99 protein-coding genes and 1 tRNA gene (1 of these 100 running past the window's edge) are annotated in these 115,343 nt (G+C 60.5%); 54 read left to right on the top strand and 46 right to left on the bottom strand.

Features of this window, described 5'->3' with window-relative positions:
- The 4 genes in view from argB to coaBC are tightly spaced (at most 30 nt apart) and all read right to left on the bottom strand, a layout consistent with a single transcriptional unit that may run on beyond the window.
- A protein-coding gene (argB, locus tag AR306_RS08210) for an acetylglutamate kinase (protein ID WP_101497094.1) crosses the window boundary here: on the bottom strand, window positions 1-220 show its beginning. Its footprint begins 677 nt before the window's first position; only the first 220 of its 897 coding nucleotides appear in the window; the start codon lies at window positions 218-220; the stop codon falls past the left edge of the window.
- Window positions 221-234: 14 nt separating this feature from the next.
- Complete coding sequence (locus AR306_RS13640; protein ID WP_101497093.1) at window positions 235-2,778, bottom strand: phosphomannomutase/phosphoglucomutase; 2,544 nt, start codon at window positions 2,776-2,778, stop codon at window positions 235-237.
- Between the two features lie 30 nt (window positions 2,779-2,808).
- Window positions 2,809-3,264, bottom strand: a complete 456-nt coding sequence (gene dut / locus AR306_RS08200) for a dUTP diphosphatase (RefSeq protein ID WP_101497092.1) — start codon at window positions 3,262-3,264, stop codon at window positions 2,809-2,811.
- A gap of 1 nt (window position 3,265) precedes the next feature.
- Window positions 3,266-4,480, bottom strand: a complete 1,215-nt coding sequence (gene coaBC / locus AR306_RS08195) for a bifunctional phosphopantothenoylcysteine decarboxylase/phosphopantothenate--cysteine ligase CoaBC (protein WP_101497091.1) — start codon at window positions 4,478-4,480, stop codon at window positions 3,266-3,268.
- Window positions 4,481-4,635: 155 nt separating this feature from the next.
- On the opposite strand from coaBC, the gene radC reads away from it, so the two are divergent.
- The 12 genes from radC to AR306_RS08135 all read left to right on the top strand — a co-directional run bounded on the left by radC (window position 4,636) and on the right by AR306_RS08135 (window position 15,300).
- Window positions 4,636-5,310 carry a RadC family protein gene (gene radC, locus AR306_RS08190; RefSeq protein WP_101497090.1) on the top strand — a complete coding sequence of 225 codons (675 nt, stop codon included), beginning with the start codon at window positions 4,636-4,638 and terminating at the stop codon, window positions 5,308-5,310.
- Between the two features lie 237 nt (window positions 5,311-5,547).
- Window positions 5,548-5,784: a 50S ribosomal protein L28 gene (gene rpmB / locus AR306_RS08185; RefSeq protein WP_101497089.1), complete on the top strand. Its 237-nt coding sequence runs from the start codon at window positions 5,548-5,550 to the stop codon at window positions 5,782-5,784.
- A gap of 11 nt (window positions 5,785-5,795) precedes the next feature.
- A complete protein-coding gene (gene rpmG / locus AR306_RS08180; protein WP_101497088.1) occupies window positions 5,796-5,951 on the top strand; it encodes a 50S ribosomal protein L33 in 156 nt (51 codons plus the stop codon).
- Window positions 5,952-6,114: 163 nt separating this feature from the next.
- Window positions 6,115-7,362 (top strand): FAD-dependent oxidoreductase, encoded by a 1,248-nt coding sequence (locus AR306_RS08175; RefSeq protein WP_101497087.1) that lies wholly within the window; start codon window positions 6,115-6,117, stop codon window positions 7,360-7,362.
- Window positions 7,363-7,387: 25 nt separating this feature from the next.
- Window positions 7,388-8,458: an alanine racemase gene (gene alr, locus AR306_RS08170; protein ID WP_101497086.1), complete on the top strand. Its 1,071-nt coding sequence runs from the start codon at window positions 7,388-7,390 to the stop codon at window positions 8,456-8,458.
- 194 nt (window positions 8,459-8,652) lie between these two features.
- Window positions 8,653-9,102: a c-type cytochrome gene (locus AR306_RS08165; protein WP_101497085.1), complete on the top strand. Its 450-nt coding sequence runs from the start codon at window positions 8,653-8,655 to the stop codon at window positions 9,100-9,102.
- Between the two features lie 333 nt (window positions 9,103-9,435).
- Window positions 9,436-10,017, top strand: coding sequence for a superoxide dismutase [Fe] (gene sodB, locus AR306_RS08160; protein WP_101497084.1), 582 nt, complete (start codon window positions 9,436-9,438; stop codon window positions 10,015-10,017).
- Between the two features lie 126 nt (window positions 10,018-10,143).
- Window positions 10,144-12,210, top strand: a complete 2,067-nt coding sequence (locus tag AR306_RS08155; RefSeq protein WP_101497083.1) for a putative bifunctional diguanylate cyclase/phosphodiesterase — start codon at window positions 10,144-10,146, stop codon at window positions 12,208-12,210.
- Between the two features lie 72 nt (window positions 12,211-12,282).
- A complete protein-coding gene (gene thiS, locus AR306_RS08150; RefSeq protein WP_407071199.1) occupies window positions 12,283-12,483 on the top strand; it encodes a sulfur carrier protein ThiS in 201 nt (66 codons plus the stop codon).
- 58 nt (window positions 12,484-12,541) lie between these two features.
- On the top strand, window positions 12,542-13,333 hold the full coding sequence (locus AR306_RS08145) for a thiazole synthase (protein WP_101497081.1): 792 nt from the start codon (window positions 12,542-12,544) through the stop codon (window positions 13,331-13,333).
- Between the two features lie 58 nt (window positions 13,334-13,391).
- Window positions 13,392-14,039, top strand: coding sequence for a tRNA (guanosine(46)-N7)-methyltransferase TrmB (trmB, locus tag AR306_RS08140; protein ID WP_240622531.1), 648 nt, complete (start codon window positions 13,392-13,394; stop codon window positions 14,037-14,039).
- A gap of 73 nt (window positions 14,040-14,112) precedes the next feature.
- Complete coding sequence (locus tag AR306_RS08135) at window positions 14,113-15,300, top strand: GGDEF domain-containing protein (protein ID WP_101497079.1); 1,188 nt, start codon at window positions 14,113-14,115, stop codon at window positions 15,298-15,300.
- A gap of 22 nt (window positions 15,301-15,322) precedes the next feature.
- On the opposite strand, the gene AR306_RS08130 is transcribed toward AR306_RS08135, so the two are convergent.
- The 10 genes from AR306_RS08130 to AR306_RS08085 all read right to left on the bottom strand — a co-directional run bounded on the left by AR306_RS08130 (window position 15,323) and on the right by AR306_RS08085 (window position 23,598).
- The gene (locus AR306_RS08130) at window positions 15,323-15,646 is read right to left on the bottom strand and encodes a DUF3392 domain-containing protein (protein ID WP_101497078.1); all 324 of its coding nucleotides are present in this window, start codon (window positions 15,644-15,646) and stop codon (window positions 15,323-15,325) included.
- 283 nt (window positions 15,647-15,929) lie between these two features.
- A complete protein-coding gene (hemW, locus tag AR306_RS08125) occupies window positions 15,930-17,111 on the bottom strand; it encodes a radical SAM family heme chaperone HemW (protein WP_101497077.1) in 1,182 nt (393 codons plus the stop codon).
- Window positions 17,112-17,928: 817 nt separating this feature from the next.
- Complete coding sequence (gene rdgB, locus AR306_RS08120; RefSeq protein ID WP_101497076.1) at window positions 17,929-18,513, bottom strand: RdgB/HAM1 family non-canonical purine NTP pyrophosphatase; 585 nt, start codon at window positions 18,511-18,513, stop codon at window positions 17,929-17,931.
- Window positions 18,510-18,929, bottom strand: coding sequence for a DUF4426 domain-containing protein (locus AR306_RS08115; RefSeq protein ID WP_101497075.1), 420 nt, complete (start codon window positions 18,927-18,929; stop codon window positions 18,510-18,512). The genes rdgB and AR306_RS08115 overlap by 4 nt, the downstream gene beginning before the upstream one ends.
- Before the next feature lie 15 nt (window positions 18,930-18,944).
- Window positions 18,945-19,553, bottom strand: a complete 609-nt coding sequence (metW, locus tag AR306_RS08110) for a methionine biosynthesis protein MetW (protein WP_101497074.1) — start codon at window positions 19,551-19,553, stop codon at window positions 18,945-18,947.
- Between the two features lie 2 nt (window positions 19,554-19,555).
- Window positions 19,556-20,695 carry a homoserine O-succinyltransferase MetX gene (metX, locus tag AR306_RS08105; protein ID WP_101497294.1) on the bottom strand — a complete coding sequence of 380 codons (1,140 nt, stop codon included), beginning with the start codon at window positions 20,693-20,695 and terminating at the stop codon, window positions 19,556-19,558.
- Between the two features lie 154 nt (window positions 20,696-20,849).
- Window positions 20,850-21,146, bottom strand: a complete 297-nt coding sequence (locus AR306_RS08100; protein WP_101497073.1) for a DUF167 family protein — start codon at window positions 21,144-21,146, stop codon at window positions 20,850-20,852.
- Window positions 21,146-21,745: a YggT family protein gene (locus AR306_RS08095; RefSeq protein ID WP_101497072.1), complete on the bottom strand. Its 600-nt coding sequence runs from the start codon at window positions 21,743-21,745 to the stop codon at window positions 21,146-21,148. The genes AR306_RS08100 and AR306_RS08095 overlap by 1 nt, the downstream gene beginning before the upstream one ends.
- A 191-nt stretch (window positions 21,746-21,936) precedes the next feature.
- Window positions 21,937-22,758: a pyrroline-5-carboxylate reductase gene (gene proC, locus AR306_RS08090; RefSeq protein WP_101497071.1), complete on the bottom strand. Its 822-nt coding sequence runs from the start codon at window positions 22,756-22,758 to the stop codon at window positions 21,937-21,939.
- A gap of 153 nt (window positions 22,759-22,911) precedes the next feature.
- A complete protein-coding gene (locus AR306_RS08085) occupies window positions 22,912-23,598 on the bottom strand; it encodes a YggS family pyridoxal phosphate-dependent enzyme (protein WP_101497070.1) in 687 nt (228 codons plus the stop codon).
- A gap of 71 nt (window positions 23,599-23,669) precedes the next feature.
- On the opposite strand from AR306_RS08085, the gene AR306_RS08080 reads away from it, so the two are divergent.
- The 3 genes from AR306_RS08080 to AR306_RS08070 are packed head-to-tail and all read left to right on the top strand — an operon-like array spanning window position 23,670 to window position 26,597.
- The gene (locus AR306_RS08080; RefSeq protein ID WP_101497069.1) at window positions 23,670-24,704 is read left to right on the top strand and encodes a type IV pilus twitching motility protein PilT; all 1,035 of its coding nucleotides are present in this window, start codon (window positions 23,670-23,672) and stop codon (window positions 24,702-24,704) included.
- A 42-nt stretch (window positions 24,705-24,746) separates the two neighbouring features.
- Window positions 24,747-25,901 (top strand): PilT/PilU family type 4a pilus ATPase, encoded by a 1,155-nt coding sequence (locus AR306_RS08075; RefSeq protein ID WP_101497068.1) that lies wholly within the window; start codon window positions 24,747-24,749, stop codon window positions 25,899-25,901.
- 9 nt (window positions 25,902-25,910) lie between these two features.
- Window positions 25,911-26,597, top strand: a complete 687-nt coding sequence (locus tag AR306_RS08070; protein WP_101497067.1) for a cytochrome b/b6 domain-containing protein — start codon at window positions 25,911-25,913, stop codon at window positions 26,595-26,597.
- Between the two features lie 472 nt (window positions 26,598-27,069).
- Here AR306_RS08070 and AR306_RS08065 read toward each other — a convergent pair whose 3' ends face one another.
- Complete coding sequence (locus AR306_RS08065; protein ID WP_101497066.1) at window positions 27,070-27,534, bottom strand: c-type cytochrome; 465 nt, start codon at window positions 27,532-27,534, stop codon at window positions 27,070-27,072.
- Between the two features lie 465 nt (window positions 27,535-27,999).
- Between AR306_RS08065 and AR306_RS08060 the strand changes: the two genes are divergently transcribed.
- The 5 genes from AR306_RS08060 to AR306_RS08040 all read left to right on the top strand — a co-directional run bounded on the left by AR306_RS08060 (window position 28,000) and on the right by AR306_RS08040 (window position 34,456).
- Window positions 28,000-29,097, top strand: coding sequence for a polyamine ABC transporter substrate-binding protein (locus AR306_RS08060; RefSeq protein ID WP_101497065.1), 1,098 nt, complete (start codon window positions 28,000-28,002; stop codon window positions 29,095-29,097).
- Window positions 29,098-29,424: 327 nt separating this feature from the next.
- Complete coding sequence (locus AR306_RS08055) at window positions 29,425-30,495, top strand: polyamine ABC transporter substrate-binding protein (protein ID WP_240622529.1); 1,071 nt, start codon at window positions 29,425-29,427, stop codon at window positions 30,493-30,495.
- Between the two features lie 481 nt (window positions 30,496-30,976).
- Entirely contained in the window at window positions 30,977-32,131 is a 1,155-nt protein-coding gene (locus tag AR306_RS08050) for an ABC transporter ATP-binding protein (RefSeq protein ID WP_101497063.1), read from the top strand.
- A gap of 32 nt (window positions 32,132-32,163) precedes the next feature.
- Window positions 32,164-33,039, top strand: coding sequence for an ABC transporter permease subunit (locus tag AR306_RS08045; RefSeq protein WP_101497293.1), 876 nt, complete (start codon window positions 32,164-32,166; stop codon window positions 33,037-33,039).
- Between the two features lie 553 nt (window positions 33,040-33,592).
- Entirely contained in the window at window positions 33,593-34,456 is an 864-nt protein-coding gene (locus tag AR306_RS08040) for an ABC transporter permease subunit (RefSeq protein WP_101497292.1), read from the top strand.
- 68 nt (window positions 34,457-34,524) lie between these two features.
- On the opposite strand, the gene AR306_RS08035 is transcribed toward AR306_RS08040, so the two are convergent.
- Both AR306_RS08035 and AR306_RS08030 read right to left on the bottom strand, forming a co-directional pair.
- Window positions 34,525-35,511: an Rpn family recombination-promoting nuclease/putative transposase gene (locus tag AR306_RS08035; RefSeq protein WP_101497062.1), complete on the bottom strand. Its 987-nt coding sequence runs from the start codon at window positions 35,509-35,511 to the stop codon at window positions 34,525-34,527.
- Between the two features lie 182 nt (window positions 35,512-35,693).
- Window positions 35,694-36,971, bottom strand: a complete 1,278-nt coding sequence (locus AR306_RS08030; protein ID WP_101497061.1) for a Wzz/FepE/Etk N-terminal domain-containing protein — start codon at window positions 36,969-36,971, stop codon at window positions 35,694-35,696.
- Window positions 36,972-37,567: 596 nt separating this feature from the next.
- Here AR306_RS08030 and AR306_RS08025 point away from each other — a divergent pair.
- The 6 genes from AR306_RS08025 (at window position 37,568) to AR306_RS08000 (ending at window position 53,468) form a co-directional block, all read left to right on the top strand.
- A complete protein-coding gene (locus tag AR306_RS08025; RefSeq protein WP_101497060.1) occupies window positions 37,568-45,223 on the top strand; it encodes a DUF7933 domain-containing protein in 7,656 nt (2,551 codons plus the stop codon).
- Window positions 45,220-49,422, top strand: coding sequence for an OmpA family protein (locus AR306_RS08020; protein WP_101497059.1), 4,203 nt, complete (start codon window positions 45,220-45,222; stop codon window positions 49,420-49,422). The genes AR306_RS08025 and AR306_RS08020 overlap by 4 nt, the downstream gene beginning before the upstream one ends.
- Before the next feature lie 417 nt (window positions 49,423-49,839).
- The gene (locus AR306_RS08015; RefSeq protein ID WP_101497058.1) at window positions 49,840-50,616 is read left to right on the top strand and encodes a response regulator transcription factor; all 777 of its coding nucleotides are present in this window, start codon (window positions 49,840-49,842) and stop codon (window positions 50,614-50,616) included.
- Complete coding sequence (locus AR306_RS08010; RefSeq protein ID WP_101497057.1) at window positions 50,613-52,145, top strand: ATP-binding response regulator; 1,533 nt, start codon at window positions 50,613-50,615, stop codon at window positions 52,143-52,145. The genes AR306_RS08015 and AR306_RS08010 overlap by 4 nt, the downstream gene beginning before the upstream one ends.
- A 204-nt stretch (window positions 52,146-52,349) precedes the next feature.
- Window positions 52,350-52,814 (top strand): bacterioferritin, encoded by a 465-nt coding sequence (gene bfr, locus AR306_RS08005; protein ID WP_101497056.1) that lies wholly within the window; start codon window positions 52,350-52,352, stop codon window positions 52,812-52,814.
- 111 nt (window positions 52,815-52,925) lie between these two features.
- Window positions 52,926-53,468: a cytochrome b gene (locus AR306_RS08000; protein WP_101497055.1), complete on the top strand. Its 543-nt coding sequence runs from the start codon at window positions 52,926-52,928 to the stop codon at window positions 53,466-53,468.
- 297 nt (window positions 53,469-53,765) lie between these two features.
- On the opposite strand, the gene yrfG is transcribed toward AR306_RS08000, so the two are convergent.
- Entirely contained in the window at window positions 53,766-54,452 is a 687-nt protein-coding gene (yrfG, locus tag AR306_RS07995) for a GMP/IMP nucleotidase (protein WP_101497054.1), read from the bottom strand.
- A 62-nt stretch (window positions 54,453-54,514) separates the two neighbouring features.
- On the opposite strand from yrfG, the gene nudE reads away from it, so the two are divergent.
- The 8 genes from nudE (at window position 54,515) to AR306_RS07960 (ending at window position 59,945) form a co-directional block, all read left to right on the top strand.
- Complete coding sequence (gene nudE / locus AR306_RS07990) at window positions 54,515-55,075, top strand: ADP compounds hydrolase NudE (protein ID WP_101497053.1); 561 nt, start codon at window positions 54,515-54,517, stop codon at window positions 55,073-55,075.
- Window positions 55,072-55,872 carry a 3'(2'),5'-bisphosphate nucleotidase CysQ gene (gene cysQ, locus AR306_RS07985; RefSeq protein ID WP_101497052.1) on the top strand — a complete coding sequence of 267 codons (801 nt, stop codon included), beginning with the start codon at window positions 55,072-55,074 and terminating at the stop codon, window positions 55,870-55,872. Before nudE ends, cysQ begins: the two co-directional genes overlap by 4 nt.
- A gap of 165 nt (window positions 55,873-56,037) precedes the next feature.
- Window positions 56,038-57,219, top strand: a complete 1,182-nt coding sequence (locus tag AR306_RS07980; RefSeq protein WP_101497051.1) for a YbfB/YjiJ family MFS transporter — start codon at window positions 56,038-56,040, stop codon at window positions 57,217-57,219.
- Window positions 57,216-57,350 carry a hypothetical protein gene (locus AR306_RS13635; protein ID WP_276307459.1) on the top strand — a complete coding sequence of 45 codons (135 nt, stop codon included), beginning with the start codon at window positions 57,216-57,218 and terminating at the stop codon, window positions 57,348-57,350. The genes AR306_RS07980 and AR306_RS13635 overlap by 4 nt, the downstream gene beginning before the upstream one ends.
- Before the next feature lie 192 nt (window positions 57,351-57,542).
- Window positions 57,543-57,863 (top strand): ArsR/SmtB family transcription factor, encoded by a 321-nt coding sequence (locus tag AR306_RS07975; RefSeq protein WP_101497050.1) that lies wholly within the window; start codon window positions 57,543-57,545, stop codon window positions 57,861-57,863.
- Window positions 57,864-57,968: 105 nt separating this feature from the next.
- Window positions 57,969-58,169 carry a YgaP family membrane protein gene (locus tag AR306_RS07970; RefSeq protein ID WP_101497049.1) on the top strand — a complete coding sequence of 67 codons (201 nt, stop codon included), beginning with the start codon at window positions 57,969-57,971 and terminating at the stop codon, window positions 58,167-58,169.
- Window positions 58,170-58,330: 161 nt separating this feature from the next.
- Entirely contained in the window at window positions 58,331-58,756 is a 426-nt protein-coding gene (locus AR306_RS07965; RefSeq protein WP_206167985.1) for a TIGR01244 family sulfur transferase, read from the top strand.
- Window positions 58,757-58,949: 193 nt separating this feature from the next.
- Window positions 58,950-59,945, top strand: a complete 996-nt coding sequence (locus AR306_RS07960; protein ID WP_101497047.1) for a cytochrome-c peroxidase — start codon at window positions 58,950-58,952, stop codon at window positions 59,943-59,945.
- Between the two features lie 149 nt (window positions 59,946-60,094).
- On the opposite strand, the gene AR306_RS07955 is transcribed toward AR306_RS07960, so the two are convergent.
- The 6 genes from AR306_RS07955 to AR306_RS07930 all read right to left on the bottom strand — a co-directional run bounded on the left by AR306_RS07955 (window position 60,095) and on the right by AR306_RS07930 (window position 66,809).
- Window positions 60,095-62,362, bottom strand: a complete 2,268-nt coding sequence (locus tag AR306_RS07955) for a putative bifunctional diguanylate cyclase/phosphodiesterase (RefSeq protein ID WP_101497046.1) — start codon at window positions 62,360-62,362, stop codon at window positions 60,095-60,097.
- Window positions 62,363-62,664: 302 nt separating this feature from the next.
- A tRNA-Phe gene (locus AR306_RS07950) sits at window positions 62,665-62,740 on the bottom strand.
- A 59-nt stretch (window positions 62,741-62,799) separates the two neighbouring features.
- The gene (locus tag AR306_RS07945; RefSeq protein WP_101497045.1) at window positions 62,800-63,072 is read right to left on the bottom strand and encodes an oxidative damage protection protein; all 273 of its coding nucleotides are present in this window, start codon (window positions 63,070-63,072) and stop codon (window positions 62,800-62,802) included.
- Window positions 63,069-64,133, bottom strand: coding sequence for an A/G-specific adenine glycosylase (gene mutY / locus AR306_RS07940; protein ID WP_101497044.1), 1,065 nt, complete (start codon window positions 64,131-64,133; stop codon window positions 63,069-63,071). Before mutY ends, AR306_RS07945 begins: the two co-directional genes overlap by 4 nt.
- The gene (locus tag AR306_RS07935; RefSeq protein ID WP_101497043.1) at window positions 64,130-66,304 is read right to left on the bottom strand and encodes an AsmA family protein; all 2,175 of its coding nucleotides are present in this window, start codon (window positions 66,302-66,304) and stop codon (window positions 64,130-64,132) included. Before AR306_RS07935 ends, mutY begins: the two co-directional genes overlap by 4 nt.
- A gap of 103 nt (window positions 66,305-66,407) precedes the next feature.
- A complete protein-coding gene (locus tag AR306_RS07930; protein WP_101497042.1) occupies window positions 66,408-66,809 on the bottom strand; it encodes an acetyl-CoA sensor PanZ family protein in 402 nt (133 codons plus the stop codon).
- A gap of 101 nt (window positions 66,810-66,910) precedes the next feature.
- Between AR306_RS07930 and hisB the strand changes: the two genes are divergently transcribed.
- From hisB to hisF, 3 genes are all read left to right on the top strand, one after another.
- Window positions 66,911-67,504 carry an imidazoleglycerol-phosphate dehydratase HisB gene (gene hisB / locus AR306_RS07925; RefSeq protein WP_101497041.1) on the top strand — a complete coding sequence of 198 codons (594 nt, stop codon included), beginning with the start codon at window positions 66,911-66,913 and terminating at the stop codon, window positions 67,502-67,504.
- A gap of 184 nt (window positions 67,505-67,688) precedes the next feature.
- Window positions 67,689-68,423 (top strand): 1-(5-phosphoribosyl)-5-[(5-phosphoribosylamino)methylideneamino]imidazole-4-carboxamide isomerase, encoded by a 735-nt coding sequence (gene hisA, locus AR306_RS07920; protein WP_101497040.1) that lies wholly within the window; start codon window positions 67,689-67,691, stop codon window positions 68,421-68,423.
- Window positions 68,424-68,686: 263 nt separating this feature from the next.
- Complete coding sequence (gene hisF, locus AR306_RS07915; protein ID WP_101497039.1) at window positions 68,687-69,448, top strand: imidazole glycerol phosphate synthase subunit HisF; 762 nt, start codon at window positions 68,687-68,689, stop codon at window positions 69,446-69,448.
- 63 nt (window positions 69,449-69,511) lie between these two features.
- Here hisF and AR306_RS07910 read toward each other — a convergent pair whose 3' ends face one another.
- The 3 genes from AR306_RS07910 to gpmI form a co-directional block, all read right to left on the bottom strand.
- A complete protein-coding gene (locus AR306_RS07910; RefSeq protein ID WP_407071198.1) occupies window positions 69,512-70,759 on the bottom strand; it encodes a S41 family peptidase in 1,248 nt (415 codons plus the stop codon).
- A 136-nt stretch (window positions 70,760-70,895) separates the two neighbouring features.
- Window positions 70,896-72,170: a murein hydrolase activator EnvC family protein gene (locus AR306_RS07905; protein ID WP_407071197.1), complete on the bottom strand. Its 1,275-nt coding sequence runs from the start codon at window positions 72,168-72,170 to the stop codon at window positions 70,896-70,898.
- Window positions 72,171-72,223: 53 nt separating this feature from the next.
- The gene (gpmI, locus tag AR306_RS07900) at window positions 72,224-73,759 is read right to left on the bottom strand and encodes a 2,3-bisphosphoglycerate-independent phosphoglycerate mutase (protein ID WP_166627871.1); all 1,536 of its coding nucleotides are present in this window, start codon (window positions 73,757-73,759) and stop codon (window positions 72,224-72,226) included.
- 217 nt (window positions 73,760-73,976) lie between these two features.
- Between gpmI and AR306_RS07895 the strand changes: the two genes are divergently transcribed.
- Genes AR306_RS07895 through AR306_RS07880 form a run of 4 tightly spaced genes read left to right on the top strand, consistent with a single transcriptional unit; the run spans window position 73,977 to window position 76,127 of the window.
- Complete coding sequence (locus AR306_RS07895; protein ID WP_101497036.1) at window positions 73,977-74,393, top strand: rhodanese-like domain-containing protein; 417 nt, start codon at window positions 73,977-73,979, stop codon at window positions 74,391-74,393.
- Window positions 74,390-74,641, top strand: a complete 252-nt coding sequence (gene grxC / locus AR306_RS07890; RefSeq protein ID WP_101497035.1) for a glutaredoxin 3 — start codon at window positions 74,390-74,392, stop codon at window positions 74,639-74,641. Before AR306_RS07895 ends, grxC begins: the two co-directional genes overlap by 4 nt.
- Before the next feature lie 39 nt (window positions 74,642-74,680).
- A complete protein-coding gene (gene secB, locus AR306_RS07885) occupies window positions 74,681-75,172 on the top strand; it encodes a protein-export chaperone SecB (RefSeq protein ID WP_101497034.1) in 492 nt (163 codons plus the stop codon).
- 43 nt (window positions 75,173-75,215) lie between these two features.
- On the top strand, window positions 75,216-76,127 hold the full coding sequence (locus AR306_RS07880; RefSeq protein WP_101497033.1) for a response regulator: 912 nt from the start codon (window positions 75,216-75,218) through the stop codon (window positions 76,125-76,127).
- 125 nt (window positions 76,128-76,252) lie between these two features.
- Here the strand turns inward: AR306_RS07880 and ubiA are convergent, their stop codons facing one another.
- Together ubiA and AR306_RS07870 are read right to left on the bottom strand one after the other, a co-directional pair.
- Entirely contained in the window at window positions 76,253-77,143 is an 891-nt protein-coding gene (gene ubiA / locus AR306_RS07875; protein WP_101497032.1) for a 4-hydroxybenzoate octaprenyltransferase, read from the bottom strand.
- Window position 77,144: 1 nt separating this feature from the next.
- The gene (locus AR306_RS07870) at window positions 77,145-77,723 is read right to left on the bottom strand and encodes a chorismate--pyruvate lyase family protein (protein ID WP_407071196.1); all 579 of its coding nucleotides are present in this window, start codon (window positions 77,721-77,723) and stop codon (window positions 77,145-77,147) included.
- Window positions 77,724-77,975: 252 nt separating this feature from the next.
- Here AR306_RS07870 and AR306_RS07865 point away from each other — a divergent pair, with 252 nt between their 5' ends.
- From AR306_RS07865 to AR306_RS07855, 3 genes are all read left to right on the top strand, one after another.
- Window positions 77,976-79,991 (top strand): methyl-accepting chemotaxis protein, encoded by a 2,016-nt coding sequence (locus AR306_RS07865; protein WP_166627872.1) that lies wholly within the window; start codon window positions 77,976-77,978, stop codon window positions 79,989-79,991.
- Window positions 79,992-80,043: 52 nt separating this feature from the next.
- Window positions 80,044-80,322, top strand: coding sequence for an HU family DNA-binding protein (locus AR306_RS07860; protein WP_101497029.1), 279 nt, complete (start codon window positions 80,044-80,046; stop codon window positions 80,320-80,322).
- A gap of 164 nt (window positions 80,323-80,486) precedes the next feature.
- Window positions 80,487-80,870 (top strand): SCP2 sterol-binding domain-containing protein, encoded by a 384-nt coding sequence (locus AR306_RS07855; protein WP_101497028.1) that lies wholly within the window; start codon window positions 80,487-80,489, stop codon window positions 80,868-80,870.
- On the opposite strand, the gene AR306_RS07850 is transcribed toward AR306_RS07855, so the two are convergent.
- Window positions 80,860-82,356, bottom strand: coding sequence for a YifB family Mg chelatase-like AAA ATPase (locus tag AR306_RS07850; RefSeq protein ID WP_101497027.1), 1,497 nt, complete (start codon window positions 82,354-82,356; stop codon window positions 80,860-80,862). The two genes, AR306_RS07855 and AR306_RS07850, sit on opposite strands and share 11 nt — an antisense overlap.
- Window positions 82,357-82,460: 104 nt before the next feature.
- A complete protein-coding gene (locus tag AR306_RS07845; RefSeq protein ID WP_101497026.1) occupies window positions 82,461-82,727 on the bottom strand; it encodes an accessory factor UbiK family protein in 267 nt (88 codons plus the stop codon).
- 275 nt (window positions 82,728-83,002) lie between these two features.
- Here AR306_RS07845 and glnK point away from each other — a divergent pair, with 275 nt between their 5' ends.
- The gene (glnK, locus tag AR306_RS07840) at window positions 83,003-83,341 is read left to right on the top strand and encodes a P-II family nitrogen regulator (protein WP_101497025.1); all 339 of its coding nucleotides are present in this window, start codon (window positions 83,003-83,005) and stop codon (window positions 83,339-83,341) included.
- A 296-nt stretch (window positions 83,342-83,637) separates the two neighbouring features.
- Window positions 83,638-83,940: a hypothetical protein gene (locus AR306_RS07835; protein ID WP_101497024.1), complete on the top strand. Its 303-nt coding sequence runs from the start codon at window positions 83,638-83,640 to the stop codon at window positions 83,938-83,940.
- Window positions 83,941-83,970: 30 nt separating this feature from the next.
- On the opposite strand, the gene AR306_RS07830 is transcribed toward AR306_RS07835, so the two are convergent.
- The 10 genes from AR306_RS07830 to AR306_RS07785 form a co-directional block, all read right to left on the bottom strand.
- On the bottom strand, window positions 83,971-84,468 hold the full coding sequence (locus tag AR306_RS07830; RefSeq protein ID WP_101497023.1) for an acyl-CoA thioesterase: 498 nt from the start codon (window positions 84,466-84,468) through the stop codon (window positions 83,971-83,973).
- A gap of 116 nt (window positions 84,469-84,584) precedes the next feature.
- The gene (locus tag AR306_RS07825; RefSeq protein WP_101497022.1) at window positions 84,585-84,998 is read right to left on the bottom strand and encodes an SMI1/KNR4 family protein; all 414 of its coding nucleotides are present in this window, start codon (window positions 84,996-84,998) and stop codon (window positions 84,585-84,587) included.
- Window positions 84,999-85,058: 60 nt separating this feature from the next.
- Window positions 85,059-85,916, bottom strand: coding sequence for a Tim44 domain-containing protein (locus AR306_RS07820; protein WP_101497021.1), 858 nt, complete (start codon window positions 85,914-85,916; stop codon window positions 85,059-85,061).
- Between the two features lie 209 nt (window positions 85,917-86,125).
- The gene (mnhG, locus tag AR306_RS07815) at window positions 86,126-86,509 is read right to left on the bottom strand and encodes a monovalent cation/H(+) antiporter subunit G (protein WP_206167984.1); all 384 of its coding nucleotides are present in this window, start codon (window positions 86,507-86,509) and stop codon (window positions 86,126-86,128) included.
- Window positions 86,506-86,787, bottom strand: coding sequence for a K+/H+ antiporter subunit F (locus tag AR306_RS07810; protein WP_101497020.1), 282 nt, complete (start codon window positions 86,785-86,787; stop codon window positions 86,506-86,508). Before AR306_RS07810 ends, mnhG begins: the two co-directional genes overlap by 4 nt.
- On the bottom strand, window positions 86,784-87,281 hold the full coding sequence (locus AR306_RS07805; RefSeq protein ID WP_101497019.1) for a Na+/H+ antiporter subunit E: 498 nt from the start codon (window positions 87,279-87,281) through the stop codon (window positions 86,784-86,786). The genes AR306_RS07810 and AR306_RS07805 overlap by 4 nt, the downstream gene beginning before the upstream one ends.
- A complete protein-coding gene (locus AR306_RS07800; protein WP_101497018.1) occupies window positions 87,278-88,876 on the bottom strand; it encodes a monovalent cation/H+ antiporter subunit D in 1,599 nt (532 codons plus the stop codon). Before AR306_RS07800 ends, AR306_RS07805 begins: the two co-directional genes overlap by 4 nt.
- A complete protein-coding gene (locus tag AR306_RS07795) occupies window positions 88,873-89,214 on the bottom strand; it encodes a Na+/H+ antiporter subunit C (RefSeq protein WP_101497017.1) in 342 nt (113 codons plus the stop codon). Before AR306_RS07795 ends, AR306_RS07800 begins: the two co-directional genes overlap by 4 nt.
- Window position 89,215: 1 nt before the next feature.
- Window positions 89,216-92,113, bottom strand: coding sequence for a monovalent cation/H+ antiporter subunit A (locus AR306_RS07790; RefSeq protein ID WP_101497016.1), 2,898 nt, complete (start codon window positions 92,111-92,113; stop codon window positions 89,216-89,218).
- A 451-nt stretch (window positions 92,114-92,564) separates the two neighbouring features.
- Window positions 92,565-93,863 carry a ferredoxin reductase family protein gene (locus tag AR306_RS07785; RefSeq protein WP_101497015.1) on the bottom strand — a complete coding sequence of 433 codons (1,299 nt, stop codon included), beginning with the start codon at window positions 93,861-93,863 and terminating at the stop codon, window positions 92,565-92,567.
- Window positions 93,864-93,993: 130 nt separating this feature from the next.
- Between AR306_RS07785 and AR306_RS07780 the strand changes: the two genes are divergently transcribed.
- The 3 genes from AR306_RS07780 to AR306_RS07770 are packed head-to-tail and all read left to right on the top strand — an operon-like array spanning window position 93,994 to window position 96,304.
- The gene (locus tag AR306_RS07780) at window positions 93,994-94,293 is read left to right on the top strand and encodes a PepSY domain-containing protein (protein WP_133539719.1); all 300 of its coding nucleotides are present in this window, start codon (window positions 93,994-93,996) and stop codon (window positions 94,291-94,293) included.
- 2 nt (window positions 94,294-94,295) lie between these two features.
- Window positions 94,296-94,964, top strand: coding sequence for a response regulator transcription factor (locus AR306_RS07775; protein WP_101497013.1), 669 nt, complete (start codon window positions 94,296-94,298; stop codon window positions 94,962-94,964).
- The gene (locus AR306_RS07770; RefSeq protein ID WP_101497012.1) at window positions 94,961-96,304 is read left to right on the top strand and encodes an ATP-binding protein; all 1,344 of its coding nucleotides are present in this window, start codon (window positions 94,961-94,963) and stop codon (window positions 96,302-96,304) included. Before AR306_RS07775 ends, AR306_RS07770 begins: the two co-directional genes overlap by 4 nt.
- 114 nt (window positions 96,305-96,418) lie before the next feature.
- On the opposite strand, the gene uvrD is transcribed toward AR306_RS07770, so the two are convergent.
- On the bottom strand, window positions 96,419-98,599 hold the full coding sequence (uvrD, locus tag AR306_RS07765) for a DNA helicase II (RefSeq protein ID WP_101497011.1): 2,181 nt from the start codon (window positions 98,597-98,599) through the stop codon (window positions 96,419-96,421).
- Window positions 98,600-98,839: 240 nt separating this feature from the next.
- Between uvrD and AR306_RS07760 the strand changes: the two genes are divergently transcribed.
- Window positions 98,840-101,683 carry a putative bifunctional diguanylate cyclase/phosphodiesterase gene (locus AR306_RS07760; RefSeq protein ID WP_166627873.1) on the top strand — a complete coding sequence of 948 codons (2,844 nt, stop codon included), beginning with the start codon at window positions 98,840-98,842 and terminating at the stop codon, window positions 101,681-101,683.
- Between the two features lie 87 nt (window positions 101,684-101,770).
- Window positions 101,771-102,748 (top strand): IS5 family transposase, encoded by a 978-nt coding sequence (locus AR306_RS07755; RefSeq protein ID WP_101497009.1) that lies wholly within the window; start codon window positions 101,771-101,773, stop codon window positions 102,746-102,748.
- 253 nt (window positions 102,749-103,001) lie between these two features.
- On the opposite strand, the gene trhP is transcribed toward AR306_RS07755, so the two are convergent.
- The 3 genes from trhP to AR306_RS07740 form a co-directional block, all read right to left on the bottom strand.
- Window positions 103,002-104,360 carry a prephenate-dependent tRNA uridine(34) hydroxylase TrhP gene (gene trhP / locus AR306_RS07750; RefSeq protein ID WP_101497008.1) on the bottom strand — a complete coding sequence of 453 codons (1,359 nt, stop codon included), beginning with the start codon at window positions 104,358-104,360 and terminating at the stop codon, window positions 103,002-103,004.
- 265 nt (window positions 104,361-104,625) lie between these two features.
- Complete coding sequence (locus AR306_RS07745; protein WP_101497007.1) at window positions 104,626-105,819, bottom strand: BaiN/RdsA family NAD(P)/FAD-dependent oxidoreductase; 1,194 nt, start codon at window positions 105,817-105,819, stop codon at window positions 104,626-104,628.
- A 155-nt stretch (window positions 105,820-105,974) separates the two neighbouring features.
- A complete protein-coding gene (locus AR306_RS07740) occupies window positions 105,975-106,430 on the bottom strand; it encodes a YiiD C-terminal domain-containing protein (RefSeq protein ID WP_101497006.1) in 456 nt (151 codons plus the stop codon).
- Window positions 106,431-106,576: 146 nt separating this feature from the next.
- Between AR306_RS07740 and AR306_RS07735 the strand changes: the two genes are divergently transcribed.
- The 3 genes from AR306_RS07735 to AR306_RS07725 all read left to right on the top strand — a co-directional run bounded on the left by AR306_RS07735 (window position 106,577) and on the right by AR306_RS07725 (window position 113,204).
- Window positions 106,577-108,319, top strand: a complete 1,743-nt coding sequence (locus AR306_RS07735) for a potassium/proton antiporter (protein WP_101497005.1) — start codon at window positions 106,577-106,579, stop codon at window positions 108,317-108,319.
- Window positions 108,320-108,374: 55 nt separating this feature from the next.
- Window positions 108,375-111,623, top strand: coding sequence for a mechanosensitive channel MscK (mscK, locus tag AR306_RS07730; RefSeq protein ID WP_166627874.1), 3,249 nt, complete (start codon window positions 108,375-108,377; stop codon window positions 111,621-111,623).
- Window positions 111,624-111,731: 108 nt separating this feature from the next.
- Complete coding sequence (locus AR306_RS07725; protein ID WP_101497003.1) at window positions 111,732-113,204, top strand: protein adenylyltransferase SelO; 1,473 nt, start codon at window positions 111,732-111,734, stop codon at window positions 113,202-113,204.
- A gap of 740 nt (window positions 113,205-113,944) precedes the next feature.
- Here AR306_RS07725 and yiaY read toward each other — a convergent pair.
- Window positions 113,945-115,096: an L-threonine dehydrogenase gene (gene yiaY, locus AR306_RS07720; RefSeq protein ID WP_101497002.1), complete on the bottom strand. Its 1,152-nt coding sequence runs from the start codon at window positions 115,094-115,096 to the stop codon at window positions 113,945-113,947.
- Window positions 115,097-115,343 lie beyond the last annotated feature (247 nt).

Raw genomic sequence — 115,343 nt, 5'->3', positions numbered from 1 at the left:
CGCCGATCTGCGGGCCGCCGCCATGCACCACCACCGGGTTGATGCCGACCGCTTTCATCAGCACGATATCGCGGGCGAAGCCGTTTTTCAGCTCCTCGCTTTCCATGGCATGGCCGCCATATTTGATCACCAGCGTCTGGCCGACAAAGCGGCGGATGTAGGGCAGGGCTTCGGATAGTACTTCGGCCACGTGGGCCGCGTCTTGGCGGTTAAGGGTCATGGATGGCTCCGGTGTCAAAATGGCCAGTGAATATCGGGAGCGACCGCCAGCAGCTGGTCGCGGAACAGGTTCTGGATGGATTGCAGATCGTCTTCGCTATCGCCCTCGAAACGCAGTACCAGCATGGGCGTGGTGTTGGAGGCACGGATCAGGCCCCAGCCTTTGGGGTAGTCGACGCGAATGCCGTCCAGTGTGGTGAGGCTGCCGTCACCCCAGTCGGCCGATTTTTGCAGCGCCTCGATGATGGCGAATTTGCTGTCCTCGGTGACTTCGATGGTCAGTTCGGGAGTGGACGGGCTGACCGGATAACGGGCAAACACCCGGTCCACGCTGTCATTCTCCATGCTCAGGATTTCCAGCAGGCGGGCAGCGGCATACACGCCGTCATCAAAGCCGAACCAGCGCTCCTGGAAGAAGATGTGCCCGCTCATTTCGCCACCCAGCAGGGCACCGGTTTCGCGCATCTTGGCTTTCATCAGCGAGTGGCCGGTTTTCCACATCACCGGCCGGCCGCCGCAGCGACTGATCAGCGCGGCCAGGCGGCGGGTACACTTGACGTCATAGAGAATGTCGCAGCCGGGGTTGCGGGACACCACATCCTTGGCCAGCAGCATCATCAGGCGGTCGGGATAGATGATCTCGCCGCTGTTGGTCACCACGCCGAGGCGGTCACCGTCGCCGTCAAAGGCCAGGCCAAGGTCGGCACCGGTTTCCTCGACCTTGCGGATCAGGTCCTGCAGGTTCTCGGGTTTGCCGGGATCGGGATGGTGGTTGGGGAAGGTGCCGTCAACCTCGCAATACAGCGGGGTGACGATGCAGCCAAGGTTTTCCAGCAGTCGGGGCGCAACCACACCGGCTACGCCATTGCCGCAGTCCACCACTACCTTGAGCGGGTTGCCGATGGCCACATCGTCGGTGATGTGATCGATATATTGTTCCAGCAGGTCAACCTGCTGGACCGCCCCGCTGCCTTGCAGCAGCTCCTGGTTGGCAATCCGCTGGTACAGGGCCTGGATGCGTTCGCTGGCCAGGGTCACGCCGGCAATCACGATTTTGAAGCCGTTATAGTCGGGGGGGTTGTGGCTGCCGGTCACCATGACGCCGGAGGTGGCATCGAGCTGGTGGGTGCCGAAGTACACCAGTGGTGTGGGTACCATGCCCAGGTCGAGTACGGTACAGCCGGTGTCGGTCAGTCCACGGGTCAGGGCCTCCAGCAGTTGCGGGCCGGACTGGCGGCCATCGCGGCCCACCACGACCCGGGCTTCGCCCTGGGCAATGCTCTCGCTGCCGACGGCACGGCCGATCCAGTAAGCGGTATCGGCATCCAGATTCTGGCCGACAATACCGCGAATGTCATAGGCGCGGAAGATTGTCGCATCCATGGCTGGCGGGCTGGCTGGCGACTCTTGCATGTCATGCAGGGCGTTTTCGTCCAGTTCCATATCGAGAATGTCGATTTCGAGCGCTTCGTCAAATACAAAGGGTTTGACTGATGCCGTTTGCGGTTGTCCGGCAGCAGGTGCCGTTTGTGGCAGCGGGGCAGCTGCCGCTGGCGTGGCGGCGGGTTTGGCGGTTGCACGCTGTTGATGCTTCTGCAGTGCTTCGACCAGAGGGGAGAGTCCGGCTGTTGCCAGCGGGCCGATGGCGGATAATTTGCCGGAGTCGATCACTGCGGCGGCGAGCAGGCGGGCATCTTCAGCCAGCTGTTTGCGCAAACGGCCCTGCAGGATCAGCAGTGCAGCGACGGCGCTCAGCAGCAGGATCAGCGGCAGGGCGAGATACTGGACCAGCCTGGGGTTGTCCAGCAGTTCGGGGCTGTCCATGCCGACCGACAGGCTCCAGTACGGGTGTCCTGTCTTGAAGGATTGTGCTGCAGATGACTGCAGGCCGGGGCCGGCACGATACAGCTCAAGTTGTGGTGTTTGTGGCAGCTGTTGCTGCAGACGTACCTGCCAGGCGCCTGACAGGGCAGGAGCAGACAGACTGTCGAGCATGGCTTTGGCGTCATAGACCAGCAGCAGGGTGCCGATCACCCTTGATTGCTGCGGGTGCAATACCGGGCTGGCCTGGTAAAACAGCTGTTTGCCGTCACTGGTTACATATTCTAGCGTTGACTGCTGATTGGTTGCCGCAACACCGAGGTGGTCAAGGGCGGCGAAGCCCAGAGCGGCGTCGGCAAGACTGCCCGGCGTCATGATGACCACCGATGACAGGTATGGCGTCTGCGCCCACTCGCGCTGCAGGCGGGCCAGGGTGTCCTGGTCCTGGCTCAGAATGGCGCGGACCAGGGCCGGGCTGGCGGCAAATGTCCTGCTGCCGGCCTCGGTAATGTCAAGCAGCAGCTCAAGCTGTTGCTTGTAGGCGTTGGCCAGGTTGCCGGTCTGCCAGCTGGTCTGCTCTTCCGTGGCGGACTGGTTGATCTGTAGCAACAGGGCGCAGATGGCCAGTAATCCCAGCAGGACAGGTAGCAGGGCGGCACCCATGGGGGATATGTGGCGCTTTTTCTTCCCGGATCGGGCTTTGGACTTCGGGTTGGCAGCTGTCTTCTTGAGCTTCATGAAACCTCCGTGCCGGCTTGCTGGCCAGTTTTATTGTTTGCCTGTGTGGCCAAACCCGCCACTGCCACGCTCGCTGGCGGCAAAATCGTCAACCAGCCGCAGTTGTGCCTGTACCACGGGTATCAGTACCAGCTGGGCAATGCGCTCGCCCGGTTCGATGGTGAAGCTGCTCTGGCCGCGGTTCCAGCAGGAGACCATCAATTCGCCCTGGTAGTCGGAGTCGATCAGGCCGACGAGGTTGCCGAGCACGATGCCGTGCTTGTGGCCCAACCCTGAGCGCGGCAGGATGACAGCCGCCAGGCCCGGGTCTTCGATGTAGATGGCCAGGCCGGTGGGAATCAGCAGGGTATCGCCGGGGTTCAGTGTGACGGCCTCTTTCAGCATGGCGCGCAGGTCGAGTCCGGCCGAGCCGGCAGTGGCATGGGCAGGCAGGGGGAATTCGCTGCCCAGGCGCGGGTCGAGAACTTTGGCTTGGATGGCGTGCATGTCAGGGTTCGTCCTTGTTCAGGTACTGGTGAATGAGCCCGATCAGCTGGTTGGCGATCTTGCTTTTGCTGGTCTGGGCAAAATGGGTCTGGCGATGGGAGCGGTCGATCACGGTGATGGCGTTCTCTTCGCTGTCAAAGCCGATGCTGGAGTTGGAGACATCGTTGGCCACGATCAGGTCCAGATTCTTGTCGCGCAGCTTGCCGGCAGCGTAGTCCAGCAGGTGTTGTGTTTCTGCGGCAAAGCCGACGCTGAACGGCCGGTCGTTGCGCTGCGCCAGTGATGCCAGAATGTCCGGATTGCGTACCAGCTGCAGCAACATGCCGTCAGCGCTGCCCGGGTCCTTTTTCAGCTTGTGCTCGGCGGGCAGCTCCGGGCGGAAGTCGGCAACTGCGGCGGTGGCAATCAGGATATCGCAAGGCATGGCCGATTCGCAGGCCAGCAGCATTTCGCGGGCGCTGGTGACGTTGATGCGGTCCACTCGTTCCGGAGTTGCGAGCTGTACCGGGCCGCTAACCAGGGTGACGCGGGCGCCGGCTTCTGCTGCGGCGCGCGCCACGGCAAAGCCCATCTTGCCGGAGCTGTGATTGGTAATGTAACGCACCGGATCGATCGCCTCGCGGGTTGGTCCGGCGGTGACCAGTACGTGCTTGCCGGTCAACAGACCGGATTCGAAGCATTCGGCGGCGTGCTGTGCCAGCTGATCGGGTTCCAGCATGCGGCCGGGACCGATATCACCACAGGCCTGGCTGCCGGCTGCCGGGCCGAACAGGCGCACACCGCGCTGTGTCAGCACCTGGGCGTTATGCTGTGTTGCCGGGTCGCGCCACATGGCCTGGTTCATGGCCGGTGCCAGCGCCACCGGGGCGTCGGTGGCCAGCACCAGGGTGGTGAGCAGATCGTTGGCATTGCCCTGGGCCAGACGGGCCATGATTTCTGCGGTGGCTGGCGCCACCAGCACCAGGTCGGCCCAGCGGGCCAGCTCGATATGGCCCATGGCCGCCTCGGCAGCCGGATCGAGCAGGTCCAGATGAACCGGATGGCCGGACAGTGCCTGCAGGGTCAGGGGGGTGATGAATTCTTGTGCGCTGCGGGTCATGACCACGCGGACATCTGCACCCAGATCCTTGAGGCGGCGCACCAGCTCTGCCCCTTTGTAGGCGGCAATGCCACCGCCAATGCCGAGAATGATGCGTTTGTTGGCCAGGCGCTGCATGAAATCGTCCTGTTACAGAGATGTGGATGGTAAATTTACAAAACTGCATTAAGATAGCACAAGGAAGCTGCCGGAACAGCAGTGGCTGTAGTGCTGTCGGTATGCGATCAGGGACGGGGTGGCAAGCCCCGCAGACATACAAGGAGGTATGCGCAATGAGCATACGTTTGTGGCCGGAACATGAGCGTCCGCGCGAAAAACTGCTGCGTTCGGGTGCGATGGTACTGTCGGATGCCGAGTTGCTGGCAATTTTTTTACGCACCGGGGTGCAGGGCTGCAGTGCGGTCGAGCTGGCCCGCCGGTTGCTGGGAGAGTTCGGTGGCCTGCGTCAGTTGCTGGAGGCGGACCAGGACGAATTCACTTCCCATCTGGGGCTGGGGCCGGCCAAGTTCGCCCAGTTGCAGGCGGTGCTGGAAATGGGTCGACGACATCTGGAGGCGACCATCAAGCGCGAGTCGGCACTGGAAAGCCCGCAGGCGGTACGTGATTTTCTCAAGGCGCGGTTGCGCCATGAGCCGCACGAAGTGTTTGCCTGCCTGTTTCTGGACACCAGACACCGGGTACTGGCCTTCGAGCCGCTGTTCTATGGCACCATTGACGGTGCCAGTGTGTATCCGAGGCAGGTGGTCAAGCGGGCGCTGGCGCACAATGCGGCGGCGCTGATTCTGAGTCACAACCATCCGTCGGGTGTGGCAGAGCCCAGCCAGGCCGACCGGATGCTGACCGAGCGCCTGAAGGAAGCGCTGGCGCTGGTGGATGTGCGGATTCTCGATCACTTCATCGTGGGTGATGGCGAACCGCTGTCCATGGTCGAGTACGGCTGGATGTGAGAGTTAAATTTTATCGCAACGCTTGCTGTTGCGGGCGGATTTTGCTATAAAGTGCGACTTCGTTCCAGACCCGGTCTGTGGCCTTGTGTACCTGTGCATCACGGGAAGCGCTGCCTGGCGGGTCTGCAGAGATGGAAGTTTCATTGAAAGCAAAGCATTTTCAATGGCTTGCAAGATAATACGTTTTCAACAGCCAACCCATGCCGGGTTGGGCATGTGGTTCTAGAGGGCTGAGGCATGTCAAGAGTTTGTCAAGTAACCGGTAAGGGTCCGGTTACGGGGAACAACGTTTCCCACGCCATGAACAAAACCCGTCGCCGTTTCCTGCCAAACTTGCAGTACCATCGTTTCTGGGTTGAGTCCGAGAAGCGTTTCGTACGTCTGCGCGTATCTGCCAAAGGCATGCGTGTCATCGACAAGCGTGGCATCGACACCGTTCTGTCCGAGCTGCGTGCTCGTGGCGTCAAGTTCTAAGGAGCAGCATCATGCGTGATTTGATTCGTCTGGTGTCCAGCGCCGGTACCGGCCACTTCTACACCACCGACAAGAACAAGCGTACTACTCCGGAAAAACTGGAAATCAAGAAATATGATCCGGTTGTCCGCAAGCACGTGATCTACAAGGAAGGCAAAATCAAGTAATTGATGCGCCCTCAGAAAAGGCCCGCCTCGTGCGGGCTTTTTTGTGCCTGCAGCCCGCAGCTTGTCCGTTGGTCGGCTCCGGCTTGCGCGTCAGGCATGCCGACACCTTTTATGGCATCCTGTCTGCCTTGACGGAACGGAAGGCAGGAAACAGGGAGGTGGCATGAAAGTCATGGTGCTGGGTGCCGGAGTGGCGGGCATCGCCACGGCTTATTATTTGCGGCAGTCGGGTTTTGATGTGACCGTACTGGAGCCGCAACTGGCTGCGGGCCGGGAAACCTGCTGTGTCGGCTGCGGCATGTCGGGCGGGGTGGCTCCATGGGTTGCTCGCAGTACGGTGCTGCAGACAATGCGCGGGCTGTTGCTCCGGCATGGGCCACCGGCTCTGCGTCCGGGCACCGGCTGGCAGCAGTATCAGTGGGTGTGGCGGTTGCTGCGTAATTGCTCCGCCGCCGGTCGTGCGGCGAGCCGGGAGCGCTTGTTGCGACTGACCGGGTATGGTCAAGGGTGCTTTGCGGAGCTATGTGAGGCTGCCGGCCTCGACGGGGCAGGCGGGCGCTGCGGCATGATCCGGGTCTTTTATGACCGGCAGCAGCTGGAGATGGCAGTGGCGGACATGCAGCGTGCCGTCAGCAATGACCTGTCATGCAGCCTGTTGTTGCCGGATGAAATAGGGCGGGTTGAGCCAGCCCTGCACGGAGTGCGCCATCGATTGGCTGGCGCCCTGTATTGGCCCGGAGCCCGTTCTGTCGATTGCTGCGGGTTTGCCGGCGGGCTGAGCACGCTGGCGCGGGCGGCCGGTGTCGAGTTCCGTTTTGGCAGCAACATTGAGCAACTGCCGGGTGAAGGCGACCGCGTGCAGGGCGTGCGGGTCAATGGGGCGCTGCTGCGGGCCGATCACTATGTGTTGGCGCTGGATGAGCGGGCACGGGCTTTGCTCGACGGGCTGGGTATTGCTGTTCCGATGCATCGGTTCAGGAGCCATGCGCTGGCCTATGACATCACGGATGCGGCTGCGGCCCCCCATTCCACGGTGTTTGATTCGGCCCGGGGTGTTACCATTACCCGCTTTGGCCGGCGTCTTCGCTTGCACGGCATGCAGGAGCTGGCCGGCAGGCGTCCGGATCCGCAACGCAGGCATGCTCTGGCCATGGTTGCCGATACGCTGTTTCCACTGGCTGGTGATAGCCGCAGTGGCGAGTTTCAGGCTGGTCTGTGCCACGTCACGCCGGATGGCGTACCCGTGGTGGGGGCTACGGCTTACGCCAATCTGACGCTGAATATTGCCCATGGCGGCTCAGGTTGCGCGGTGGCCTGTGGCACGTCCCGCTATCTGGCCGACCGGCTGGCAGGGAGGACACCCGAAATCAGCGGCGAGGGACTGGATATCTTCCGTTACGCTACCTGTTAATCATTTGTCTGTTTTGAGGAATGTCATGCGACCGGCACAGGCTACAATTGATCTGTCTGCATTGCTGCATAATTACCGGCTGGCCAAAACGCTCAGTCGTGGTGGCGCCCTGGCCGTGGTCAAGGCGGATGCTTACGGGCATGGCGCGGTGCGCTGTGCGCGGGCGCTGGCCGCAGAGGCTGACGGTTTTGCCGTGGCCTGCATTGAAGAGGCGCTGGAGTTGCGTCAGGCCGGTATCCAGCTGCCGATTTTGCTGCTTGAGGGTGTGTTTCACCCGGATGAGCTGGCGCTGTGTGTCGAGCAGGATTTTTGGCTGGTGGTGCATGCCTGGTGGCAGCTGGAGCTGCTGGAGCAGGCTGCCCTGTCCAGACCGCTCAATTGCTGGCTCAAGCTGGATTCCGGCATGCACCGGGTCGGTTTTTTTCCGCATGAATACGCAGCCGCCTGGCAACGGCTGCGGGCCTGCGCCAATGTTGCCGATATCGTCATGATGACTCACCTCGCCCGGGCCGATGAGCCCGAGCGGGTCAGTACGCTCGAGCAGTTGCGCCAGTTTGACAGTGCCACCAAAGGCCTGGAGGGCTTGCGCAGCCTGAGCAACTCGGCGGCAACCCTCGACTGGCCGGAAATGGCCAGCGACTGGACCCGCCCCGGCATCATGCTGTACGGCAGCAATCCGTTAGCGGCAAGCCACGAACTGGGCCGGCACCTGCAGCCGGTGATGACGCTGGAGTCGAGGGTGATTGCCGTGCGTGAGCTGCCGGCTGGCGAGGCGGTGGGCTATGGTGCGCGTTTTGTCACTCCCGGGCCGGCCCGTATCGGTGTGGTGGCCATGGGATATGCCGATGGCTACCCGAGACATGCGATGGATGGCACGCCGGTGCTGGTTGACGGGCAGCCGGCGGCCCTGGCGGGTCGCGTGTCGATGGACATGCTGACTGTCGACCTGACCCGGTTGCCGCAGGCCGGGGTCGGCAGCAAGGTGGAATTGTGGGGTCGCCACCTGCCAGTGGAGCAGGTGGCCAGGCACGCAGACACTATCGCCTATACCTTGCTGACCGGTGTGCGGCGGGTGGCCTGGCACTATCATGGGTGAGCGGATGCCACTGGCGGCTGGTACGGACGGCGGATCGAATATGCACTGTCGTGCGGCCGGCTGTTTCACATCAACCCCTGACTGGTTATACTAGTCGGCAATTTACCGCCGGCTGCCACACAGACAGGCCCGGGCTTTGTTGCAGGCCGCAAGGCTTGCCGGAACTTTCAACGTCAAAATAAAGAGGGTAACCCGTGAACCTGATTAAAAAGATCCTGGTCGCTCCGGCGGCTGCATTGTTTGTATTGGCGGGTGCGGCTGCACAGGCAGCAACCGATGATGCCGTTGCCGCACGCCTCAAGCCGGTGGGCGAAGTCTGCATCAAGGGCCAGGAGTGTGCGGCTGCTGCAGCTGCTGCCCCGGCCGAAGCGGCCGGCGGTTCTGCGTCCGCAGCGGCAGCTGGTCGTAGCGGTGATGATATCGTTGCCAAGAGCTGTGGCGTTTGTCACGGCACCGGCTTGCTTGATGCGCCGAAGACCGGTGACAAGGAAGCCTGGGCCATTCGTGCCGAAGCCGGAGGCGGTATGGACGGCTTGCTGGCCGTTGCCAAAAGCGGCAGGGGTGGCATGCCACCCATGGGTACCTGCGGCGACTGCTCTGATGACGAGCTGATCAGCGCGATCAAGGCCATGTCCGGTCTCTGATCCGGTACGTGATGCACAAGAACCCCGGCCAGGCTCTGTCCGGGGTTTTTTATGCGTTACGCGCTGTCCGGCGCAGCCATCGCTGGCGAGCGGGAGCCCGGGCGCGGAGGAATGCCTGAAAAAGGTGCAAATGGCCTCTGCTTGCGGTTCGTGATTTTATCGTCGGCAACAGCATTGGCGCACTGGCGGGTGCATGGCAACAGTCACGCTTTGTGATAGTATTCGTCAGTCGGGAAAATACCCCTGTAACGGTATTTTCATACAAAAGCACAGGCACAGACATGCCTGATAAATCACCCATACAGCCCTGCATGATGCAAAAGGAGAATAACCATGGCCTTTGAATTGCCAGCACTGCCCTATGCGCAGAACGCCCTTGAGCCACATATTTCCGCAGAAACCCTCGACTACCATCATGGCAAGCACCACAACGCTTACGTAGTCAACCTGAACAACATGGTGCCCGGCACCGAGTTTGAAGGCAAAAGCCTGGAAGATATCATCAAGACTTCCACTGGCGGCGTTTTCAACAATGCGGCCCAGGTATGGAACCACACCTTCTACTGGAACTGCCTGAGCCCCAACGGCGGCGGCGAGCCGACCGGCGCACTGGCTGACGCCATCAATGCCGCTTTCGGTTCCTTCGACAAGTTCAAGGAAGAATTCACCAAAACCGCCATCGGCACCTTCGGTTCCGGCTGGGCCTGGCTGGTGAAGAAGCCTGACGGCACTGTCGGCCTGAGCAGCACCATCGGTGCCGGCTGCCCGCTGACCACCGCAGACAAGGCCCTGCTGACCTGCGACGTGTGGGAACATGCCTACTACATCGACTACCGCAATGCCCGTCCGAAGTACGTCGAGGCATTCTGGAACCTGGTCAACTGGGACTTTGTTGCCGCCAACTTTGCCGGCTGATAGTCCTCTCCTGTGCAGGGTCCGGCGTTGCCGGGCCCTGCACAAGCGGCACCGGGTGCCGCATGTGTCTGATTACGAAACACCACAGTATTTTTGCCGTCACCTGTATATGCGTCAGGGCCTTGCATGACTGTCAGCCAAACCGACTCCAAACCCCGCCAGACCCGGCTTTCCGGCATATTGCTGCGCCGGACGCTATGGGTGGCTGTCGGTATCGGCATCCTCATGAGCCTGCTACAGGTGCTGCACTCCGTCTCCTTGGTCAGGGACAGCATACGCAACGAGGGTCAGCAGATGCTGGCAGTGCTTGCCGGCCCAGCCCGACAGGCCTTGCAGGACAACAATGCTGGCATGGCCCGGCAGGTCGTCAACGGCCTGCTGCATCACCAGGCCGTCCGTTCGGCCAGGCTGGGCCGCTCGGGAGAGCTGCCGCTGGCCGAACAATTGCGGCCCCTGCGCTATTCAGCCGAACGCTATCTGACTGACCGCCTGTTTGCTGCCGAACAGCATTTTTATCTGGAGCTGGGCGGTGAGGCCGGTGAAGCCTATCAGGGCCGTCTCGAAGTCACTCTGGATACTGCCGGTTACGCCAACAGCTTCATGCGCGAGGTGGGAGTCATTCTGCTGGTCGGCCTGCTGGGCACGGTGTTGCTGCTGGCCAGCCTGCACCTGGTATTGCGCAGGCTGCTGAGCCGGCCGTTGGCCGGCATGCTGGAAGAAATGACCTACATTGACCCCGAGCGGCCGGGCCTGCATCAGCTCGGTATCGCACCGGCTCACCGGCACAATGAGCTGGGGCAGTGGGTAGAGCGGGTCAATCAGCTGCTGCGGGCCATTGCACACGTCAACCAGTTGCGTGAAGAAGCAGAAGAAAGCCTGCTGCACATGTCCCATGTCGATTTTCTTACCGGCTTGCCCAACCGTCTGGGGCTGCAGGGCAAGCTCGACGGCATTCTCACCCGTGCCCGCCAGACCGACAAGTCGGTTGCCGTCATGTGTATCGGGCTTGACGCTTTCAAGTCGATCAACGAGCGCTACAGCTTCCAGCTGGGCGACTGGATTCTCAGGTCTTTCGCCCAGCGGGTTGACAGCCAGCTGTCGGCCGAACTGGACAGCTTTGCGCGGCTCGGTGGCGACCAGTTCATCCTCATTCATTCCGGGCTGGACAATTCGTACCAGGCCGCGGTGCTGGCGCAAAAGGTTCTGTTCCTGTTGCACCAGCCGTTCAAGGTGCCGCAGGACGGCCAGGCAGATGTCAGCATCCGCCTCAGTGCCAGCATCGGCATTACCCTGTTTCCCGGTGATGCCCAGACCAGCGAGTTGCTGTTGCAAAAAGCCGAACAAACCATGCGCCTGTCAAAAATGGGCGGGCGCAACCGCTACCAGTTCTATATCGCCAGCATTGACCAGCAGCTGCGCCAGCGCCGCCAGATGGAGACCGACCTGGACAATGCGCTGGCCAACCGCGAGCTGTATTTGCTGTATCAGCCGCAGATTGAGCTGGGCAGCAACAAGGTGGTTGGCGTCGAGGTGCTGTTGCGCTGGCAGCGCAGAAGCGGTGATCTGGTCTCGCCGGAAACCTTTATCCCGCTGGCGGAGCAAACCGGAGCCATTGTCAAAATCGGCGAATGGGTGCTGGAACAAACGTGCGAGCAGCTGCGTGACTGGCTGGATATCGGCTGGCGCGACTTCAGGATTGCAGTCAACCTGTCGGCGGTCCAGCTACACCATGAAGGGCTGGAAAGCGCCATCAAACGGATCATGATCGCCCATCGCATTCCGCCCGGAGCGCTGGAACTGGAGATCACCGAAACCAGCCTGATGCAGGATGTGGAAACCGCCCGCAAGAAACTGCTGGCACTGCGCAAGCTAGGCGTGGCGATCGCCATAGACGATTTCGGCACCGGGCATTCGTCGCTGGCCTATCTGAAGCGCCTGCCGCTGGACAAGATCAAGATCGATCGCAGCTTTATCCAGGACATGCAGACCAGCAATGACGATGCCACTATCGTGCGCACCATCATCCAGCTGAGCCACAGCCTGCAGCTCAAGGTGCTGGCCGAAGGCGTCGAGACCCGAGAAACGGAACAGCTGCTGGTCAGGCTGGGCTGCGATGAAGGCCAGGGCTACCTGTACAGCAAGCCGGTAACTGCCGAGGCCCTGATGGACAAATATGGGCGTTTCGGTGATTGAAGCGGCTGGCAGCCGGCTGTGTCGCCGGCGGCAAACGGGCCCGGAAATATCAGATTCGAGAGCAGAATGAATATACAGATTATTTTGAATGGCGAGCCTTTCAGCCTGTCGGATGGCGACACGGTCGGACACCTGGTGCAACAGCTCGGGCTGCATAACCGGCGGATTGCGGTGGAGCTGAACCACGACATCGTGCTGCGCAGCCAGTACGCCGAGACCCGGCTGCAAACCGAAGACCGGGTTGAAATCGTGCACGCCATCGGCGGCGGCTGACGCCGGACTGCCCTGGCCGCGCCACCCCTTATTCCACGCCAACCAAGGACATCCTTGCATGACACAGCCACCCATTGACCAGCCTTTCGTGCTGGCCGGCAAAACCTATCAATCCCGCCTGCTGGTGGGTACCGGCAAATACCGCGATCTGGAAGAAACCCGACAGGCGATCGAGGCCTCCGGTGCCGAAATCGTCACCGTGGCGGTGCGTCGCACCAATATCGGCCAGAATGCCGGCGAACCGAACCTGCTCGATGTCATCAGCCCGGACCGCTACACCATCCTGCCCAATACCGCCGGCTGCCATACTGCCGAAGACGCCGTGCGCACCTGCCGCCTGGCGCGCGAGCTGCTGGACGGCCGCACACTGGTCAAGCTGGAGATTCTCGCCGACGACAAGACCCTGTTCCCCAACGTGGTGGAAACCCTCAAGGCAGCCCGCACGCTGGTCGATGAAGGCTTCGACGTCATGGTCTACACCAGCGACGACCCCATCATTGCCCGCGAGCTGGAAGCCATCGGCTGCATCGCGGTGATGCCGCTGGCCGGCCTGATTGGCAGCGGCCTGGGCATCTGCAACCCCTACAACCTTAAAATCATTCTGGAAGAGGCCCGCGTACCTGTTCTGGTCGATGCCGGTGTCGGCACCGCTTCGGACGCCGCCATTGCCATGGAAATGGGCTGCGCCGCAGTGCTGATGAACAGCGCCATTGCCCATGCGCAACAACCAGTGCTGATGGCCGAGGCGATGCGCCATGCCGTCATTGCCGGCCGGCAGGCTTACCTGGCCGGCCGCATGCCCAAACGCCTGTACGCAACCGCCTCCTCCCCCTTGCAAGGCCTGATTTGACGTGAACGATACAGTACAGACGGCAGCACCCCAGCGCCGCGAAATCAAGAGCTTCGTCATGCGCGCCGGTCGCATGACACCCGGCCAGCAGCGCGGCCTGGATGACGGCTGGCCCCGGTTCGGGCTGGAGCTGGAAACAGGTCCGGTTGATCCGGCCAGCCTGTTTGGCCGCGTTGCGCCGCTGACCTTCGAGATCGGCTTCGGCATGGGCCAGTCCCTGCTGGAAATGGCCGGCGCGGCACCAGACCAGGACTTCATCGGTGTCGAAGTGCACCGTCCAGGCGTGGGTGCGTTGCTCAACGGGCTGTTGAAGCAGGAGCTGGATAACGTCCGGGTGTACAGCTGTGACGCCCTGGATGTCCTGCGTCAGTGCATTGCAGACAGCAGCCTTGACCGGGTACTGTTGTATTTTCCCGATCCGTGGCACAAGAGCCGGCATCACAAGCGGCGCATCGTCAACGAGAACTTTGCCGCGCTGGTCAGGCAAAAACTCAAACCGGGCGGCATACTGCACATGGCCACCGACTGGGAACCCTATGCCGAGCACATGCTTGAAGTCATGCAGCAGGCTCCCGGCTACACCAACCTGTCGGCTTCTGACAGCTGGGTCGAGCGTCCGTCCGAACGCCCGGTCACCAAGTTCGAGCGGCGCGGCGAGCGCCTCGGACATGGTGTCTGGGACCTGAAGTTCGCCCGCCGGGATTGAGCAGGCAATTGGTAGCGCCAGTGGTTACAGGCAGCATGATACAACCCTGACGAACATCGTGGAGAGCAAGGAAATGGCAGTATTATCACGGATCGGATTGCGGCAGCTGGTGGTTCTGCTGGTCTTGCTCAGCTTGCTGGTGGCTGCGGGCAACATGTTCTGGGCCGGCAGCTCCCTGTACCAGCAGGCGCTGCTGGATAACGACCTGCACAGGCAGCAGGGGTTTGCCAGGCAGCTCGCCGACAAGCTGGGCCAGCGTCTGCAGCAGGGGCCAAGGGCCGGCCTGCTGGATGACCTGCTCATGGATGAACACCAGCGGGCCTGGATCATCAGCCCGGGCGGGCAGGTTGTGCTTCCCGGCGGGGCACGCCTGGCCGCAGTACAGGAAAGGGCGCTGGCTTTGCAGCAACATGAGCAGACGGTCCTGCTGCCCGATGACCAGGGCGTCGGGCAAATGATCAGCATTGCAGCCGTGCCGGGCTCTGACTGGCGGCTGATGCTGCAAACCCCCTCCGTTGGGCAAGCCGCAGTGCAGCCAGCCTTTGCCGATCTGCTGGTTTATATCCTGCCGGCCGGTTGCCTGCTGCTGTTGCTGGCGTGGCTGGCAGGCGGCAGCCTGGCGCGGCCGTTTCGCTTGCTGGCGGCCTGCGCGCGCAATCTCAACAGGCCGGAAAGCATTGCCGTGATCGGTGCCGTACAACCCAGCTCGCGGGAGGCGGCAGAACTGCAGAGCGGCCTGCTGCAAGGTGCCAGGCAGCTGGACCCCCAGTCAGCGATGCCCGATGCAAGCAGCATCGACCCGCTCACCGGCCTGAGCACACCAGAGATCCTGCCCGAGCTGGTCACCAACATCAGCCTGGGCGGCACCAGCTTTACCGCATTGGTACTGGCCGTGGATGATTACGAACAGATTCGCGAGCATTTCTCCGAGCCGCTGCGCAACCTCGCCCTGAAACATCTGGCCGGGCTGCTGTTGCAGCATTCGCGCGAGCTGGACATCAGCGTACGCATGGGCGAGGAAGTGTTCCTGCTGCTGCTGCCGCAGTGTCCGATCGTGATTGCCCAGCGTATCGCCGAACGCTTGCGCAGCAAAATACAGGACAGCGCGTTCGAGGGAGTCGGCCACATGACCATTTCCGTCGGCGTGGCAGCCTATCAGCCGGGCAGCAGTGACCCCCTTGAAACGCTCAAGCAGGCCCAGCAACTGCTGATCAGCGCTCGCCGTGAAGGACAGAACCGCGTGCATGTCATGCCGGAATAGTACCGGCCTGACAGCAGCCTGTTCAGTGGCGGTCGGCAAAAATGCCGATCAGCACAAACAGCACCAGCAAAACGGGGGCCAGGGTGTAATTGTTGAGCTGTGCCAGTGCCTGCTTGATCAGGGGCGTCAGATGGATCATGGCCAGCCCGTAACCGATCGCGCACACCAGAATGAAAATCAGCGTACGGAAGATGAAGTGCAGCGTGCCGGTCTGCCGGCGCAGCCATGCGTTGAGGATCGGACCGAACAGCACCAGCGTGGAAGCCATCAGCGCCATGCTGATATCACCCAGATGACTGCGTGACCATTGTGACAGGCTGACAATCCAGCCGGTGAACATATCCATGGGAACTCCTGTGTGAAAATCATAGTTGGCTGGGTGCCTGTCTGAAGTTGCTAAACCAGCCTGTTTGTCTTTTTAATCAAGCTACAGCATTGCATTGCAGCTTTGCGCGGTTTCGCTTTGTCCGGATAAATCCGGACCTACAGCAGCAAAGGCTGCACAGCGCTTTTGTAGGTGCGAACTTATTCGCACAGGGTCGTGAGCTATCAAAAGCGCATAGTTGCAGATGGCAGGGTACTAAAAGCGATGCAGATTTTGCAGCATCAGCGCCTGTAGGGCAAAGCCCTCAATCCGTTCCCAGAAACATCTGCAACAGATCATTCAGGAACAGCTGACCGTGTGCGGTAGCAGCCAGGCGCTGCGGGTCGGCAGACAGCAAACCGCGCTGCTGTGCCTGCAATCTGGCCTGCTGCAGGACCTCCAGCGGCAAGCCGGTACGCTCGGCAAACAACCCGACCGGAACACCTGCCGTCAGGCGCAATGCATTCATCAGAAACTCGAATGGCAGCTCGTCGTTGCCCAGCAGCTGCCGGCCAGCCAGTTTTGGCTTGCCGTCACGCAGGTAGTCGTCCGGCTGACGGGTTTTCCAGTAGCGCTCGATGCGGCCATCGGCGTGGCTGACCTTGCCGTGGGCGCCGGCACCAATACCGAGAAAATCACCAAACTGCCAGTAATTCAGGTTGTGTCGTGCCTGCTGACCGTCCCGTGCATAAGCGGAAACCTCATACTGACGGTAGCCATGACTGGCCAGCAAGGCTTGGCCCTGCTCCTGGATATCCCACAGGCAGTCGTCTTCCGGCAGCTGTGGCGGCTTGCTCCAGTAAACCGTGTTGGGTTCGATGGTCAGCTGATACCAGGAGACATGACCCGGATCGAGCTCCAGCGCCTGCTGCAGATCACTCATGGCCTGCGCCGGAGTCTGGTCCGGCAACCCGTGCATCAGGTCCAGGTTGATGCGTTCAAAACCGGCCTGCCGGGCAATCTGTGCTGCGCGCAGGGCTTCATCACCGTCATGTACCCGGCCCAGCTGTTGCAGGTGCTGGCTGTTGAAGCTCTGCACGCCGATCGACAGCCGGTTGATACCCAGTTCACGGTAGGCGGAAAACTTGTCCTGCTCGAAGGTACCGGGGTTGGCTTCCAGCGTGATCTCGATATCCGGCTGCCAGCCGATGCGGGCCTGAATGCCATCCAGCAAACACTTGAGTGCCTCGGCCGAAAACAGGCTGGGTGTACCGCCGCCGATGAAAATAGAGGTCAGCGGCCGGCCGGCCGCCAGTGGCAGATCCTGCTTCAGATCCAGCAGCAGCGCATCGACATAGGCCTGTTCCGGCAGGCTGGACGGTGCCTTGTGCGAGTTGAAGTCGCAGTAAGGGCATTTGCGGATGCACCAGGGAATATGCACATATAGCGCCAGGGGCGGTAGGTCGGGCAGGGGGCGGCGGCTGTCGGAGGTCAATAGCTGGTTCATGTTTTGCGGCGTTATCCAGTTGTCTGCATTGCGTGCTGCTTGTGTGGGAGTTTTTGGCTGCGGTGTTGCTGGTGGGGGTGTTTGGTTCTTGGTTGCAGTGTAGCTGGCGGGGTAAGGCGCTTCGCAAAGCTACGCTGCCAGTCCCGAAGCAAGCTTCGAGCCTGTTGCTGATGCTTTGCTGCGGCCTCGCCCCGCCAGCGGATACACCTTGCCGTTTGTAGGGGGAGTGGCCCGACTGTGTCGGGCTGCTGTCGCTGTGTGGTTTTTGGCTGCAGTGTTACCGGCGGAGCGAGGCGCTTCGCAAAGCTGCGCTGCCAGTCCCGAAGCAAGCTTCGAGCCTGTTGCTGATGCTTTGCTGCGGCCTCGCCCCGCCAGCGGATACACCTTGCCGTTTGTAGGGGGAGTGGCCCGACTGTGTCGGGCTGCTGTCGCTGTGTGGTTTTTGGCTGCAGTGTTACCGGCGGAGCGAGGCGCTTCGCAAAGCTGCGCTGCCAGTCCCGAAGCCAGCTTCGAGCCTGTTGCTGATGCTTTGCAGCGGCCTCGCCCCGCCAGCGGATACACGTTGCCGTTTTTGTGGGGGGGTGGCCCGGCTACGCCGGGCTGCTGTCGCTAGTACGTCCAGCATCGGAGTCAGCCCTAAACACTGCGTCAGCAGTCCGGCGTAGCCGGACCCTCTCTCCCCCAACGCCAAGGTGTATTGCAGAGTCGGGGGAACCGGAGTAACGCCTTAGCGCCATGAGCGCCGCAGGCGATCGTGGCAGCGCAGCGTTACGTAGTGTTCCGCCGGCTCTGCCACACACCGACAGGCAAAAAACCTTTATAACCCCAAACGCTGCCTAAACCGCTGCATGGCCAAAGCCCTATGACTGATACGGTTTTTCAGCTCAGGCGAAAGCTCGGCACTGCTACAGCCATGCTCCTCAATCCAAAACAGCGGGTCATAACCAAAGCCATGTTCACCTCTGGCAGCATGCAGAATGCGGCCTTGCCAGAGCCCTTCACAAACAACCGGTAGCGGATCTTCGGCATGCTGTACCAGTGCCAGCGCACAGACAAACTGCGCACCGCGCCGGGCATCGGGCACATCCTTCAGCACTTCAAGCAGCTTGGTATTGTTCGCGGCATCATCGCCGGTCCCTGAATAGCGGGCCGAGTGAATGCCGGGCGCGCCACCGAGGAAGTCCACCGCCAGACCTGAATCGTCGGCCAGCGCCGGCAGGCCGGAGACGCGGGCGGCGTGACGGGCCTTGAGAATGGCGTTTTCGATGAAGGACAGGCCGGTTTCTTCCGGCGCTTCACTGCTGAATTCGGCGACCGAGCGCACCTGAAAGCGGTCGCCCAGCATGGCCTGCAGTTCTTTCAGTTTGCCGGCGTTATGGCTGGCGAGAACGAGGGTGTTCATAGGTCGGGAAAGACTTCCTGGTTGAATTTCAGGTTGTGGCTCTTGCGTTCGCCGTCCACCAGCTTGATGTCGAATTTCAGCAGCTCACGGCCATCGATCGGAAACTGGGCGATGTAGTACACCGCATCGCCTTCGTCGATTTCGCGGAATTCGAGGTTTCTCACCTGGCCAAGCAGGTTGGTCAGGGTACCGCTGACGGCGCTTTTCTCGCCCTTGCCGTCACGCAGTGGCGCGACGTTCAGCACGGCGATGTTCTTGCCACGCTCAAGGCCGCTGGCCTTGGCGATTTCCGGCTGCAGGAAGCTGGAGTTGAACACGATGTAGTGGATGTCCAGCGCACCCGAGGTGATTTTCTGTTCGGCGGCGGCGCTCAGGCTGAACAGCAGGGCAGCGGCCAGGGTAACGAGTTTGTGCATGTGCAAAGTCCTCCGTTAGGCGATTTTGACAGGGTTGCGGGTGACGCGATAAATGCCGATTTCACCCAGCAGGTTGGGCCACAGCTTGCTGCCGAGATGGTCGCGGTGCTGGTTGTCCACCGCCAGACGATCGAGCACCTGCATCTGCATTTCGCTGCACAGGGCCTCGAAGTCCTTGAAGGTGCAGAAGTGGATGTTGGGCGTGTTGTACCAGGTGTAGGGCATGAAATCCGATACCGGCATGCGTCCGCGCGTGGCCAGATACCAGCGGCAGCGCCAGTGACCAAAGTTGGGGAAGGTGATGATGCAGGTGCGGCCGACACGCAGCATTTCCTGCAGGATGCGGTCGGGGTAGTGCACCACCTGCAGCGCCTGGGTCATCACCACCACGTCGAAACTGTTGCTGGCGAAGTTGCCCAGCCCCAGGTCAAGGTTCTGCTCGACCACATTGACGCCCTTCTCGATGCAGGCGTTGATCTTGTCCGGGTCGATTTCCAGGCCGTAGCCGCTGACGTTCTTGTGCTCGCGCAGCCAGGCCAGCAGCTCGCCATCGCCACAGCCAAGGTCCAGTACGCGGCTGTTTTCGGGAATCCATTGCTGGATGATTTCCAGATCGGCTCTCATGGTCAAATCTCGATACGGTTCATGTAACTGGAAAACGCCTGCAGATAGCGCGGATGCGGGATCAGGAAGGCGTCATGGCCGTAGGGTGCGTCAATATCGACATAGCTGACGTCCTTGCCGGCGGCGATCAGGGCGTTGGCGATTTCCTGCGAGCGTGCCGGCGAGAAGCGCCAGTCGGTGGTGAAGGAAATCAGATAGTAGCTGGCGCTGACATGGGCAAAGGTTTGTGCCAGGTTGCCGCCATGGGCGGCGGCCGGGTCGAAGTAATCCAGCGCCTTGGTCATGATCAGGTAGGTATTGGCGTCAAAGCGGGTGGAGAACTCCTCCCCCTGATAACGCAGATAGCTTTCCACCTGGAACTCGACGTTGTTGACGTCGAAGTTGAGCTGTTCGGTTTTCAGTTCGCGGCCAAACTTCTGCCCCATGGCATCATCCGACAGGTAGGTGATGTGACCGACCATGCGTGCGAGTTTAAGGCCGCGCCGGGGCAGGGTATCGTGTTCCAGAAAGTGGCCGTCATGAAAGTCCGGATCGCTGATGATGGCCTGCCGGGCCACTTCGTTGAAGGCGATATTTTGTGCGCTCAGGCGCGGTGCAGCGGCAATTGCCACGCAATAGCGGACACGGTCGGGGTAGTCGATGCTCCACTGCAGTGCCTGCATGCCGCCGAGGCTGCCGCCGATCACCGCCGCCCATTGCCTGATGCCTAGACGGTCGGCCAGTTGCGCCTGACTGTTGACCCAGTCGCGCACGGTCATCATCGGAAAGTCGGCACCATAGGGCTTGCCGGTGGCCGGGTTGGGGCTGGCCGGGCCGGTGGAGCCGTTGCAACCACCCAGGTTATTCAGGCTGACGACAAAGAAACGGTTGGTGTCGATGGGCTTGCCGGGGCCGATGCAGGCATCCCACCAGCCGGGTTTGCGGTCATCCTCGCTGTGGTAGCCGGCGGCATGATGGTGTCCGGAGAGGGCATGGCAAATCAGCACCGCATTGCTGCGGGCCTCGTTGAGCGTGCCGTAGGTTTCGTACACCAGCTCGTATTCGTCCAGCAGGCGGCCACAGGCCAGCCGCAGGGGTTCGCTGAAATGTGCTGTCTCGGGCCTGACCAGGCCAACGGAGTCTTCGGGAAAAACGCGGGACACCTGATGCTCCAAGTGTGAAAACAATAAAAATCCTGCCGGCCCGGGCCGGGATTGCAGTTGCTTGCCGGATGGTTCGCGGGTGGGCCGTTTCGCGGAAATCCGGGACCTGTGCGGGCTTTGCCACCACTGGCCAGGCTGCCCCGGAGCGGCAATATCAGCTGTCTGCAGGCGTGCCGATACCGGGTGGCCATTGTACAGGATTCTGTATGCGTACGCGCTTCTGCCGGCTCAACTCGCCGCTTTCAATGGTGATTGCATTGCGCGGAACGGCAAACAGCTTGCTCAGGAAGCGCACCAGTTCGGCATTGGCCTTGCCGTCGACCGGCGGGGCCTGCAGGCGGATCTTCAGGCGCTCGCCATGCTCCCCGGCCAGTTCGCTGCGCTTGGCTCCGGGCTGGATATGGCACTGCAACACCAGGTCGGTGCCATCCAGCCGTGCGTAGCTGGTCATTACATGAACGGGCTGATGATGGCCGGCATCCGGGTCTGTATGGCCAGGTTGGCAATCACGAACTTGTCCAGCAGGTTGAGCGCAAGAAAGGCGAAAATCGGCGAAATGTCGATGCCGCCAAGGTCCGGCAGAAAGCGGCGAATGGGCGACAGCACCGGTGCGCACACCTGATGCACCAGCTCGACCGCCGGGTGACGGCTGCCTTGGGCCACCCAGGACAGGATGACGCTGATGATCAGGGCGAAGAAGAAGATCTTCACGAACAGGCTGGCCAGGCTGATCAGGCACCACAGGGCGAGCATCGCCAGCAGGGGCGGCAGCTCGGCGGCAGGCGCGCCGGCAATGAGGAAAATTGCCAGCGACAGTGCCATGTGTACCAGCCAGGCCAGGACCAGCGAGGCTAAATCGATGCCGCCAAAACCGGGAACGATGCGGCGCAGGGGCAGCAGCAACGGCTGGGTCGCCTTGACCACAAACTGGCTCAGCGGATTGTAGAAGTCGGCACGTACCAGCTGCAGCACGAAGCGCAGCAATATCAGCAGGATGTACAGTTGTCCCAGGGTTTGCAGGACATAGATCAGGGCTTGGGGTCCGGACATGGATATCTCTTATATGGGTATGTTGTCAGCAAGCGAATACATTAGCCTTTCAGCAGGGGTGTTGGCCAGTTTTGATATGCAGGCAGAGCTGAATGTTCCACAGGACCATGCGGAACACAGAATGTAGGTGCGAATTTATTCGCACAGTTCGGCAATTGTTTGTGCGAATAAATTCGCACCTACAGAGGCTATCAGCCGCCACCCAGCTCGCGGGCTAGCCCGGCGGAGCGGTCGGCAGCAGCCTGCAGGGCGCGCTCAACCATCGGGCGGAAGCCGTCCGCCTCGAAGCTGCGGATCGCGGCATCGGTGGTGCCCTGCGGCGAGGTAACCCGGGCACGCAACGTGGCGACATCCACATCGCTCTGGCAGGCCATTTGCGCCGCGCCCAGTGCGGTCTGGCGGGCCAGCTCGGTGGCGGTGTCTGCATCCAGGCCGAGGCGGACGCCGGCTTCGGTCATGGCCTCGATCAGCAGGAAGAAGTAAGCCGGGCCACTGCCGGAAACGGCGGTAACGGCATCCAGCAGCTGCTCCTGCGGCACCCAGACACTGCTGCCGACGGCATCCAGAATGGCGGCAGCCTGCTGGCGCTGGATTTCACTGACCTGGGCGGCGGCATAGAGCCCGCTGATGCCCTGTTGCAGCAGCGCCGGGGTATTGGGCATGCAGCGCACCACCGGCAGGTGGCCGAGCCACTGCTGCAGGCTGGCGCAGTTGATGCCGGCGGCAATGGAAATCACCAGCTGGCCAGGCTTGAGTGCCGGTGCCAGGGCCAGGCACACCTCGCGCATGATCTGTGGCTTGACTGCCAGCAGCACCACATCCGCGTCAGCGCAGGCAGCCGCATTGTCGGTATGGGTGTGAATGCCCAGGTCGCGCTCCAGCTGGTCGCGCCGTTCGGCGGAGGGCTCGCTGGCGTGGATGTGGGTAGCTGGCATGCCCTTGGCCAGCAGGCCACCGATCAGGCTGGCTGCCATGTTGCCGGCACCGATAAAAGCGATATGCAGATTGTTCATGAGAGATCCGTTGTCTGGTCGTGTGGGTGAAGGCGCGGGTATGGATTGCGCAAATATGGTCATATCTTCCGGCCTGGCGGGCTAATCGCCATCAGGCCGGCAGCATGCGGCAGGAGACCGCTGTAGCCAGCGCGGTGATGATGAAAAGCAAGACTAGCTCCGCGCCCCGAAAATGGCGGTACCGATGCGCACCCAGGTGGCGCCTTCGGCGATGGCGGCTTCCAGGTCATCGCTCATGCCCATCGACAGGCAGTCCATCGGGGTTTGCAGCAGCCCGTTGACCTGTTCCAGCAGCAGCCGGGTTTGACGAAAAGCCGCGCGTTGTTCTTCAGTGTCATGGCTGGGCTGTGGAATCACCATCAGCCCGCGCAGGCGCACATTATCCAGCTTCTCCACCGCCCGTGCCAGCTCCGGCAACTCGGCCGGCGCGCAGCCGGACTTGCTTGCCTCGCCACTGATGTTCACCTGTAGGCAGATGTTCAGTGGGCTGCGGCCTGCCGGGCGCTGGGCTGACAGGCGCTCGGCGATTTTCAACCGGTCGACAGCATGGGCCCAGTCGAAGTGTTCCGCCACGGCCCGGGTCTTGTTGGACTGGATGTTACCCAGAAAATGCCAAACCAATGGCAAATCTGACAGTTGCGCTTGTTTTTCGAGTGCTTCTTGTAGATAGTTTTCACCCATGTCATGCAAGCCGGCCCGGTATGCCTGCCCGATGGCACTGGCCGGATGGGTCTTACTGACAGCCAGCAAGCCGATCTGCCCGGCCGGGCGCTGGCAGGCCTGTGCCGCAGCGGCAATCCGGCTGCGAACACGGGCAATATTCTCTGTTATGGTAGACATTATTTGTCCCGTTGGTTGTAATGACGACGGCTGCTCATGTTAACTGCTTGTGAATCATATTTGGGGGATCAATGGATATTACCGAATTGCTGGCGTTCAGCGCCAAACAGGGTGCGTCCGACTTGCACCTGTCGGCCGGCCTGCCGCCCATGATTCGTGTTGACGGCGACATCCGCCGCATCAACGTGCCGCCGCTTGAGCACAAGGACGTACACTCCATGGTGTACGACATCATGAATGACAAGCAGCGCAAGGACTTCGAGGAGTTCCTGGAAACCGACTTCTCGTTCGAGGTTCCCGGCATCGCCCGTTTCCGGGTCAACGCCTTCAACCAGAATCGGGGGGCCGGTGCCGTCTTTCGGACCATTCCGTCCAAGGTACTGACACTGGAAGACCTGCAGCTGGGCGAGGTGTTTCGCCGCATTGCCGACGTGCCGCGCGGCCTGGTGCTGGTTACCGGACCGACCGGTTCGGGCAAGTCGACCACGCTGGCTGCCCTGATCGACTACCTCAACAGCACCCGCTACCAGCATATCCTGACCATCGAAGACCCGATCGAATTCGTCCACGAGTCGAAAAAGAGCCTGGTCAACCAGCGGGAAGTGCACCGCGACACCCTGGGCTTCAACGAAGCGCTGCGTTCGGCGCTGCGGGAAGACCCGGACGTGATTCTGGTCGGTGAGTTGCGTGACCTGGAAACCATCCGGCTGGCCCTGACCGCTGCGGAAACCGGTCACCTGGTGTTCGGCACCCTGCACACCACCTCGGCGGCCAAGACCATTGACCGGATCGTCGACGTATTCCCCGCTGAAGAAAAGTCCATGGTGCGCTCGATGTTGTCCGAATCATTGCAGGCGGTGGTTTCGCAAACGCTGATGAAAAAAATCGGCGGCGGCCGAATTGCCGCACACGAGATCATGCTCGGCACCCCCGCCATCCGCAACCTGATCCGTGAAGACAAGGTGGCACAGATGTATTCGGCCATCCAGACCGGCGGCAGCATCGGCATGCAGACCCTGGACAGCTGCCTGACCAAACTGCTCGGCTCAGGCAAGATCAGCCGCGACAGTGCCCGCGAAAAAGCCAAAACCCCGGAAAACTTCTAATGGCTTGCACAGACAGCTAGCCGGCAACCGTAGGACACAAATATGGAACTGGAACAACTGCTACGCCTGATGGTGGAAAAGGGCGGCTCCGACCTGTTTATCACTGCAGGGGTGGCTCCGGCCATCAAGATTCACGGCAAGGTCATGCCCGTGGGCCGCACCGCCCTGTCGCCCGAAGCCACCCGCGAGCTGGTGCTGGGCGCGATGAACGAGCAACAGCGCCGCGAATTTGCCGAAACCCTGGAGTGCAACTTTGCCATCAGCGCCCGTGGCATCGGCCGTTTCCGCGTCAGTGCCTTCTATCAGCGCAACCTGGTCGGCATGGTGCTGCGCCGCATTGAAACGCGCATCCCGACGGTGGACGAGCTCAAGTTGCCCGAGGTGGTCAAGGAAATCGCCATGGCCAAGCGTGGCCTGGTGTTGTTTGTCGGTGCCACCGGTACCGGTAAATCCACCTCGCTGGCGGCCATGATCGGCCACCGCAACGAGAACAGTTCCGGCCATATCATTTCCATCGAAGACCCGGTCGAGTTCATCCACCAGCACAGGAACTGCATCGTTACCCAGCGTGAAGTCGGCATCGACACCGAATCGTTCGAGGTGGCGCTGAAAAACACACTGCGCCAGGCACCGGACGTGATCCTGATTGGCGAGGTGCGTACCCGCGAGACCATGGACTACGCCGTCACCTTTGCCGAAACCGGTCACCTTTGTCTGGCCACCCTGCACGCCAACAACGCCAACCAGGCGCTGGACCGCATCATCAACTTCTTCCCGCCGGACCGCCACCAGCAGATCTGGCTTGATTTGTCACTCAACCTGCGGGCGATCATTGCCCAGCAGCTGATTCCCACGGCAGATGGCAAGGGCCGTCGCGCGGTGATCGAGGTGATGCTGAATACACCGCTGGTTGCCGACCTGATCCGCAAGGGCGCGGTGGAAGAAATCAAGCCGCTGATGACCCGTTCCAGCGAGCTGGGCATGCAGACCTTTGACCAGGCGCTGTATGAACTTTATACCCAGGGCGCCATCAGTTACGAAAACGCGCTGGCCTACGCCGACTCGGCCAACGACTTGCGCCTGATGATCAAGCTGGGCCCCGATCTGGGCCGGGACAAGCTGGACCGGGCGACCCAGAAACTGTCACTGGAGATATCGGACGAACCTGGTGGCGTGACCAATTTCAGAGTGGAGTAAAACATACGCATGTCGAAACAAATCCGGGTATGGGACCTGCCCCTGCGCTTTTTTCACTGGGCGCTGGTGGTGTCCGTTGTGGTGGCGCTGGCCAGCGGCCTGAAAGGCAATATGGGCCTGCACCAGCAGGCCGGACTGGCCGTGGTGACCCTGCTGTCATTCCGTCTGGCCTGGCTGTTTCTGGGCTCCACCTATGCCCGCATTGGTGCCTTGCTGGGTGCGTTGCCGCGCATTCCCGACTACCTGCGTGGCAACTGGCGCAAACCGGGTCACAACCCGCTTGGTGTACTGTCGATGGGAGCCATGTTGCTGGTGCTGGGCTGGCAGTCAGTCAGCGGTTTGTTCACCAATGACGACAGTGTCTTTACCGGCCCGCTGTACCGCCTGATCGACAAGGCCGACAGCCTGATGCTGACCGGCTTGCACCGGCAGACTTTCTGGTTGCTGGTTGGCCTGATCGCTCTGCATGTGGCCACGGTGCTGTTCTACTGGCTGGTGAAAAAGAACAATCTGGTCAAGCCGATGATCACCGGCAATACCGAGCAGCTCAACGAAGAATACAAGCCGGCTACCGGCGGTCGCTGGCTGGCGTTTGTCCTCAGTTGCCTGTTTGCCGTTGGTGCCTTCTACGTGGCGCAGGGCAGCTGGGTACCCAAGCCCCCGCCGCCAGCCCCGGCCTCGGCGCTACCTTTCTAACCTGCCAAACACCTGCCACATGCCCGGCGATGCCGGGCATTGTTCGAATGAATGCGCCCCTGTAGGTTCGAATTCATTCGCACAAAAACCCGCACAAAAACCCGCACAAAAACCCACACAAATACCTGCACCAACACCTGCCCGGCTACGCCGGGCATTGTTCGAATGAATTCGAACCTACAAACGCGCCTCCTGTAGGGGCGAATTTATTCGCACAAAACCCCGCACAATGTTCTTCGAACAGAATCGCGTGGCAACAAAAAATCCGGCACGAGGCCGGATTTTTTGTTGCCACGCGATTCTGTTCGAAGAACATTGTGCGGGGTTTTGTGCGAATGAATTCGAACCTACAAACGCGCCTCCTGTAGGTGCGAATTTATTCGCACAAAAACCCGCACAATGTTCTTCGAACAGAATCGCGTGGCAACAAAAAATCCGGCACGAGGCCGGATTTTTTGTTGCGCAGGGCAAATCAGTCCATACGGAACTTGTCGTGACAGCCTTTGCAGCTCTGGCCGGCTGCACCGAATGCCTTGGCCACAGTGGCCTTGTCACCGGTTTCGGCAGCGGCAGCCAGCTCGGTGGCGGCCTTGTGGAAGGCCATGCCGACTTCGGTCACGCCTTCAATATCGGTGAACATTTCCGGCTTGACGCGGGTTTTGGTGTTGCCGACGTTTTTCTCGGTGCCGGGAATGAACAGCGCGCCCATGCCGGAGTTGGCAGTGGCGGCAATGCTGTTGGCAGCGGCCTGGACCTGTTGCGGGTTCCACTCGACGTCGCCGTCAATGGCCATGGCCTTGATCTTGGCCATGTTCCAGGCCATGAACTTGTAGCCGGCCTGACGGAATTCGATGGCTTCCTCGGCATCCATGGCAAAGGCGTTCAGGCTGGTGGCCAGCGCAATGGCAGACAGACTGCCCAGTACGATTTTCTTCATGTGTCTCTCCTCAGGTTGAAGCTTCGGTGGTTTTTACCCGGTGCAGGTAATAATAAAATAGTTGCGTATTGTATAGATAACCCCGGTCAGGGTACATCGGTAGCTGACAAACGGTCAGTCGTCGGAAAATATTCCGCCTGCTTGCGATACGCTGCAATAGCGCGTATTTTATACGGCCTTGTCGGCATGGCGGTCCAACAGCCTGCCGGCACTGTCTTAATAAGCGCAGGTATTTGCTGCTATCGGCTACCAGGGAAAAGGCACGCCGGGTCTGTGAACAAGATTTTCTGAATGTAAACAAGCCGCACAGGGGTTGCGGTTGCCACCACGCATCAGCTGTCGGCGGCAGGGTGTTACAGTCACAAAAGCTTGTTTTTGTTAAAACACTGCTTTGCCCGAAGACCGGGCAGATTATTGTCCGCCGTGCCCCGGCGGTTTTACAGACTGGATACAGGAGCTGTGCGCGTGAAAAAGCGTTTTATTCCCTTTGCTGCCCTTTCACTGACCGTTGCCGTCACCGCTCAGGTGCAGGCCGCCGACGAGCGCGTGTTGCACGTGTATCACTGGTCGGACTACGTGGCCCCGGACACCATCAGCAACTTTGAAAAGCAGAGCGGCATCAAGGTGGTGTTTGATGTCTACGACAACAACGAAGTGCTGGAAGCCAAGCTGCTGTCCGGCCACTCCGGTTATGACATCGTGGTGCCGTCCAACCCCTTCCTGGCCAAGCAGATCAAGGCCGGCGTGTACCAGAAACTGGACCGCAGCCAGCTGCCGCAGTGGGACAACCTGAATGCCGACCTGCTGAAAACCCTGGAAGTCAGCGACCCGGGCAACCAGTACTCCATTCCCTACATGTGGGGCTCGATCGGCATTGGCTACAATCCGGACAAGGTCAAGACCGTGCTGGGCGACGTTGCCGTCGACAGCTGGGAGCTGATCTTCAACCCGGAATATGCCGCCAAGCTGCACGAGTGCGGTATCGCCCTGCTGGACTCGCCGACCGAGATGATCCCGGCGGCCATGTACTATCTGGGCCTGCCACCTGAAAGCGAAAATCCGGAGCACATCAAGCAGGCTGAAGAGCTGCTGCTGAAGGTGCGTCCGTACATTACCTATTTCCACTCGTCCAAATACATTTCGGACCTGGCCAACGGCAATATCTGTGTGGCAGTGGGTTACTCCGGCGACATCTACCAGAGCAAGGCGCGGGCAGAAGAGGGTACCGGCAAGGTAAAAGTCGAGTATCAGATCCCGCAAGAGGGTGCGGGTACCTTCTTTGACATGGTCGGCATTCCGGCTGACGCGAAAAACGTCAAGGAAGCCCACGAGTTCATCAACTACCTGCTGCAGCCGCAGGTGATGGCGGACCTGACCAACTACCTGCAGTTCCCCAACGCCAACAGCGCGGCGACACCGCTGGTGGACGAGGAGTACCGCAATGATCCGGGCATCTATCCGAGTGACGAGATGCTGAAGAAGCTGTATGCCTTCCCGGACCTGTCGGCCAAGGGCCAGCGTGCGATGACCCGTAGCTGGACCAAGATCAAATCAGGCAAGTGATTTTTGCCTTGCGGTGGATAGGGTTGCTGCAGACCTGTACTGCAGCTACGCCAACCCGCTCCATTAAAATGGATCGGGCCGGCTGAGGCTTTGTACAGCTCTCCAGCAACCCTGAAACACCGCGTGCGTTGAGGGAGAGTATGGTCCGGCGTTGCCGGACTGCTGTCGCGGTGTCCGGGTTGGGCGTCGTAAAACAATGGCAGCTGTTGTTCAGGCTGCGAAACATTATTGTGCCGTCCGCATGGTGCGGGTGGCTTTGTAACTGGTCCGAGGTGACCCACCAAATAAACTTGTGAGGACGTACTGTTGAGCAAAATCACTCCATCCCTGCTGCTGGGTGCAGCACTGAGCCTTTCCATTGGCGGTGCCGCGCATGCTTCCAGCGTGCACGTGTACAACTGGTCCGACTACATCAGCGAAACCACGCTGGACGACTTCAAGGAAAAGCACGGCATCCGTGTGGTCTATGACGTGTTCGATTCCAACGAAACCCTGGAAGGCAAGCTGCTGGCTGGCCGTAGCGGTTATGACGTGGTGGTGCCGTCGGATCACTTCCTGGCGCGCCAGGTGCAGGCCGGCGTGTTCCAGAAACTGGACCGCAGCAAGCTGCCCAACTGGAGCAACCTGGAAGAACACCTGATGGAACAGATCGCCGTCAACGATCCGGGCAACCAGTACGCTGTGCCTTACCTGTGGGGTACCAACGGCATCGGCTACAACGTCGACAAGGTGAAGGAGGTGTTGGGCGTTGACAGCATCGACTCCTGGGCTGTGCTGTTCGAGCCCGAGTACATGGAAAAGCTGAGCACCTGTGGCGTGGCTTTCCTCGATGCGGCTGATGAAATGCTGCCGGCCGTGCTCAACTACATGGGCCTGGACCCGAATTCCACCAAGGCCGCTGATTATGACGTCGCCGTGGAAAAGCTGAACAAGATTCGTCCTTACGTGACCTATTTCCACTCGTCCAAGTACGTGACCGACCTGGCCAACGGCGACATCTGCGTGGCAGCCGGTTTCTCCGGTGACGTGCTGCAGGCCGCCGACCGTGCCGATGAGGCCGAAAACGGTGTCAACATTGCCTACAGCATCCCGAAAGAGGGTGGCAACCTGTGGTTTGACGTACTGGCGATTCCGGCTGATGCCGGCAACGTGGATGAGGCGCACGTCTTCATCAACTACCTGCTGGAGCCGGCGGTGATTGCCGACATCAGTGACTATGTCGGTTACGCCAACCCCAACAAGCACGCCGACGAGCTGATGGACGAAGAAGTACGCAATGATCCGGGTGTTTATCCGGCGCAGGAGGTACTGGACAAGCTGTTCATCTCCAAGCCCCTGTCGGCCAGTGCCCAGCGTACCAAGACCCGTGCGTGGACGCGCTTCAAGTCTGGTCGTTGATTTTTGCTCTGCGGTGTCAGGGTTTGGCGGGGTGTTGCATCAGGCTGACGCTGGCTCGGGCCATAAATGTCCCAAGCCGCTAATGCCTGACACAACACCCCGCCAAACCCGAATCTACCTTGAGCGGGTGGAGGGATTGGGTCCCGCCTTGCGGCGGGATGCTGTCGCAAGTTGGTTGCAGGCATGGTGCTGTGCCTGATGCAGAATGACAGCTGTGGGCAAGGGCTGAAGAAGCGACAGCAGGGCGGCAAAGCCGCCCCAACCCTCCCCCAAAAAAGGGTTGCGACACACACGGACTATCTGCGGATGACGGGGTGGGTGGCAGCAAAGCCTTGGTCGCCATGGATGGCGACCGGGAGCCTACATGGACGTACTCGCGGCGTCTTTGCAGCTATCCACCCCGTCAGCCGCCAACACTAAAACCAGACCCTAGCAACCCGTAACAAAAAACACCCCTGAACACATTTAAAGAGAAAACCACATGGCAATACCTTCGGGCGCATATAAAAAAGCGCTGGCCAACATGCAAAAGCCCAAAGACGTTCTGGTGGAAATCAAGAAGGTCTCCAAGAGCTTTGGCGACACCGTGGCCGTGGATGAAGTCAGCATCAAGATCAACAAGGGCGAAATCTTTGCCCTGCTCGGTGGTTCCGGCTCCGGCAAGTCCACTTTGCTGCGCATGCTGGCCGGGTTTGAAACCCCCACCGAAGGCAAGATCTACCTCGATGGCGTCGACATCACCGACATGCCGCCCTACGAGCGGCCGATCAACATGATGTTCCAGTCCTATGCACTGTTCCCGCACATGAACGTCGAGCAGAACATCGCCTTTGGCCTCAAGCAGGACGGCCTGCCGAAAGAGGAAATCCAGGAGCGTGTCGACCAAATGCTGCGTCTGGTACACATGACCAAATACGCCAAGCGCAAACCGCACCAGCTGTCCGGCGGGCAGCGTCAGCGCGTGGCACTGGCCCGTTCGCTGGCCAAGCGGCCCAAGCTGCTGTTGCTGGATGAACCCATGGGCGCGCTGGACAAGAAGCTGCGCTCGCAAATGCAGCTGGAGCTGGTGGAAATCATCGAGCGTGTCGGTGTGACCTGCGTGATGGTGACCCACGACCAGGAAGAAGCCATGACCATGGCCGAGCGCATCGCCATCATGAACCAGGGCTGGATCGAGCAGGTCGGCTCGCCGGTGGACATCTACGAAACCCCGGCCAACCGCATGGTGTGCGAGTTCATCGGCAACGTGAACCTGTTTGACGGCGAGCTGATCGTTGAAGAGCCGGACCACGCCATCATCGCCTGTCCGGACCTGCCGCTGCCGATCTACATTGGTCACGGTATCGCCTCGCGTGAAGAGAACAAACGCGTCACCTTCGCCCTGCGTCCGGAAAAACTGCTGCTGTGTAGCGAAAAACCCGAAGACCTGGAGTACGAAGAATACAACTGGAGCACCGCCACCGTGCACGATATCGCCTATCTGGGCGGCCACTCCGTGTATTACGTCGAGCTGCCATCGGGCAAGATCGCCCAGGCCTTCATGGCCAACTCCGAGCGCAATGTGAAACGCCCGACCTGGGATGACGAGGTGTTTGTCCACTGGGTCGATGACAGCGGCGTGGTATTCCAGCAATGAAAAGCCTGACCGGACTGCACCTGCGCCGCTGGCTGCCCAAGGGCCGCCATGCGCTGATTGGCGTGCCCTTTTTGTGGCTGCTGGTATTTTTCCTGCTGCCGTTTGGCATCATCCTCAAGATCAGTTTTGCTGAGGCGGATATTGCCATTCCGCCCTATACCAGCCTGGTTGAATGGGCCGACCAGCAGCTGACCGTGCTGCTCAATCTGGGCAACTACATCCTGCTCAGCGAGGACAAACTGTACGTCGCCGCCTATCTGGGCTCGGTGAAAATCGCACTGGTCAGCACCTTTTTGTGTCTGCTGGTCGGCTACCCGATGGCCTACGCCATTGCCCGCTCCAGTGAGCCGATGCGCCCGGTGTGGCTGCTGCTGATCATGATGCCGACCTGGACCGCGCTGCTGATCCGCGTCTATGCCTGGATGGGCATCCTCAGCAATAACGGTATTTTGAATAACTTCCTGCTCTGGACCGGGCTGATCAGCGAGCCGTTGCAGATCCTCAACACCAATATTGCGGTGTATATCGGCATTGTTTATGCCTACCTGCCGTTCATGGTGCTGCCGCTGTACGCCAACCTGGCCAAGCATGACCTGTCGCTGCTGGAAGCTGCTGCGGACCTGGGTGCACGGCGCCATACCACCTTCTGGAAGATCACCTTCCCGCTGTCCAGGGGCGGCATCATCACCGGCTGCATGCTGGTGTTCATCCCGGTGGTGGGCGAGTTCGTCATTCCCGAGCTGCTCGGCGGCCCGGAAACCCTGATGATCGGTAAAGTGCTGTGGCAGGAGTTCTTCAACAACCGCGACTGGCCGGTGGCTTCGGCGCTGGCGGTGGTGATGCTGCTGATCCTGATCATCCCGATTGTGCTGTTTAACCGCACCCAGGCCAAAGAGCTGGAGAGCTAGGGGCAGGAAATTGTAGGTGCGAATTCATTCGCACACATGAACGGGGAATCAATGTAGGTGCGAATTCATTCGCACACATGAACGGGGAATCAATGTCGGTGCTCATACGTTCGCACACTGCGGTGTCAGGGTTTGGCGGGGTGTTGTGTCAGGCATTAGCGGCTTGGGACATTTATGGCGGTGCGAATTCATTCGGACACATGAACGGGGAATCAATGTCGGTGCTCATACGTTCGCACACTGCGGTGTCAGGGTTTGGCGGGGTGTTGTGTCAGGCATTAGCGGCTTGGGACATTTATGGCGGTGCGAATTCATTCGGACACATGAACGGGGAATCAATGTCGGTGCTCATACGTTCGCACACTGCGGTGTCAGGGTTTGGCGGGGTGTTGTGTCAGGCATTAGCGGCTTGGGACATTTATGGCGGTGCGAATTCATTCGCACACATAAACGGGGAATCAATGTAGGTGCTCATACGTTCGCACAAAATGTTTGTCAAAAATGTGCGAATGAATTCGCACCTACAGTTTTTGAGTATTTGCTTATGGAATTTCTGAAAAAATACAGCTTCTCCCGCTTCATGCTGGTGATGGGCCTGCTGTTCATCTATGTGCCCATGCTGGTGCTGGTGATCTACTCCTTCAATGCTTCGCGGCTGGTGACGGTATGGGGCGGCTGGTCGACCAAATGGTACGCCGGCCTGCTCGACAACAAGCAGCTGATGGGCTCGGTACTGCGTTCGCTGGAAATCGCCAGCTACACCGCCATTGCCGCCACCGCGCTGGGCACGCTGGCCGCGCTGGTGCTGACCCGCATCAAGCATTTCCGCGGGCGCACGTTGTTTGGCGGGCTGGTTACCGCACCGCTGGTCATGCCCGAGGTGATCACCGGCCTGTCATTGTTGCTGCTGTTTGTCGCCATGGCCCAGCTGATCGGCTGGCCGATGGAGCGTGGCGTCATCACCATCTGGATTGCCCACACCACCTTCAGCACCGCCTATGTGGCGGTGATTGTGGCGGCGCGCCTGCGCGAGCTGGACCGCTCCATGGAAGAGGCGGCGATGGATCTGGGCGCACGCCCCTGGCAGGTATTCTTCCTGATCACCGTACCCATGATAGTGCCCTCGCTGGCGGCGGGCTTCATGATGGCGTTTGCCCTGTCGCTGGACGACCTGGTACTGGCCAGCTTCGTCTCCGGGCCGGGCTCCACCACCTTGCCGATGGAGATCTTCTCTGCCGTGCGTCTTGGCGTGAAACCGGAAATCAACGCCGTGGCCAGCCTGATCCTGCTGGTGGTGTCGCTGGCCACCTTTCTGGTCTGGTTCTTTACCCGCAACAAGGAAGAGAAACGGCGCAGGTCAAGCAAACAGATCGAAGCGCTGGAACGGGCCAGTGCCGCCGTGCGGCTCGGACCCTGAACGCAACAAGGAGGCCGCTGGCCTCCTTGTTTTATTGACGGTGCGGGTGCAGCAACAAAACTGTTCAGTCAACCTGCTGTAAACACGGCATCCAGGCTCTCGGCAAACAGTATCCGCTCGGTCCACAGGTCCAGTTCGGCTTCGCTGGCTTGTTGCAGTTTTTGGCTGATGGCATCCGGCAGCTGCCCAAATTTCAGCTGCAGCTGTTTGCCAAGGGTTTTGGCCTGGCCTTTGACTTGGCCTTCGGCACGTCCTTCCTCGCGTCCTTCCTCCAGCCCCTCCCGTTTCCATTGTTCAAACCAGGTATCAACTCGATCGCTCAACATGGGCGGTATCTCCTGCAGCCGGTTGGCTGCTGTAAAATCTATTGTTATGCGGTGGGCATGCAGGTAACGCTTGAACCAGCGGGTCAGTATGCGATCAACACGCTCCCTGTCCTTGTGACTCCTGACGCCCTCGGCCAGTTGCACAGCTACCCGTTGCATATCCTCTGCGGTCATGGCGTTTTCCACATTAAACACCAGCTGCAACAGGTTGTCATTGCCGGGCTGTGGCTGATCCGGGCTGTGGCGGACATCCAGCAGGTAATAACCCTGGCGTGGCTGGTAATAGTGCAAAAATTCCGGCACCGGCTGCACCATCGCCTGCATGTCGCGGGCGGCAGTCCAGCCGCGCTCACCGTTGTACAACACCACCGGAAATACCGCCGGCAGGTTGTGATTGCTGAACTTTTTTTCTTTCAGTAACTGATGATAAAACGACGCGCTGTAATGCAGCATGCGCAGCGCCATGGTTGCGTCTACCGTGGACTGGAACTCCAGCAGAATATACAGATACAGCCTTGGTCCGCCGGGTTCCCGAAAGCGCAATGACCAGACCGCGTCTTCGATTTTCTCGTCAAACAGCGGCGTGATGTAGTGGCCGGGATGGCTTTGCAGGCTGGAATAGTCCAGCAGACTGCTGATCTGGTGTGGAATGAAGCCATCCAGCAGCGCCTCGACAAACTCGGGGTGACTGAACAGCTCCTTGTAGCCGGTATCGTGTGTACGGCTCATGCGGCTCCCTCCCTGGGTGTGGCAATCCTTGTGCTGGCAATCTAGCCGCTTTTGCCGCGCGTGTATAGCCGCATTTTGCAAGCCGCCACAATTCGGCGTGCATTCGGTCCCTGTGCCCGCCCCGTTAGTCCGCCTGCATGCTTCCTGTAGTGTCCAGCGTGAAGAAGCAGGACACGAGGAGGTCAGTCTTGCCGGCTCTTGCGCTTGCGAATGGCGCTGCGAACCAGTGCGGCAAAGATACCGAGCATGCCGCCCAGTGCTACGCCAACGGCGACGATCAGGGTTTTCTTGGGCTTGATGGGAGCCAGCGATTGCGTAGCCAGCTGGTCAGTCTGCACGAGACGTAGCTGGTCAAGGTTCAGGCTGATGTTTTTCAGGCGGGCAATTTCGCGCCGCTTCTCTGCCAGCTCGTCAAGAAACAGATCTTCGTTGTCACGGTTTTTCAGGATTTCAATTTGCCGGTTGTGTTCCAGCAGTTTGAGTTCTTGCAGAATTTCCACAATACGGCTACTGGTGAAGTCGTCGCTCTCTCGGGCCAGCAAAATATCTTTCTCGGCTTGCAGGGCGTCGGTACCCATAAAGTAAAGCGGAAGCTGCTGGTTGTTGACCTCGGTCTTGATCACACTGCCAGAAACCCGTGCTTCGGAGACGCCCAGGCCGGATGGCGTGCTGGGCTTCTTGATGCCGAGTGATGCGGCAATACCAATTGCCTCGTCGAGCTGTTTGATACGGTTGGCACGCTTGATGGTCAGGGTTTGACGAATGGCTTCCAGCTCATCTTTCAGCTTCAGCTCCTTCAGTCGATCGCTTTCGGTGAGCTGCGCAATCTTGGCTTCTTTCTCAGTGGTATAACCCGTGCGTAGTTCTGTCAGCTGCTTGTTGATGGTTTCCAGCCGGTTCTTGATCACGATTTCGAGGTCGGATTCCAGCCTGCCGCGCTCGGTATCAATGGCATGCCGTACCAGCTTGTTGACAATGCCTGATCCATCCAGACCACCCGGATATTCAAGCTGCAATCCTACAAACTTGCTGAAGCCATCGCTTTTTTTGGCATCCGGCTGGAGTAACCTGACGTTTTTGTTCAGAGCTTCGAAATTCTGCTCCAATGTTCGGTTGTCGTGGATTAACGGGCCAAACAGTTCGAGGTTGCTACGGAAAAAATCAAAGCGCACATCATAGGACTCCAGCGCGGCACCGACCCGGTTCAGCGCCTCGTCCGGGCTTAGTTTGTACACTTTACTGCTATTGAGCTCGTCAAGATCCTTGATTTGTGCGGGCCTGAGAATACTGGTGGCTTGGTAGACAGGTGTAGCCAGCAGCGCGTAGACCAGTGCGGCCAGAGTTACAACAGCGCCGACGATGACGACCAGAACTTTTTCGCGCCAGATATCCTGGGCCAGCTCGAACAGATCGATTTCATCATCATGAATGGCAGGTTGTGTCGGGGCGGGTTGGTTCATGTAGGGCTCCATGCGACTACAGCTCATAAAGGCACAGCACTCTACCTTAAAACAAGAAGAATTCCCATCTGTACAAAACACCTCTCGCTGGCAAGGAGGGTTGTTTTTGAAAGCGTAGTTATGTGAAGTTCATCGCAAAATAGAAAAATAATTGGCAGGGCTGAACGCGTATTTTTATAACTGTTTTCGGCGTAAAACACAGTAATCGGTCATGGAGTGCAAGGAAAATGATAGTTGCCCGGAGCTGGAAGCACAGGCTGTGCGAAATGTATTGAACACTACGTAAATGCTTTTTTTGCGAGCCGGCTTGCGCAAAGCTGCACGATTCTTTCGGGATTATGATATTTGCTGTGCCTAGCTGTGCGGTGATCCTTGACAGAGGGCGATAGGCTTGCTCTGGGTGGGGCTGTGAGTTGTATTTAGATAACCAGAATGGTGGATTGGTTTCCCCTCTTTTCAGGCAGATTTTGTTTTTGGAGTGTGTTCGAACCCTATGAAAATTCAGGATTTATGACGCGCTAATCTTATTGCGCCATCAAGAATGGCTTGGTACCCTCCCGCCCAAATTTCTATACCTGCTAACGGGAGGGGGCGGCATGCCTTCTTGGAAGAAAAAAATATCCTTTGGGTTGGGGGCTTTGTTGCTTTCGGCAACCATGGCAGCTCAAGCGGCTCCTTCGACCGAGTTCAAGGTGGCCAAGACGATTCCGTCGCCCTATCCAACCAGCCTGCCGGCTGGTGAAGTGACGCGCTTCAGTATTGCCCTGACCAATGGCCATACAGACGGACAGCCGATCACCGATGTGAGCTTCACCGATACCTTTCCGGCCGGCGTGGTGCTGGTTGCGGCCAGTGCCGAGTGCAAGCAGGGCAACAATGCTGCAGTGCCTTTGGCGGTCGGCGGTAGCCTGAATGACACGGCTTTCAGCGTGAGTGGCGTGACCATCCCGGGGCGTGCAGACGGCCTCGATGGCGAGTGTGTGTTCAATCTGGATGTAACTGCCCGCACGGCGATGGAGAACGTCGAGAACAGCATTGGCGCAAACACAGTCAGCGGGACCCATACCAGCGGAGCCGTGACAAACGCAGTCGGTAGCAGCCAGACGGTGACCTTCACTGCGCCCAAGCCGCCTAGTGTGAGCAAATCGTTCTCACCCAGCACGGTGAGCAATACCCAGACCAGCATCCTGAAGCTGACAGTCACAAACCCCTCCACCATTCGGCCGCTGGAGGTGACCAGCCTGAAAGACAGCCTGCCAGCCGGCCTGTCGGTTGCCAGCCCGCTTGATATCACCTCAACTTGTACGACGGGCGGAACGCCGCTGGCCACCACCGGTCTGGCCGTCGGGCAGACTGTAGTCACCCTGGGGGCGGGTAGGGTCGCTGCCGGTGGCAACTGCTCCGTGAGTTTCAGGGTCAAAGCGGACATCGATAACCTTGGCCTGACGAGCACCTTGACCAATACCATTGCGCCGGCCGATCTGGCCAGTGACAGCCTGCTCACGCCGACTGGAGGCTCGGCCAACCTGAAGGTGGATACGCCCTTCGTGGTGAGCAAGAGCTTCAGCCCGACCAATGTCGCCGCGAACCAGCCGGCGACGCTGACGGTGACACTGAAAAATAACGCCAGTGAGGAGCTGACGCTGGGGGCGCTGACGGACTTTATCGACGGCGGCACGGCGCAAAGTGCTGCCAACATGTCGATCAATTTGGTTACGCCTGGTGCGGGCTGCAGCCTGAACGGGCTGGCTGGTAGCGACAACCAGCTGTCGTTCAACAGCGGTACGCTGGCAGCAGGCAGTACCTGCACCCTGACGGTGAACTACACGCCAAAGCTGGCAACTGATGTCGAGCAAAAGGCGTTCACCAACACCATTGGCCAAAGTGGCATTCCCGCCAGGCGTCCGAGCGATGACCCGGTTGTGCATGCAAAGACTGACAGCACAGTCACCGTACGTAACAGCTTCACTGCCAGCAAGCAAGGCTCGACCACCAGCGTCGCACCCGGTGGATTGATCAAATACACCATGACACTGAACAACTGGCGCACAACGTCTGAAGTGCTCAGTGTCACCGATACCCTGGATACCCGCCTGAGCTTGTACAGCGCAGCGGGCTATGAGCCTGCGGTCACCGGTACGGGGTGCAGCTTGGCTGACAGCTCATTCGCTGCGCCAAACGCCAATTTCAAAGTGAACATGCCAGCGGCCAATACCAATGCTGCAGTCTGTACCCTGACTTTCTGGACCCAGGTTGACAAGAACGCTGACCTGACAACACCGATCAAGAACAAGGTGCTGGCCAACCAGATCTGCCTTCAGGGCGACAGCAGCATCTGTGCGCACAGCGATACCAACGAGCATTCATTTGCAGTGGTCGCACCGCTAAGCGTGTCGAAAAGCTTCGATGCTGCGAGCAAGCCCGAGGGCGAGCCGGCCACCGTCACCCTGACGCTGAGCAACTATGCCGACAAGCCGCTGACCAATGTCAGCCTGAAGGACGTGCTGCCGACGGGCACGACCGGCGCACAGCTGGAGCTGGCTAGTCCGGTACAGCAAAGCTCGACCTGTGGCGGCAGCATCAGCTTCACCACTGAAGCAGGCGCGCCTGTGGTCAATCTGACCGGTGCCAGCGTGCCGGCCCGTCAAGGCCCGGGTACCGGCAATGCCGGCAGCTGTACCCTGAAGTTCCGTGTATTGGGTGAGCTGGGCACATACAACAACACAGTGGCAGCTGCAGATGTGACTGGGACGCAGAACCTGTGGGATGGCTCGCCCCAGCCTGTTACGGCCCAGCAGGATGCCAGTGCGAATGTTGCCTTCACCGCAGTGCTGTCCGGCAGCAAGTCCTTTGCACCCAACAAGGTGAGTGATGGTGGCCGCAGCACCCTGACCCTGCGCCTGACCAATGCCAAGGACGCCGCCCTGACCGGCGTTGCGGTAACCGACAACCTGCCGGCAGGTATGGTGGTGGCCTCGCCGGCCAATGCCTACAGCACCTGTGATGGTGCGGTGTCGCTCAATGCCGCTCCGGGCGCCAGTGTGGTCGGTCTGAGCGGTGCGCGCATTGCCGCCAAGTCGAGCTGTGCGCTGGTGGTTGATGTGATTGCCAACGGCAGCGGCCCCTGGATCAACACTGTGCCGGGCAAGCAGCTGACGGCTGATGGCGGCGTGGTCGGCTCGCAGGATTTCTCCAGGCAACTGGATGGCCAGGGCAGTGGCAGCGGCATCGCAATCACCGCCCAGCATGCCAAGGGTACTCTGTCCGCCCCCGGCGCTACCACCCGGCTCAAGCTGACCTTTACCAACAACAGTGGTGAGCCGGTGACCGACATGTCGCTGGACGCCTTCTTCCGCGCTGCCGGCTTGTCCACGGGTGAGTTGACCGGCGAGCGCATTGCCGCCTTCCCCAATGTGGTGACCACCTGTACGGGGGCCGTGGTTGAGGCACCTGCCGATTCCACTGGTTTCTCTTTCAGTGGTGCCAGTCTGCCCGCCGGTGCCACCTGCGAGCTGGAGCTGAACGTCACCATGGACAAGTCCGACAGCGTGCAGTTTACCGTGCCTGTTGGCGGGATCAGCACGGCGCAGGGCGTGGGTAACGGCTCGGCCGCACAAACCGGGCTTTCTGCCGGCAGCAGCCTGGGCCTGTCCAAGGAGTTCAGCCCGACCGTAGTGGCACCGGGCCAGAGCAGCCGGCTGAAGATCACCCTGCTCAACTCCACCGATCAGCCGGTGCGCGACCTTGCGCTGGTGGACAATTTCCCGGCCGGCATGGTCATGGCGGCAACGCCACGGCTGGTCAACACCTGTGCCGGCACCGTTACGCTGACGCCGACAGCGACCAATCCCGGAAAGCTGGAGCTATCCGGTGGCACCCTGCCGGCCGGTAGCAGCAGTGCGCCGGCGACCTGCAGCATCGAGGTCGATGTGCAGGTGGTCAGTGAGGGCGAATACGTCAACAGCCTGCCTGCCGGCAGCCTGACCGGTAAAACTGACGAGGGGGATGTCAACAACCCCGAACCCGGCGAAGGCACCCTGGTGGTCAAGCATCCGGTCGAGATTCACAAGGCGTTCGACAACCAGACTCTGGATACCGCAGTCAGCGGTGACTTCGGCATGAGCACCGGCACCCTGACCCGTGCGGCCGGCACACCGTTCGACCTGACCATCGCTCTGAAAAACCCCAACACCCTTGCCCTGACCGGTGTGACCCTGGTTGACCAGTTGCCGGACGGCTTGACCGTGGCACCGACGCCAAACGTCCGCAACACCTGTACGGCAACGGTTTCGGCACCCGCTTCCGGTCGCCTGCTGAGCATCACCAACGGCACCCTTGCGGCGAACAGCCTGTGCAAAGTGACCGTGTCGGTGCTGAGTAACAGCGTCGGCAGCTATATCAATGACATCGGTCGTGGCAGCCTGAGCAGCTCGGAAGGCGTCAGCAACGATGTGCCGACCTCGGCGCAGGTGGTAATCACCACGCCGCCGGGCATCAGCAAGCAGTTCGAGCCGCCGATGATCAAGTCGGGTGACACGTCTCGCCTGACCATCCGTATCGACAACCCCAATGCGGCAGCCTTTACCTTGACCAGTGCGCTGGTCGATACCCTGCCGACCGTACCTGGCCCGGTGACGGTTGCCAATCCGGCCAATATTGGTGGCAGCTGTCATACCGGCAGCAACATTACTGCCAACCCAGGAGCGGGTACTGTCACGCTGGCCAACGGTACTTCCGTTGCTGCCGGCGGTTGCACCATCGAGGTGGATGTCACCGCCACTGCGGCCGGTGTGCACACCAACGAAATTCCGCGCGGTGCGCTGCAAACCAGTATCGGCAACAACCCCGACCCGGCGACCGCCACTCTGACGGTCAGCAACCTTGGCTATATCAGTGGCCGGGTGTTCGTCGACAATGACGGCGACGGCCGCTTCGGCTCCGGCGACAGTCCGCTGCCGGGTTCTACCATCAGCCTGCATGCCGGTAACAGTTGTGCGGCACCCTTGGTGAGCTTCAGTAACGGCGAGCGCAACCCGCAGCAGAGCGGTGCTGGTGGCGATTACCTGTTCACCGAACTGCCAGCGGGTATCTACAGCGTCTGCCAGAACGGTCAGCCGGCCGGCACCCTGAACGCGCTGCCAACCCCCGGCGCGCAGGGCGGTGGCCAGTCGGAGAACCCGGCGGGCGGTGGCAGCCAGATCACTTCGATCACCCTGACAGACACCTCGGGTGATGTTTCATCCTCTGCCAATAACGACTTCCCCGAGGTCAAACCGGGCAGCATCAGTGGTTCGGTGTTCCTTGACCTGGACAATAATGGTCTGCGCGACGGCAGCGACAGTGGTCTGTCTGGTGTGACCATCCAGCTGGTCGAGATCGACGCCTCTGGCAATGAAGTGCCGGGCGGTGTGAGCAAGGAAGTCACCACCAATAGCAACGGCGACTACCGTTTCGACGATCTGCCGCCGGGCCGTTACAAGGTCATCGAACCGACCCAGCCGACCGGTACCAGCAACGGTAAAACCACGGCGGGCAGCCTTGGTGGCACGGCCTCGGATGTCACCGAGCCGATCAGCAATATCGCCGACATCGTGCTGGGTTCCGGGCAGCAGTCGACCGGCAACAACTTTGCCGAGCAGACCAGCAACCGCACCATCACCGGCAAGGTGTTCCTTGATCTGAACGACAACGAAGCCGTTGACAGTGGCGAAAAGGGCATCGGTGGCCAGACCATCACCCTGAGCGGTACCGACAACAACGGTAACCCGGTCAGCGATACGGCAATCACTGACAGTGCAGGTAACTTCACCTTTACCGGTCTGCCGCCGGGCAACTACAGCCTGACGCAAAGTAATGGCCAGCCACTTGGCACTTTGCCGGGCGGGACCGTTGCGGGAAGTGCCGGTGGTACGCCGAGCGACCGCACGGTGGCCAACAGCGTGATCAGTGGTATTGACCTGACGACCGAAGAATTCTCGCTGGATAACCTGTTTGCCGAGATACCGGTACCTGATCTGGTAATTGCCAAGACTCATGAGCCAGAAAACTTCCTGGCGGCTAGTACGGGTGAGTACATCATCACTGTCGGCAATATCGGCCAGGGTAATACTGATGGCAGCGAAATTACTGTGCTTGATGACTTGCCAGCGGGCCTGACGCCCAAGGCTGTACAGGGCCCGACTGGCTGGAACTGCTCAATCACTGGCCAGCGTGTCAGCTGCACCACCAGCAATGTGATTCCAGCCAATACGGCGCTGGCCACGTCCAGCATCAAGTTCATCATTGCGGTGGAAATTGATGGTGGCTTGGGCGATACCCAGCGCACCAACGTTGCCACTATCGAGGGCGGCGGTGAGCAGGACCCGGAAAAAGGCAACAACCGCGCCGAAGATCCGACCGATATCAGCCGTGCGCTGGCCAGCATTGAGGGCAATGTCTGGTTCGATAGCGATCATGATCGTGTCTTCAAAAACAGTGGTGGCCAGTCTGGCTGGATTGTCGAGCTATTGGACAGAAACGGTGTGTTGGTTGATGAAGTCATCACGAATGCTGACGGTAGTTATCGCTTTAGTGATGTGACACCAGATCGTGGGTACGAAATCCGCTTCCGTCATCCGCAAACCGGTACCATCTTCGGCCGACCTGTGCCGAACGAATCGGCGAACGATTATGACCAGAATGTTGCAAGCCCATCCAACCCCGGTGGTGCAGATACCTCGGGCGGTACGTTGAAGGGCATTACTGTGGTGGCGGGTAGCAACATTACCCAGCAGAGCCTGCCGCTGGACCCGGCCGGTGTCATTTATGACGCCGTTAGCCGTGAGCCAGTGGGAGGTGCTGAGGTCACCATCAGTGGCCCGTCTGGCTTCACGGCCAGCGATGTGCTGGGCGGCTCGCTTAGCCAGATGACGGGTGATGACGGCTTTTACCAGTTCCTGCTGCTGAATTCGGCACCTGCGGGCACATACAGTTTAATGATCAATGCCCCGGCAGGATATCGCCCGGGCGAGTCTGTGTTGATTCCTGTGTGTGATGCAACGCTGTCAGTAGGGGCAACTCCCGATCCGGCTTTGGTGCAGAGCAGTGACCAAGCGCCGGTTGAGGGTACGCCAAGCCATGAAAACGATCCTGCGGCTTGCTCGTCGAGCAGTGCCGGATTGACTGGAGGAGCTGGTACGACCCAGTACTACTTTAGCTTCTATTTTGATGGTAACTCGGCGAACCTGGTTAACAACCACATCCCGCTGGACCCGGTTTTGGGTGGTGCAATCATCATGACCAAGAGTACCCCCAAGGTGAACGTGGTGCGCGGCGAGATGGTGCCCTATGTGCTGACTGCGACTAACACCTTGGCCCATAGGCTGTTGGAGGTGGCGGTAGAAGACCAAATTCCACCTGGCTTCAAGTACGTCAAGGGCTCGTCCCAGATTGACAGCCTGCCCAACGAGCCGGTGGTCAATGGCCGTCACCTGAAGTGGAGCAATCTGACCCTTAATCCGGGCCAGAAGCTGACCTTCAAGATGCTGCTGGTGGTTGGTACCGGCGTTGGCTACAACGAGTACGTCAACCAGACCTGGGCGATTAACGAGGTGGCCAACAGCCGTATCTCCAACGTGGCAACCGCCACCGTGCGGGTGGTGGCCGACCCGACCTTCGAATGCTCGGACCTGATCGGTACCGTCTATGACGACAAGAACCGTAACGGCTACCAGGACAAAGGCGAGCCGGGCCTGCCGGGTGTGCGCGTGGCCACGCCGAAAGGCTGGCTGGTGACCACCGACAACCACGGCCGTTACCACATTGCCTGTGCCGATGTGCCCAATGAAATGCGTGGCGGCAACTTCATCGTCAAGGTGGACGAGCGCACGCTGCCAAGCGGCTACCGTGTCGTCACCGAGAACCCGCGTGTGGTGCGCCTGAGCCAGGGCCGTCTGGTCAAGGCCAACTTCGGTGCCAGCATTCACCGCGTGGTACGCCTGGACCTGACGCCGGATGCCTTTGATGGCAAAGAGCTCAAGCCGGGTTACCAGGAGCAGATGGGTACCGTAATGCAGGCCCTGCATGCCGAGCCGTCCATTCTGCGCATTGCTTACCGCTTGCCGGTGGGTGAAAAGCCAAAAGAAGCCCGCGAGCGCATCAAGTCGGTGACCAAGTGGGTGAAGAAAAACTGGGAACCGCAGGAATGCTGTTATGACCTGCAGCTGGAGGAAGAAATCGTGCCGGCGATCGATAGCGTGGAGGTGGTGCGATGAGCGTGCGCAAGTATCTGGCCAGTAGCGTAACCGTACTGGCCCTGAGCCCGCTGGCCAGCGCAGTGGCGCTGGCCGCCGACCAGTGTGAAAAAGGCGAGGGCTGCCGCCTTAAAGGTGCCCGTGGTGCCATGCACGACGAGTCGCTGTTGCAGCGTCGCCCCTTTACCCCGGGCGGCCTGCCCGCCATTCCACACAACGCCGAGCGCGAGCTGCCACGGGAAAAGCTTATCCTGTGGCAGGTGGAAGGCCCGCTGGGTCAGCGCGATCAGCTGCTTAATGTGGATGAGGAAACCATCGACACCATCAAGCTCAGTGATGGCCTGCCGGTGGTGCGCTTTGCCTCCGGCCGTTCGGAAATCGCCCGCAGCGACAGCGACACCTTGGCCGAGCTGATGCAGCGCCTCAAGGACAAGCGCAACCTGCGTGTGCGTTTTGTCGGCCATACCGACCCGCAGCACCTGTCGGCGCGTACCCGCGCCATCTATGAAGACAACTACGGGCTGGGTCTGCAGCGGGCTACAGAGGTGGCGGCAATTTTTGCCGAAAGCCTCAACCTCAGGCCCGAGCAGATCAGCCTGGACAGCCGCGGTCCCAACGAGCCGCTGATGGCCGGCAACAGTGCCGAAGCCTGGGCGCTCAACCGCCGGGTCGAGGTCGAGCTGTGGTACGACGAGTCGCTGGTCAGCACCCCCGAGAGCCCTTACGAGTGTGCCGCCGGTGAAGTGGCCGGTCAGGATGTGCAGCCGTTCATGCTCAGCATCGACGGCCAGCCGCAGGGCGGGCAGGGTGCCGGCAGTGCCGATACCCAGCGCTGTGTCGACGTGGCGCTGGCCCGTGACCTGCTGCAGGTGCAGTACGACAACCTGTCCACCAAGCCGCGCCTGAACGTGGTCAGCGATGCCCGCGTGGCGCGTCTGGAGCAGCCGCTGAATTTCCGTGGCTACAGCAACTACATGCACTGGATCGAGCGTGGCGAGATTCGCATTCTGGGCAAGAAGGGCCGTTTCGGCAGCCCCAAACTGCTGGAAACCGTCGAGCTGGACGAGTTTTTGCAGGGCGAGTGGACGCCGTCTGCCGGCCTGCCGGATCGCGTGTTCTACCAGCTGCGCGTATATGACGAGAAGGGCCGTTTTGACGAAACCCATCCGCAGGCCATCGAGGTGGCCCGTGGCCAGCGTGAAGCCGCCGAGGAAGACGAGCGCGAAGACAACCTGATCGCCGGTTACGGCGGCAACCGTCTGGCCCGTCACAATATTCCGGTGGCCGGTGGTACCGTGACCGTCAACGGCAAGCAGGTGCGTGATGACCAGCATGTGTTTGTGCTCGGCCGTCCGGTGCCGGTGGACCTGAATGGCAGCTTTGCCAATGCCCAGATCATTCCGCGTGGTGTGCATACCGTCGAGGTGGCAGTGCTGGATGATGAAGGCAAGGGCCGCATCTACCGCCGTGACCTGCGCCTGCCGTCGCAGGACTGGTTCACCGTTGCCATTGCCGACTTCACCGTGGGCAAGCAGAAGACCACCGGCCCGGCCCGTCTGGTAACCGGCGAGAAGCGTTATTACGATGACAGCTTCTATTCCGATGGCCGTCTGGCGTTCTACAGCAAGGGCGTGATCAACGACAAGTACACCGTGACAGCCAGCGCCGACACCGGTGAAGAGCCGGTCAAGAGCCTGTTCAGCAACTTCAACGACAAGGACCCGCGCGAGTTCCTGCGTCGTATGGACAACGAAGCGGACAAGGGCTGGACCACCTTTGGTGACGACTCGACCATGATCGAGGACGCCCCGACCCGCGGCAAGTTCTACGCGCGGATCGAGGACGAGAAATCCCATGCGATGTGGGGCAACTTCCGCCAGCAAACCCGTGATACCGATCTGGCACAGATCGACCGCAGCCTGTACGGTGCCCAGGGCCGTTACCGCAGTGACGAGTTCACCAGCTTTGGCGAACGCCGCCTGCAGGTGGAAGGCTTTGTCGCCGAGCCCGGCACCCTGTCGGCCCGTGAGGACTTCCGTGGTACCGGTGGTTCGCTGTATTACCTGCGCCACCAGGATATTACCGTCGGCAGTGAGCGGGTACGCATCGAGGTACGCGACAAGGACTCCGGTCTGGTCATCCACAGCCAGGACCTGATGTCCGGGCTGGATTACGAGGTCAACTCGATTCAGGGCCGCATCATTCTGAGCCAGCCGCTGTCGTCCACGGCAGATGGCAGCGGGCTGATCCGCTCCGGTGGCAGCCTGTCCGGCCATCCGGCCTATCTGGTGGTGGGCTATGAATACTCGCCAGGCATGGACAAGACCAACGACATGGCGCTGGGTGGCCGGGTGGCTTACTGGGCCAATGACAGCGTGCGTGTGGGCGTGACCGGCAGCGAGCAGGAGCAAACCGGCCTGAAAACCCAGCAGCTGGTGGGTGGCGACGTGATTCTGCGTCACAGCGACAGCACTTGGCTGAAACTGGAAAGCGCCCAGACCAAGGGTGATGCCTTTGACCAGCGCTTCTCCTTCGACGGCGGTTTCGGTTTTGGCGAGTACGGGGTCAGCAAGAATTCCCGTGCCCGTGCCAACCGTATCGAGACGGCGTTTGACCTGAGCGATGCCATTGATGACGCCAGCGGGCGCGGTACCCTCTATTACGAGAAGCGCGAGGCCGGTTTTACCGCGCCGGGCCGTCTGACCGATCTGGATACCACCCAGGTGGGCGGTAGCTACACCACGGAAGTTGGCGAGCGCACCGAGCTGACCGTCAAGGGCGACAGCATCGACGAGGACGGCGGCAACTCGCGCCGCGCAGTCGAGGCCAACCTGGCCTATGATCTGAGCGAAGCCTGGCGCCTGTACGGAGGCGTGCGCAATGACCGTATCCGCTATGGCAGCCGTTACCAGAACCTGTATACCGGTACCTACGCCGGTTACGACCGGGCCGACCGTGACGAAGGCAGCCGCACCGATGTGTTCGCACAGGCCCATTATCTGGGCGCGGATGCCTGGTCGCTGTACGGCTTTGTGCAGGGCACCGTCAACCGCAACGACAGCCGCCAGGCCAACAACCGTGTCGGCATCGGCGGTGACGTGCGCGTGAGCGAGCGTACCACCCTGAACGGCGAGGTTTCCGGCGGTAACCTGGGCGTGGGAGCCACGGCGGGCGTCAACTATGACAAGTCCGAGCGTACCAACTACTACCTGAACTACCAGCTGGACAGCGACCGTGCCGACAACGGTCTGGGTAGCCGCAGCGGTTTTGACAGTGGCCGTGCCGGGCAGGCGGTGGCCGGTGCCCGCTCGCGCTGGACCGACAGCGTCAGCGTGTACACCGAGCAACGCTTCCAGCACGGTGATCAGGCCGGCGTGATCCAGGGCTATGGTCTGGATTTTGCGCCGAACGAGCGCTGGAGCTACGGTATCACCGCTGAAGTTGGCAGCTTCAACAACAACAGCGACTACCAGCTCAAGCGTCGCGCCTATGGCGGCAAGATCAGCTACAGCCATGGCGATATCCGCTATGCCAGCCGTCTCGAATATCGCAAGGACAAGAGCGAAGTGCAGGACCTGTCGGTGTGGCTGATGCGCAACAACCTCAGCTACCAGATCAACCCGGACTGGCGTTTGCTGACCCGTCTGGACTTCTCGGTGGGTGACTCCAGCCGTGGCAGCTACTACGACGGTGACTTTGTCGAGGCTTCGGTGGGCTATGCCTACCGTCCGGTGATGCACGACCGGCTCAACATGCTGATCAAGTACACCTATCTGGCCGATCTGCCGCCACCGGATCAGGTATCGACCGCCACGGGTCAGAACATCGACTACGCCCAGCGTAGCCACCTGTTCGCGATTGACGGCATCTACGACCTGACCGAGCGCTGGAGCGTGGGCGGCAAGTACGCCTACCGCCATGGCCAGCTGCGCATGAGCCGTGACAGCTCGGCCAAGTGGTTCAACAGCCGTGGTCAGTTGTATGCAGCGCGTGTCGACTGGCACGTGGTCAAGAAGTGGGACCTGATGGTCGAGGCCCGCCGCCGCAAGGAGTCGCTGGCACAGGACAGCAAGGACGGTGCGCTGGTGGGTGTGTATCGCCACTTCGGCAACCACTTCAAGATGGGTGTCGGTTACAACTTCAGTGACTTCAGCGATGACCTGACCGATCTGTCGTACCGTAGCCGTGGCTGGTTCATCAACGCCATCGGCAAGTACTGATACCGCTGCCAGGGCCCTGCAATTGCAGGGCCCTTTGCTTTGCGGCAGTCCGGATTGCCTGTTTTGTTTGCCGTTTTGCCTTGCTGCCCGGCATGTAGGTGCGAATTTATTCGCACACGTGCCCCGTGGTCTGGCCAGACCGGGCTTTGTCCGGATAAATCCGGACCTACAGTAGAGCCGTGCATGGCCCGCGTAGGTGCGAATTTATTCGCACATATATCCACACACATATCCGCGCACATATCCGCACACATATCCACACATATCCGCGCACAGATTTGCACACATGATGGTGGCTCACCTGTGTTGTGCGAATAAATTCGCACCCACAGTGGCAGGTAACCTGCCATGCCGGTTTGTGGTTTTCCGGATGACGCCATAAAATGACTGCCCAACCAACCTGGAGGAGATAGCCCGGTGTCACAGCCACAATCAGCCAAGATCCTGCTGGCGGAAGACCTTGAGGAAGACCGTCGCCTGTTGGCAGATTTTCTGATGGACAAAGGCTATACCCTGTACCTGGCGATGGATGGCATCGAGGCCATCGAGATTGCGCGCAAGGTGCTGCCCGACCTGATCCTGATGGATGTGCACATGCCGCTGTGTGATGGCCACGCGGCGGTATTGCGCATGCGCTCGATTGCCGCGCTGGCAGAAACCCCGGTGATTTTCCTGACTGCCGCCGCGGAGCCCTGGCAACGGGTGGCCGGCTTGCAGATGGGCGCAGTGGACTACATTACCAAGCCCTATGACCTGGCCGAAGTGGCCTTGCGCCTTGATGTGCATCTGCAATACCTGCAAGCCAGCCGTGCGCTGCAGGGTTTGCAGCCGGTGCATGGGGGTTTGCCAGGGGAAACAGATGCCAGCCCGGAAAAGCTGCTGTTCCATACCGCGACCGCCAGCATGCAGGTGCGGATGGGCAGTGACCTGACGCTTGAGGATCTGGCACGGGACGTGGGTGTGAACCCCCGGCGGCTGAATGCCGTATTCCAGCAATACAGCCAGATGAGTGCAACTGGCTACTGGCGTACGCTGCGCCTGCAGCAGGCCGGCAGGCTGCTGCGCGGAACAGCACTGGAGGTGGCCGAGGTGGCGCGACAGGTGGGCTTTCGTACGCCGGCCGGCTTTGCCACGGCCTTCCGCGAGCATCACGGCATGACACCCAGCGATTACCGCAAACGGAGCGGCCTGTGAGAGGGCATGTATACCGGGCGCTGGCCAGCCGCACGCTGGCGGCCCATGATGAGTGTGTACGGCTCAGGCAGCAGCAGGACGAACAACGCGAGCAGGAGCAATTGCGCCTGCAGGAGCAGGTCGAGGCGCATTCACGCGAGCTGCAGGCGGCATTGGCGGAAATGGGTGATGCCATGCATGCCAAGAGTGACTTTCTGGCGCGGGTGAGTCACGACCTGCGTTCGCCGCTGACCAGCATTCTGGGTTATGCCCAGTTGATCAGCGAGCAGGAATCGCCGTCGGCCGCACGCAAGGCCGACATCATCAACAAGAGTGCCCGCCGCCTGCTCGATCTGGTCAATGATCTGGTCGATTATGCGGTCGGTATGCGCGAGAGCCACACGCTGCAGTTGCGGCCGGCTTATGTGCGCAGTTTTTTCAATTCGATTGCCGACGAGGCACGGCAGCTGGCGCAGGCCGGCAACAACAGTTTTGGCTACCTGATTGCGCCCGAGTTGCCGCCGCTGCTGCGTATTGACAGCCGCCGCTTGCATCAGGTGTTGCACAACCTGCTGGGCAACGCGTGCAAGTTCACCCGCAATGGCGAGGTACGGCTGGAGGTTGGCTATCGGCCCCTGGGCGGCAACGATGGCCTGCTGTTGCTGGCGGTGACTGATACCGGTTGCGGCATGGAACCGGCCATGCTGGAACGTGTTTTCGAGCCGTTTCGCCAGCTGGGTCGCCACTCGCAGGGCATCGGCCTTGGGCTGGCCATTGTCAAGCAGTGGCTGGACCAGATGCAGGGCCGGATCAATATCCGCACCGCACCGGGCAAGGGCACCCGGGTCGGGCTGGAGATACCTGTCACCAGTGTGCCCGAGCAGCTGCTGGTGCCGGAAGAGCTGGGCTTTGTACCGGCGCGCCATGCCGGCAGCCTGGGGCAGGGGCGCAGTATCTGGCTGGTCGAGGACTCCGCCCCGATCCGGGAGCTGCTCGAGCTTGAACTGGAAAATAACGGTTTTACCGTGCACGCCTTTGCCTGCGGCAATGAGGCCATGCTGGCGCTGCGCGACGTGACTTCTGCCGCACCGGACCTGGTCGTGACCGACTTTTACCTGCCCGGCCACAACGGGCTGCAACTGGCGGCGGTGTTGCGCCAGCGCTGGTCGCAGGTGCCGGTGATCCTGCTCAGTGCCGGCATGAGTGATGGCGTGCAGGAAGGCGACGGACTGTTTGATGCCGTGCTGCTCAAGAGTCTGGAGTGGAACGAGCTGGGTGAGGCGCTGGAAACAGTGATCCGGCGCTTGCTCTCGCCGGCCGGACAAGACGGAGACGGGCTCGCCGCTGCAAGTAGTGATGACACGCAGCATGTGCTGCATCCGGCCGAGCACCGTGCGCTGGCCGGCATGATGCAGGTTAACGCGGTCAGCGACATCATGCGCTGGGCGGATGTCATGCTGCGCGAGCAGCCGCACCGCTCCGCGTTTTATTTGCATGTCCGCAAATGTGCCCGTGAAGCCGATCTGGCCGCCCTGCGCGCACTGCTGTAGGTGCGGATTCATCCGCACTGAGAGGATCTCCCCCATTCACAATAATGGTGGAGCTGCGCGCACTGCTGTAGGTGCGGATTCATCCGCACGGGCACATTCCGGTTATCCATGGCGGAGCAACCTGCCCCCGATAGAAGGGCAAAGCTGCTAGAATGCATCCATTGACCTGCCGCTGGCAGGCACCTAACAACCCGGGAGGCTGACATGCAAGGCAAATCAAAGGTGGTGGACTGTCTGGTGACGTTGCTGCGTGGCGAACTGGCTGCGCGTGACCAGTATTTTCTGCATTCCAGAATGTATGAGGATTTTGGGCTGCTCAAGCTGTACGAGCGCATCAACCACGAGATGGAAGAGGAAACCCAGCACGCCGATGCCATCCTGCGCCGCATCCTGTTTCTGGAAGGCAGCCCTGACATGCGCCCGGAGGAAATCAAGCCGGGCACGGATGTTCCGTCGATGTTGCGCAGTGATCTGGCGGTGGAATACCAGGTGCAAAAAAACCTGGCTGACGCCATCGCCCTGTGCGAGCAGGAGCAGGACTACGTGACCCGCGACATGCTGCTGGCCCAGCAGAAGGACACCGAAGAAGATCACATGTACTGGCTGGAAAAACAGCTGGGCCTGATCGAGCGTATCGGCCTGCCCAACTACCTGCAGTCGCAGATCTAGTACCGGGTACAAGTTCTGGCTGACTTCCCGGGCGCAGGCGCAGGCGCAGGCCCGGGTCCACTATCCTGCGTGAAATTGCAGGACCTTCTTTCCTTTCCTTGATCATTCACCATGCAGGATCTAGCCCCGCAACCCCGCCATGACTTTTTCACCCGCCTGCTGCACTGGCTGATCGCAGTGCTGCTGGTGGCGGTGTTTGCCCTTGGCCTGTGGCTGGCCAGCCTGGGCCTGTTTGACAGCCGACAGGCCGGTGTTGGCTTGTGGCACAAGAGCCTGGGTGTACTGGTTGGTGTATTGATGCTGCTGCGACTGTTCTGGCGCTGGCGCCAGCCAGCCTTGCCGGCCATCGGTAGCCGGCTGGAGCAACGTCTGGCCCGGCTGGTGCAGGGTGGGCTGTATGTGCTGGTGTTGCTGGCAGCGTGCTCCGGCTATCTGCTGGCCACCGGTTCGGGTCGTGCCCTGGAGTGGTTTGGCGTGTTGCATGTGCCGGCCCTGTTTGCCCTTGGCTCCGGCACGCTGGATCTGGTTCGACAGGTGCACGAGGCTGCTGCATGGCTGCTGGTGGCACTGACCGTGCTGCATGTACTGGCTGTCTTCAAACACCAGCTGCTGGACCGCGACCCGCTGCTCCAGCGCATGTCGGGAAAGAAATGACAGGCACCGCCCCACTGTAGGTCCGGATTTATCCGGACAAAGCCCGGTCTGGCCGGGCCATGGGGCAAATGTGCGAATGAATTCGCACCTACAGAAGCCAGGCCATGGGGCACGTGGGCGAATGAATTCGCACCTACGCGGGCCATGTGCGGCTCTACTGTAGGTCCGGATTTACCCGGACAAAGCCCGGCCTGGCCGGGCCATGGGGCAGATGTGCGAATAAATTCGCACCTACAGAAGCCAGGCCATGGGGCACGTGTGCGAATGAATTCGCACCTACGCGGGCCATGCGCGGCTCTAATCTGTCCTGGCGGGACAGGCATCCAGCTGCCGGCACACTTCGGCAAACTCGCCAATATCCGCAAATTCACCGCAATCCTTGGCCGGCTTCTGGCTGTCCGGGGTTGCCACGCAACGCAGGTGGCCAATGCCGTAGCCGGCGGCGCTGCGCAATACTGCCAGGCTGTCATCAATGAACAGGGTACGCTGCGGCTCGAAAGCGAATTCTGCCTGTAAATGTTGCCAGAACTCCGGGCGCTCTTTGGGATAGCCATAGTCGTGCGAGCTGATGACGGCATTCAGCAACGGCTCCATGGCCACCTTTTCCAGTTTTATTTCCAGCGAATGGCGGTGTGCATTGGTGATCAGCGCCACCCGCTTGCCAGCGGCCTGCAAGGCTTGCAGAAATTCCAGTGCATGCGGGCGCGGGGCGATCAGGCCGGACTGCTTGCGCTTCATCTCGCGGATCGGCAGCTGCAGCTGTCGCGTCCAGAACTCCACGCAATACCATTCGAGCTGGCCGGTATGACGGTCCAGCAGTGGTATTACCTGTTCACGGGCAGCGGCTACGGTCAGGCCGTGCTGCCGCGCATAACACTGGTGCAGGTAGTCGAGCCAGAAATGATTGTCGAAGTGCAGATCAAGCAGGGTGCCATCCATGTCCAGCAGGACGGTATCGATGGCGGACCAGGGGAGTTCAGACATGCCGTGTTCAGGGGGTAATGGTTTCGCGTTATGATACCTGCAATTGCCCGATGGAGTTGAACATGCGCATCAAACCGGAAATTCTTGCCTGCGAAGAAGTGGCTCGTACCAATATCTTTCGTGTCGAGCAGCTGCAGCTGAGGTTCAGCAATGGCCAGGAGCGCACTTATGAACGCTTGCGCGGCAAGGCCGATGGCCATGGCGCGGTGATGGTGGTGGCGCTGACCACGGACTTGCAGGCGGTGCTGATCGAAGAATACTGCGCCGGCAGTGCCCGCCACGAATGGTCGCTGCCCAAGGGCCTGATTGATGCCGGCGAGACCCCGGAGCAGGCGGCCAACCGTGAACTGCAGGAAGAGGCCGGTTTTGCTGCCCGTTCGCTGGAGCATGTCTGCGAGTTGAGCCTGTCGCCCGGTTACATGAGTCAGCGTATCAATGTGGTACTGGCGCGTGAGCTGTATCCGTCGCGCTTGCCGGGTGACGAGCCGGAACCGATGGGCGTGCGTACTCATGATCTGAATGATTTGCTGGGGTTGCTGCGCGATCCGGATTTTTCCGAGGGCCGGGCGCTGGCGGCGCTGTATATCGTGCGCGATCTGCTGGCCGAGCGGGGTGAGCTGTGACCGGGCTGCAGCTGGATGCACTGTTGCTGCTGGTGCGGCAGGCGGGCGAGGCGACGCTGGAGTACTGGCGTGGCGAGCTGGATGTGCAGTGCAAGGGTGATGACTCACCGGTGACCGCTGCCGACTTTGCCGCCCATCGCATTCTGGCCGCTGGTCTGCCGCAGGTGCTGGATATTCCGGTGTTGTCGGAAGAGGCTTGCGACATTGCACTGGACGAGCGTCGCAGCTGGCAACGCTGGTGGCTGGTCGATCCGCTGGATGGCACCAGGGAGTTTGTTGCCGGCAGTGCGGAGTACACGGTGAATGTGGCACTGATCGAACAGGGGCGGGCGGTGTTCGGTGTGGTCGGCGTGCCGGCTGCCGGGCAGGTCTATTATGGCGGGTGCGGGCAGGGTGCGGCTGTGCTTGAGTCAGGCCGGCAGCAAGAGATTCGTGTGTCTGCCGTGCAGCAGCCCTTGCGGGTGGCCGGCAGTCGCAGTCATGGCAGTGCGCAACAGGAGCAGTTCATGGAGCGTTTGCAGCAGCAGGTAGCGCTGGAACGCATCAGTGCCGGCAGCTCGCTCAAGTTTTGCTGGCTGGCTGCAGGGCGGATCGATCTGTACCCGCGCCTTTCGCCGACTTCCCAGTGGGATACAGCTGCTGCCCAGGCTGTGGTGGAAGGTGCCGGCGGGCTGGTGCTGGACTGGCAGGGCAATCCTCTGACGTATGAGGCGCGGGACAGTTACCTGAATCCGTTTTTTGTTGCCCTGCCGGATGACTCTGCGTTACGTGGTCGTGTTCTCGCAGCCGCTCCTTGAGTTTACGGCTTTCTTTCAGGGGCCGGCCGCTCAAGCAGGGTGTCGCTTTATGCGGGGCTTGCCACGGGGGCAATGGCGCAGCTCCATACCCGACCATGGTCTCAAAGCCGGAAACATAAAAACCAAGCACACTAAGCAAAACAAAAAACCGGTTCCAAACGGCCAATGAATAACAATAAATCGCCTGACCTGCTCAAGGTCATTCTTGCGGGCGCCCTGGTGCTGTTGGTTGTCCACACACTGGGGCGCTTTATTTATACCCCCCTGTTGCCCCTGCTGATCCAGGATGGCGTACTGACCGTCAAGCAGGGAGCCGATGTTGCCAGCTGGAACTATCTGGGTTATCTGACCGGGGCCGTTCTGGCCATGCGCTGGCACCGTATCGAGCAAATCCGTTCGGTCTTGCCCTGGGCGCTGGGCATCAACGTCGTTTGCACCCTGTTGCAAACCCAGACCGAAAGTTTTGAACTCCTGTCCTTTCTGCGCCTGATCAATGGCATCAGTAACGGTATCGTCTTCGTCCAGGCCCCGGCACTGATTCTGGAATGGCTGGCCCGTCATGGCCGCGCCAGTGCCAGCGGGCTGGTCTATCTGGGGGTGGGCGCGGGGCTGATCGTTTCCAGCGGGCTGGTCAGCCTGCCTGCCGACCTGCTGGACGGTGCGCAGCGCTGGTGGCCGGCGTTCCTGCTGAGTGTGCCTTTGGCAGTATGGGGCTGGCGGCAGCTGGCACAGCTGGATGTACCCTCGCCGGTACAGATCGACAAATCGGGTGCGCCACCCAGCACCCGGTTGCTGGACCGCGACAGCACACCGCTGTTTTTATCCTATGCGGGTGCCGGCATGGGTTATATCCTGCCGATGACTTTTTTGCCGACCCTGGTTTCGCAGCTGGATGACATGCCGGATTTCCTGGTGGGCGGCAGCTGGCTGGTGGTGGCGCTGGCGACCTTGCCGGCACCCTGGATCTGGAACAAGGCCGGCTCTCTGCTGGGCGACAGTCTGGCGCTGCGGCTCAACTATGCGCTGCAGCTGATGGGAGTGCTGTTTGTCTTGTTGCTGCCGGGCCCGTTTGGCGTGTTGATGTGCGCCCTGTTGGTGGGCGGTACCTTCCTGGGCACGGTACTGTTGTCACAACGGTTGGCGCGTACGTTGCACCCGCATCAGGGGCCGCGCCTGTCGGCAGCGCTGGTGGCCCTGTATAGCGTATTCCAGCTGGGCGGCCCGTGGCTGACCAAGCAGTGGCTGAACAGTGGCGGCACCTTGCAGGGAGCTTTCTGGCTGGGGGCGGGGGCCTTGATTTGGGGGTTGTTCTGGGCGCTCTGGGTACCAAACAGGCAGGCGTCATGATGGCCTTTGCCGCCGGTAAACTACCAGCTGCTGCCGGGCTGATCCAGCAGAACGGAAAAAACACCTCGTCAGGATCAAGTTTTCTGTTAAATCAGGGGTATGGCCTGCCACTGGCAGTTGATCTGGGATAAAATTTGCGGCCTGAATTAATAATGTCTCTTGCGTTTGTTGTGGGCATCTGAACGGTCGCAGGCGGGACATTTCCGAAGGAATGTCCATGATTCACCGGCAGTGCTCTGTGCCTCCAGTACAGGCCGGAGCATGCAGGACTGATGTGCTGCTTCCCCCCAACAAGCTGAATGATAAGCGGATGGTTATCTCAAATGACTGAAGAAATAGAATTTGATTTTGAGCAGCTGCGTAAAAATGCTGCCGGAGCAGGGCAGCTGCTCAAGGCACTGGGTAACCCTGACCGTTTGCTGTTGCTGTGTCAGCTGGTAGAGGGTGAAATGAATGTGGGTGAGCTGGAGCGCCGGCTGGGCATTGTCCAGCCGACGTTGTCACAACAGCTGGGCGTGCTGCGCCGTGAGGGACTGGTTGATACCCGGCGTGACGGCCGCCAGATCTACTACAGCATCAGCAGCCCGCAGGCCATGGCCATCATTGAAACCCTGCATGGTCTGTATTGTGCCGGCCAGGCGTGAGGATGTTCCATCTGAAACATTCTGTTTATTTATAATCAATTTCTTTACATTCTGTCGTTTGTCTGCCTAGAATGCCTTGTGCATTGACAGAGGAGGTAGGCGACAATGAAAGCAAACATGGCGTCCTGGGACCGTGCCGCCCGGGTGGTTGTCGGGCTGATCCTGATCGCTCTGACCCTGACAGGCTACATCGGGTTGTGGGGCTGGATTGGTGTGGTGCCGGTGGTGACAGGGCTGGTGGGTAATTGCCCGTTGTATTCGGTGCTGGGTATCAGCACGTGCAAAAGCTGCAAGTCCGGCCAGTAGACAGTTAACTGTCAAAGCACCCGCAAGGGTGCTTTGACATGTCAGGGCCGCCCCGTTTGGCAGAGTGTGTACTGCAGCCGGCCTATGCGCCGGCTTTTCTTTGCCTGACGAAAAAAAATCTGTATCTTGGTGCAGATCCTTTTCTGCTCAGGAAACCCGTTGTGGAACGTTTTAGATACCTTGCCCCGGGGCTGGCGGTAGCCGCCCAGTTGCAGCCGTCCGATATGGCCCTGGCTGCTGCAGCCGGCTTCACCCGTGTTGTCAACAACCGTCCGGATGGAGAGGAAGCAGGGCAGCCGAATGGTGACAGCATGCGCCAGGCCGCCGAGGCGGCGGGGCTGGAATACCACTATCTGCCGGTGTTGTCCGGCAGCCTGACGGATGCCAATGTGACGGAGTTTGCGCAGCTGGCACAAACCTTTGACAGCCCGGTGCTGCTGTATTGCCGTTCGGGCACCCGTTGTGCTCATTTGTGGGCGCTGCAACAGGCACAGGCCGGTGCGCAGACGCTGGAGCAGATTGTTGCCGCAGCCGCGACGGCCGGCTATGACTTGCAGGGTTTGCTGCCGCGCATGCGCGAGCAGTAAGCATGCGGCGGTTCCGCCGCCTGCTTTCGCTGCATGCATAGGCTGATTCAATTAACCGGGTATGAAATACCTATTATCAGGATATCTTTCTTTCCGCTAATGTGGCCCCGGCTTGATCAGGGTCAATTGGTTCATGTCCCGGATCAAGCAAGGTATAGCCATCAAGCCTATAGACTAAAGAAGGGTCACCTTTATGAAAAAACTAACCGTGTTGGCGTTGAGCATCAGTTTTAGCGCTGCCGCCATGGCAGCCCCGAGGAACGAGCCGATCCAGCCGATCGAGCCGGCGCCTGTAACCGACCAGGCCAAGGTTGAGCTGGGCAAGCAGCTGTTCTTCGACCCGCGTTTGTCCAAATCGGGTTTCATTTCCTGTAACTCCTGTCACAACCTGAGCATGGGTGGCAGCGACAACCTGCCGACCTCCATTGGTCACAACTGGCAGGAAGGCCCGATCAACTCGCCAACCGTACTGAACTCCAGCCTGAACCTGGCACAGTTCTGGGACGGCCGTGCCGGTGACCTGCAGGAGCAGGCCGGTGGCCCGATCGAGAACCCGATGGAGATGGGCTTCACCCACGACCTGGCGGTCGGCGTAATTGCTTCCATCCCGCAGTATGTCGAGTCAATCAAGAGTGTCTACAAGGTGGATAAGGTTTCCATCAACGAGATCACCGATGCGATTGCCGAGTTCGAGAAGACCCTGGTCACCCCGAATGCACGCTTTGACAAGTGGCTCAAAGGTGATGACAAGGCCATTACTGCTTACGAACTGGAAGGCTACGAGCTGTTCAAGAGCGTTGGCTGTACTGCCTGCCACAACGGTGTGAACATTGGCGGCAACTCTTTCCAGAAGATGGGCCTGTACGAGGAGTACGTGACCAACAACCCTGCCGAGGGTGTGGCCGGCCTGAGCGGCGAAGATGCTGACCGCTTCAAGTTCAAGGTACCAACCCTGCGCAACGTGGAACTGACCTACCCCTACTTCCACGATGGTGCCTACTGGAAGCTGGAAGAGGCGGTTGACGTGATGGCGCGTCTGCAACTGGGTCGCAAGCTCGAGAAGGATGAGATCGGCAAGATCACTGCCTTCCTGAAGACCCTGACTGGCGAGCAGCCCAGCTTCCAGCTGCCCATGCTGCCACCGTCCAACAACAACACGCCGATTCCCGTGCCTTTCGCCAAGAAGTGATCCGGATCTGGTGTTGAAAGAGCCGGGCCTGCGACAGCAGGTCCGGTTTTTTTATGCCTGGCATACTGCAAGTTTGCCGGGGATCTCGGCATGGCATTCTGCCTGCCCGGATCTGGCGTCAGCCGGTTGTCGACGCGAGCAGGACTTCTTCAGGGGGCGGGGCTGTCAGCCAGCAGGGTGGCAAAATCCGCTGCCGGCATGGGTTTGCCGTACAGGTAGCCCTGTAGCAGTATGCCGGGATACTGCTGCAGGAAGTCGGCCTGCTCGCGGGTCTCGACCCCTTCGGCCTGGATGACCAGGTCAAAGCTGTCGGAGAGGTAGGCAATGGCACGAATGATGGCCAGGTCTCCGGCATCATGGGGCAGGTTCTGTACAAAGGTGCGGTCGATCTTGAACTTGTCGACCGGCAGGTGCTTGAGCCGGCTCAGCGAGGAGTAGCCGGTACCGAAGTCGTCAATGGCTAGACGTACGCCGGTGTTGCGCAGTTCGTGCAGCAGCGCGGTGGACTGTGACGGATCTTGCATGATTGAGCTTTCGGTGATTTCCAGCTCCAGGTAGTGGCTGGGCAGGCCGCTGTCCAGCAGGGCTTTCTGCAGGCTGGAGGTGAGGAAGTCGCCGCGGTCGAACAGCCGGCTGGAAATGTTGACCGACATGAAGCTCAGCGCCAGCCCCTGTTGCAGCCATTGTTGCGCCTGATGGCAGGCGTGGTACATCACCCAGTTGTCGATGGTGCTGATCAGTCCGGCATCTTCGGCAATGGTGATGAAATCTGCCGGCATCATCATGCCATGCAGGGGATGTTGCCAGCGCACCAGCGCTTCGCAGCCGATGATGCGCTGGTCGTTCAGCGAGTAAACCGGCTGGTAATGGACTTCAAGCTGGTTTTCATCAATGGCGGTACGCAGCTCGTTGGCGATGTACAGCTTCCTGGCTGCGGCCTCGGTGAGGATGCTGTCATAGAAGGCGTAGCTGCCGCGTTCGCTGTCCTTGGCTTTGGACAGGGCCGTTTCTGCATAGCGGAATACTTCCTCGGCAGAGCGCCCGACTGTCGGGTACAGGCAGATCCCGATGCTGGTCGTCATGAAGATGTCCTGTCCGTCTATGCAGAAAGGTCGTCTGAACAGCGCAAGGATTTTTTCCGCCATGTTGGCGGCCTGTATGCTGTCATTGCAGCTGTCACAGACCATGGCAAACTCGTCGCCGCCAAAACGGCTCAGGCTGTCCTGCGGATCGGCGGTCTGCTGGATGCGGGCAACAATCTGCCTCAGCAGTTCGTCACCTTTGGCATGGCCGAGGCTTTCGTTGACGATCTTGAAGTGGTCAAGGTCGATGACCAGCAAGGCTGCCTGTGTTTTGTACTTGATGGCGCGCTGCAATGACAGCTTCAGGTACTCATGCAGCAGGATGCGGTTGGGCAGGCTGGTGAGGGGGTCGTAATGGGCCAGAAAGCTGAGCTCGGATTGTGAGTTCTTCAGCAGCGAAATATCGGAAAATACCGCTACCCGGTGAGTGATCAGGCCGTGTTCGTCACGCAGCTGGGTAATGGTTTGCAGCTGGGGCAGTACCTCGCCGTTTTTGCGCCGGTTCCAGATTTCGCCGGTCCAGCTGTCGGTGCTGTCCAGCGAGCGCCACATCTCCGCGTAGAATTCCTTGCTGTGGCGGCCAGATTGCAGGAGCCGGGGGCTGTTGCCCACCATTTCGGCGTAGGAGAAACCTGTGATGTCACTGAAAGCACGGTTGACGAAGACCACGATGTTGTTGGCATCGGAGATCAGCACGCCTTCATGGGTGCTGTCGAACACGACGTTGGCCAGGCGCAGGCGCTCGTTGTTGTCGCGCTCCTGGCTGATGTCGGCAGCAATGCCGATGAAACGAACCAGTTCGTTATTTTCGGTGAACAGGCGGCCACGCGAGTGGATCCAGCGGTAGCCGCCGTTTTTGTGGCGCATGCGGTAGGTGTTTTCGTAGGTGCTGTCCTTGCCTTCGGTGAAGAGCCTGGTGATGCGACGCTGTACGTGCTCGCGCTCGTCCGGGTGCAGCAGTTGCCGCCAGCCTTGCTGGTCGCGGGCGAACTCCTTTTCCTCGTAGCCCAGCATCGCGCAGTAGGGCTTGGAAAAGTGGATGCTGGTGCTATTGTTGGCAAGCTGCCACTCCCACATGCATTCGCCTGCCGAGTCCAGGGCCAGCTGCAGTTGCTGCTTGTCATTGAGCGCGTGGTCGTTTTTGCTGCCTTGCTGCAGGCTGTGCTGCAGAACATGGAAGGCTGCCGTGCAGACGAGCACGATCGCAGCCAGCAGGATGCTGATCAGCCCTGCCGGAAGATTGGTGCCAAGCACTAGCCAGGCGCAGCCTGCAACGCAGACCGCAGATACCAGCAGGTGGACCGCGCTGGTTTTAAGCAAGGAGTCTTGAGTCATGGTGTGGGTACCACAGCATCAGCGGTAATGCAGCACAGCTGGCGGCTATGCGGTGGGCAACTGACCAGGGTCATGTCGGAATACAATTATACGTTGCGGGGACTTGTGGCTCAATGAGACCGCAGTCAGAAAATGACTTGCCGGGCAGCGGAGTAGGCTGCAGTGCTGCTGTCTCTGGCTGGCCGTTAACTGCCAGGGAGCATGACTATCCCTGTTTCCCTGGCCGGGGCCATGAATCAAGGCGTTTGGTCAAGCATGCCTGAATAAAAAAGCCCCAAGTATCAGATACTTGGGGCTATATATGGTGCCCGGAGACAGAATCGAACTGCCGACACGGGGATTTTCAATCCCCTGCTCTACCGACTGAGCTATCCGGGCAACGGGCGCTATTAAAAGGCTTTTGCCGGCCAATGTCAAGCATCGGTCGGCAAATAACACTATTCACTGGGAGGGACATAGCCTTCGGCTTGCTCGAACTCCTCGCCGGCAAAATATTTGTCCATTTCGCCCATCAGGTATTTGCGATCCTTGGCGTCCATCATGTTCAGGTGACGCTCGTTGATGATCATGGTCTGGTGGTGCTGCCACTCGTCCCAGGCCTTTTGCGAGATGTTCTGGAAGATGTCTTCGCCACGGGCGCCGGGGAAGGGTGGCTTGGCCAGGCCGGGCAGTTCTTCTTTGTGCAGGCGGCACATCACGGTACGGCTCATTGGATACTCCTTGACTGGGTCTGGCTGCGCAAAAGTTTCTTTACGGGGGCGGCCAGGCCGATGGATGGGGGATGCTCCCTGTTATACCAAACCTGTGGCGTGGTCGTCATCTCTGCCACGCCGGCAACCTGTGTGTGAACAAGCCAGGGCTGGATGTGCAGGCGGAAATGACTGAAGGTGTGGCTCAGGACGGGAAGGCTGATGCGGGCAATTTCGGTCAGTTGCAGGCTGTGCAGCAATGCTGGCAGCTGATCGGGACTGTCCCGCTCGGGCAGGCTGTAGAGGCCGCCCCAGAGCCCTTGTGAGGGACGCTGTTGCAGCAGGATTTCGCCGTTGGGGTTTTCCAGCAAAAACATGCAGGTGTGCTGTTCGGGTAGAACCTTTTTGGGTCGTGGTACCGGCAGCTGGTTTTGCAGGCCGAGCAGCCGTGCCTGGCAGCCGCTCTGCAGCGGGCAGTTGTCACAGTCCGGTTTGCTGCGGGTGCACAGGGTTGCGCCCAGGTCCATCATTGCCTGGGTATAGGCGCCGGCCAGTGCCGCCGGCGGGGTCAACCGTTCGGCCAGCTCCCAGAGCTGGCGGGTGGCGGCGCTGGTGCCGGGATGCTCTTGCAGGGCCGAGTAACGGGCCAGTACCCGTTTGACGTTACCGTCCAGAATGGGTGCGCGCAGGCCCATGCCCAGACTGGCGATGGCACCGGCGGTGCTGCGGCCGATGCCGGGCAGGCTGGCCAGCTCGTCTACCGTGCGCGGAAACTCGCCGTCATGCCGGCTGACCAGCAGCTGTGCGGTTTTATGCAGATTGCGGGCACGACTGTAGTAACCCAGCCCGGTCCACAGGTGCAGCACTGCGTCCTGTTCGGCTGCAGCCAGACTGTGCAAATCAGGAAAGCGCTGCATGAAGCGTTCAAAGTAGCCCAGCACGGTAGTGACCTGGGTCTGTTGCAGCATGATCTCGGAAATCCAGACCCGGTACGGGCTGACATCCTGTTGCCAGGGCAGGTCCTTGCGGCCGTGCCGGGCGGCCCAGGCCAGCACAGCGGAGGAAAACTCCGGGCCGGTCACTTGCGGAATAGCCCTTTGAGGGCATCCTTGAGGTCGGGGCTAACCTTGTCCTTGAGTTTTTCCTCGATTTTCTCGGTCAGCTTGTCGCCGGCCAGGCGGGTGGCAACCTTGCCCAGTCCGTCTTGGTCGATACGACAGTTCTGCCCGGCATCGGCCAGCGGGCCACGGCAGTGTACCGGCCACTCAATACCGACGTAGCGCTGGTTGATGGTGCAGGCCGGGTCCGGCATGGGGCGGGTGTCGCCTTGCAGGATAATGTCCAGGCGGTGGTCCATGCCCATGTGATTCAGGTCCAGCTGACCTTTGCCCTTGATCTGCAGGCCGGGAATGGCGATGCGCAGGTCGGGGGTGTTGACGCTGCCCTTGCTCAGACTGGCGCTGGTCTTCAGCTGGTTGAAGGGTGTGCTGGTGCGGCTGTAGTCCTGGCTGAGGGATTTGCGGTTGAGGGTGGCAATGGCCAGGCACAGCTGCTGTTCCAGGTTGGAGTCGGGCAGGGTGCCGTCAATGATCTCAAGGTTGGCCTTGCCGTCCAGCTGGCTGATCCACTGGCGCTGGCTGTTGCCGCTGGTGGCGAGCTGGCTGTCCAGCTTCAGCTTGCCGGTGACCGGGGCTTCCTCGCCCAGTGCGGCCATGACTTTGTCGATCGGCAGCTGGTCGATGGTGCTGTGCAGGCGGAGCCGGGCCGGTGCTGCCTTGCTGTCCAGACTGCCGCTGAAGGTCAGGCCGCCACCATAAAGGCTGGCCGTGAACTGTTTGAGGTTGATATTGCCATTGCGGGCCTGCAGGCTGAGGCGGGTGTTGTCCAGCGGCAGCTTTTCTGCGGTGAGCCGGTCGAGCTGCAGCTCAAGGTCCAGATTGAGGTCTGATAGGGTGTCGAGGGGCAGCAGGGGGCTGTCATCCCAGGGGTTGTCTCGGGGTGTTGCGGGAGGCGTGTCCGCGCCGGTACCTGTGCTTTTTGCGGCCCGCACCGGCTTGTCGGCCGGGGTTGCGGGCGGCAGGTAGTCGTCCAGGCTGAGCTGGTCACCGTTCAGCCGGACCAGCATGATGCCCTGTTCCAGGTTGCTGATGCCCAGCTCGCCAGTGAAGCTGCTGTCATCCAGGCGCAGGCTGGCATTGTTGAGCAGCAGGCTGTTGCTGCTGCCCTGCAGGTCGGTGGTCAGCTCGAAGTGGCCCAGTGCCGATTTTTTCTGCATCTTGGGCAGTTCCAGGCCGATACCGGGCAGGAATTCGCGCAGGCTGAACGCGGCCAGTGACAGCTGGCCGCTGATGGCGGGGTCGCTGCTCAGCTGGCTGACTTGCAGTTCGCCCATGCCCTTGAGCTGATTGATGGAAAGCCTGAGCTGCTGCCATTCCAGTTGTTGCTGTTGCAGGTCGAGTTGCACATTGCCGGTAGCGGAAATGTTGGCGGATTTGTTGTTCAGGGGTTCGCCGGCCAGCTCTCCGGCCAGCTTCAGGTTGTCCAGCCGATATTGCCGGGTGCTGTGGTCCATCCATGCGCTGGTGGACATTTCCATGCGGGCTCGCAGCAGGGGCGCGTCGCTGGCCAGAAAGCCGGACAGCTTGACCGGAATGTTCCGGCGCTCGCCGATGGCACCGGCGCTGATCTGTACGTTTTCCAGGGTGATGCGCCGGTTGCCCTGCTCGTCACGATAGTCGAGGCGTGCGCTGTTGACGATCAGGCTGTCGATTTCCAGTTTGATACTGGTCGGCGGGGTAACGGGTTCTTGCGGGGCGTCGGCCGCAGTGGCCGGGCTGGCGGGCGTGCCGGCTTCGGCATCGGAGGTTTCCCAGTTGCTGTCGCCTTTGGCATTGCGCACCAGCTGCAGGTCAAGCCCTTCAATGCGGATGTCGCTCATGCGGATCTCTTTGCGCAGCAGCGGCATCACTTTTACCGACAGCGCCAGCAGGCGCACGTTGGCAAAGGGTTGTTCGTGCATGTCCAGGCGGGCCAGGCGGGTGTCGTTAAGCTCCAGCCCCAGCCAGGGGAACAGGCTCCAGCCGATATCGCCGTCAATTTGCAGGTCATAGCCGGTTTTGTCCTGCACCAGGGAGCGGATTTCGTCTTTGTAATCATTGGGATCAATCAGGTGGGTGAGGGCGAAGCCTGCGCCCACAATCAGGATCAGCAGGCCCACAATCACAAGGCCCAGCAGTTTGCTCAATGATTTCATGACCCGGATTTCCTCAGGATTGGCATATATGCATAGTGTAGCAGAGTGCTTTTGTTTGCAGTGGATGGTGGTTTTTGCGGCCTCTGTGGCAGGCTGCAGGTTGCTAGTCCAGATAGTGCCAGGCTACACCCAGGTGCCCGGCCAGGTCTTCCAGCTCGGGACGATTGCGCGGCAGGGCCATCGACAGGCTGGCACCCTGGCTGGCCGCGTCGCGCTGCAGCTCACTGAGCAGGCGACGGGCGACGCCGCGCATGCGGGTCACTTCGCGGACACAGAGATGGCTGACCTGCCAGCGATCCGCTTCACGCAACAGGATGGCGGCACCCAGCAGGCGGGCGTTGAAGCGTGCGCCCACCATGCGGCCATGGGGCAGGTTGTCCTGCAGCAGGGCGTCGGCATCGGCATAGGGGGCCAGCAGCCAGTCCGGCGCGTCGGCGTAGATTTTGTCCAGATCGGTCTGGTCCTGACTGCTGGGCAGTTGAACATGCTCCAGATATACCGGCATGCTGTGCTCCTTTAGTGGCGATGGATTAGGGTTTGCCGATATAATACCGGCTTAAATGATTTGCGGGCGAGGGTTGTGCCCTGTTGACGATGGAGCCAAGAATGACTCAGCGTACTGCTTCTGTGGAGCGTAACACCCTGGAAACCCAGGTTAAGGTCGCCATTAACCTTGATGGTACCGGTGAAGGCAAGTTTGACATGGGCGTGCCCTTCATGGAGCACATGCTTGACCAGATCGCCCGCCATGGCCTGATCGACCTGGACATCCACTGCAAGGGTGACCTGCACATCGACGACCACCACACCGTGGAAGACGTCGGCATTACCCTGGGACAGGCCTTTGCCAGGGCCGTTGGTGACAAGAAGGGCATCACCCGTTATGGCCACTCCTATGTGGTGATGGATGAAGCCATGTCCCGTGTGGCGCTGGACTTCTCCGGTCGTCCGGGCCTGCAGTTCAATGTGCCCTATACCCGTGCTCTGGTTGGCGGTTTTGATGTTGATCTGTTCCAGGAGTTCTTCCAGGGCTTCGTCAACCACGCCCAGGTGACCCTGCACATCGACAACCTGCGTGGCATCAACACCCACCACCAGATCGAGACCGTATTCAAGGCGTTTGGCCGTGCCCTGCGCATGGCGCTGACGCTGGACCCGCGCATGGAAGGCCGCATGCCTTCGACCAAGGGTTCGCTGTAATTTTTTGAGCGCTCGACGATTGCACAATGTCGGGAGCCGGTCTGGCAGGTGTGGAGCAAAGCGTGGGCGACATGGATGTCGCCCTCGAGCCTACAGGGATGTATTTACGGCGACTTTGCGCAACACCTGTCAGACCGGCAAGCACGCAAGCTTTTGATGCGAAATAAACCAAAGCGAAACAACAATGCTGATTATTCCTGCAATTGATTTGAAAGACGGTGCCTGTGTACGTTTGCGCCAGGGCCGCATGGATGATTCCACGGTATTCTCCGATGATCCCGTCAGCATGGCGGCCAAGTGGGTGGAAGGCGGCTGCCGTCGTCTGCATCTGGTTGACCTGAACGGTGCCTTTGAGGGCGAGCCGGTCAACGGTGAAGTGGTTACCGCCATCGCGAAAAAATATCCCGAACTGCCAATCCAGATCGGCGGCGGTATCCGCACCCTGGAAACCATCGAGCACTATGTGCGTGCCGGCGTCAGCTACGTGATCATCGGCACCAAGGCGGTGAAAGAGCCCGAGTTCGTTACCGAGGCCTGCAAGGCATTCCCCGGCAAGGTGATTGTCGGCCTGGATGCAAAGGACGGTTTCGTTGCCACCGACGGCTGGGCTGAAGTCAGCCAGCTGCAGGTCATCGACTTGGCCAGGCGTTTCGAGAATGACGGCGTCAGTGCCATCGTTTACACCGATATCGCAAAAGACGGCATGATGCAGGGCTGCAACGTCGAAGCCACTGCGGCGCTGGCCAATGCCACACGTATCCCGGTGATCGCCTCCGGCGGCATCCATACCATCAAGGATATCCAGGCCCTGCTCGATGCACGAGCGCCGGGCATCATCGGTGCCATCACCGGCCGTGCCATCTACGAAGGCACACTGGATGTGGCAGAAGCACAAGCCTTGTGCGACGGATTCAAATAAAATGAAAGCCCTCGAAAGAGGGCTTTTTTATGTGATGATTTCAGCCGCCCCAAACACCGGTGTGCGACGCAATCATCATTCGCAGCCTGCACGGAATCTGCGCAGCGCTGGGGCATGGGTGAAGCAAACCCTGTGCCGCCATGGATGGCGGCGCGGAGCCTACAGGGACGTACTTGCGGCGTGTTTGCGTAATCCATGCCCCAGCGATGGAGGCCCAGATGTCGGCAACACCAAACTACACCCCACACATGGAGCAACACACCATGAGCAACACCAAACGCATCATCCCCTGCCTGGACATTGAAAACGGCCGTGTGGTCAAGGGCGTCAACTTCGTTGATATCCGTGATGCCGGTGATCCGGTGGAAATCGCCCGTCGCTACAGCGAACAGGGTGCCGACGAGCTGACCTTCCTTGATATCAGTGCCACCAACGAAGGCCGCGACACCACCGTCGAGTTGGTGAAGAAGGTTGCCGACGCCATCAGTATTCCGCTGACGGTCGGCGGCGGCGTGCGCACTGTGACGGATGTGCAGCGCCTGCTGGAAGCGGGTGCCAGCAAGGTATCCATTGGTTCGGCGGCGGTCAGCAACCCCGACTTTGTGCGTGAAGCAGCGGAGAAGTTTGGCAGCAAGACCATTGTTGTCGCCATCGACGTGAAAAAAACCTCGGAGAACGGCTGGGAGGTGTTCATCCACGGCGGCAAGACCAATACCGGCATCGAGGCCATCGGCTGGGCGCAGAAGATGGAAGAGCTGGGTGCCGGCGAGTTGCTGGTCACCAGCATGGACGGCGATGGCACCAAGAACGGCTTTGACCTGGGTGTGACCCGGGCCATCAGTGAGGCGGTGAATGTACCGGTAACGGCGTCCGGCGGTGTCGGCACGCTGGAGCACCTGGCCGACGGCATCATCGAAGGCAAGGCCTCGGCCGTACTGGCGGCCAGCGTATTCCACTTTGGCGAGATCAGCGTACCCGATGCCAAGGCCTACCTGCGCGAGCGCGGCATCAACGTGGCCGGCTGATATCCGGAGACATCCGTGTGCGGGTTCCGGGCTGTGTGCAAAAACAGCCCGGAACCGGATGCATTATTTTTTGCCCAGCACGTTCAGGCCCTTGAGCAGACTCAGGGCCTGGGCGAGCTGATTGTCATTCTGTAGCTGTTCGGCCCGGGCCTTGCGTTCCGGGCTGGCCGGTTGCTGGGTATTGTCCAGATGGCGGGCCAGGTCGGCTTCCTTGATCATGCCGGGCTGGCTTTGTGTGCTCAGCTTGCCACGCTCGACCTGGATATCAGGCTCGATGCCCTGGGCCTGGATGGAACGTCCCGACGGGGTGAAGTACAGGGCGGTGGTCAGCTTGACCCCGTGATCGTCATTGAGTGGCAGAATGGTTTGTACCGAGCCCTTGCCAAAACTGTTGGTGCCCATGATCACTGCGCGCTTGTGGTCCTGCAGGGCGCCGGCAACGATTTCCGATGCCGAGGCACTGCCCCCGTTGATCAGTACCACCAGTGGAATGTGACTGGCGATGCTGATTTGCGGGCCGGCATCGAAGCTCATGTGCGAATTGGGAATGCGGCCTTCGGTATAAACGATCCGGCCCCGACTGAGGAAGTGGTCGGCCACTTCCGCCGCCGCCTGCAGCACGCCGCCGGGGTTGTTGCGCAGGTCCAGCACCAGGCCGGCCAGCGGTTTGCCGTTGTCTTTCTCCAGCTGTTGCAGGGCCTTGCCCACTTCCTTGCCGGTATGGGTCTGGAACTGGCTGATGCGCACCAGTCCGTAGTCGCCATCCAGCAGCTGGCCGCGCACGCTGCGATTCTTGATCACGGCGCGTTTGAGTTTGACGTCAAAGGGAGCCTGGTGCCCGCGGCCGATGGTCAGGGTCACGCTGGTGCCTGGTTTGCCGCGCAGTTTTTCCACAGCCTGCATCAGTGACAGTCCCTTGGTCAGCTGGCCGTCGATTTTCAGGATCAGGTCACCGGCCTCGATGCCTGCGGCAAAAGCCGGGGTGTCGTCAATTGGCGAGATGACGTTGAGCTGGTCGTCTTCCATGCCGACCTCGATACCCAAGCCGCCAAACTCGCCGCTGGTGCTTTCCTGTAGCTCCTGGTAGGACTCGGGGCCGAGGTAGGCCGAGTGCGGGTCCAGGTTGGCCAGCATGCCCTTGATGGCGTTTTCCAGCAGGGTTTTGTCGTCGATCGGCTCGACGTAAGCCATCTTGATGCGCTCCATGACTTCGACAAAGGTGCGCAGCTCGTTGAGTGGCAGGTCCCCCTCGGCGGGTTGCGGGCTGTCCTGGGCCCATAGCAGGCTGCTGAACAGGACAGCCGGGAGCATTTTGACGGCCTGGCGGACAGGCTGGCGGAAAACAGGGCGCATGGGGTGAAACTCCTGGTTCGCGTGAAGGATCGGGTAACTCGGTGCTGCAAGCTGCGTGTTGTCTGGAGGCCGGTGTGTGTCCTGCCCGGGGACATCAGCCCTGGCGCCGGCACCACTGGCCGGGGTCGGTGGCCTGACCCTGCTTGCGGATGGCAAAGTATAGCGCCGATTGCGCCTGTCCGCCTGTATTGCCGACAGTGGCGACCGGCTGGCCGGCCTTGATGCTGTCGCCGGCATTCACCAGCAGGCTCTGGTTGTGGCCGTACAGGCTCAGGTAGCCGTCGTTGTGATCAATGATCACCAGCAGGCCGGAGCCACGCAGCCAATCGGCAAACACCACCCGGCCCGGATGGATGGCGCGTACCTGGTGGCCTTCGGCGGCCTGGATCAGTACGCCATCCCACTTGCTGCGGGTGTCGCTGCGTGGACTGCCGAAGCCGGCCAGCAGGCGGCCGTCAACTGGCCAGGGCAGCTTGCCGCGGGCCTGGGCGAAGTTGCCACCGGGGTGGCTGAACTGGCTGCTGACCTGCGGGCCGCTGGCCGGGCTGGTGCCTGCTGACTGCTGCTGGCGGATGCGGGCCTGGCTCTGCTGCAGGGCCAGCTGGCGCTCCCGTTCGCGGCGCAGGCGCTCTTCTTCAGCCTGGCGGGCCAGCTTTTTCTCGATGGCGGCCAGCAGCTCGTTGAACTTCTTCTGGTCTTGCTGACGGCTGGCCAGTTGTTGCTGGCTGCCCTGTTGTTTCTTGCTTAGCTCGGCCACCTGCTGGCGACGCTGCTGGCGCAGATCGGCCAGCTTTGCCTGCTGTTGCTGCAGTTGCACCTTTTGCTGCTCCAGCTCCTGCTGGTTCTGGTCGATGGCTGCCTGCAGCTCGGTCAGCTGCTGTACCGTGGCCTTGAGCTGGCTGATCTGTTGCTGGCGGGCCTGCTGCAGGTACTGGTAGTAGGTCAGGTTATGGCTGATCAGTGCCGGTTCCTGCTGGTTGAAGAACAGGCGCAGCGGCTCGTGCTGGCCGGCCTGGTAGGCGGCGCGGCTTTGCACGGCAACCAGTTTTTGCTGCTGCTGGCGGCGGCTTTCGAGTTTGCCTTTCTCTAGTTCGAATTCGCGGATTTCCCGCTCATTTTTTTTTTGCTCCGCCTCCAGGGAGCGGATATCTTTTTCCAGGTTGCCGATGTCCTTTTCGGTATCCTGCAACGCCTTTTGTGCAGCGGATTTTTCCGACTGGATCTGCTTGATCAGCTTTTCCAGTTCTGCGATGTCCTGCTGCGCCTTGCGGATATCCTTTTGTGCGTCGCTGCGTTCGTCGGCCAGCAGCAACGGGCTGCTACCGGCCAGCCATGCACCGAGCAACAGAGCGGCACCACGGCGAAGCAGCGGACTGCTCCGGCGTGGCGCAGGTGTCGCACCGGTTCTGTGTGGCAACCGCATCACTTGAACTCGACAATGCTGGTACCGGTCATTTCTGCCGGTACCGGTATGCCCATCAGGGTCAGCAAGGTCGGGGCGACATCAGCGAGGACGCCGCCCTTGCGGATGCAGGCTGCGCGCTCGCCGACATAGATGAAGGGCACCGGCTCGGTGGTGTGGGCGGTGTGCGCCTGGCCGGTGCAGTGGTCGGTCATCTGTTCGCAGTTGCCGTGGTCGGCGGTGATCAGGGCTTCGCCGCCGACCCGCTTGAGCGCACCGGTGATGCGGTCAAGGCATTCGTCCAGGCATTCCACGGCCTTGACGGCAGCCTCGAACACGCCGGTATGGCCGACCATGTCTCCGTTGGCGTAGTTGACGATGATGACGTCGAATTCCTGCTGGTCGATGGCCTCGACGATGCGATCGGTCACTTCGGGGGCGCTCATCTGCGGTTGCAGGTCGTAGGTGGCGACCTTGGGTGAAGGAATCAGCACGCGGGTTTCACCGGGGAAGGGTTCTTCGCGGCCACCGGAGAAGAAGAAGGTGACGTGGGCGTATTTCTCGGTTTCGGCGATGCGCAGCTGGGTCTTGCCCAGCTTGCCCAGGTATTCGCCCAGTACGTTGTCCAGTGTGAAGGGGGCGAAGGCGCAGGGCGCGGCAAAGCTGGCGGCGTACTGGGTCAGCATTACATAGCCGGCCAGTGCGGGTACACGGTCACGCTGGAACTCGCTGAAATCCGGCTCGATGAACGGGCGGGTGATTTCGCGCGCGCGGTCGGCGCGGAAGTTCATGAAGATCAGCGCGTCGCCGTCCTGCATCGGTGCGGGCTTGCCGATCACGGTTGCCTTGACGAATTCGTCGTTCTCGTCACGGGCATAAGCGGCGGCCAGTCCTGCGCTGGCGCTGGCGGCAGTGAACAGTCCTTGTGCATCGACCAGCAGCTTCCACGCCTGTTCGACCCGGTCCCAGCGGTTGTCTCGGTCCATGGCAAAGTAGCGACCGATCAGCGAGGCGATGCGGCCGGTGCCGGCTTCGGCAAAGACACCCTCGATGAACTCGATAAAACCCTGGGCACTGCGCGGCGGCGTGTCACGACCGTCAAGGAAAGCGTGCAGGTAGACCTCTTTGGCACCGCGTTGCGCTGCCAGTTTGATCATCGCGGCAATGTGGTCCTGGTGGCTGTGGACGCCACCGTCGGACAGCAGGCCCATCAGGTGCACGGCCTTGCCGGCGGCGACGGCCTTGTCCACCGCTGCAACCAGCGCCGGATTGCTGAAAAACTCGCCATCATCGATGGCCTTGGTGATGCGGGTGAAGTCCTGATACACCACGCGGCCGGCACCCAGGTTCATGTGGCCCACTTCCGAGTTACCCATCTGGCCGTCGGGCAGGCCGACATCCATGCCGCTGCCGGAAATCAGACCATGCGGGTACTGCTGGCGCAAAGCGTCATAGACCGGAGTATTGGCATGGAAAATGGCGTTGTTATCGGCGTCTTCACGATGGCCAAATCCATCCAGAATGACCAGAACAACAGGCTTGGGGGCTTGGGGCATGACGTACACTCTCGCGTGGATGCTTTCTGAACGCTGCATTTTACCCTGAACCATGGCGTTCGTCATGACTGGCTGCATGGCGAGCGGAAAGCGCCGGAAGCAACGGGTGGGCTGCTGCGTGGGAAATTGCAGGCCTGCTGTGGCGCAGGCAGGAGCGCGAGGCCGGCAATTCGTGTATAATCGCCCGATTTTAACCCACCGGAAACGAGTCCCGAGAATGGATAGGCTGATTGAATTTGTTGGTAACCATTATCTGCTGAGCAGCGCCTTTGTGGTGCTGGCCATTGCACTGCTGCTGTATGAGACACGCCGTTCGGGCAAATCGCTCAGTTCGCGCGAGCTGACCAGCCTGGTCAATGCCGATCAGGCGATCGTGCTGGACATTCGCCAGGGCAAGGACTTCTCCGCCGGACATATTGTCGATTCGGTCAACATTCCCCGTGACAAGCTGGCCGCTCGCATCGGCGAGCTGGACAGGTTCCGGGACAAGACCATTGTCGTGGTCTGTGATTCGGGCATGACTGCCGGCCCGGCCTGTACCCAGCTGAGGGAGGCCGGTTTTACTGCGGCACGCCTGTCCGGTGGCATCAACGGCTGGCGCGGCGACAATTTACCAACGGTCAAGGCAAAATGAACACCATCGTCATATATTGCAGCAACTGGTGCCCGTACTGCATTCGTGCCAAGCAGCTGTTGGACAGCAAGGGCGCGGTTTACGAGGAAGTCAGCGTGGATGGCAAGCCGGATGTGCGTGCCGCCATGGCGCAAAAGGCGGGCCGCACTTCGGTACCGCAAATCTGGATCGGTGAGCAGCACGTAGGGGGCTGTGACGACCTGTTCGCCCTTGAGCGGGCAGGCAAGCTGGACGCTTTGCTGGCCTGACCGGCCAGTCTCAGTCATCACTTTCTAAAAGGATTCAACATGAGCGAACAAAATCAGAACGGCGTTGCTGCAGAGCAGGAACAGGGCTCACAGTTTTCCCTGCAGCGTATTTACATCAAGGACCTGTCGTTCGAGGTGCCGAAAAGCCCGGAAGTATTCCGCAAGGAATGGGCCCCCAAGATCGAAATGCAGCTGAGCACCGGCCATAGCCACCTTGAAGGCGATTTCTATGAAGTGGGCCTGGGCATTACCGTAACGGCACGGATCGAGGACGAAGTGGCGTTTATCGCCGAAGTCGAGCAGGCCGGCATTTTCCTGATCCAGGGTCTGGATGAGGCTTCCCTGGGCCATGCCCTGGGTTCGTTTGCGCCCAGCCTGTTGTTCCCTTATGCGCGGGAAACGCTGGACGGCATGGTGGTGAAGGGCTCCTTCCCGGCACTGATGCTGGCCCCGGTCAACTTTGATGCCATCTATGCACAAGAGTTGCAACGTCGTCAGGCGGCGGCAACAGATAATAGCGGACAGGAATGACCCTGCATCCACGCGGACAGTTTCAGTCATCAAGGGGGTGAAAATGGACAGAATCAATGTGCTGGTTGTTGATGATGCATCTTTTATCCGTGATCTGATAAAGAAATGTCTGCGTGGAACCTTCCCGGGCATCGGTATCGAGGAAGCGTCACATGGCCGCAAGGCGCAGCAGCTGCTGTCGGGCCAGACTTTCGACCTGGTGCTGTGTGACTGGGAGATGCCGGAGATGTCCGGGCTGGAACTGCTGGTGTGGTTCCGGGAACAGGCACAGCATGCCGGCACGCCATTCATCATGGTGACCAGCCGGGGCGACAAGGAAAATGTCATTCAGGCCATACAGGCGGGCGTATCCGACTATGTCGGCAAGCCCTTTACCGGTGAACAGCTGGTCACCAAGGTAAAAAAGGCCCTGGCCGGCAGCGGACGACTGGCCGCACTGCAAAATGCGGCAGCTCCCACCCTGAGTACGGGCACTGGCGGCGACTCGCTGGCCGTGCTGACCGGAGGCGGCAAGGCGAGGGCGGAAGCGCCCCGGCCCAGAGTGGCGGTACCGGCTGCCGCACCTGCCCAGCCGGCCCGAAAAGCGGCTTCTTCTCCTGCTCCGGCCGTCACGCAGTCACGCGGCCAGGCCGTGTTGCGTCTGCCCGGGGCGGAGTTACCGTGCGCCATCAAGGCGATCAGCCTGAAAGAGATGGTGGTGCTGGTCAAGCGTGGCGAGGTCTTGCCCCAGATCCTGTCCAGTGTGGTGGTTGATCTGGAACAGGGCGACCAGACCAGTGAAGTGGCCCGCCTAAATGCCTATGTGCATGCCCTGAGTGCTGTTGAAAACGGCGGAGAGATCCAGTGGGTACAGGTGCAATGCCGCTTTGTCGACCGTGATCCGCAGAAGCTGGACTATATTTCACGCCTGATTGCCCGCGGCACAACACAAAGGCATTTCACACCGGGTGCCTAGCGTTTTTCCGGTTTTGCATGGCGTGCACGCATCTGCGCAAGAATATCCGCTGCGCGTGTGCAAATGAATTCGCACATGCGGGTCGAATGCCGTGCAGGCGGCCGTCATGCACACGCAATTGAGTGTCAAACCAGCAAATAATCCACCACTACGCCGGCAAAGATGATCAGCCCGGCCCAGTGGTTGTGCAGGAATGCCTTGAAGCAGATTAGCGCTTCGCGACTGCGGGTCACATGGAATTCCCACAGGTAGCAGGCCAGGGCCCCGGCCAGTCCCAGTTTGAAGCCCATGCCCAGCTCGAAGTGATTGCCGGCCAGCCACAGGCAGAACAGCGAGGCCAGCTGTAGGCTGAGGTTGATGACCCGGTCGGCATCGCCAAACAGGATTGCGGTTGATTTGACACCGATTTTCAGGTCATCCTCGCGGTCGGCCATGGCGTAGTAGGTGTCATAGGCAATGGTCCACAGCAGGTTGGCGATGTACAGCAGCCAGATTTCGGCAGGCAGACTGTTGGTCTCGGCACTGTAGGCCAGCAGCAAACCGCAGGAATAGGCCGCTCCCAGTGCCAGCTGCGGATAGTAGGTATAGCGTTTGGTGAACGGGTAGATGAAGGCCAGCGCCACCGCCATGAACGACAGGTAGATGGTCAGGGCGTTGGTCAGCAGTACCAGGCCAAAACTCAGTGCAATCAGGAGGGCAAAGCAGATCAGCGCCTCCTTTGGCTTGACGCGTCCGCTGGCCAGTGGCCGGTTTTTCGTACGCCAGACATGGCCGTCGATCTTGCGATCGGCAAAATCGTTGATGCAGCAGCCGGCCGAACGCATCAGGATGGTGCCGGCAACAAAGATGATGATGTTCTTCAGCGACGGGCTGCCTTCGCCGGCAATCCACAGCGCAACCAGTGTCGGCCACAGCAACAGGTAGATGCCGATCGGGCGATCCAGGCGCATCAGCTGGATGAAGTCGAAGGCGCGCGGATGAATCCGGTTCAGGGAGCGCAGCAGTGTCTCGTACATGTCAGTTGGCTACCCCGGCAGGAGCGGGTTGGGCAAGACGTTGCCAGAAGGCCGGCAGAAAGGCTTCGGCAACCAGGATCTTCAGGTCTTTGCGGGTAAAGCAGGAGCGGCGGGCCCACAGGGGGGCAGGGCCGCTGTTGTCAGTGCGCAGTGCCGCCGGCCATGCGTTTGCCGGCAGGCTGCATAATTCGAAAGCTCCGCGCACAAAAGCCTGGTCGGAGAACAGCAGCTCGCCAAGAGACCTGCTGCCCAGGCTGGCCAGGTCAAAACCGTTGCTGTCCAGGGCGTTGCGGCTGGCCACGCTGCGGGCATAGACCCAGGGCTGGTGTTGTCCGCACAGGAAAACCTCGCGTACCCAGCCCAGTGTTCCCGATGGCTCGCCAAGGGCGCGGCACTCGTCTTCGCGCAGCTGTTGCCAGCCCTGCTGTACCGGTTGTACATCAAACAGGTCATCACTGAGTTGCCTGAGCAGGCAGGTCAGCGAGCCCTCGCTCAGCAGCCACTCCCTGAGCAGGGGGGATTCGGGCGGGTTGGAGTGCCAGTCCGGTACGGTATGCAGGGGTGGTGCCACGATGATCAGCCTGTTGTTTGAAACCGGCTCATCTTAGCATGCTTTGAAAAATCAGCCCAAAGCCGGCACCGAAATCATTGTCAGGGTGACTCACGAGTCGGTCTTTTTTGTTGTTTGGCAAGGATTTGCCGGTTAGTGTGCCTGTTGTGAGCAACCGGCAAGCCGGTGCTCCGGTATACAGACGGCAATGGCGGGCGCGTGAGGCGTGCCGGATTGTGGCTCTGGCGCATGAATAACAACTATAAGATTGTGGGTGATTCAGTGACTAAAATACTTTATCCGGCTATTGGCCTGATGAACCGGTTGAGTTTCGCCGTCAAATTCAGTTTGATCAGCTTGCTTTTTGTCGTGCCGCTGTTGGTGACCAATGGTTATCTGGTGCGCGGCTCGCTGGAACAGATCCGGCAAACCGAACTGGAGCGGCAGGGGCTGCACAGCCTTGGCAGCATGTTGCAGGGGCTGGCCGAGGTGCGCCAGCTGGCTGACCTGCTGCATATCAATGCCCAGCTGGCCCAGGGGGGAACCCGTTCCCGGCTCGGTGAGCATCTGGAGCAGCAACAGGCGCGGGTGAGCGGGTTGCTGGCCGGGCTGGAGCCTGCCAGTACCGACCCGGCCATGCGGCAGGAATTCATTGACGGCAAAGAACAGCTGCTCGATCTGCTTCGGGAGTTGCAGGAGGATGACCGGCTGCAGGGGCGCAGCGCGGCTGCAGACCGGCTGCTGGCCCAGCTGCAACTGTTCCTGCGACAACAGGCCAGCCATAGCGGCTTGAGCCAGGATGCATTGGTGCAGGTGCGTTCACTGGTCGAACTGGTGACGGCCGTGACGCAAAATATCAGTGGGCATGTGGCACAGGCGCGAACCATGGCGAGCCTGGCCATGGCCCGGAGTTTTATCGACTCCGCCGCCAGTGCCCGGCTGGATGACCTGCTGCTGGTACTGGAAAAGCTTGAAGCCGATTTTCGTCTGCAGCTGGCCGCAACCGCTTTGCCGGTGGCGCTGAAGCCGGGTGCTGACAGCAGTCTGGCCGGCCTGGGACAGGTACGGGAATGGCTGGAAGAAGAAATCATCATGGCCGACAGCCTGGAAGAGGACTGGTGGCAAACCTTTGAACAGGGCAACCGCTGGCTGGAACTGATCGCCGGGTTTGAACAGCAGGTGCTTGAAGAGCTGGACATTATCCTGACCACCCGCTTGCAGGACAACCGCCGGCAAATGTATGGCCTGACTGCGGTCCTGGTGGTGGTGTTCCTGCTGATTGCCTATCTGTACAGCGGGTTTTATGTGTCGGTGCGCAACTCGGTCAATCATTTGCGCAAGGTCATGGCAACAGTGGCCGCTGGCGACATGCTGGCGGAGGCGCGAGTGAGCAGCCGTGATGAACTGGGCGAGCTGGGTGAAGGGCTGAACCATACCATCGGGCAAATCAGGCAGTTGTTGCGCCAGGTGGCGGATGCGGTCAACGAGGTGGAAGGGCAGTCGGCCACGGTCGAGCGGATCGCCAGTGGCAGTCATGAGGTGGTCAGCCGGCAGTTGCAGCAGCTGGAGCTGATGGTCACGGCGATGAACCAGATGACGGCCAGTGCAGCCGAGGTTGCTGATGGCGCGGGCATGGCGGTCAGTGCGGCCAGTGAGGTCAACGCCCAGACACGCCAGGGCCAGCAGCTGGTGCAGGAGCAGGCGGCGGGCATCCACCGCCTGGCTGGCGAGATCGGGCGTTCGGCTACGGCAGTGGACAGCTTGGCACAGGACAGTCAGGCCATCAGTCAGGTTCTGGACGTGATTGCCGGTATTGCCGGGCAAACCAACCTGCTGGCACTGAATGCCGCGATTGAAGCGGCCCGTGCCGGTGAGGCCGGACGGGGCTTTGCGGTGGTGGCGGATGAGGTGCGCGGCCTGGCCGGGCGCACCCGTGAGGCAACCGGAGAAATTGAAAAAATGATTGAGCGCTTGCAGGCCGGTGTGGCCGACGCGGTGGCGGCCATGCAGAGCAGCCACGCCGGTGCTGATGCGTCGGTGCAGCAGGCGCAAGCGGTTGAAGCCGGGTTGTCAGCCATCCTGCAGGCGGCTGACCAGATTGTTGGACAAAGCCGGAGCATTGCTGCTGCGGTTGACGAGCAAACCCGGGTAGCGCATGAGATCGATCGTAATGTGGTGGCGATCCGGGATGATGGCGAGCAGGCCGCAGAAGGAGCCGGAAGGGCGGCACAGGCCAGCCAGGCGATGGCCGGGCTGGCCAGCCGGCTGAATACCCTGCTGACCGCGTTCAGGATCTGATGCGTGCTGGCAGGCTGAACATGTTTTGGTCACAACTGAAGGTGGAGTGAATATGCGTAAAGCGGAACTGGTAGCCGCAGTGGCGGCGACAACGGGGCTGGGCAGGACTCAGGCCGGGCATGTGTTGAATATAGTGCTGGATGAAATCATGTTCGCCCTGGAGCGTGGCGAGACGGTAAGCCTGCCGGGATTTGGCAGCTTTTCCCGGCGCCATCGTGCCGGCCGTACCGGCAGGAACCCGCAGACAGGCGAAGAGATGCAGATTGCTGCCGGCTATGCTGTCGTGTTCAGGCCCGGCAAGCAGTTGAAGGATGCAGTGGTGCAGGATTAGTCGAAAGTCCGGGGGTGTTTCATGCTCCGGCATTGTTGCCGGCCCCGCGCGCGGGATGACTGCATTTTTGGTCGTTTTCCGGAGAGGGCATTGCTTGGCAGGCCATTGAGCGGAAACGGTTTTTCAGGTTTTTTGATCGGTAAAGTAGAGGAGGAAATGACCCAATGAAATTTCGCATGTTGCTGTGGCTGCTGGGCCGCATGCTGGGCAAGGCCAGCAAGACCAATCCTGAGCTGCAAAAGCAGCTGCAAGACAAGGAGCTGGGCTTTAGCCTGTTGACGCTGGACGGCAAGGTGGCACGCAGTTTCCATGTGGCTGGCCAGCGTATTTCCAGTGTTTCGGGCACAATCGACAATCCGGCCTTCACCATGGGCTTTAGGGATGCAGCCTATGCCTACCAGGTGATGACGGCCAAGAACAAGCAGCTGGCCTTCATGCAGGGCATCCAGGACAAGAACATCAGGATTGAGGGTAATCCGGCCCTGGTGATGTGGTTCCAGGGCCTGTTCAAATACATCGTGCCGAAAAAGAAAAAGCCTAAGAGTTGAGCTGGGTACGGTACTGCAGCGCTTCAGCCAGGTGATTGCGGCGGATATCTGTAATGCCCTCCATGTCGGCCAGCGTGCGGGCCACCTTGAGGATGCGGTGGCTGGCGCGCAGTGACAGCTGCAGGCGCTCGCACGCCTGCTCCAGCCAGAGCCGGTCCGCGTCGCCGAGCGGGCAGTGGCGATGCAGGTTGTCCAGGTCCAGCTGGCTGTTGCAACAGCCCTGCCTTTGTTGCTGGTACCGGCGTGCAGCCATGACCTGTTCACGAGCCTGCTCGCTGCTCAGCCCCTGACCGGTGACTTGCCGCAGCGAAGTGGGCTCGCGTGCCACACTGACATGCAGGTCGATGCGGTCGAGCAACGGGCCGGACAGCTTGGTGCGATAGCGCAGTACCATCTCGGGAGTGCAATTGCAGCGCCCGCTCTGGTCACCCAGATAACCGCAGGGGCAGGGGTTCATGGCCGCCACCAGCTGGAAGCGGGCCGGAAACTGCAAACGGCCGGCCGCCCGGGAAATCACGATGACACCGGACTCCAGCGGTTCGCGCAGTACCTCCAGGACCTTGCGGTCAAACTCCGGCAACTCGTCAAGAAACAGCACGCCATGGTGCGCCAGGGTGATTTCACCGGGTTGCGGGCGGCTGCCGCCGCCGACCAGTGCCGGCCCGGAGGCGCTGTGGTGGGGCTGGCGGAAAGGCCGCCCCGGCCAGTGCTGTAATGGCTGGCTGCTGGTGACCGATTGTACGGCGGCCACTTCAAGGGCTTCGGCATGACTCAGGGGTGGCAACAGCCCGGGCAGACGGCTGGCGAGCAGTGTCTTGCCGGTACCGGGCGGGCCGCTGAGCAGCAGGTTGTGCTGGCCGGCGGCAGCAACCAGCAGCGCGCGCTTGGCGGCCAGCTGCCCCTGTACCTGGTTCAGGTCAGGATGTGCCGGCGGGTCGGTATCAAGCCCTTGCGAACGCCAGGGCACCAGTGGGACGCGCTCATTGAGGTGGTCGACCAGCTGCTGCAGGTGCTCGATGGCGTACAGGGTCAGACCGGGTACCAGGGCAGCTTCTTCGGCATTGGCCGCCGGCACCACCAGCGCGTGGCCGGCTTTGCGTGCGGCCAGTGCCGCCGGCAGGATGCCCCTGACCGGCCGTACATGGCCGGACAGCCCCAGCTCGCCGAGCAATTCCAGTTGCAGCAGTGAATGGGCTGGTACCTGACTGCTGGCAGCCAGCAGTGCCGTGGCGATGGCCAAGTCAAAACGTCCGCCATCCTTGGGCAGGTCGGCCGGGGCCAGGCTGAGGGTGATGCGCTTTTGCGGAAAGCTCAGGTTGCTGTTGATGATGGCGCTGCGCACCCGGTCCTTGCTTTCGCGCACGGCCGTTTCCGGCAGACCGACCAGGCTGAGGGACGGGAGTCCGTTGGACAGGTGGACTTCGACACGCACCAGCGGCGCATCCAGACCCAGCTGGGCACGGCTGTTGATGACGGCAAGGGACATATGGCTTCCTCCTTGAAGCGGTTGGCATGGAGCTGATCCGTCAGCCTCTGCAGGCCGGACACCATGCCGGAAGGGTTTTGCGCAGCATGACCTGCGCAAGGCTGTTATTCCTGCTGTTCCGGCCCGGCCAGCTGTTGTTCCAGTTCCTGCACCCGGCTTTCCAGTGCCTCCAGGCGCTGGCGTGTACGTTGCAGCACCAGCATCTGGCCATCAAATTCGTCACGGCTGACGAGGTCCAGCTTGCCCAGTGCGTTTTGCAGCAGGTGCTTGAGCTGCTTTTCCAGCTCGTGATGGGGCAGGTTGCCTTCGTTGGCCAGCAAGTGCGAGGCACGTGAGGCCAGGGATTCAAGCAGTGATTTGGCGGCAAGCATGCTTAGCTCCGGTTGGGTATGTGCTGCAGTTTAGCATGATGCGGATGCTTTTCCAGAGCCTGTCCGTGCTGAATGCAAACAGGACTATCCATGGCACCGAAAACTTTGCTTAAATAGGCAGCGCTGCACCATGCAGCACCATGCGGACCCGGTTCCTGTGCCGTTGCCAACCTGACAATCGCTGCCAGACCGGCCGCATTCCGGCATGACACCCGGCTTGTTGCCCGTGTTGCCCGGTTTTTGTTGATTCATTATTTCACCTGCGGGAGCCTGGAATGAAACTTGTCACTGCGATTATCAAACCCTTCAAGCTGGACGATGTGCGCGAGGCCTTGTCGGAAATAGGTGTACAGGGCATTACCGTAACCGAGGTCAAGGGCTTCGGTCGCCAGAAAGGCCATACCGAGCTGTATCGTGGTGCCGAGTATGTGGTGGATTTCCTGCCCAAGGTGAAGATCGAGGTGGCGATTGCCGACGGCCTGCTTGATCGTGTCATTGAGTCCATCAGCAAGGCAGCCAATACCGGCAAGATCGGTGATGGCAAGATTTTTGTCACCGCGCTTGAGCAGATTGTGCGTATTCGTACCGGAGAGACCGGCAGCGACGCCATCTGATTTATCGCCCGTACCTTGCATTTCGAAAACGCCTGCCATGCCGGGCGTTTTTTGTATCCGCGAGCTGGTCATGGTCATCGCGCCGGGTTATTGAAACAGTCTAATGCCCGCTGGTAGGGGCATAGCGAAAATGTATCATTGCGGCCATGGCCATTTTTGTTTCTGGGCACTAAAATGCGCGCCCTGAACCAGCTTTGAAGGCGGAAAATAGTGGCCGCCGGGCCGACTGCACACCTGCTGCGGCTGACCGGCAGGGCAAGTACCGCGTGAAAATTTTATGCAAACCGGGGTAATGCATGTTTGAAGATGATATTGAAGACGAAGAACTGGACGGCGAAGAGTCTGCCGACCTGGACATCGATGAGGCTGATGAGGAGTTTTCCGCGGCCGAGGATGGCGCGCTGGACGTAGACGCGCCGGACGCCACCGAGGATGAGGGTGAGGCCCCGGTACGCAGCAAGGCCAAGGCGTCTGCCGTTGAAGAGGACTTGCCGTCTGTGGAAGCCAAGCGCAAGGAGCGTGATGCTCTGGCCGAAGCCATGGCCGCATATCTGGCGCGTGGCGGCAAGATCCAGTCAGTCGAGGGTAGCGAGGACTGAACCCTTGCCCGCCCTTGGGCGGGCGCTCAATCAGTCCTGGCCGGTTGCGCTGCCAGCTTGTATTGACTGGTAGCGGTCGGCCAGCTCAAGGCGTATCTTGCGTCTTTCCAGGGCGTTGCGATGGCGGCGCTTCTGGTCCGAGGTCTTGAGATCGAGCTCGGGAACCTCGACCGGGCGGCCATTGTCATCAACCGCCACCATGGTGAAAAAGCAGCTGTTGGTATGGCGCACGGATTTTTCCCGGATGTTTTCAGTAATCACCTTGATGCCGATTTCCATCGAGGTGCGACCGGCATAGTTGACCGAGGCCAGAAAAGTCACCAGTTCGCCTACATGGACAGGCTGGCGAAAAGTGACCTGGTCGACCGACAGGGTGACCACGTAGCTGCCGGCGTAACGGCTGGCACAGGCATAGGCCACCTGGTCCAGGTATTTGAGGATGGTGCCGCCGTGAACGTTACCGGAAAAATTGGCCTGGTCCGGTGTCATCAGTACCGTCATTGACAGCCGGGATGAATCAAGCTCCATAACACTGTGCCCCTTATGGTTATTGTTGGCAAAAACGAGCGCTCTTTATACCTTGGTCGTAGGCTTGCTGCAAGCGGGCTGCGGGTGATGACAGGGTGGCGGAAGGGGCGTGGCGCTCAGCCGGCATTTTCCAGCCAGTAATCCCGCGCCCAGTGCCAGACCGACTCCCATTCGTCTTCCAGGTAGTCATTCTCACTGACAGACCAGAGCACTACCAGGCCATCGGGCTCCACGGCAAAGTAGAGTCTGTCTTCCTGGCACAGCGGTACCAGGTGGCGCGGCAGGCCCAGATCCCAGGCGGTGGCGGCCACTTCGGGCAGGTAGGTATGGCTGTGCGGGTCGCTGGCGGTGACCGGCTCCAGATGGCCGTAGACCACGTCACTGACTTCCAGCAGGAACTCGCGCAGCTCGTGGGGCAGGTGGATCAGGATCTGCTCCTGTACATCCAGCAGGTCGTCATCGGTGGGCAGCTCCAGCGGTACCGGTACCGGCTGGTTGTGTTCGCGCAGCAGTTCGATTACATCTTCCATGGAATTGCCTCGGGCAAAGCAAAACACCGCCGGGTGGCGGTGTTTTGTGGTCATTGTTGATCAGGCGTTCTGGCGGATGCCGGCAATCAGCCATGGCTGGTTATCGCCGTGCTTGCGCTCCATGCGCCAGCTTTCGCTGAAGGCCTCGCCCTGGTCAAAGCGGGAGGACTTGCTGATGCCGCTGAAGGACAGGGTGGCCACGGTGTAGTCGCCCAGCTCCTCGATGCCGTCCAGCTGCACATCCAGGTTATCGATGTAGGTGGACTGGTAGCCGTCGCCCAGCTCGGCGCGTTCGCGCTGCAGGAAGCCGAGCATTTCAGGGGTGACATATTCTGCCACCTTGTCCATCTCGTTGGCATCCCAGTGCTGCTGCAATTGGTTGAAGTGATCGCGGGCGGCAGTGAGGAAGCTGTCGGCATTGAACCAGGCCGGGGCCTGCATCACCGGTGCCGCGCTGGCCGCCGGGGCGGAACTGCCAAAACCGCCAAACGGATTGTTGCCGGCGGGCATGTCACGCTGCATGGGTGCTCCGGCTGGCATTGGCTGCATCTGTGGGCGGCGGCGGGCTGCCAGCAACTTGAACAGCAGGAAAGCGATACCGGCAAAGATCAGGATATCCATGATTTGCAGGCCTTCAAAGCCGTCGCCAAACAGCATGGACGCGAGCAGGCCGCCGGCAGCCAGACCGGCCAGCGGGCCGAGCCAGCGTGATGCGCCACTGGTGGCGGCGGCCGGCTTGCCGGCATTTTGGCCCTGCTGTGCCGCAGGTTGCTGCTGTTGGCGCTGCTGGGGCTTGGCTTGCTGGTGTTTGGGCGCGGAACCGAAGGATTTGCCACCACCGAAGCGACGGGCTTCGGCGTCGAAACTGAAAGTCAGGCCGATGAACAGGGCCAGGGTTATGCTGAGAAAACGCTGCATGGCATAGCCTCTTGAGTCTTGTTGGAAAATGACCGGTCATCTTGCCTAAAAAACGGGCCTGACGCCAGCATTGATATGTTTTTTTGCCGGCAGAGACTGGCCCGGTGTTGTTAGCGGTCGATCCGGGCGGATTCGACCCAGAACAGCTCGCAAGCGCAAGCGCCGGTGTCGTTGCGTGTCATGGCGGCGGATCCTCGATAGCCGGGTGGTCAGTGCTCCCTGGGGAATTTATAGGCATCGCCCGGCGTATTGTCGGTGTTGCCCTTGCGCAGGTCACGGTACACGGCAGCGCGCATCAGCATCATCGACACCACCGGCGCGGTGAGGATGACAAAGCCGGTAATCAGCAGCTCGTGCACGATTGGCCGTTGCAGCGCCACGCTGCTGTAGAGCATCGAGGCAATCAGGAAACAGCCGGTGCCAACGGTGATGTACACCGCCGGGCCGTGAATGCGCTGATAGAAGTTGGGCAACCGCAGCAGGCCCAGCGCGCCGGTCAGGGTAATCAGCCCGCCCAGCACCAGCAGCAGGCTGACCGGCACCGCCAGCCACAGCGACATGTCGTGCATGCCGGACATCATGGAGTTGCTCATTCAATCACCTCGCCACGCATCAGGAATTTGGCCAGCGCAATCGACGACACAAAGCCGGTCAGGGCAATCAGCAGTGCCGCCTCGAAATAGACGGTGCTGGCAAAGCCGATGCCCAGCAGCAAAATGAACAGCATTGCCGCCATCCATAATGAATCCAGCGCCAGAATCCGGTCCTGGGCGGTGGGGCCGCGCAGCAGGCGGATGACGCAAAATACCATCGCCAGCAGCACACACAGCTGGGCAAAGCCCAGCGCCAGCGTCAACAGCTGCACGCTCATGCTGTCTCCTGTTCAAAAATCTCGATCAGCGGTTGCTCCAGCTTGCCCTTGATCATGTCGATCCACCACTGGGTGTCGTGCAGGTCAAACACGTGCAGCGCCAGATCATGGCTGTCGGGAATGATTTCCACCCAGACCGTGCCCGGCGTGGAGTTGATGATGCAGGCCAGAATCGCCAGCCCGTGCGGGTCACGTAAATCCAGCGGAATGCGGATGAACTTCGAGTTCAGGCCCTTTTTGCTGAACAGGATCAGCATGCACACGTTGAAACTGGAGCGCAGGATTTCCACCAGCGAATAAAACAGCAGGCGGATCGCCACCAGTGGCCGCGATACCCGCACCGGCGTCGGGCGCAACGGTGCTACCAGCAGCGGCACTGCCACCGCCAGCAAACCGCCAAACAGGACATGCACCGGCGCCAGGCTCTGGTTCAGCATCAGCCACAGCAACCAGAGCGCCAGTGACATCAGCGGGGTGGGCAACCAGCGTTTCATGGCGCGTTCTCCGTGGTGACCGGCCGGGTCGACAGCACCCGTTCGATATACAGCTGCGGCTCATGCAGGGCGCTGGCGGTGCGATCCATATAGCTGCTGGCCGGCCCGGCGGCAATGCTCAGCGCAATGCAGGCCAGCAGCAGGCCGGAGGCAGGTAGCGCCTCGGACGGATGCAGGCGTGGCGGCTGCATGTCCGGATTGGACCAGAACACCCGTACGCCAAAGCGCATCAGCGAGATGATGGCTGCCAGCCCGGAAACCACCACCAGCGCAATCAGGCCCAGCGTCAGGGCGCTGATGGCACCGGCATTGAGCAGGGCGTGAAACAGGCTGAACTTGGCGACAAAGCCCGACAGCGGCGGCAGGCCGGTGATGATCAGCACGCAGGCCATGAAGGACAGGCCCAGAAACGCCGTGGCGGCGGGAATTGCCACTCCGGCGGAGTCGTCCGGGGCGTCGTCGATGTCGAAGGCTTCCATGGTGATGGCCAGCATTTCCACGCTGGGGTTGCGCACCCGCCCGATCAGGTCGAGCAGCAGCATGAAGGCGGCCACCGCCAGCGTCGAGCTGGCCAGATAGAACAGCGCCGCACCCACCACGGCAGTGCCGCCATAGCCGATTACCGCCAACAGCGTGCCGGAGGAAATGATCGCGCAGAAGCCGGCCATGCGTCCCGGTTCCTGGCTGCCCAGCAAGCCCAGGGTGCCAAAGGCCAGTGTCAGCAGACCGCCGGCCACCAGCGCGCTGCCCGACAGGGCTGCCCAACTGTCCTGCTGCTCGGCAAACACCAGCAGCCACAGGCGCACGATCACATAGATGCCGACCTTGGTCATCAGCACCAGCATCGCCGCCACCGGCGGTGCGGCAGCGGCATAGGTGGTCGGCAGCCAGAAGCCCAGTGGCCACATGGCGCTTTTGGTCAGAAAGGCAATCGCCAGCACAGCCGCGCCGGTTTCCAGCAACAGCCGTTGGCCGTCATCCAGCGTGGCGGCACGCACCGCCAGATCGGCCATGTTCAGCGTGCCGCAGGCGGCATAGATCAGCGCCACGCCAATCAGGAAGAACGATGAAGCCACCAGGTTGATGACCACATACTGCATGCTGGCGCGCACCCGGCCCGGTTGCAGGCCGAGCAGCAACAGGCCGTAAGAGGCGGCCAGCATGATCTCGAAGAACACGAACAGGTTGAACAGGTCTCCGGTCAGGAACGAGCCGTTGATGCCGGCCAGCAAAAACTGGAACAACGAATGAAAGTGCACGCCGGCCCGGCTCCAGCGGCGCAGCGAATACAGCAGCGCCGCAGTGGCGATCAGCGCGGCCAGCAACAGCATCAGCGCGGCCAGCCGGTCCACCACCATCGTGATGCCAAATGGAGCCACCCAGTTGCCGGCCAGATACACGCCGACCCCGTCGGGCCAGACGTCATGGTCGGTCAGCCAGTAAAGTGTTAGCGCCAGTACCAGCAACGCCAGCGTGCCGCCCAGATTGAGGGCGAACTTCAGCGTCGGGCGGCCACCAAGCAATACCAGTACCGCGCCGAGCAACAGCGGCAGCAGCACTGGCAGCATGATCAACAGGTCAAGGGTAGTGCTCATGCGCTGGGCTCCCTGCCATCCACGTGGTCGGTACCGCTCAGCCCGCGCGAGGTCAGCAGCAGCACCAGATAGAGCGCGGTGGTAGCAAAACCGATGACAATTGCCGTCAGCACCAGCGCCTGGGTGACCGGATCGGCAAACAGGTTGGTGTCGGTGCCGGCCTGCAGCGCCAGTGGCGGCTGGTTAACCGACAGCCGGCCCATGATGAAGATGAACAGGTTGACGGCATAGGAGATCAGCAGCAGGCCGATGATCACCTGAAAGGTGCGCGGCCGCAGGATCAGCCAGACGCCGGACGCAAACAACACGCCAATGGACAGGGCGATGACAGCTTCCATATCAGGGCTCCTCCTGGTGCGGGGTATCGTCATTGGCGTGGGCCAGACGGTGGGCGCGGCTGGACTGGTGTGCCAGCGCGGTGAGAATCAGCAGGGTGGCACCGACCACCACGCCGAATACGCCCAGATCGAAGACGAAGGCGCTGGGCACATGCAGCATGCCGAACAGTGGCAGCTCAAGGTGTGCGGTGTGGCTGGTCAGGAACGGGTAGCCGGCCAACACGGCACCGGCACCGGTGGCCAGTGCCGCCAGCAGGCCCAGCGCCAGCCAGCGGTGCGGATGCAGGTGCATGCGTGACTCCACCCATTGGGTGCCGGCCAGCAGGTATTGCAGGATGATGCCGACCGAGAACAGCAAGCCGGCCACAAAACCGCCGCCGGGCATGTTGTGCCCGCGCATGAAGAAGTACAGCGCACAGACCATGATCATCGGCAGCAGCACCCGCAGGTATACGCCGGGCACCAGCAGATAACCGCCGTTGACCTGTTCCTCGGGTATTTGCCGGGCCGCCGGGTCGGCCGGGTTGGTTTGCTGCGGTGGCAGCGCCATGCTTTCTGCCGCCGGGCGGAAACGGCGCAGCAGGCCATAGACGGTCAGCGCCACAATTGCCAGCACGCTGATTTCGCCAAGGGTGTCGAAACCGCGGAAGTCCACCAACAGTACGTTGACCACGTTGGTACCACCGCCCTGCGGCACCGCCTGTTCCAGGAAGAACTGGCTGATGCCGGGCGCAGCCGGCAGCATCAGCACCAGATAACTGATAGCCGCCATCGCCAGCCCGGATAGAATGGCCAGCAGCAGGTCACGGCTGCGGCGCAAACGGGCGGTGCGTGCCGAGCGCGGGCTGGGTGCCAGCTGCGGCTGGCGCGGCGGCAGCCAGCGCAGGCCGAGCAGAATCAGCACGGTGGTGACGGTTTCTACCATCAGCTGGGTCAGTGCCAGGTCGGGGGCGGACAGCAACAAAAAGGTCAGACACACCACCAGCCCCGCACCGCCGGCCAGCGCCAGCGCCGACAGTCGGTGATACTTGGCCTGCCAGGCCGCCGCCACGGCACAGACACAACCCAGCAGCCACAGCAGGGCAAAGGGCAGATCCAGCGGCGTGCTATGTGCAGCTGTCCAGACCGAAGGCAGGCTGATGGCAGCCGCCACGCCGGCCGCCAGGCAGACCGACACCAGCAGCACCAACTGGGGTTGCAGGCGGCGGGTGCCGAGCAGTTTTTCCAGCTGTGAAGCGCCACTGCGCAGCCCCAGCATCAGCGACTCATACAGCCGCTGGCCATTGATGCGGTGCAGCAGCGGTGGCCGGCTGCTCTGTGCCAGATTGAAGCGCCGGCGCAGGACGGCATACAGCAACACGCCGCCGGTCAGGGTGATGAAACTCATCACCAGCGGCAGGTTGACGCCGTGCCAGACCGCCAGATCATAGTGTGGCAACTGCTCGCCCAGCACCGCCTGTGCGCCCAGCTGCAACAGTGGTCCGACACTGAGGGCCGGCATCATGCCCACTGCCAGGCAGAGCACCACCAGCACCTCGACCGGAAAGCGCATCCAGCGTGGCGGCTCGTGCGGCGTGCGTGGCAGGTCACTGGCGGGGCGGCCGAAAAACACATAAATGAAGCGTAGCGAATAGGCCACGCTGAAAATGCCCATCACTACGGCGGCAAAGGCCATCCAGTAGTTACTGCTGCTGCCGACCAGCAGGGTTTCGGCAAAGAACATTTCCTTCGACAAGAAGCCGTTGAGGAAGGGCACGCCGGCCATCGCCGCCGAGGCGACAATTGCCAGCGTCGCGGTAATCGGCATCAGATGGCGCAGGCCGCGCAGCTGGCGCATGTCACGGGTGCCGCTTTCGTGATCGATGATGCCGGCGGCCATGAACAGCGAAGCCTTGAAGGTGGCGTGGTTGAGCGTGTGGAAAATTGCCGCCACCATCGCCAGCGGCGTACCCATGCCGAGCAGGGCGGTGATCAGGCCCAGATGGCTGATGGTGGAATAGGCCAGCAGACCTTTGAGGTCGTGCTGAAAAATCGCGATGAAGGAGGCCAGCATCAGGGTAGCTACCCCGGCACCGCCAATCAGCCAGGTCCATTCGGGGGTGCCCGACAGCACCGGCCACAGCCGCATCAGCAGAAAGATGCCGGCCTTGACCATGGTCGCCGAGTGCAGATAAGCCGACACCGGCGTGGGTGCCGCCATGGCATGCGGCAGCCAGAAATGGAACGGAAACTGGGCGCTCTTGGTCAGTGCGCCCAGCGCAATCAGCAGCAGCACCGGACGGTACCAGGCATGGGCGCGCAGGGTGTCGCCGGCGGCCAGCACCACGTCAAGGTCGTAACTGCCGGCGACATGGCCCAGCATCAGTACGCCAGCGAGTAGACACAGGCCGCCGCTGGCAGTAACGGTAAATGCCATCCGTGCGCCACGGCGGGCATCGCTGCGGTGGTGCCAGTAGCCGATCAGCAAAAACGAGCTCAGGCTGGTCAGCTCCCAGAACAGCACCAGCTGCACCAGATTGCCCGACAGCACCACGCCCAGCATCGCGCCCATGAAGGCCAGCAGGAAGGCATAAAAGCGCGGTACCGGGTCCTGCGGCGACATGTAATAGCGGGCATAGAGCACCACCAGCAGGAAGATGCCGACAATCAGCAAACTGAACAACCAGGCCAGACCGTCCATGCGCAGCACCAGATTCAGTCCGTAGGCCGGCATCCAGTCGATCTGGTAGCGCAACACCTCGCCCTGGCTGATCTGCGGAAACTGGAAGGCAAGAATCGCCAGGCCAATCAGGCCGACGGCAGCGGCCAGCCAGGCTTCACGGCTGCGTTCGCTGGAAGGCTGCAGGGCGGCCCGTATGCAGCCGATGAAGGGGATGAGAATGAGGACAAGTAACAGCATGGGCTCCTGGTGCAGATGTGCAGAAGGATGGATTGGCCCTGGACCGGTGCAAAAGGCTCCGACAGAAAATGATTAGCCGGTCTTTTTAAAGGTTAATACCCCATGTTGGCAAGGAAAAAATACGATTTGAAACAAAAAACGCAGCCGGTGCTGCGGCCGAGTGGCTGTCGAAACGGGTGTGAAAGGCGGTGACAGGCTTCGGGTCAGCTGCTGCCGGAGCCTGTGCTGCTGCCGTATCTGTAAGGAAGGCTGCAGCACAAGGCAGCCCTTGCGGGTAAATGTGCGGGGCACTAGTGGCCTGTACGGCTAATTTCATTAGTCAATTTCGGCGTCTGAGGCTCCGATGCTGCGTTGCTGCTCCTCGCCATAGCCCCGCTATGACTCGTCACAGCGCCTTGCCCCGAATCCCCAACCATCCGAACTTGAGTTAACGAACTAGCCGTTCAGGCCACTAGCGCAGCTGGAACAGTTCCTGATGAAAGTTGCGCAGGTCCATGCCCAACTTTTCCATTCCGTGCCTGAGGCTATCGGAAAAAGCCGCTGGCCCGCAAAACCAGACTTTGACCGCAGCAGTCTTGCCTGCCAGCAGCTGCTCTGCTGTCAGGTAGCCATCCCGCTGGCTGAAGTGAAGATGCAGGGTGATACCGGGCAGCCGTTCGCACAATTGCTGCAAGCGTGCTGCGAATACGGCTTCCTGCTCGTTTTTGGTGCAATAGTACAGGCTGGCTACGGGGGTTGCTGTGGGCGAGTTCTGCAAGCCTTCCAGCCAGGCGATGAAAGGTGTCACGCCAATCCCGGCAGCAATCCAGATCTGCTCCTGTCCGTCTTCCGGCTGCGGGGTGGTGAAGCATCCATAAGGGCCTTCGATGGTAACCGGCTGGCCAGCACGGATGCTACTGACCAGTTTTTCGGTGTAGTTTCCCAGTCCCTTGATGGCAAACCTGACCTGGCCATCCCTGCAGTCCGAGCTGGCTATGGTGAAGGGATGCGGGCCCTCCAGCCGGTCGAAGGTGACAAAGGCAAATTGTCCGGGGGCGTGCCGCCAGTTGCGGTCCAGCTGGCACACTACTTCAAGCGTATCTGTCAGCAGCTGGCGCACGGCGAGTACATGACCTGTGTGGGTGCTGGTGCGGCCAATGTGCCCTGTCAGGGAGATGAGGGCACACCAGCTGCCTGCGATGCTGGCCGCCGCGATCAGCGCGCCGCCGGGTTGCAGCCACCATTGTGCGGGAGTCAGCACAATGCCGTGATAAACGATGATCAGGTAAAATACTGCCATTGCTTTATGCACGTAGCGCCACAGGTGATAGGGCAGGCGCTGCCATAGCGCCAGCAGGATCATCACGGCAAAGATCCACACCGACCATTCGCCGAGGTCCTTGGCGCTGCCGCGGAAAACTTCCAGAAAGGTCCTGATGCGCTGCTCCCCGGTGGCCTCGCCGAACAGCGTCAGCATCGGGCCTTTGGCCAGCTTGATGCCGTAATGCAGCAGCGCCAGCACTACCGACCAGATACCGGCCCACTTGTGCAGGCGGTACATCTTGTCCAGGCCGCCGAGCGGTTTTTCCAGCCACTGTGGCCTGACTGCCAACAGCATCACCAGCGTCATCAGCAAAAATGACGCCAGCCCGGTGAAGTAAATCAGTTGTTTGCGCCAGGCCCAGATATCCCAGCCGGCGAGCAGGCCGGCCGCCGGCAACAGCCAGGCAGCCAGTGCAACCAGCACGGTACCCCAAATCAGTTTTTTCATCGGAAGCTCCTTTTTTCTACTGATTACAGGATAGGCCCGGCGGCTTAAATCAAGCTGAATGACCGATTCAGGCTCGCTTCAGCTTGCGGCTATACGCTTGTGTGCAGATCAGGCAGTTGTGGATATCAAGATGCACAGGTTCTTTCCCATCATCGGCTTGCTGGTTGCAGTCAGCGGCCAGGCTCACCATCTGGATCATGAGCAGGCATTGCGCATGAGCCGGCAGGGTGAGATCCTGCCCGTGCAGCAGTTGCTGGACTCTGCCATTGCCAGCCATCCGGACGCGCGCTTGCTAGATATGAAACTCAGGCACAAGCATGGCCGTTATCTGTACAAGCTGCAGCTGTTGGATCGCAGCGGCCAGGTGTACAAGCTGTATTTCGATGCGCAAAGCGGTGAGCTGGTCAAGCAAAAAACATACGAGGACTGAACATGCGCCTGTTACTGGTGGAGGATAACGTGGCCCTTGCCGATGAGCTGTGTGCCAGCCTCAAGCGGCAGGGATATGCGCCCGACTGGCTGGCCGATGGCCGTGATGCGCTGATTCAGGGTGCCGTTGAGCCCTATGACCTGGTGATTCTGGATCTGGGCTTGCCGGGGCTGTCCGGTCTGGACGTGTTGCGTCAGTGGCGTCGTGACGGCCTGGACCTGCCGGTCCTGATCCTGACCGCCCGCACCAGCTGGAGCGAGCGCATTGACGGGCTGAAAGCAGGTGCCGATGACTATCTGTGCAAGCCCTTTCATCCCGAAGAACTGCTGTTGCGCATTCAGGCGTTGTTGCGGCGCAGCCATGGCCAGAGCAACAGCAGCCAGCTGCATGTCCATGGCATCACTCTGGATGAAGCCTGCCAGTGTGCCATGCTGGACGGACAACGGGTTGAACTGACTGCGGCGGAGTTTGCCCTGCTGCGCTATTTCATGTTGCATCCCGGGCAGTTGCTGAGCAAAAGCCACTTGCAGGAACACCTGTATGACGGTGAAACAGAACCGGACTCCAATGTGGTCGAGGTGCATGTCAGCCACCTGCGACGCAAACTGGGCCGGGAATGCATTGAAACCCGTCGCGGCCAGGGGTACCTGTTTGGCGGCTTGCCGGCATGAAAGGCTCGATTGCCCGCTATCTGTTGTCACGGCTGGTGCTAATGCTGCTGGTGGCCGGCGTGCTGCTGGTCCAGTTCGGCCTGCTCTGGCTGGATCACAGCCTGCGCCAGTACACGGGCCAGCAGCTGCAACAACAGGCGCAAAGTCTGTTGTTTTCCCTGATTCGGGATGAGGATAACGAGTTGGTGGTCAATTTGCGCCACCATGATGCCCGCTACCTGCAACCTTTCTCAGGACAGTATTTCATCATCCGCATCAATGATGAGGAGTTTCGCTCCCGCTCGCTGTGGGATTTTCCCTGGCCGCCGCAACAGCCGGCGCAAGGCCAGCTGTTTGCCGGTCCGGACCAGCAACAGTTGCTGAGCTATCAGGCCCGTTACCGGCTGGATGACAGCGACGTGCTGGTGACCGTGGCCGAGGATTATCAGCCGCTGCTGGAGCGTTTCCAGCGCCTGCGTATACGGGGGCTGGCCGGGGGCGCACTGGCATTGCTGGTCATCGGCCTGTTGCAGTGGTGGTTGATTCGCCGGGCGCTGAAACCGCTGGAGCAGGCCAGACAACAGCTGCGGGAGCTGGAAAGTGGCCAGCGCCGCCAGCTGACCGGGCAGGTACCGGAGGAAATGCAGCCTCTGGTCAGGCAGGTCAATCATCTACTGGCACATATTGACGAGCAGCTGAAACGCTCGCGCAGTGCCGCCGGCAATCTGGGCCATGCCTTGAAAACACCCCTTGCGGTGTTGAACAGCCTGCTGGCCAGGCCGGAGTTGCAGCAACAGCCCGAGTTGGCGCAATTGCTGCAGGAACAGTTGCAGATGATTGAACAGCGTATCGGCCGTGAGCTGAGCCGCGCGCGGATGGCGGGCGAACAGCATGGCGGGCTGCTGTTTGTCTGTGACGAGGAAATTCCCGCCTTGCTGCAACTGCTGCAGCAGATACATGGCAGTCACGTGCGCTTCGACTACCAGGCGCAAGCCGGCTTGCGCCTGCCCTTTGATCGTGATGACCTACTCGAATTACTGGGCAATCTGCTGGACAATGCCGGCAAGTGGGCTGCCGAGCAGGTACGGTTGCGGCTGTCGGTATCAACCCGGCAGTTGCTGCTGACTGTCGAGGATGACGGCCCCGGTATTGACCCCGGGCAACGTCGGCAACTGGTGCAGCGTGGCCGGCGTGCAGACGAGCAAACACCGGGGCACGGCCTCGGGCTGGCCATTGTGCAGGATATCGTCAATGCCCTGCATGGCCAGCTTGAGTTGCAGGACAGCGAGCTGGGCGGGTTGCTGGTGAGTGTCCGCCTGCCGCTGGTCGGGCCACTTCCTCCACCAGCGGCAAGGTATTGAGTCAGGCAGGGCGAGGCCGGAGCAAAGTATCAGCAACAGGATTGAAGCGTGCTTCGAGGCTGGCAGTGTAGCTTTGCGCAGCGCCTCACCCTGCCGGTCACACCGAAGCCAAAATCAAACCGCCTCCAGTTTGGCAAACGACAGCATCAGCCATTTGCTGCCTTCGCTGGCGAAATGCACCTGTACCCGGGCCTGGGCGCTGGCACCCTCGAAATTGAGTACCACGCCTTCGCCGAATACCGGGTGGCGCACCGCCTGGCCGAGGGTGAAGGGTGTATCCGGTACCGCGCTGCCGTGGAACAGGCTGCTGCCGGAACCCTTGCTGCTGTGGCTGCCCTGGCCCTGCATGCGCACCGGCTGCACCAGCTCCGCCGGAATCTCGCGGATGAAGCGCGATTGCGGGCTGCTGGTTTCGCTGCCGTGCAGCCAGCGCACTTCGGCGCAGGTCAGGTACAGCTGCTGCATGGCGCGGGTGATGCCGACATAGGCCAGCCGGCGTTCCTCCTCCAGCCCGTCGGCACCGTCCATGCTCATCTTGTGCGGAAACAGTCCTTCTTCCATGCCGGCCATGAACACCAGCGGGAATTCCAGTCCCTTGGCGCTGTGCAAGGTCATCAGCTGCACGCTGTCCTCGTGCTCTTCGGCCTGGGCTTCGCCGGCTTCCAGCACGGCGTGGTCGAGGAAGGCGACCAGCGGCGACAGGCCGTCCTCTTCGTCCTGCTCATGGCTGAAGGCCAGCGCGGCATTGACCAGTTCGTCGAGGTTTTCCACCCGTGACTGGCCTTTCTCGCCCTTTTCTTCCTTGTGGTAGGTGAGCAGGCCGCTGTGCTCGATGACATGGCGGGTGCACTGGTGCAGCGGCAACTCGGCAGTGGCGATTTCCAGTTGATCCACCAGTAGCATGAAGGCCTGGATGGCATTGCTGGCGCGGCCACTGAGCAGCTTGTTGTCGGTCATCTGCTGCATCGCCTGCCACAGCGAACATTCATTCTCGCGGGCAAACTCGCGCAGCTGTTCCACGGTTTTGGTGCCGATACCGCGTGGCGGCACGTTGATGATGCGCTCGATGGCGCCGTCGTCGTGGCGGCTGCGCAGCAGGCGCAGATAACCCAGCGCATTCTTGATTTCCAGACGCTCGAAGAACTTCTGCCCGCCATGGATGCGGTAGGGAATGGCGGCGCGCAGCAGGGCTTCTTCCAGCACCCGTGACTGGGCGTTGGAGCGGTACAAAATGGCGATATCGCTCCGGCTGAAACCATCCTGGCGCAGCGCCTGTTCGATGACTTCGACGATGTAACGGGCTTCGTCCTGCTCGTTGAACGCCTGATAGAAACGGATCGGCTCGCCGTCGGCATCGCTGGTCCACAGGTTCTTGCCCAGCCGGCCGCTGTTGTGGTCGATCAGCGCATTGGCCGCCTTGAGGATGGTGGCGGTGGAGCGGTAGTTCTGCTCCAGACGGATGGTCTGGCTTTTGGGGAAGTCCTGGTTGAACTGCTGGATGTTCTCGATGCGTGCGCCGCGCCAGCCATAGATCGACTGGTCGTCGTCGCCGACGATCATCAGGCTGGAGGCGTTGGCGGCCAGCAGGCGCAGCCAGGCGTACTGCACGGCGTTGGTGTCCTGGAACTCGTCGACCAAAATGTGACGGAAACGCCGCTGGTAGTGCTCCAGCAGGCCGGCGTTGTCACGCAGCAGCTCCAGCGTGCGCAGCAGCAGCTCGCCGAAATCCACCGCGTTCTGGCGGGCGCAGGCGTCCTCATAGGCGGCATACACCTGCGCCATGGTGGTCAGGAACAGGTCGCCGGCCGGCTGGATATGACGCGGGCGCAATCCCTCGTCCTTCTGGCCGTTGATGAACCACTGCGCCTGCTTGGGCGGCCAGCGCTTGTCGTCCAGCCCCAGCTCGGTCATCACCCGCTTGACGATGCGCAACTGGTCATCGCTGTCGAGGATGCTGAAACCGTCCTGCAAACCGGCCTCCTGCCAGTGCGCCCGCAGCAGGCGGTGGGCCAGCCCGTGAAAGGTGCCGACCCACATGCCCTGCGGGCTGCGGCCGAGCAGCTGGCTGATGCGTTCACGCATTTCGGCGGCGGCCTTGTTGGTGAAGGTCACTGCCAGAATGCTGTGCGGACCGGCATCTTCCACCTGGCACAACCAGGCGATGCGGTGCACCAGCACCCGGGTCTTGCCGGAGCCGGCGCCAGCCAGTACCCGCTGCTGACCCAGCGGTGCGGCGACCGCCTCACGCTGGGCATCGTTGAGGTTGTTGAGCAGGTGGGAAATATCGTCGTTCATAGAAATAATTGCCGGTAATCAAGACAGCAAACAATGGGCAGGTAACAGAAATCATGGCGGGGCATGATCAGTCATCGGTGCTATAGACTTTGCCTGGCGGCTGCACCTATAGTTTGCGGCGGTACTGCCGGGAGCGTCAGGGTATGAGCAGTAATGCCATTACGATCTGCAATACGCCCAACATCATAGAAACAAGCACGACACTATAAAAGGGCTGTGGCCAATACACAAATGAGCACGATGAACGAGCTTCGCCTTACCAAAGACCGGGAGGCACTTTTGCGTGAACAGCTTCAGCGTTTGCTGCGTAATGCCTGGTTTCCCCATTTTGTGCTAGTGATGTGCGGCTTGTTCGGCATGGCCCTGTTTGAGTATGAGCTGGAGCGGGATAGCCAAGTAGCTGTACTTGTAGCCACTGGTGCGTTGGCGGGTATGCACTGGCTGATGCTACGGGCCTACCACAACTATGGCACAGATATGCTGCGTTACGGTGTATGGAAGGTCTTGCAGCTGGCAGGAGCCTTGATGACCGGGATCGTAACTGCTGCCCTGATGGTGATTTTGCTGCCCGTTGTCGGTGACTGGCAGCAAATGTTGCTGCTCGCCATGCTGATTTCCATGTTGGTATCCTTCTGGCTGGCTAGCGTGGGTTGCATGCTATCGTTTGTCAGTTATGTCACGCCTATTGTGATTGGGGCAGTACAGGTGCTGGCTTCGGCCAGCAGCCCTGAATTGCAGAATCTGGCTATTTTTCTGGTCGGATTGATCCTGGTCGAGTTGCTGACCGGATTCCGGGTATCAACGCTGTATACCAACAAGTTGATGCTGAAGCAGCTGTTGCTGTGGACCCGTGAAGAACAGAGCGAGTCGATGAAGCAGCTGGAACGGGAACTGGCACAATTGCGTACCCGTGAGCAGTCATTGCAGCTGCAGCTAGGCAGCATGCAGGCACACCTTGAACACAACAGCAGCGAACAGACCCAGTCCCTGAAGCAGACTTTTGAGAAGCTGCGAACGAGCGAAGAGCGTTTGCAGCAGGCTCTGGATGCCAGCGGGCTGGCACTGTGGGACTGGGATCTGGTTACCGGCCGCATCTACCATACCGGTTCTGACAAACTGCTTGGTGTCGATGCAGTGGATGCTGACCAGCTGTTGGCAGACTTGCGCCCACTGATGCATCCGGACGATTTGCCGGAGCTGCGTACGGCAATGCTCTCCCACCTGCGTCAGGAAACGGAAGGCTACCGTGTCGAGTACCGGATTCGCCATGCTGACGGGCACTGGGTATGGATCGAAGACAGCGGCAAGGCCATTAGCCGGGACGGGCATGGGCGGGTTTTGCGCATGCTGGGTACCCGCAGGGACATCAGCGGGCGCCGCCAGCATGAAGAGGAACTGAAACTGGCATCGATTGTGTTTGATACCGGCAGCGAGGCCATCATGGTGATGGATGGTGCATTACAGGTGCTGACCACCAATCAGGCGTTTACCCGCATCACTGGTTATGAGCGTGAAAACGCGAAGGCTTTCAAAGAGCGCCTGCACCGGTCTCTTGTCGCATCCGGGCCGGGCAGTGCACGCCAGGTGCTGCTTGAACAGGGAGCTTGGCATGCTGAACTGACCGGTGTACGCAGCTCCGGCAGTACGTTTCCGCTGCGCTTGCGCCTGCATGCAGTCTATGCTCCTGACGGGATCGGCCTGACTCACGTTGTCGCTTTTTTCACTGACATGACCCAGTTTCGCGAGGCACAACAACGTCTGGATTATCTTGCCCGCCACGACGAACTGACTGGTCTGAGCAACCGCAACCTGTTTCACCAGAAATTGCAGGAAGTGTCATGTTATGCGCACTCGGTTGATACCGGGCTGGCATTGCTGCATATCGATCTGGACCGTTTCAAACTGCTCAATGAATGCTTTGGCACCGAAACCGGTGACGAGATTCTGCGCATCGTTGGGCGTCGTCTGCAGCGTTTCTCCAGCCCGCAGCGCAGCCTGGCCCGTTTGGGGGGCAACGAGTTTGTCATGGTGGTGAGTGGCCTGGACGAGCAGGGCGAGCTTGGGTCGCTGGCGGAAGACGTTCTTGCCGCTTTGCGGGCACCTTTCGTAACAGCCGGAGAAGAGCTGCTGTTGAGTGCATCGATTGGTATCAGCTGGGTGCTTGGCGAGGAAATGGATGCGCACATGTTGCTGAATCGCGCAGCGGTGGCGCTGGGGCATGCGAAGTATCTGGGCGGCAACACCTGGCAGTTGTATCGCGACGAAATGAGCGCGGACGGCGGTGAGCGCCTGCAGCTGGAACAACAGCTGCGTCGCGGCCTGAAAGAAGGGCATGTGCAGGCGCATTATCAGCCCAAATTGTGTCTGAAAGAGAACCGGATCTACGCCGTCGAGGCACTGGCACGCTGGTACCATCCGGTACGGGGCATGATTTCGCCGGTGCAGTTCATTCCTCTGGCCGAAGAAACCGGACTGATCGGCGAGCTGAGTGAAACCATCCTGCGTCAGGCCTGCAGCCAGGCGAAACGCTGGCTGGATGAGGGGGCACCGCTGCAGGTGTCGGTCAACCTGTCGGTACAGCACTTGCGACAGGGCAATGTGCTGGAACTGGTACGTACAGTGCTGGATGACACCCGGCTGCCTGCCCGCCTGCTTGAGCTGGAACTGACGGAAAGCCAGTTACTGGACGACTCCGAACGCTTGCTGGCAACCATTGCCGATTTGCGGGCCATGGGTGTGCAGGTTGCCGTTGATGATTTCGGAACAGGCTACTCATCACTCGGCTATCTCAAGCAGCTGCCGGCCAACAGCCTGAAAATTGACCGCAGTTTCATTGGTGACTTGTCCAGCGGCAGCAAGGATGCCGCCATCATACGGGCGATCATTGCCATGGCGCATGGCCTGTCACTGGAGGTGGTGGCAGAAGGAATCGAAACAGGGGAGCAGCTGGAAGCTCTGCAGGCCATGGGCTGTGATGCGGTGCAGGGCTACCTGATTGCCCGGCCTGGACCAGCCGCCGAATTGCAATCCTTGCTGCAGGTGGAAAACCCGATTGCCTGGGCGCTGGAGAGCTGCACGGCCTGAAAGAGCGTAAGGAAACACTGAACAAACCCCAAGGCATCGGTCGGACTTGGTAAAATAGCCCATCACGTCAGCACTGAGTTCACAGTCATGCAAATCACCTTCGCCGAAGCCGAGTTCACCAGCAAAAAGAAGCAAACCCGTCGTGATCGCCTGTTGGCTGTTCTGGAAAGCCTTGTGCCCTGGTCTGTTTTAGAGTCGGTGATTGAGCCGCACTATCCCAAGACAGACGGCAAGCAAGGCCGCCCGGCCATGGGGCTTTCCCGTATGCTGCGCATGTACATCTTGCAGCAGGTGATGGGGTTTTCCGATGAAGGCACCGAAGATGCAGTCTACGACAGCGCGGCGATTCAGCTGTTTATGGGCATCGACCTTGGGCGTGATGCCGTGCCGGATGCAACCACGCTGTTGCGCTTTCGGCGCTTGCTGGAAACCCATGGCCTGACCCAGCAAATCTTTGCTGCAGTCAATTACCAGCTGGCCACCAAAGGCTTGTACCTCAAGGAGGGAACGGTGGTGGATGCTACGATTATTGCTGCACCGCCGTCCACCAAGAACAAGAGCAAAAGCCGTGACCCTGAAATGCGCCACACCAAAAAGGGCAAGCAGTATTACTTTGGCATGAAAGCTCATATCGGCGTTGATGCGGCCAGCGGACTGGTGCATACGCTGGTTACCACGCCGGCCAATGTTCATGACGTCACTCAGGCGCATGCCTTGCTGCACGGCGAGGAGCAGCAGGTGTACGGTGATTCGGGTTATCTGGGGGCTGAGAAGCGGGAAGAAAACAAGGATAAGGATGTGGAGAGGGTCATTGCCATGCGCCACGGCCAACGCCGCAAACTGCGTGATAGCGAAACAAAGAAAGGCCGGCTGACGGACAAAATCGAGCAGCTAAAAAGCCAGATTCGTGCCAAGGTCGAGCATCCGTTTTACTGGCTCAAAGTACACTTTGGTCATCGCAAGGTTCGCTACCGTGGCTTGGCGAAAAACACCGCTCAACTGTATAGCCTGTTTGCACTGGCGAACCTGTTTTTGTCGAGGCGATGTATGCCGCTGGCGGGATAAATCCGCCTAAAAACCGGGATGCTGCCCGGAAAAGCAGCAAAACGGGTAAAACCGTGCGTAAAAAGGTGCTTTTATGGCTCTGGAGTCAAGTTTTCAGAGCTGATTTTTGAAATTATGTGAACTTGCTGACTTGAGCGGTTTTATTCAGCGCTTCCGTAAAATACCTGCGCAGCTGGCGCATTGAACCCTGCCAATACGGTACGGAATCCGGATAGGGGCCGCTATCGCACAAGGCAGAAGCGGCCCGGTCCGGTCAGAAATTACGCATCAGTAGCGCATAATCCAGTTGCACGTCTTCCGGTAGTGGAATGTAGAGAATGTGGCCATCACCGGGTGCCACATCACGCGGCTCGCCTTTCTTGTCTTCGAGATGCTTGAGGGTAAAGGTCAGGTTGCCTTGGGGGGTCATCAGCTCAAGACTGTCGCCGACGGCAAAACGGTTCTTCACGATCACCTCGGCCAGTCCATTCCTGCGCTCACCGCTCAGCTCGCCGACAAACTGCTGCTTGTCGGAAATCGAGTGGCCGTACTCGTAGTTCTGGTATTCGTCGTGCACGTGACGGCGCAAAAAACCCTCGGTATAGCCGCGATGGGCCAGTGACTCCAGCGTATCCATCAGCGACTTGTCGAACGGCTTGCCGGCCAGGGCATCATCCATCGCCTTGCGATAGACCTGGGCGGTACGCGCCACATAGTAGTGGGACTTGGTGCGGCCTTCGATTTTCAGCGAGTGCACCCCCATCTGCACCAGGCGCTCGACGTGCTGAACGGCGCGCAGGTCCTTGGAGTTCATGATATAGGTGCCGTGCTCGTCCTCGTAGGCGGACATGTACTCGCCCGGACGACTGGAGTCTTCCAGCAGAAACACTTCCTTGGTTGGTGCGCCAACGCCCAGCACCGGCTCTACCTGCTCTACAGGTTCAACCTGCTGTACGGCGGCAATCGGCTCGTATTTGTGCACTATGTCGCCCAGCTCGTTCTCCTTGGCCTCGTGGGTCTTGTATTCCCAGCGGCAGGAGTTGGTACAGGTGCCCTGGTTGGGGTCACGCTTGTTGATGTAGCCCGACAACAGGCAGCGGCCGGAGTAGGCCATGCACAGGGCACCATGAACAAAAACTTCCAGCTCCATTTCCGGCACTTTCTCGCGGATTTCCTCGATCTCTTCCAGCGACAGCTCGCGTGACAGGATCACCCGGCTCAGCCCCTGCTTGCGCCAGAACTCGACGCTGGCCCAGTTGACCGCGTTGGCTTGCACCGACAGGTGGATCTCCTGCTGCGGGAAATGCTCGCGCACCAGCATGATCAGCCCGGGGTCGGACATGATCAGCGCATCGGGCTGCATCTCGACAATCGGCTCAAGGTCCTTGATGAAGGTTTTCAGCTTGGCGTTATGCGGTGCGATGTTGACCACCACATAGAACTTCTTGCCCAGCTCGTGGGCTTCCTTGATGCCCAGCGCCAGATTGGCATGGGTAAAGTCGTTGTTACGCACGCGCAGGCTGTAGCGCGGCTGACCGGCATAAACGGCATCGGCGCCATAGGCAAAAGCATAGCGCATGTTTTTCAGCGTGCCGGCAGGGCACAGCAGCTCGGAGCGGAGGGGTGTGGACATTTGGGACTCGTATAATAGGGTACTGCAAAGGTCGGGTATTTTATCTGCTTTTCAGAGGTCTGTCTGCAGCGGAATCGGCTGATGCTGTTGGCGCCGGCTTTGCTGAGCTGGCTCCGTAATCAGGGCATCACCCCTGTAGGTACGAATTTATTCGTACAAAGAAACATCCCGCCAATGCTGTGCGAATGAATTCGCACCTACAGTGCGGGCGCACGCCCTGTCACCCTGCGTGAAGTCGCAGGGTCCATGGCTTCTGCGACAAGCCTTACCCGACCGCTTCGGCTGCGGCATGGGCGCTGGCCCAGGCCCATTGAAAGTTGAAGCCGCCCAGGTGGCCAGTGACGTCGAGCACTTCGCCAATAAAGAACAGGCCGGGCTGTTTTTTGGACTCCATGGTTTTGGATGAAATCTCGTCGGTGTTGATGCCGCCCAGGGTGACTTCGGCTGTGCGATAGCCTTCGGTGCCGGCGGGGGTGATTTGCCAGTTGCCCAGCTGGTTGGCGATGGCTTCCAGCTGTGCGGGAGTGTATTGGCGCAGGGGGCGGTTGTCGATGCCGAAATGCTCCAGCAGGGCGCTGGCCAGTTTGCGGGTGAAGCGTTCGCCAAGCAGGGTTTTCAGTTCGCTGTCGGCGCGCTGTGCCTGTTGTTCCTGCAGCCAGTGCAGGCCGTTACCATTGCCGAGCAGGTCAAGCTGCAGGCTGTCTCCAGCTTGCCAGAAGGATGAAATCTGCAGCATCACCGGTCCGCTCAGGCCGCGGTGAGTGAAGAGCAGGTCATCGGTGAACTCCGTGCCATTGCAGCGGGCGGTGACGCCGGCTACAGCGGTACCGGACAGGCTCTTGCACAGGGCGGACAGTGTCGTCCCGGTAATGGTAAAAGGTACCAGCCCGGCGCGGGTTGGCAGCAGGCTGTGGCCAAACTGCTCGGCAACCTGGTAGCCAAAGCCGGTAGCACCCATGGTCGGAATCGACAGCCCGCCAGTGGCAATCACCAGTGAGCGGCATTGATGGCGGCCTGTGCTGGTTTCCACGGTGAAGCCTGTATCCGGTAGCGGGCGGATCGAGCGGATGCCGGTATTCAGGCGGATTTCGACACAGGCGCTGGCGCATTCAGCCAGCAGCAGGTCGAGAATATCCCTGGCTCCGTCACGGCAGAACAGCTGGCCAGGGTTCTTTTCCACATGGGCAACGCCGTGACGCTCGGTCAGGGCGAGAAAGTCCCAAGGCGTGTAGCGCGCAAGTGCCGACTTGACGAAATGCCGGTTACTGCACAGGTAATCGGCAGGTGTGGCATGCAGGTTGGTGAAATTGCAGCGCCCGCCGCCGGACATGAGGATTTTCTTGCCGGCCTTGTTGGCGTGATCGAGCACCAGTACCCGGCGTCCGCGATGCCCGGCTGCCTGAGCACAAAACAGTCCGGCTGCGCCAGCGCCAATGATGATTACGTCGGGATTTTGCATGGTTGTCTCGTGTTTGATTGGTGCTGTCTGGAAAGCCTGAAGTCTGCATGATCGGGGTATGGGGTGCGCAAATACTGTGTAGGTGCGAATTTATTCGCACACACATCCACGTGGCCCGGCGTTGCCGGGTTTGTCCGGATAAATCCGGACCTGCATCAGCTGTGCAATACAAACTGCCCCGTCAATACGGCTCCGTCAGAGCCGACCTCGGTCAGCACCCGGCTGGTGACTTGTAGCCGGGCCTTGCCGTGCTTGTGCCAGGTGGTGAGAAAACGCTGCCAGGCCTTGTCATCCGGCGCATCACATACGGCAATGACCGGGTCGGCAAACACCGGCAGCGGGTAGCTGATGGTGCCGGACTGCACCACGATATGTGTGGTGTCGATGCCTTCATCGCGCAGCGCCAGATGCAACCAGCCCCAGCCGGCCAGCACTGCGGCGCAGTACAGGCTGCCGCCGAACATGCTGGCCTGGTGGTTGATGTTGGGCGTCAGAGGAAACTGCAGCTGCAGCCGGCGTTCCTGCCAGGAGAGAACCTGCACGCCCATGGCCTGGCTAAGGGGAATGTCGCTGGCAAAGACGCCGGCCAGATGAGAAGTCGCGCAATGCATGCAAACAGCCTGTAGGTGAATGAACGGAGCACAGTATAGCGAACGCCGTGCAGAAAATTTTGTTACTGGCCGGTTAATTTTCTTAAAAACTTTTTTCCATAAGGTAGAATCCTTTATTCGCTTTATTTTTAACAGGGAGTCGGGTTTTGGACCTTTCTGTAACCAATAGTTTGTTTTTTGTAGGCGGTTTATTGGTTGCTGTCAGTATTCTGGTCAGCGCCGTGTCGTCGCGCATCGGGATTCCCATCCTAGTGATTTTCATGGGTGTCGGCATGATGGCCGGCACCGACGGCATCGGCGGCATAGCATTTGATGATTACTCGCTCACCTATGTCGTCAGTAACCTGGCGCTGGCGGTGATCCTGCTGGATGGCGGCATGCGCACCCGGGTGGCAACCTTCCGCGTGGCGCTATGGCCGGCCCTGTCGCTGGCCACTTTCGGCGTGATAGCCACCGCCGTCCTGACCGGTGTGGCGGCGGCGTGGCTGTTCAACCTGACCTTGCTCGAAGGCATGTTGATCGGCTCGATTGTCGGCTCTACCGACGCGGCTGTGGTGTTCAACCTGCTCAACGGCAAGGGCCTTAATGACCGGGTCGGTGCCACCCTTGAGATCGAATCGGGCAGTAACGACCCGATGGCGATGTTCCTCACTGTGACCCTGATCGGCATGTTGCTGGACGGCCAGAGCAGCTTTGGCCTGAGTTTTGTCACCAGCCTGATCCAGCAGTTTGGTCTGGGTGCCATTTTGGGTGTCAGCGGTGGCTGGTTGCTGCTGCAGATGATCAACCGCCTGACTGTGGCCGACGGCCTGTATTCATTACTGGCAGTCAGTGGCGCCATCATGATTTATGCCATTGCCGGTCAGATCGGCGGTAGCGGCATCCTGTCCGTGTACATTCTCGGCATGGTGCTGGGTAACCGCCCGATCCGCAGTCGCCACGGCATCCTGCACATGTTTGACGGCCTGGCCTGGCTCAGCCAGATCGGCATGTTCCTGGTGCTTGGCCTGTTGCTGACGCCGCACGAGCTGTTACCGATTGCCATACCCGCGCTGTTGTTGTCACTGTGGATGATTCTGGTGGCGCGTCCGGTGGCGGTGTTTGCCGGCCTGCTGCCGTTTCGTGGTTTCAACCTGCGCGAGCGGATGTTTATCTCCTGGATCGGCCTGCGTGGTGCGGTGCCGGTCATTCTTGCGGTATTCCCGCTGGTGTATGGCCTGCCCAATGCGCAGCTGTTCTTCAACGTGGCTTTCTTCATCGTGCTGGTGTCGCTGATTCTGCAGGGCTCGACCCTGCCGTTTGCCGCCCGCAAGGCCCGGGTCGAGGTGCCGCCTGCGCCAGAGCCGATTTCCCGTGCCGGGCTGGAAATTTACCCGACCAGCCAGTGGGAGCTGTTTGTCTACCGGCTGCGCAAGGACAAATGGTGTATCGGTGCCCAGCTGCGTGAGCTGAAAATGCCGGCCGGCACGCGGATTGCCGCCTTGTTCCGCAACAATCATCTGTTGCACCCGACCGGCAGTACCCGTCTGGAAAATGACGATATCCTGTGCGTGATTGGCCATGAGGAAGACCTGCCAGCGCTGGGCCGCCTGTTCAGCGAAGAGCCCGAACGCGGCATGGACCAGCGCTTCTTTGGCGACTTTGTGCTGGAAGGTGCAGCACGGCTGGGTGATGTCGCCGCAGTCTATGGCTTGCAGCTGGATGGCCATGCGCCGGGCGAAACCCTGTCGGATTTCGTCACCAGCGCGATGGGTGGCGAAGTGGTGGTGGGTGACTACACCGAATGGCAGGGCCTGACCTGGATGGTGGCGGAAATGGAAAACAACAGGGTCAGCAAAGTGGGTCTGAAGTTTTCTGAAGAACGTGCTGCAGCCAAGCCGCGTTTTTAAGGGGTAGTTACATCAGGCCGCCCGCGACACCGAATATGGGTGCACTATGAAACTAATGCGTTTTTTGTGGCTGCTGATGGTGCTGGGACTGCCCGGCATTGCTGTCGCCTTGCCAACTGCAGACCTGCTGAAAAGCAGCTTGTCCGGGCTGGGCGAGCGCAAGTTGCCGGAGGCCGAGCAGCTTGCGGTTCAGCAGGCTCTGGAGCAGGCACTGGGCTGGCTGGAGAACGCAGAGCGGGCGCGTGCCAGCCTGGAACAGCTGGAACTTCAGGTTGCCGGAGCGCCCGAGCAGATCCGCAAAAACCGCCAGGAGCTGGTGCAATTGCTGCAGCAGGCTGAGCGTCGTCAATTGCCGTCCAGCATCAGTCTGCCCGAGCTGGAAGGCTTGCTGGCCGAGCAGGGGCGTCAACTATCCGCCTGGCAAAACGAACTCAACGAGGCCAATACCGCCATTGTTCGTGCGCAGACCCGGCCGGAACGTGCCCAGAGCGAGATCAGCGCCAACCAGAAGCGTATCCAGGAAATCAATAACCAGCTCAAGACGGCCAAGGAAGGCGGCAAGCCATTGTTGAGCAGCGAACGGCTCGATGCCCTGCGTGCCGAACTGGAGGCCCTGCAGGTGCGCAACAGCTTGCGCCAGGCGGAACTGGTCAACAACAGCGTGCTGCAGGATCTGGCCAGCAGCTCCCGCGAGCTGATGGCAACCCGGGTGCAGGCCCAGGAAGACTACATGGCGACCCTGCAGGGTCTGTTGAGCGAAAAGCGCCAGGCAGCTTCCGAGCTGGCGGTACAGGAGCAGTCGCTCAAGGTGGAAAAAGCCGGTGAGGATACCTTGCTGCTGAAAGAGAGCAGCCTGAACCTGCAAATTTCCGATTACCTGCTCGAAATCACCGAGCGCCGCAACCAGTTGGCGCAAAAAAGCCTGGAAGTGCGCCAGCAGCTGGACAGTGTGCAGCAGGCGGAACAGGCGATGGAAGAGCAGATTGCCGCCTTGCAGGGTAGTGTGCTGCTGGCCAAGATTCTCTATCAGCAGAAGCAGGCACTGCCCCAGCCGAGCTTCGACCGCACCCTTGCCGACCAGATTGCCGACACCCGCCTGTACCAGTTCCAGCTGCGCCAGTACCGGGAAACCCAGCAGCGCCCGGATGACTATGTCAGTCGTGCGCTACAGGGGCAGGCCGATGAGGACGGGCAGGTCCGCGAGGCACTGCAGGAGCTGGTCCGTTTGCGAAGCGGTTTGATGGAGCGGCTGAACCATGAACTCAATGCCTATTTGAGTGAGGCCATCAGTGTGCAGCTCAATCAGAAACAGCTGCAGACGCTGTCGTTGCAGCTGCGCATCCTGCTGGATGAGCACATGTTCTGGATTCCCAGCAACAAGCCGCTGGACCGTGACTGGCTGAAGCAGCTGCCGGCACGCCTCAAGAAACAGTGGAAGAGCCTGGATGGCGGTGCCGCGCTGGGCGAGCTGTGGCCGGTATGGCGTGATTACTGGCTGGCGTTTCTACCGGCATTGCTGGTGAGTCTGGCCGTGTTGTGGAAAAGGCGCAGCCTGTACCAGTCGATCGAGCATGCCCGCCCGCGCATCGGGCACTATCTCAACGACCGGCAGCGCTTCACGCCGATGGCCATCGGGGCGATGTTGTTGCTGTCCTTGCCGGCATTCCTCTGGTTCAGCACGGCAGGCTGGCTGGCGCAGCTGCACACCCTGGGCGTGCCCTACGAATTTGGTACCGCCCTGTTGCATACGGCCAAGCTGGGGCTGGTGTTTGCCGTCGCCTACCGCCTGCTCGGGCGGCAGGGTGTGGCCGGGTTGCACTTTGGTTGGCCGGCGGTGCAGGTTGCCTTTTTGCGCAAGCGGCTGGCTTGGGTGGCACTGGTGGTCTGGCTGCTGGCGCTGGTGGTACCGCTGGCGCAGGCCAACCTGTCAGCCCTGAGTGATGATGTGCTGGGCGTGGTGGTGCTGGCACTGGGGCTGAGCCTGCTTGGCGGGCTGCTGATCAATGCCGCGCTGCAGCAGTATGGCGCGACCAGCATGCCGCTGTTGGGCAAGCTGCTGGCGCTGCTGCTGGGCGCCGCGCCGCTGGTGCTGGTTGGGGCCCTGATTGCCGGGTATTACTACACCGTGCTGCAAATGAGCGAGCGCTTGCTGATGAGCCTGGCGCTGGTCATCGTCTGGGTGCTGCTGCGGGCAGCCATCGAGCGGGGCCTGGCCATTGCCGCCCGCCGGCTGGCCTGGCAGCGTGTCGAGCGTTTGCGCCAGCAGGAAGGGTCCGAAGAGCAGGAAAGCGGCGGTGAAGAGCTGGACATCAGTGTGGTCAACGAGCAGTCGCTCAGGTTGGTGCGCCTGATGCTGGTGTTGCTGCTGGTGGCCGGACTGTACTGGGTCTGGGCCGACGTCATTTCGCTGTTTGCCTATCTTGATAACGTGGTGCTTTACGAGAATGCCGTGCATGGCGGCATTGACAGTCCGACGGTGGATGTCAGCCTGCGCGACCTGCTCAACGCGCTGATCATTGTCGGCATGACCGTCATGCTGGCCCGCAACCTGCCGGGGCTGCTTGAGGTGCTGTTCCTGTCGCGCATCAAGCTGGCGCCGGGCACCTCCTATGCAGCCATGCGCTTGCTGTCCTATACCATTTCCTCGATTGGTATCGTGACCACCCTGGCCGCGCTGGGCGTCAGCTGGAACAAGTTGCAGTGGCTGGTGGCGGCGCTGTCGGTGGGTCTGGGTTTCGGCTTGCAGGAGATCTTTGCCAACTTCATTTCCGGCCTGATCATCCTGTTCGAGCGGCCGGTGCGCATCGGCGACCTGGTCACCATCGGCGACATGACGGGTACCGTCAGCCGTATCCGCATTCGCGCCACCACCATCACCGAGTTCGACCGCAAGGAAAGCATCATCCCCAACAAGGTGCTGGTGACCGAGCGCCTGCTCAACTGGTCGCTCAGCGACAGCGTGACCCGCATCACCCTGCACATCAGCCTGTCTTATGATGTCGATCTGGAGCGGGCACGCCGGCTGATGCTGGAGATCATGCAGGAAAACTCGCGCATTCTCGAAGATCCGGAGCCGGTGGTATTGTTTCTTGAGATCGGTGCCAGCGGCTTCAATCACGAGATGCGCTATCACGTCGGCGAGATCAGCGACCGCAACACCTCGATTGACGAGGTGCACAACCGGCTGGTGGAGCGTTTCCGCGAGGCCGGCATCCAGATGGCATTCAAGCAGGTGGATGTGTTCATCAAGAACGAGCAGGGTGATGAGGCGCACTGGAGCACCAGACAGCGGCACTCCGGCTAGTTTGATGTTTGTCTCGTCATGCCCGGCGGGCAGGCGACAGAGTAACAGCGTCGGAACAGGTGGCCGGTTAGCCTGCGAATACAATGTGCCCTAACGACAGGAGCAAGCATGAACACGATGGATTTCTGCGGCCTGCAGCTGCATGCCGATGATGCCTTTGCCCGGCTGGGGGCGTATTTTTCTGTACGGGTACGACCTAGGCCATTGCCGGAGCCACGCATGGTAGCTGTCAGTCCGCAAGCAGCCACGTTGCTCGACTGGCCGCAGCAGCTGTTGCAACAGCCGGAGTTTCTCGCGCTGGTAGCCGGGCAGGCAGTTTTCGAGGGCATAGAGCCGCTGGCCATGGTTTATGCCGGCCACCAGTTTGGCGGCTACACACCGCAGCTGGGTGATGGTCGCGGCCAGCTATTGGCGCAGCTGCGCAACAGCAAGGGCGAGCTGTGGGACCTGCACCTGAAGGGTGCCGGGTTGACACCTTTTTCCCGCGATGGTGACGGTTGTGCAGTGTTGCGCAGCAGCATCCGTGAATTCATGGCCAGCGAGCACCTGGCCGCGCTGGGTATCCGCACCACCCGCGCACTGGCGGTGGTCGACTCCGACATGCCGGTACGCCGCGAGCTGACCGAAACAGCCGCCACTTTGCTGCGATTGGCCCGCAGTCACGTGCGTTTCGGTCATTTCGAGTATTTCTACTACACCCGCCAATACGAGCAGCTGCACCAGCTGATGGATTATGTGCTGGAGCAACACTATCCCGAGTGCCAAACGGCGGAGAACCCCATGCAGGCCATGTTTGCCGCCATCAGCCAGCGGACCGCCGAGCTGCTGGCCGGCTGGCAGGCCTATGGTTTCTGTCATGGCGTGATGAACACCGACAACATGTCGATTGTTGGCGAAACCCTCGACTATGGTCCTTTTGCCTTTCTCGAACGCTACCAGCCGGGTTATGTCTGCAACAGCTCCGACATCGGCGGGCGTTACGCTTTCAACCGCCAGGAGGAAATGGCCGAGTGGAACCTGACCGCTCTGGGCCAGACCTTCACCGGCCGGGTCGAGCTGGATGCATTACGGGAAACGTTGGCGCAATTTGAGCCGTTGCAGAGTGGGTTTTACCTGCGGCTGATGCGGGCACGGTTGGGCCTGGTTGGCGGGGAGGCTGGTGATCAGGCGCTGATCGAGCGTTTGCTGCGAATCCTGCAAACTGCCGAACTGGATTACAACGGGTTTTTCCGCCAACTGTCTGATGCCGATGATGTTGAGCAGCTATTGCCGCTGGCCGCCAGCTGTGTGGTACCGGCGGACCTGGAACAATGGCTGCAGGACTGGTGGGCGCGGGCCATGCCGGCAGGGAGTGACAACCATTCACGACAGCAGGCGATGCAGGCGGTCAATCCGTTATATGTATTACGCAATTCGCTGATTCAGGAGGCCATCGAGGCGGCACATAGGCAGGATTATCAGCCGGTACAGAAATTACATCAGGTGATGTCGCAACCCTTTGTTGCCCGGCCGGGTTTTGAGCGCTATGCGCGGCCGACAGCGCCGGAGCGGCAGGGATGGCCCTTAAGCTGTTCTTCTTGATTTGTTGGTTTTGCACTGTGGCGGCTTGGGTGTTTTTGCACTGCGGTGCCAGGGTGCGGTGACGTTGTGAGCAGGCTGCCGCTGGTTCGGTCCTGCGGCCCAAACCGCTAAAGGCCTGCCCACAACGTCCCCACACCCGAATCTGCCTTGTGCGGGTGGGAGGATTGGGTCCCGCTATCGCTGATAGCGGGATGCTGACGCGTGGTGGTCTGAGGGTTTTGTGTGGGTGGCTGGTTTTGTATGGGGTTTTGCACTGCGGTGTCAGGGTGCGGTGACGTTGTGAGCAGGCTGCCGCTGGTTCGGTCCTTCGGCCCAAACCGCTGAAGGCCTGCTCCCAACGTCTCCACACCCGAATCTGCCTTGTGCGGGTGGGGAGAATGGGTCCCGCTATCGCTGATAGAGGGATGCTGTCGCGTGGTGGTCTGAAGGTTTTGTGTGAGTTTTGCATTTTTTGCAGGTCGCCGCATCGAGGAGCTTTCAGGCTTGACTACAAAGCTTTCCGCCCACATGCGACAGCAGCCCGCCGATTGGCGGGCTCAATCCTTCCGCCCGTACCAGGTGGCCTGGGCTGTCCGGGGTGTTGCGTCAGGCATTAGCGGTTTGGGCCGCAGGACCGAACCAGCGTCAGCCTGATGCAATACCCCGGACAGCCCCATCAACCGCAGCACAAAAATCTTCTGACCAAAATAAAAACACCCAGAACAAGTCCGGGTGTTTTGTTGGTAACAGATAGATAAAAATTAGAAGGCTGCTGCAAAAATACCAACCACCTGCTCATGCGTCGGCTGGATCGGGTTGGTCAGACCGCAGGCGTCCTTCATGGCGTTGGTGGCCAGTTCGGCGAAGTCTTCTTCCTTCACCTTGAGATCACGCAGACCGGCGGGAATGCCGACTTCGCGGGCCATTTTCTCGATGGCCTCGATGCAGACGGCCGCGCCCTGGGCGTCGCTCAGGCCTTGTACATCAATGCCCATGGCTTCGGCCACGTCCTTCAGGCGGCCGGCCGCAGCCTGGCTGTTGAAGCGCTGTACGTGCGGCAACAGTACCGCATTGCACACGCCGTGTGGCAGGTCGTAGAAACCGCCGAGCTGGTGCGCCATGGCGTGTACATAGCCGAGGGAGGCGTTGTTGAAGGCCATGCCGGCCAGCAGCTGGGCGTAGGCCATCTGGTCGCGTGCGGCCATGTTCTTGCCGTCCTTGACTGCGGTCACCAGGTTGTTGGCAATCAGGGTCACGGCTTTCAGGGCGCAGGCATCGGTGATTGGGTTGGCGGCGGTGGACACATAGGCTTCCACGGCGTGGGTCAGTGCGTCCATGCCGGTGGCAGCGGTCAGGCCGGCAGGCATGTTCTTCATCAGGGCAGGGTCGTTGACTGACAGCACAGGGGTGACGTGCTTGTCGACGATGGCCATCTTGATGTGGGTATTTTCGTCGGTGATGATGCAGAAACGGGTGATTTCCGAAGCGGTACCGGCGGTGGTGTTGATGGAGATCAGCGGCAGCTGTGGCTTGGCCGACTGGTCAACGCCTTCGTAATCGCGGATGTCGCCGCCGTTGCTGGCGACCAGCGCGATGCCCTTGGCGCAGTCGTGGGGCGAGCCGCCACCCAGTGAAATCAGGAAGTCGCAGTTGTTTTGCTTGAGCAGGGCCAGACCGGCTTCGACGTTGCCGGTGGTCGGGTTGGGCTGTACGCCATCATAGATGCATGACTGGATACCACGCTCAGCCAGTTGTGATTGCAGTTGTGCAGCATAACCCAGCTCGACCAGCGGTTTGTCGGTCACGATCAGGCACTGGGTATAGCCGGCCTGCCTGGCGTGATCGCAGGCCTGTTCGACAGCGCCTTCACCAATCAGGTTGACTGAAGGCATGAAAAAAGCAGATACGGTCATGGAAATATCCTCAACAGGTTGAACAGTGTGGCTGGATTGCCGGTGCAAATTTGATTTTATCGGGTCCGGCATGAAGCTGCCTTGTCTGTACGGGTTGCTTTTTGACCATGCCGGTTGCGGATAAATCCGTTGGCCGATAAAAAGGAACACAGCGGCTGGCTGTGTTCCCTTGTCTCATTAGAAGAAGCCCAGTGGGCTGGTGCTGTAGCTGACCAGCAGATTCTTGGTCTGCTGGTAGTGGTCCAGG

This window comes from Thiopseudomonas denitrificans, from assembly GCF_002866065.1.
Lineage (GTDB): Bacteria > Pseudomonadota > Gammaproteobacteria > Pseudomonadales > Pseudomonadaceae > Thiopseudomonas > Thiopseudomonas denitrificans.
Note: the sequence above shows the minus strand (reverse complement) of the source record. Positions and strands in the feature narration are given on the sequence as shown.

What these genes read in the sequence shown, in the direction of transcription:
- AR306_RS07810 (WP_101497020.1), bottom strand. Translation starts at nt 86,787, where the DNA reads ATGAGCGTGCAGCTGTTGACGCTGGCGCTGGGCTTTGCCCAGCTGTGT.
- AR306_RS07930 (WP_101497042.1), bottom strand. Translation starts at nt 66,809, where the DNA reads ATGCCGGTATATCTGGAGCATGTTCAACTGCCCAGCAGTCAGGACCAG.
- AR306_RS07770 (WP_101497012.1), top strand. Translation starts at nt 94,961, where the DNA reads ATGAAAGGCTCGATTGCCCGCTATCTGTTGTCACGGCTGGTGCTAATG.
- AR306_RS07755 (WP_101497009.1), top strand. Translation starts at nt 101,771, where the DNA reads ATGCAAATCACCTTCGCCGAAGCCGAGTTCACCAGCAAAAAGAAGCAA.
- AR306_RS07945 (WP_101497045.1), bottom strand. Translation starts at nt 63,072, where the DNA reads ATGAGCCGTACCGTGATGTGCCGCCTGCACAAAGAAGAACTGCCCGGC.
- gpmI (WP_166627871.1), bottom strand. Translation starts at nt 73,759, where the DNA reads ATGCCCCAAGCCCCCAAGCCTGTTGTTCTGGTCATTCTGGATGGATTT.
- yrfG (WP_101497054.1), bottom strand. Translation starts at nt 54,452, where the DNA reads ATGTCTGAACTCCCCTGGTCCGCCATCGATACCGTCCTGCTGGACATG.
- AR306_RS07845 (WP_101497026.1), bottom strand. Translation starts at nt 82,727, where the DNA reads ATGCTTGCCGCCAAATCACTGCTTGAATCCCTGGCCTCACGTGCCTCG.
- AR306_RS07955 (WP_101497046.1), bottom strand. Translation starts at nt 62,362, where the DNA reads ATGACTCAAGACTCCTTGCTTAAAACCAGCGCGGTCCACCTGCTGGTA.
- AR306_RS07800 (WP_101497018.1), bottom strand. Translation starts at nt 88,876, where the DNA reads ATGAGCACTACCCTTGACCTGTTGATCATGCTGCCAGTGCTGCTGCCG.
- mscK (WP_166627874.1), top strand. Translation starts at nt 108,375, where the DNA reads ATGCGTTTTTTGTGGCTGCTGATGGTGCTGGGACTGCCCGGCATTGCT.
- grxC (WP_101497035.1), top strand. Translation starts at nt 74,390, where the DNA reads ATGAACACCATCGTCATATATTGCAGCAACTGGTGCCCGTACTGCATT.
- AR306_RS08085 (WP_101497070.1), bottom strand. Translation starts at nt 23,598, where the DNA reads ATGTCTACCATAACAGAGAATATTGCCCGTGTTCGCAGCCGGATTGCC.
- yiaY (WP_101497002.1), bottom strand. Translation starts at nt 115,096, where the DNA reads ATGACCGTATCTGCTTTTTTCATGCCTTCAGTCAACCTGATTGGTGAA.
- AR306_RS07780 (WP_133539719.1), top strand. Translation starts at nt 93,994, where the DNA reads ATGCACAGGTTCTTTCCCATCATCGGCTTGCTGGTTGCAGTCAGCGGC.
- glnK (WP_101497025.1), top strand. Translation starts at nt 83,003, where the DNA reads ATGAAACTTGTCACTGCGATTATCAAACCCTTCAAGCTGGACGATGTG.
- alr (WP_101497086.1), top strand. Translation starts at nt 7,388, where the DNA reads ATGCGACCGGCACAGGCTACAATTGATCTGTCTGCATTGCTGCATAAT.
- proC (WP_101497071.1), bottom strand. Translation starts at nt 22,758, where the DNA reads ATGAACAATCTGCATATCGCTTTTATCGGTGCCGGCAACATGGCAGCC.
- AR306_RS08020 (WP_101497059.1), top strand. Translation starts at nt 45,220, where the DNA reads ATGAGCGTGCGCAAGTATCTGGCCAGTAGCGTAACCGTACTGGCCCTG.
- hisB (WP_101497041.1), top strand. Translation starts at nt 66,911, where the DNA reads ATGACTCAGCGTACTGCTTCTGTGGAGCGTAACACCCTGGAAACCCAG.
- AR306_RS07960 (WP_101497047.1), top strand. Translation starts at nt 58,950, where the DNA reads ATGAAAAAACTAACCGTGTTGGCGTTGAGCATCAGTTTTAGCGCTGCC.
- AR306_RS07860 (WP_101497029.1), top strand. Translation starts at nt 80,044, where the DNA reads ATGCGTAAAGCGGAACTGGTAGCCGCAGTGGCGGCGACAACGGGGCTG.
- trmB (WP_240622531.1), top strand. Translation starts at nt 13,392, where the DNA reads ATGCGCGCCGGTCGCATGACACCCGGCCAGCAGCGCGGCCTGGATGAC.
- rdgB (WP_101497076.1), bottom strand. Translation starts at nt 18,513, where the DNA reads ATGAACACCCTCGTTCTCGCCAGCCATAACGCCGGCAAACTGAAAGAA.
- AR306_RS07785 (WP_101497015.1), bottom strand. Translation starts at nt 93,863, where the DNA reads ATGAAAAAACTGATTTGGGGTACCGTGCTGGTTGCACTGGCTGCCTGG.
- AR306_RS08070 (WP_101497067.1), top strand. Translation starts at nt 25,911, where the DNA reads ATGTCGAAACAAATCCGGGTATGGGACCTGCCCCTGCGCTTTTTTCAC.
- AR306_RS07825 (WP_101497022.1), bottom strand. Translation starts at nt 84,998, where the DNA reads ATGGAAGATGTAATCGAACTGCTGCGCGAACACAACCAGCCGGTACCG.
- rpmG (WP_101497088.1), top strand. Translation starts at nt 5,796, where the DNA reads ATGCGTGATTTGATTCGTCTGGTGTCCAGCGCCGGTACCGGCCACTTC.
- rpmB (WP_101497089.1), top strand. Translation starts at nt 5,548, where the DNA reads ATGTCAAGAGTTTGTCAAGTAACCGGTAAGGGTCCGGTTACGGGGAAC.
- sodB (WP_101497084.1), top strand. Translation starts at nt 9,436, where the DNA reads ATGGCCTTTGAATTGCCAGCACTGCCCTATGCGCAGAACGCCCTTGAG.
- AR306_RS08075 (WP_101497068.1), top strand. Translation starts at nt 24,747, where the DNA reads ATGGAACTGGAACAACTGCTACGCCTGATGGTGGAAAAGGGCGGCTCC.
- nudE (WP_101497053.1), top strand. Translation starts at nt 54,515, where the DNA reads ATGCGCATCAAACCGGAAATTCTTGCCTGCGAAGAAGTGGCTCGTACC.
- bfr (WP_101497056.1), top strand. Translation starts at nt 52,350, where the DNA reads ATGCAAGGCAAATCAAAGGTGGTGGACTGTCTGGTGACGTTGCTGCGT.
- AR306_RS08130 (WP_101497078.1), bottom strand. Translation starts at nt 15,646, where the DNA reads ATGGATATGTTCACCGGCTGGATTGTCAGCCTGTCACAATGGTCACGC.
- AR306_RS07980 (WP_101497051.1), top strand. Translation starts at nt 56,038, where the DNA reads ATGAATAACAATAAATCGCCTGACCTGCTCAAGGTCATTCTTGCGGGC.
- AR306_RS07760 (WP_166627873.1), top strand. Translation starts at nt 98,840, where the DNA reads ATGAACGAGCTTCGCCTTACCAAAGACCGGGAGGCACTTTTGCGTGAA.
- AR306_RS08000 (WP_101497055.1), top strand. Translation starts at nt 52,926, where the DNA reads ATGCAGGATCTAGCCCCGCAACCCCGCCATGACTTTTTCACCCGCCTG.
- hemW (WP_101497077.1), bottom strand. Translation starts at nt 17,111, where the DNA reads ATGAACCAGCTATTGACCTCCGACAGCCGCCGCCCCCTGCCCGACCTA.
- AR306_RS07795 (WP_101497017.1), bottom strand. Translation starts at nt 89,214, where the DNA reads ATGGAAGCTGTCATCGCCCTGTCCATTGGCGTGTTGTTTGCGTCCGGC.
- AR306_RS07790 (WP_101497016.1), bottom strand. Translation starts at nt 92,113, where the DNA reads ATGCTGTTACTTGTCCTCATTCTCATCCCCTTCATCGGCTGCATACGG.
- AR306_RS07970 (WP_101497049.1), top strand. Translation starts at nt 57,969, where the DNA reads ATGAAAGCAAACATGGCGTCCTGGGACCGTGCCGCCCGGGTGGTTGTC.
- AR306_RS07805 (WP_101497019.1), bottom strand. Translation starts at nt 87,281, where the DNA reads ATGAAACGCTGGTTGCCCACCCCGCTGATGTCACTGGCGCTCTGGTTG.
- ubiA (WP_101497032.1), bottom strand. Translation starts at nt 77,143, where the DNA reads ATGTACGAGACACTGCTGCGCTCCCTGAACCGGATTCATCCGCGCGCC.
- AR306_RS08080 (WP_101497069.1), top strand. Translation starts at nt 23,670, where the DNA reads ATGGATATTACCGAATTGCTGGCGTTCAGCGCCAAACAGGGTGCGTCC.
- AR306_RS07830 (WP_101497023.1), bottom strand. Translation starts at nt 84,468, where the DNA reads ATGGAGCTTGATTCATCCCGGCTGTCAATGACGGTACTGATGACACCG.
- AR306_RS08175 (WP_101497087.1), top strand. Translation starts at nt 6,115, where the DNA reads ATGAAAGTCATGGTGCTGGGTGCCGGAGTGGCGGGCATCGCCACGGCT.
- uvrD (WP_101497011.1), bottom strand. Translation starts at nt 98,599, where the DNA reads ATGAACGACGATATTTCCCACCTGCTCAACAACCTCAACGATGCCCAG.
- AR306_RS07775 (WP_101497013.1), top strand. Translation starts at nt 94,296, where the DNA reads ATGCGCCTGTTACTGGTGGAGGATAACGTGGCCCTTGCCGATGAGCTG.
- trhP (WP_101497008.1), bottom strand. Translation starts at nt 104,360, where the DNA reads ATGTCCACACCCCTCCGCTCCGAGCTGCTGTGCCCTGCCGGCACGCTG.
- AR306_RS08135 (WP_101497079.1), top strand. Translation starts at nt 14,113, where the DNA reads ATGGCAGTATTATCACGGATCGGATTGCGGCAGCTGGTGGTTCTGCTG.
- AR306_RS08155 (WP_101497083.1), top strand. Translation starts at nt 10,144, where the DNA reads ATGACTGTCAGCCAAACCGACTCCAAACCCCGCCAGACCCGGCTTTCC.
- AR306_RS07725 (WP_101497003.1), top strand. Translation starts at nt 111,732, where the DNA reads ATGAACACGATGGATTTCTGCGGCCTGCAGCTGCATGCCGATGATGCC.
- AR306_RS07975 (WP_101497050.1), top strand. Translation starts at nt 57,543, where the DNA reads ATGACTGAAGAAATAGAATTTGATTTTGAGCAGCTGCGTAAAAATGCT.
- AR306_RS07850 (WP_101497027.1), bottom strand. Translation starts at nt 82,356, where the DNA reads ATGTCCCTTGCCGTCATCAACAGCCGTGCCCAGCTGGGTCTGGATGCG.
- AR306_RS13640 (WP_101497093.1), bottom strand. Translation starts at nt 2,778, where the DNA reads ATGAAGCTCAAGAAGACAGCTGCCAACCCGAAGTCCAAAGCCCGATCC.
- AR306_RS08035 (WP_101497062.1), bottom strand. Translation starts at nt 35,511, where the DNA reads ATGAGCCGTACACACGATACCGGCTACAAGGAGCTGTTCAGTCACCCC.
- mnhG (WP_206167984.1), bottom strand. Translation starts at nt 86,509, where the DNA reads ATGAGCAACTCCATGATGTCCGGCATGCACGACATGTCGCTGTGGCTG.
- AR306_RS07835 (WP_101497024.1), top strand. Translation starts at nt 83,638, where the DNA reads ATGTTTGAAGATGATATTGAAGACGAAGAACTGGACGGCGAAGAGTCT.
- AR306_RS08050 (WP_101497063.1), top strand. Translation starts at nt 30,977, where the DNA reads ATGGCAATACCTTCGGGCGCATATAAAAAAGCGCTGGCCAACATGCAA.
- AR306_RS07740 (WP_101497006.1), bottom strand. Translation starts at nt 106,430, where the DNA reads ATGCATTGCGCGACTTCTCATCTGGCCGGCGTCTTTGCCAGCGACATT.
- AR306_RS08115 (WP_101497075.1), bottom strand. Translation starts at nt 18,929, where the DNA reads ATGCACAAACTCGTTACCCTGGCCGCTGCCCTGCTGTTCAGCCTGAGC.
- metW (WP_101497074.1), bottom strand. Translation starts at nt 19,553, where the DNA reads ATGAGAGCCGATCTGGAAATCATCCAGCAATGGATTCCCGAAAACAGC.
- AR306_RS08100 (WP_101497073.1), bottom strand. Translation starts at nt 21,146, where the DNA reads ATGACCAGCTACGCACGGCTGGATGGCACCGACCTGGTGTTGCAGTGC.
- AR306_RS07880 (WP_101497033.1), top strand. Translation starts at nt 75,216, where the DNA reads ATGGACAGAATCAATGTGCTGGTTGTTGATGATGCATCTTTTATCCGT.
- coaBC (WP_101497091.1), bottom strand. Translation starts at nt 4,480, where the DNA reads ATGCAGCGCCTGGCCAACAAACGCATCATTCTCGGCATTGGCGGTGGC.
- hisF (WP_101497039.1), top strand. Translation starts at nt 68,687, where the DNA reads ATGAGCAACACCAAACGCATCATCCCCTGCCTGGACATTGAAAACGGC.
- AR306_RS07820 (WP_101497021.1), bottom strand. Translation starts at nt 85,916, where the DNA reads ATGCAGCGTTTTCTCAGCATAACCCTGGCCCTGTTCATCGGCCTGACT.
- AR306_RS07745 (WP_101497007.1), bottom strand. Translation starts at nt 105,819, where the DNA reads ATGCAAAATCCCGACGTAATCATCATTGGCGCTGGCGCAGCCGGACTG.
- secB (WP_101497034.1), top strand. Translation starts at nt 74,681, where the DNA reads ATGAGCGAACAAAATCAGAACGGCGTTGCTGCAGAGCAGGAACAGGGC.
- hisA (WP_101497040.1), top strand. Translation starts at nt 67,689, where the DNA reads ATGCTGATTATTCCTGCAATTGATTTGAAAGACGGTGCCTGTGTACGT.
- AR306_RS07855 (WP_101497028.1), top strand. Translation starts at nt 80,487, where the DNA reads ATGAAATTTCGCATGTTGCTGTGGCTGCTGGGCCGCATGCTGGGCAAG.
- AR306_RS08095 (WP_101497072.1), bottom strand. Translation starts at nt 21,745, where the DNA reads ATGTCCGGACCCCAAGCCCTGATCTATGTCCTGCAAACCCTGGGACAA.
- dut (WP_101497092.1), bottom strand. Translation starts at nt 3,264, where the DNA reads ATGCACGCCATCCAAGCCAAAGTTCTCGACCCGCGCCTGGGCAGCGAA.
- AR306_RS08030 (WP_101497061.1), bottom strand. Translation starts at nt 36,971, where the DNA reads ATGAACCAACCCGCCCCGACACAACCTGCCATTCATGATGATGAAATC.
- AR306_RS07910 (WP_407071198.1), bottom strand. Translation starts at nt 70,759, where the DNA reads ATGCTCCCGGCTGTCCTGTTCAGCAGCCTGCTATGGGCCCAGGACAGC.
- AR306_RS08145 (WP_101497081.1), top strand. Translation starts at nt 12,542, where the DNA reads ATGACACAGCCACCCATTGACCAGCCTTTCGTGCTGGCCGGCAAAACC.
- AR306_RS08025 (WP_101497060.1), top strand. Translation starts at nt 37,568, where the DNA reads ATGCCTTCTTGGAAGAAAAAAATATCCTTTGGGTTGGGGGCTTTGTTG.
- radC (WP_101497090.1), top strand. Translation starts at nt 4,636, where the DNA reads ATGAGCATACGTTTGTGGCCGGAACATGAGCGTCCGCGCGAAAAACTG.
- AR306_RS07935 (WP_101497043.1), bottom strand. Translation starts at nt 66,304, where the DNA reads ATGAAATCATTGAGCAAACTGCTGGGCCTTGTGATTGTGGGCCTGCTG.
- AR306_RS07895 (WP_101497036.1), top strand. Translation starts at nt 73,977, where the DNA reads ATGGATAGGCTGATTGAATTTGTTGGTAACCATTATCTGCTGAGCAGC.
- AR306_RS13635 (WP_276307459.1), top strand. Translation starts at nt 57,216, where the DNA reads ATGATGGCCTTTGCCGCCGGTAAACTACCAGCTGCTGCCGGGCTGATC.
- AR306_RS08065 (WP_101497066.1), bottom strand. Translation starts at nt 27,534, where the DNA reads ATGAAGAAAATCGTACTGGGCAGTCTGTCTGCCATTGCGCTGGCCACC.